This window comes from uncultured Winogradskyella sp. (genome assembly GCF_947498005.1).
Lineage (GTDB): Bacteria > Bacteroidota > Bacteroidia > Flavobacteriales > Flavobacteriaceae > Winogradskyella.
On sequence record NZ_CANMIW010000003.1, the window covers coordinates 57,672 to 173,014 of the forward strand.

90 protein-coding genes (2 of these 90 cut by a window edge) are annotated in these 115,343 nt (G+C 31.7%); 50 read left to right on the forward strand and 40 right to left on the reverse strand.

From position 1 onward, the window contains the following. From Q0891_RS06145 to Q0891_RS06155, 3 genes are all read right to left on the reverse strand, one after another. On the reverse strand, positions 1-164 hold the 5' end (the start) of the coding sequence (locus tag Q0891_RS06145) for a sugar nucleotide-binding protein (protein WP_299099804.1). The gene continues 670 nt to the left of window position 1, outside the view; only the first 164 of its 834 coding nucleotides appear in the window; it begins with the start codon at positions 162-164; its stop codon lies off the left edge, out of view. A 22-nt stretch (positions 165-186) separates the two neighbouring features. Beyond that, positions 187-1,269 carry a glycine cleavage system aminomethyltransferase GcvT gene (gcvT, locus tag Q0891_RS06150; RefSeq protein WP_299099805.1) on the reverse strand — a complete coding sequence of 361 codons (1,083 nt, stop codon included), beginning with the start codon at positions 1,267-1,269 and terminating at the stop codon, positions 187-189. Between the two features lie 67 nt (positions 1,270-1,336). Continuing rightward, the gene (locus Q0891_RS06155) at positions 1,337-1,846 is read right to left on the reverse strand and encodes a DUF421 domain-containing protein (RefSeq protein WP_299099807.1); all 510 of its coding nucleotides are present in this window, start codon (positions 1,844-1,846) and stop codon (positions 1,337-1,339) included. 206 nt (positions 1,847-2,052) lie between these two features. Here Q0891_RS06155 and Q0891_RS06160 point away from each other — a divergent pair, with 206 nt between their 5' ends. Together Q0891_RS06160 and Q0891_RS06165 are read left to right on the forward strand one after the other, a co-directional pair. Beyond that, the gene (locus Q0891_RS06160) at positions 2,053-2,370 is read left to right on the forward strand and encodes a four-helix bundle copper-binding protein (protein ID WP_299099809.1); all 318 of its coding nucleotides are present in this window, start codon (positions 2,053-2,055) and stop codon (positions 2,368-2,370) included. 22 nt (positions 2,371-2,392) lie between these two features. Beyond that, positions 2,393-3,919: a GH3 auxin-responsive promoter family protein gene (locus Q0891_RS06165; protein ID WP_299099811.1), complete on the forward strand. Its 1,527-nt coding sequence runs from the start codon at positions 2,393-2,395 to the stop codon at positions 3,917-3,919. An 84-nt stretch (positions 3,920-4,003) separates the two neighbouring features. On the opposite strand, the gene Q0891_RS06170 is transcribed toward Q0891_RS06165, so the two are convergent. After that, positions 4,004-4,618 carry a hypothetical protein gene (locus tag Q0891_RS06170; RefSeq protein WP_299099813.1) on the reverse strand — a complete coding sequence of 205 codons (615 nt, stop codon included), beginning with the start codon at positions 4,616-4,618 and terminating at the stop codon, positions 4,004-4,006. Between the two features lie 188 nt (positions 4,619-4,806). Here Q0891_RS06170 and Q0891_RS06175 point away from each other — a divergent pair, with 188 nt between their 5' ends. Beyond that, entirely contained in the window at positions 4,807-6,069 is a 1,263-nt protein-coding gene (locus tag Q0891_RS06175) for a putative DNA modification/repair radical SAM protein (protein WP_299100584.1), read from the forward strand. Next, entirely contained in the window at positions 6,070-6,843 is a 774-nt protein-coding gene (locus tag Q0891_RS06180; protein WP_299099815.1) for a TIGR03915 family putative DNA repair protein, read from the forward strand. A gap of 1 nt (position 6,844) precedes the next feature. On the opposite strand, the gene Q0891_RS06185 is transcribed toward Q0891_RS06180, so the two are convergent. Both Q0891_RS06185 and Q0891_RS06190 read right to left on the reverse strand, forming a co-directional pair. Further along, positions 6,845-8,557, reverse strand: coding sequence for an FAD/NAD(P)-binding protein (locus tag Q0891_RS06185; protein ID WP_299099817.1), 1,713 nt, complete (start codon positions 8,555-8,557; stop codon positions 6,845-6,847). A 65-nt stretch (positions 8,558-8,622) separates the two neighbouring features. Next, positions 8,623-9,078 (reverse strand): hypothetical protein, encoded by a 456-nt coding sequence (locus Q0891_RS06190; RefSeq protein ID WP_299099819.1) that lies wholly within the window; start codon positions 9,076-9,078, stop codon positions 8,623-8,625. 140 nt (positions 9,079-9,218) lie between these two features. Between Q0891_RS06190 and Q0891_RS06195 the strand changes: the two genes are divergently transcribed. Continuing rightward, the gene (locus tag Q0891_RS06195) at positions 9,219-12,146 is read left to right on the forward strand and encodes an FAD-binding and (Fe-S)-binding domain-containing protein (RefSeq protein WP_299099821.1); all 2,928 of its coding nucleotides are present in this window, start codon (positions 9,219-9,221) and stop codon (positions 12,144-12,146) included. Here the strand turns inward: Q0891_RS06195 and Q0891_RS06200 are convergent. Beyond that, positions 12,138-13,019, reverse strand: coding sequence for a UDP-2,3-diacylglucosamine diphosphatase (locus Q0891_RS06200; RefSeq protein ID WP_299099823.1), 882 nt, complete (start codon positions 13,017-13,019; stop codon positions 12,138-12,140). The two genes, Q0891_RS06195 and Q0891_RS06200, sit on opposite strands and share 9 nt — an antisense overlap. Positions 13,020-13,227: 208 nt before the next feature. Here Q0891_RS06200 and aroC point away from each other — a divergent pair, with 208 nt between their 5' ends. The 5 genes from aroC (at position 13,228) to Q0891_RS06225 (ending at position 17,199) form a co-directional block, all read left to right on the forward strand. Then, a complete protein-coding gene (aroC, locus tag Q0891_RS06205) occupies positions 13,228-14,292 on the forward strand; it encodes a chorismate synthase (protein ID WP_299099825.1) in 1,065 nt (354 codons plus the stop codon). Positions 14,293-14,303: 11 nt separating this feature from the next. After that, the gene (locus Q0891_RS06210) at positions 14,304-14,561 is read left to right on the forward strand and encodes a hypothetical protein (RefSeq protein ID WP_299099827.1); all 258 of its coding nucleotides are present in this window, start codon (positions 14,304-14,306) and stop codon (positions 14,559-14,561) included. 63 nt (positions 14,562-14,624) lie between these two features. Then, positions 14,625-15,950, forward strand: a complete 1,326-nt coding sequence (locus Q0891_RS06215) for a dicarboxylate/amino acid:cation symporter (protein WP_299099829.1) — start codon at positions 14,625-14,627, stop codon at positions 15,948-15,950. Between the two features lie 87 nt (positions 15,951-16,037). Further along, positions 16,038-16,844 carry a sulfurtransferase gene (locus Q0891_RS06220; protein WP_299099831.1) on the forward strand — a complete coding sequence of 269 codons (807 nt, stop codon included), beginning with the start codon at positions 16,038-16,040 and terminating at the stop codon, positions 16,842-16,844. Positions 16,845-16,863: 19 nt separating this feature from the next. Next, complete coding sequence (locus Q0891_RS06225) at positions 16,864-17,199, forward strand: hypothetical protein (RefSeq protein WP_299099834.1); 336 nt, start codon at positions 16,864-16,866, stop codon at positions 17,197-17,199. A 153-nt stretch (positions 17,200-17,352) separates the two neighbouring features. On the opposite strand, the gene Q0891_RS06230 is transcribed toward Q0891_RS06225, so the two are convergent. The 3 genes from Q0891_RS06230 to Q0891_RS06240 all read right to left on the reverse strand — a co-directional run bounded on the left by Q0891_RS06230 (position 17,353) and on the right by Q0891_RS06240 (position 22,037). Continuing rightward, complete coding sequence (locus Q0891_RS06230) at positions 17,353-19,434, reverse strand: mucoidy inhibitor MuiA family protein (protein WP_299099836.1); 2,082 nt, start codon at positions 19,432-19,434, stop codon at positions 17,353-17,355. Between the two features lie 388 nt (positions 19,435-19,822). Further along, a complete protein-coding gene (locus Q0891_RS06235; RefSeq protein ID WP_299099838.1) occupies positions 19,823-20,245 on the reverse strand; it encodes a thiol-disulfide oxidoreductase DCC family protein in 423 nt (140 codons plus the stop codon). 22 nt (positions 20,246-20,267) lie between these two features. Next, positions 20,268-22,037, reverse strand: coding sequence for a hypothetical protein (locus Q0891_RS06240; protein ID WP_299099840.1), 1,770 nt, complete (start codon positions 22,035-22,037; stop codon positions 20,268-20,270). A 413-nt stretch (positions 22,038-22,450) separates the two neighbouring features. Between Q0891_RS06240 and Q0891_RS06245 the strand changes: the two genes are divergently transcribed. After that, the gene (locus Q0891_RS06245; protein WP_299099842.1) at positions 22,451-24,073 is read left to right on the forward strand and encodes a hypothetical protein; all 1,623 of its coding nucleotides are present in this window, start codon (positions 22,451-22,453) and stop codon (positions 24,071-24,073) included. Positions 24,074-24,122: 49 nt separating this feature from the next. On the opposite strand, the gene Q0891_RS06250 is transcribed toward Q0891_RS06245, so the two are convergent. Beyond that, positions 24,123-26,288 carry a DNA mismatch repair protein MutS gene (locus tag Q0891_RS06250; protein WP_299099844.1) on the reverse strand — a complete coding sequence of 722 codons (2,166 nt, stop codon included), beginning with the start codon at positions 26,286-26,288 and terminating at the stop codon, positions 24,123-24,125. Between the two features lie 136 nt (positions 26,289-26,424). On the opposite strand from Q0891_RS06250, the gene Q0891_RS06255 reads away from it, so the two are divergent. Then, positions 26,425-27,099 carry a uracil-DNA glycosylase gene (locus tag Q0891_RS06255; protein ID WP_299099845.1) on the forward strand — a complete coding sequence of 225 codons (675 nt, stop codon included), beginning with the start codon at positions 26,425-26,427 and terminating at the stop codon, positions 27,097-27,099. Positions 27,100-27,416: 317 nt separating this feature from the next. Here the strand turns inward: Q0891_RS06255 and Q0891_RS06260 are convergent, their stop codons facing one another. The 5 genes from Q0891_RS06260 to Q0891_RS06280 all read right to left on the reverse strand — a co-directional run bounded on the left by Q0891_RS06260 (position 27,417) and on the right by Q0891_RS06280 (position 31,483). After that, complete coding sequence (locus tag Q0891_RS06260; RefSeq protein ID WP_299099847.1) at positions 27,417-28,271, reverse strand: substrate-binding domain-containing protein; 855 nt, start codon at positions 28,269-28,271, stop codon at positions 27,417-27,419. A gap of 47 nt (positions 28,272-28,318) precedes the next feature. Continuing rightward, entirely contained in the window at positions 28,319-29,191 is an 873-nt protein-coding gene (locus Q0891_RS06265) for a nucleoside phosphorylase (protein ID WP_299099849.1), read from the reverse strand. Continuing rightward, positions 29,181-30,122, reverse strand: a complete 942-nt coding sequence (locus Q0891_RS06270) for a DUF1835 domain-containing protein (RefSeq protein WP_299099851.1) — start codon at positions 30,120-30,122, stop codon at positions 29,181-29,183. Before Q0891_RS06270 ends, Q0891_RS06265 begins: the two co-directional genes overlap by 11 nt. 5 nt (positions 30,123-30,127) lie before the next feature. Next, the gene (locus Q0891_RS06275) at positions 30,128-30,457 is read right to left on the reverse strand and encodes a translation initiation factor (RefSeq protein ID WP_299099853.1); all 330 of its coding nucleotides are present in this window, start codon (positions 30,455-30,457) and stop codon (positions 30,128-30,130) included. 75 nt (positions 30,458-30,532) lie between these two features. Then, entirely contained in the window at positions 30,533-31,483 is a 951-nt protein-coding gene (locus tag Q0891_RS06280; RefSeq protein WP_299099855.1) for a 2-oxoglutarate and iron-dependent oxygenase domain-containing protein, read from the reverse strand. A 147-nt stretch (positions 31,484-31,630) separates the two neighbouring features. Here Q0891_RS06280 and Q0891_RS06285 point away from each other — a divergent pair, with 147 nt between their 5' ends. The 3 genes from Q0891_RS06285 (at position 31,631) to Q0891_RS06295 (ending at position 37,024) form a co-directional block, all read left to right on the forward strand. Further along, positions 31,631-33,631 (forward strand): dehydrogenase E1 component subunit alpha/beta, encoded by a 2,001-nt coding sequence (locus Q0891_RS06285; RefSeq protein ID WP_299099857.1) that lies wholly within the window; start codon positions 31,631-31,633, stop codon positions 33,629-33,631. A gap of 241 nt (positions 33,632-33,872) precedes the next feature. Continuing rightward, positions 33,873-36,191 (forward strand): T9SS type A sorting domain-containing protein, encoded by a 2,319-nt coding sequence (locus Q0891_RS06290; protein ID WP_299099859.1) that lies wholly within the window; start codon positions 33,873-33,875, stop codon positions 36,189-36,191. 416 nt (positions 36,192-36,607) lie between these two features. Beyond that, positions 36,608-37,024: a hypothetical protein gene (locus Q0891_RS06295; protein ID WP_299099861.1), complete on the forward strand. Its 417-nt coding sequence runs from the start codon at positions 36,608-36,610 to the stop codon at positions 37,022-37,024. Between the two features lies 1 nt (position 37,025). Here Q0891_RS06295 and Q0891_RS06300 read toward each other — a convergent pair whose 3' ends face one another. Beyond that, entirely contained in the window at positions 37,026-37,583 is a 558-nt protein-coding gene (locus tag Q0891_RS06300) for a biopolymer transporter ExbD (protein WP_299099864.1), read from the reverse strand. Positions 37,584-37,720: 137 nt separating this feature from the next. Between Q0891_RS06300 and Q0891_RS06305 the strand changes: the two genes are divergently transcribed. Both Q0891_RS06305 and Q0891_RS06310 read left to right on the forward strand, forming a co-directional pair. Then, complete coding sequence (locus Q0891_RS06305; RefSeq protein ID WP_299099866.1) at positions 37,721-39,235, forward strand: DEAD/DEAH box helicase; 1,515 nt, start codon at positions 37,721-37,723, stop codon at positions 39,233-39,235. Between the two features lie 109 nt (positions 39,236-39,344). After that, positions 39,345-40,094 (forward strand): hypothetical protein, encoded by a 750-nt coding sequence (locus tag Q0891_RS06310; RefSeq protein WP_299099868.1) that lies wholly within the window; start codon positions 39,345-39,347, stop codon positions 40,092-40,094. On the opposite strand, the gene Q0891_RS06315 is transcribed toward Q0891_RS06310, so the two are convergent. From Q0891_RS06315 to Q0891_RS06330, 4 genes are all read right to left on the reverse strand, one after another. Next, complete coding sequence (locus Q0891_RS06315) at positions 40,084-40,653, reverse strand: pseudouridine synthase (protein WP_299099869.1); 570 nt, start codon at positions 40,651-40,653, stop codon at positions 40,084-40,086. The two genes, Q0891_RS06310 and Q0891_RS06315, sit on opposite strands and share 11 nt — an antisense overlap. 3 nt (positions 40,654-40,656) lie before the next feature. Next, positions 40,657-41,466: a DUF1853 family protein gene (locus Q0891_RS06320; RefSeq protein ID WP_299099870.1), complete on the reverse strand. Its 810-nt coding sequence runs from the start codon at positions 41,464-41,466 to the stop codon at positions 40,657-40,659. Between the two features lie 75 nt (positions 41,467-41,541). Further along, positions 41,542-45,912, reverse strand: a complete 4,371-nt coding sequence (locus Q0891_RS06325) for a fibronectin type III domain-containing protein (protein ID WP_299099872.1) — start codon at positions 45,910-45,912, stop codon at positions 41,542-41,544. Continuing rightward, positions 45,909-46,778, reverse strand: coding sequence for a hypothetical protein (locus Q0891_RS06330; RefSeq protein WP_299099874.1), 870 nt, complete (start codon positions 46,776-46,778; stop codon positions 45,909-45,911). Before Q0891_RS06330 ends, Q0891_RS06325 begins: the two co-directional genes overlap by 4 nt. A gap of 520 nt (positions 46,779-47,298) precedes the next feature. Here Q0891_RS06330 and Q0891_RS06335 point away from each other — a divergent pair. After that, the gene (locus Q0891_RS06335; protein ID WP_299099875.1) at positions 47,299-48,168 is read left to right on the forward strand and encodes a winged helix-turn-helix domain-containing protein; all 870 of its coding nucleotides are present in this window, start codon (positions 47,299-47,301) and stop codon (positions 48,166-48,168) included. A gap of 4 nt (positions 48,169-48,172) precedes the next feature. Here Q0891_RS06335 and Q0891_RS06340 read toward each other — a convergent pair whose 3' ends face one another. From Q0891_RS06340 to Q0891_RS06365, 6 genes are all read right to left on the reverse strand, one after another. Then, the gene (locus tag Q0891_RS06340) at positions 48,173-49,156 is read right to left on the reverse strand and encodes a type IX secretion system membrane protein PorP/SprF (protein ID WP_299099877.1); all 984 of its coding nucleotides are present in this window, start codon (positions 49,154-49,156) and stop codon (positions 48,173-48,175) included. A 27-nt stretch (positions 49,157-49,183) separates the two neighbouring features. Beyond that, entirely contained in the window at positions 49,184-57,397 is an 8,214-nt protein-coding gene (locus Q0891_RS06345) for a T9SS type B sorting domain-containing protein (protein WP_299099879.1), read from the reverse strand. A gap of 69 nt (positions 57,398-57,466) precedes the next feature. Continuing rightward, a complete protein-coding gene (locus Q0891_RS06350; RefSeq protein WP_299099881.1) occupies positions 57,467-59,932 on the reverse strand; it encodes a PorP/SprF family type IX secretion system membrane protein in 2,466 nt (821 codons plus the stop codon). A 3-nt stretch (positions 59,933-59,935) separates the two neighbouring features. Next, on the reverse strand, positions 59,936-61,402 hold the full coding sequence (locus Q0891_RS06355) for a gliding motility-associated C-terminal domain-containing protein (RefSeq protein WP_299099883.1): 1,467 nt from the start codon (positions 61,400-61,402) through the stop codon (positions 59,936-59,938). Positions 61,403-61,460: 58 nt separating this feature from the next. Further along, positions 61,461-62,768, reverse strand: a complete 1,308-nt coding sequence (locus tag Q0891_RS06360; protein WP_299099886.1) for a hypothetical protein — start codon at positions 62,766-62,768, stop codon at positions 61,461-61,463. A gap of 262 nt (positions 62,769-63,030) precedes the next feature. Continuing rightward, entirely contained in the window at positions 63,031-63,483 is a 453-nt protein-coding gene (locus tag Q0891_RS06365; protein WP_299099888.1) for a hypothetical protein, read from the reverse strand. Positions 63,484-64,071: 588 nt separating this feature from the next. Here Q0891_RS06365 and Q0891_RS06370 point away from each other — a divergent pair. After that, on the forward strand, positions 64,072-64,662 hold the full coding sequence (locus Q0891_RS06370; protein ID WP_299099890.1) for a hypothetical protein: 591 nt from the start codon (positions 64,072-64,074) through the stop codon (positions 64,660-64,662). A gap of 162 nt (positions 64,663-64,824) precedes the next feature. Further along, positions 64,825-66,528 carry a patatin-like phospholipase family protein gene (locus Q0891_RS06375; protein ID WP_299099892.1) on the forward strand — a complete coding sequence of 568 codons (1,704 nt, stop codon included), beginning with the start codon at positions 64,825-64,827 and terminating at the stop codon, positions 66,526-66,528. A 226-nt stretch (positions 66,529-66,754) separates the two neighbouring features. Here Q0891_RS06375 and Q0891_RS06380 read toward each other — a convergent pair whose 3' ends face one another. Both Q0891_RS06380 and pta read right to left on the reverse strand, forming a co-directional pair. Beyond that, entirely contained in the window at positions 66,755-67,945 is a 1,191-nt protein-coding gene (locus Q0891_RS06380) for an acetate/propionate family kinase (protein ID WP_299099894.1), read from the reverse strand. A 10-nt stretch (positions 67,946-67,955) separates the two neighbouring features. Further along, complete coding sequence (gene pta, locus Q0891_RS06385) at positions 67,956-70,064, reverse strand: phosphate acetyltransferase (protein ID WP_299099896.1); 2,109 nt, start codon at positions 70,062-70,064, stop codon at positions 67,956-67,958. 204 nt (positions 70,065-70,268) lie between these two features. Here pta and Q0891_RS06390 point away from each other — a divergent pair, with 204 nt between their 5' ends. Beyond that, the gene (locus Q0891_RS06390; RefSeq protein WP_299099899.1) at positions 70,269-70,511 is read left to right on the forward strand and encodes a cold-shock protein; all 243 of its coding nucleotides are present in this window, start codon (positions 70,269-70,271) and stop codon (positions 70,509-70,511) included. 50 nt (positions 70,512-70,561) lie between these two features. Here Q0891_RS06390 and Q0891_RS06395 read toward each other — a convergent pair whose 3' ends face one another. The 4 genes from Q0891_RS06395 to Q0891_RS06410 form a co-directional block, all read right to left on the reverse strand. After that, entirely contained in the window at positions 70,562-71,899 is a 1,338-nt protein-coding gene (locus Q0891_RS06395) for an exonuclease domain-containing protein (protein WP_299099901.1), read from the reverse strand. Positions 71,900-72,077: 178 nt separating this feature from the next. Beyond that, positions 72,078-72,455, reverse strand: a complete 378-nt coding sequence (locus Q0891_RS06400) for a hypothetical protein (RefSeq protein ID WP_299099903.1) — start codon at positions 72,453-72,455, stop codon at positions 72,078-72,080. A 10-nt stretch (positions 72,456-72,465) separates the two neighbouring features. Continuing rightward, positions 72,466-72,777, reverse strand: coding sequence for an HPF/RaiA family ribosome-associated protein (locus tag Q0891_RS06405; RefSeq protein ID WP_299099905.1), 312 nt, complete (start codon positions 72,775-72,777; stop codon positions 72,466-72,468). Positions 72,778-72,968: 191 nt separating this feature from the next. Next, positions 72,969-73,868 (reverse strand): DMT family transporter, encoded by a 900-nt coding sequence (locus tag Q0891_RS06410; RefSeq protein WP_299099907.1) that lies wholly within the window; start codon positions 73,866-73,868, stop codon positions 72,969-72,971. Between the two features lie 277 nt (positions 73,869-74,145). On the opposite strand from Q0891_RS06410, the gene Q0891_RS06415 reads away from it, so the two are divergent. Next, a complete protein-coding gene (locus tag Q0891_RS06415; protein WP_299099909.1) occupies positions 74,146-76,302 on the forward strand; it encodes a T9SS type B sorting domain-containing protein in 2,157 nt (718 codons plus the stop codon). A gap of 20 nt (positions 76,303-76,322) precedes the next feature. Here the strand turns inward: Q0891_RS06415 and Q0891_RS06420 are convergent, their stop codons facing one another. Then, entirely contained in the window at positions 76,323-76,904 is a 582-nt protein-coding gene (locus tag Q0891_RS06420; RefSeq protein ID WP_299099911.1) for a hypothetical protein, read from the reverse strand. 459 nt (positions 76,905-77,363) lie between these two features. Here Q0891_RS06420 and Q0891_RS06425 point away from each other — a divergent pair, with 459 nt between their 5' ends. The 3 genes from Q0891_RS06425 (at position 77,364) to Q0891_RS06435 (ending at position 80,931) form a co-directional block, all read left to right on the forward strand. Further along, positions 77,364-78,800 (forward strand): circularly permuted type 2 ATP-grasp protein, encoded by a 1,437-nt coding sequence (locus Q0891_RS06425; protein ID WP_299099912.1) that lies wholly within the window; start codon positions 77,364-77,366, stop codon positions 78,798-78,800. 10 nt (positions 78,801-78,810) lie between these two features. Further along, the gene (locus Q0891_RS06430) at positions 78,811-79,767 is read left to right on the forward strand and encodes an alpha-E domain-containing protein (RefSeq protein ID WP_299099914.1); all 957 of its coding nucleotides are present in this window, start codon (positions 78,811-78,813) and stop codon (positions 79,765-79,767) included. A 114-nt stretch (positions 79,768-79,881) separates the two neighbouring features. Further along, on the forward strand, positions 79,882-80,931 hold the full coding sequence (locus tag Q0891_RS06435) for a putative zinc-binding metallopeptidase (protein ID WP_299099916.1): 1,050 nt from the start codon (positions 79,882-79,884) through the stop codon (positions 80,929-80,931). 16 nt (positions 80,932-80,947) lie between these two features. Here the strand turns inward: Q0891_RS06435 and Q0891_RS06440 are convergent, their stop codons facing one another. The 4 genes from Q0891_RS06440 to Q0891_RS06455 all read right to left on the reverse strand — a co-directional run bounded on the left by Q0891_RS06440 (position 80,948) and on the right by Q0891_RS06455 (position 88,871). Beyond that, entirely contained in the window at positions 80,948-81,874 is a 927-nt protein-coding gene (locus tag Q0891_RS06440) for a transglutaminase family protein (protein WP_299099919.1), read from the reverse strand. 1 nt (position 81,875) lies between these two features. Then, positions 81,876-84,431 (reverse strand): circularly permuted type 2 ATP-grasp protein, encoded by a 2,556-nt coding sequence (locus Q0891_RS06445; RefSeq protein WP_299099921.1) that lies wholly within the window; start codon positions 84,429-84,431, stop codon positions 81,876-81,878. A 20-nt stretch (positions 84,432-84,451) separates the two neighbouring features. Then, complete coding sequence (locus Q0891_RS06450) at positions 84,452-87,784, reverse strand: DUF2126 domain-containing protein (protein ID WP_299099923.1); 3,333 nt, start codon at positions 87,782-87,784, stop codon at positions 84,452-84,454. 166 nt (positions 87,785-87,950) lie between these two features. Further along, positions 87,951-88,871, reverse strand: a complete 921-nt coding sequence (locus tag Q0891_RS06455) for a glutaminase (RefSeq protein WP_299099925.1) — start codon at positions 88,869-88,871, stop codon at positions 87,951-87,953. A 341-nt stretch (positions 88,872-89,212) separates the two neighbouring features. Here Q0891_RS06455 and Q0891_RS06460 point away from each other — a divergent pair, with 341 nt between their 5' ends. The 4 genes from Q0891_RS06460 to Q0891_RS06475 all read left to right on the forward strand — a co-directional run bounded on the left by Q0891_RS06460 (position 89,213) and on the right by Q0891_RS06475 (position 92,301). Then, positions 89,213-89,716: a two-component regulator propeller domain-containing protein gene (locus Q0891_RS06460; RefSeq protein ID WP_299099927.1), complete on the forward strand. Its 504-nt coding sequence runs from the start codon at positions 89,213-89,215 to the stop codon at positions 89,714-89,716. Further along, positions 89,688-91,337, forward strand: a complete 1,650-nt coding sequence (locus tag Q0891_RS06465; protein ID WP_299099929.1) for a triple tyrosine motif-containing protein — start codon at positions 89,688-89,690, stop codon at positions 91,335-91,337. The genes Q0891_RS06460 and Q0891_RS06465 overlap by 29 nt, the downstream gene beginning before the upstream one ends. 72 nt (positions 91,338-91,409) lie before the next feature. Next, complete coding sequence (locus tag Q0891_RS06470) at positions 91,410-91,685, forward strand: hypothetical protein (RefSeq protein ID WP_299099931.1); 276 nt, start codon at positions 91,410-91,412, stop codon at positions 91,683-91,685. Positions 91,686-91,995: 310 nt separating this feature from the next. Continuing rightward, positions 91,996-92,301, forward strand: coding sequence for a hypothetical protein (locus tag Q0891_RS06475; protein WP_299099933.1), 306 nt, complete (start codon positions 91,996-91,998; stop codon positions 92,299-92,301). Here Q0891_RS06475 and Q0891_RS06480 read toward each other — a convergent pair. Next, a complete protein-coding gene (locus Q0891_RS06480) occupies positions 92,291-93,022 on the reverse strand; it encodes an NUDIX domain-containing protein (RefSeq protein ID WP_299099935.1) in 732 nt (243 codons plus the stop codon). The two genes, Q0891_RS06475 and Q0891_RS06480, sit on opposite strands and share 11 nt — an antisense overlap. A gap of 259 nt (positions 93,023-93,281) precedes the next feature. On the opposite strand from Q0891_RS06480, the gene Q0891_RS06485 reads away from it, so the two are divergent. From Q0891_RS06485 to Q0891_RS06530, 10 genes are all read left to right on the forward strand, one after another. Continuing rightward, positions 93,282-94,187: a hypothetical protein gene (locus Q0891_RS06485; RefSeq protein WP_299099937.1), complete on the forward strand. Its 906-nt coding sequence runs from the start codon at positions 93,282-93,284 to the stop codon at positions 94,185-94,187. Positions 94,188-94,238: 51 nt separating this feature from the next. Further along, on the forward strand, positions 94,239-95,303 hold the full coding sequence (locus tag Q0891_RS06490; protein ID WP_299099939.1) for a substrate-binding domain-containing protein: 1,065 nt from the start codon (positions 94,239-94,241) through the stop codon (positions 95,301-95,303). Between the two features lie 17 nt (positions 95,304-95,320). Next, positions 95,321-96,835 (forward strand): sugar ABC transporter ATP-binding protein, encoded by a 1,515-nt coding sequence (locus Q0891_RS06495; protein WP_299099941.1) that lies wholly within the window; start codon positions 95,321-95,323, stop codon positions 96,833-96,835. Between the two features lie 23 nt (positions 96,836-96,858). Continuing rightward, positions 96,859-97,827, forward strand: coding sequence for an ABC transporter permease (locus Q0891_RS06500; RefSeq protein ID WP_299099943.1), 969 nt, complete (start codon positions 96,859-96,861; stop codon positions 97,825-97,827). 24 nt (positions 97,828-97,851) lie between these two features. Further along, positions 97,852-99,348: a mannitol dehydrogenase family protein gene (locus Q0891_RS06505; RefSeq protein ID WP_299099945.1), complete on the forward strand. Its 1,497-nt coding sequence runs from the start codon at positions 97,852-97,854 to the stop codon at positions 99,346-99,348. Further along, complete coding sequence (locus tag Q0891_RS06510) at positions 99,349-100,233, forward strand: carbohydrate kinase family protein (protein WP_299099947.1); 885 nt, start codon at positions 99,349-99,351, stop codon at positions 100,231-100,233. Positions 100,234-100,490: 257 nt separating this feature from the next. Then, positions 100,491-101,543 carry a serine hydrolase gene (locus Q0891_RS06515; RefSeq protein WP_299099949.1) on the forward strand — a complete coding sequence of 351 codons (1,053 nt, stop codon included), beginning with the start codon at positions 100,491-100,493 and terminating at the stop codon, positions 101,541-101,543. A gap of 70 nt (positions 101,544-101,613) precedes the next feature. Further along, a complete protein-coding gene (locus tag Q0891_RS06520; protein ID WP_299099950.1) occupies positions 101,614-102,468 on the forward strand; it encodes a type II CAAX endopeptidase family protein in 855 nt (284 codons plus the stop codon). A gap of 55 nt (positions 102,469-102,523) precedes the next feature. Beyond that, the gene (locus Q0891_RS06525; protein ID WP_299099952.1) at positions 102,524-103,249 is read left to right on the forward strand and encodes an NAD(P)-dependent oxidoreductase; all 726 of its coding nucleotides are present in this window, start codon (positions 102,524-102,526) and stop codon (positions 103,247-103,249) included. A gap of 51 nt (positions 103,250-103,300) precedes the next feature. Beyond that, positions 103,301-104,194: an alpha/beta fold hydrolase gene (locus Q0891_RS06530; protein ID WP_299099954.1), complete on the forward strand. Its 894-nt coding sequence runs from the start codon at positions 103,301-103,303 to the stop codon at positions 104,192-104,194. A gap of 65 nt (positions 104,195-104,259) precedes the next feature. On the opposite strand, the gene Q0891_RS06535 is transcribed toward Q0891_RS06530, so the two are convergent. Continuing rightward, positions 104,260-104,553 carry a hypothetical protein gene (locus Q0891_RS06535; RefSeq protein ID WP_299099956.1) on the reverse strand — a complete coding sequence of 98 codons (294 nt, stop codon included), beginning with the start codon at positions 104,551-104,553 and terminating at the stop codon, positions 104,260-104,262. 307 nt (positions 104,554-104,860) lie between these two features. Here Q0891_RS06535 and Q0891_RS06540 point away from each other — a divergent pair, with 307 nt between their 5' ends. From Q0891_RS06540 to Q0891_RS06590, 11 genes are all read left to right on the forward strand, one after another. Next, on the forward strand, positions 104,861-105,463 hold the full coding sequence (locus tag Q0891_RS06540) for a hypothetical protein (RefSeq protein ID WP_299099958.1): 603 nt from the start codon (positions 104,861-104,863) through the stop codon (positions 105,461-105,463). Between the two features lie 33 nt (positions 105,464-105,496). Then, complete coding sequence (locus Q0891_RS06545; RefSeq protein ID WP_299099960.1) at positions 105,497-106,066, forward strand: hypothetical protein; 570 nt, start codon at positions 105,497-105,499, stop codon at positions 106,064-106,066. Positions 106,067-106,136: 70 nt separating this feature from the next. Continuing rightward, a complete protein-coding gene (locus Q0891_RS06550) occupies positions 106,137-106,700 on the forward strand; it encodes a hypothetical protein (RefSeq protein ID WP_299099962.1) in 564 nt (187 codons plus the stop codon). 292 nt (positions 106,701-106,992) lie between these two features. Beyond that, the gene (locus Q0891_RS06555) at positions 106,993-108,780 is read left to right on the forward strand and encodes a tetratricopeptide repeat protein (protein ID WP_299099964.1); all 1,788 of its coding nucleotides are present in this window, start codon (positions 106,993-106,995) and stop codon (positions 108,778-108,780) included. A 135-nt stretch (positions 108,781-108,915) separates the two neighbouring features. Then, entirely contained in the window at positions 108,916-109,437 is a 522-nt protein-coding gene (locus Q0891_RS06560) for a sigma-70 family RNA polymerase sigma factor (RefSeq protein ID WP_299099966.1), read from the forward strand. Positions 109,438-109,441: 4 nt separating this feature from the next. After that, positions 109,442-110,110 (forward strand): hypothetical protein, encoded by a 669-nt coding sequence (locus Q0891_RS06565; protein ID WP_299099968.1) that lies wholly within the window; start codon positions 109,442-109,444, stop codon positions 110,108-110,110. A gap of 134 nt (positions 110,111-110,244) precedes the next feature. Next, positions 110,245-111,372, forward strand: coding sequence for a serine hydrolase (locus Q0891_RS06570; RefSeq protein WP_299099970.1), 1,128 nt, complete (start codon positions 110,245-110,247; stop codon positions 111,370-111,372). Between the two features lie 119 nt (positions 111,373-111,491). Beyond that, complete coding sequence (locus Q0891_RS06575) at positions 111,492-112,133, forward strand: hypothetical protein (protein WP_299099972.1); 642 nt, start codon at positions 111,492-111,494, stop codon at positions 112,131-112,133. Between the two features lie 6 nt (positions 112,134-112,139). Next, positions 112,140-113,000 carry an SDR family oxidoreductase gene (locus Q0891_RS06580; RefSeq protein ID WP_299099974.1) on the forward strand — a complete coding sequence of 287 codons (861 nt, stop codon included), beginning with the start codon at positions 112,140-112,142 and terminating at the stop codon, positions 112,998-113,000. Beyond that, complete coding sequence (locus Q0891_RS06585; protein ID WP_299099976.1) at positions 112,936-114,159, forward strand: serine hydrolase; 1,224 nt, start codon at positions 112,936-112,938, stop codon at positions 114,157-114,159. The genes Q0891_RS06580 and Q0891_RS06585 overlap by 65 nt, the downstream gene beginning before the upstream one ends. Before the next feature lie 195 nt (positions 114,160-114,354). After that, positions 114,355-115,343, forward strand: the 5' portion of a protein-coding gene (locus tag Q0891_RS06590; protein ID WP_299099978.1) for a hypothetical protein. The gene runs 124 nt beyond the window's last position; only the first 989 of its 1,113 coding nucleotides appear in the window; it begins with the start codon at positions 114,355-114,357; its stop codon lies off the right edge, out of view.

A 115,343-nucleotide genomic window follows, 5' to 3' on the forward strand; every position in this document is an offset into this window, starting at 1 on the left:
TTGTAGTGAAAGAATTGTTTGTTCTTTTCAAATTCCTTTTTCGGAATTCTGTAAGTGCCAAAGGTTCTAAAATAAGGACCCAGTTCTTTGTAAACGGCATTACCAATATAGCCACTTGCACCTAATATGAGAATACGATGTTTTTGCGCTGTTTCCTTCTTCATTAATCAATCGACATTCTATCTATTAACCTTTAAAAAACGGTAATTTAACAACCGTTGCAGGAATAGCTTTTTTACGGACTTGGATATGTATTTTGCTATCTACTTTAGAAAAGACTTTAGGCACATAACCCAAACCAATACCAATGCCTAAACTAGGACTCATGGTGCCAGAAGTTACAGTACCAATAGTTTTTCCACTACCATCTACAATATCGTAACCATGGCGAGGAATACCGCGTTCGTCTAATTTAAAAGCGACCAATTTACGTTCTGGTGTATGCTCTTTTTCAGCTTTTAAAGCCTCGCTATTTGTAAAGTCTTTATTAAATTTACAAACCCAACCTAAACCGGCTTCAATTGGCGACGTGGTGTCATCTATATCATTACCATACAAACAATAACCCATTTCTAAACGCAAGGTATCTCTTGCAGCTAAACCAATAGGTTTAATTCCGAAATCTGCACCAGCTTCTAATACTTTATCCCAAATTTGTTTTACTTCAGAATTTTTGCAATAAATTTCAAATCCACCACTTCCTGTGTAACCCGTTGCCGAAATAATAACATGCTCAATGCCTGCAAAATCGCCAACTATAAAGTTGTAGAATTTTATATCTGCTAAATCGTGGCTAGATAAAGACTGCATCGCTTCAATGGCTTTTGGTCCTTGAATGGCAAGTAAAGAATAGTCTTCGCTTAAATCTTTCATGTCAGCACCAACATCGTTTTTAGACGAAATCCAGTTCCAGTCTTTTTCAATATTGCTCGCGTTAACTACTAATAAATAGGTATCATCTTTAATCTTGTAAATTATTAAATCATCCACAATGCCACCATCATCATTTGGTAAACAACTGTATTGTGCTTTTCCAACTTCTAATTTAGATGCGTCGTTACTCGATACTTTTTGTATTAAAGCTAAAGCATTTGGACCTTCAATTAAAAATTCGCCCATATGAGAGACATCAAAAACACCAACGGCTTTTCTAACCGTTTCATGTTCAGCGTTTACACCTTCATATTGAACTGGCATATTATAACCAGCAAAAGGAACCATTTTTGCACCAAGTGCTTGGTGTGTAGAAGATAATGCAGTGTCTTTCATAATAAATACAGATTTCTTAATTTTTCATTATTTGAAAGCAAAATTAAACAAATTTTTAAGCTTTAGTCTAAAAATCCATAATCCATTCGTCAATAGATTTATCGCTTGTGCCATGTAAAACGGAAATGTCGCCTGTAGACTCAAAAACGACAGCCTTAACCTCAGATAATTGTATCACATTGGCTTCTCTTAGCTTGGCTTTTATGTCAGATTCTGTCACTTTACATTTCTTTAAATTAGTTTCTAATAATTTACCATCCTTCATTAATAATGTTGGTTGGTTATCTACTATGTCTTGCACAAATTTTGTTCTTCTGGCTGCAGCCACTAACATCTGTATAACATATATAATCGCCAACGCGCTAATGCCATATTGCAAGGACACTGATTTAGAAATTATAACGGTTGCCATTACGGAACCAATGGCTACTGTCATGGCAAAATCGAAACTCGACATTTTAGAAAAACTTCGTTTACCGCTAATTCGTGTTAAAATGACTAATGCCACATAAATACCAATCGTCGTTAATATAATGGCAAGAAAACCATCTGTTGAAAATTTAAACCACTCTTTCATAATTCTTTCGTTTTTAAGTTCGGAATAAATATGCTTTAAAATGGAATTACCGTTTAACTCAAATGCAATTAAGTTTACTCTAAATAATGCTTTTATGGCTTTTAAATTCTATTTTTTGATATGCGTTAAACCTTTTAGCAATTGCAATACAACCTTCTTTAAATATTGAAGACCTTAGTGGAAATTAATAATTAAAATCATTTATTATGAAGACTGTATATAAAGACGTTATTGAAGCTAATTTAGAATGTATTATAGATTGTAGAATCTGTTTTTCTGAAATGGCAGGCAAAGAAAGTTTTAACGATTGCCCTAAATGTTGTATTCAATGTGCAGATGCTTGCGGTATGCTCATAAAGGTAATGACTTCAGATAGCGTATTTGTTAAACAGTACGCATTATTGTGTGCCGAAATTTGCGAGTATTGTGCAGACCATTGTGGCGAGCACGAGCATGTACATTGCAAGACATGTGTTGAAACCTGCAGAAAATGTGCAGAAGCATGTAGAAAAATCGCAGCGTAATTAAAAACTTTAAAAACACATTATGGCTATATTAGGAAATATTATAAAAGGTGTCATTGAGCTGAAAGACACGTTTACTTCTGAAATTATTCACGAAGAAGCACAAGAAAACGTACTTAAGGAATTGCTTGAAAGGGCAAAACACACCCAATTTGGTGCTCATTTTAATTTTGAAGCTATTCTCGAAAGTGAAAACCCTCAAAAATCATTTGCAGCGCAAGTACCTTATTACGATTACAATAAGATAAATGACGAATGGTGGCACAAACTTCACAATGGCGAAACTGATGTCACTTGGCCAGGAAATCCATCGTATTTTGCATTGAGTTCTGGTACAACTGGAAAAACTAGTAAACGAATACCTGTTACCGATGATATGATTGAAGCGATTAGAGGTGCAGGAATTAAACAGGTGTTTGCACTCAATAATTTTGACTTACCTGCAGATTTCTTTGAAAAGGAAATTATGATGCTTGGCAGTTCTACAGATTTAATTGTAAAAGACAATCATAAAGAAGGCGAAATTAGCGGTATTAGCGCAAGTAATATTCCGTCCTGGTTTAGAGGATATTATAAACCTGGCGAAGAAATTTCGCAGATTGATGATTGGGACGACCGTGTGCAACGTATTGCAGAACGCGCAAAAGATTGGGATATTGGTGCATTAAGTGGCATTCCTTCTTGGATAGAATTGATGCTTCAAAAAGTAATTGAATATCATAATTTAAACCATATTCACGAGATTTGGCCAAACCTGCAAGTCTATACATCTGGAGGTGTCGCTTTTGCACCCTATGAGAAAAGTTTTAAAGCGTTATTAGGCAAACCAGTAACCGTTATTGATACCTATTTAGCTTCGGAAGGCTATATTGCCACGCAAGTGCGACCAGAAACAGATGCCATGCAACTGAATACAGATAATGGCATCTATTTTGAATTTGTGCCTTTTAAACCCGAATACATTAACCAAGATGGTTCACTTACTGATGAAGCACCTGCTTTAACTTTGAGAGAGGTTGAAACTGACCAAGATTATGTGCTCATCATCAGTACAGTAAGTGGTGCTTGGCGTTATTTAATTGGAGATACTATAGAATTTACAGATGTTAAACGTGCCGAAATTAAGATTACAGGTCGGACAAAATTCTTTCTAAACACTGTTGGTTCCCAATTATCAGTGAATAAGATGGATGCAGCGATGCGCGAATTGGAAGAAAAATTTGATACCACCATTTCAGAATACACCATTTGTGCGAAACGAGGCGATGATGATGAGTTTTATCATTATTGGTATTTAGGTTCGGATGTAGAAGGTGTTGATAATTCTGAAATTGCCAAGGCTTTAGATGAAAGTTTAAAAAACGCAAACAAAAATTATAAGGTAGCACGAAGTAAAGCCTTACATGGCGTCAAAGTGAAAGTCATTTCGCCAGAACGATTCTATGATTGGAATGAAAGAAACAAGAAAAAAGGTGGACAAGTAAAAATGGAACGCGTTATGGGCGAAGAGAAGTTTGCAGATTGGGAAGCGTTTATTAAAGAATCTTAGTAGATTCCTTCTCAATAAGACATTAAAAAAGCTATTATGAAAGTAATAGCTTTTTGTTTTTAAATTTTAAATGGTTGTGATTTATCAATCTTTAATTAATGTTTGTTCTGCATCTCTATGTGCTACTAATTCCATAATTTCTTCAGGCGATAGGTAATATTTTATAATTCTATCTTTATACGATTGCGTAATGTCAGCGTGGTTTAAAATGAAGTCTTTCGTTTTTAAAATATAGTCTTCCATACCTTGTGCAACGGCAAAACTATCAGCACAACGTTCGGCTTCAATAATAGAATTCTCAGAAAACAAATACTTAATTCCAAACCAAATAAGATTTCCTTTAGTTCTATCTTGGTAGTCCATAATATGACCCAATTCGTGTCCAATCCAACCAATAAAAATATCGTCTGGTATGTGACGGGTTAAAAATTCTTTATCTGCAATTTTAAATTTCTCACTGATAAGAATAACGTAGTTTCTGTTCTTTTTAGATTTAAAAAAGCTGCCAAATGTTGGTCGTGCTTGCATTGTCGATTTTTTAATATTCTTTTTAAATCTAAATTCTATATTAATATTGTCTAATTGCGGATAATAGGCTAGAGCCGTTTCTACGTTCGTTCTAATGTCTTCAGGTATTTTGTGCTGTGCACTCATATATTGTTTACTTAGTATTACTATTATAATCATGAATGTTTTCATAATACTTCAATGTAAGGATTGCTGTTTTTTCTGATTAAAGGTTATCGTAGAAATCTTAACGCATTTCATAGGATTAAGACACAATCACAGTTAATTTTATTTTACTACAAATTGTAGTAGTTTGTAGCTTTTATATGTAGTATTTTTTTGTGATTCAAAAAATTTTAAAGAAAAAGGAGGAAAAAGAATTGTCTTTTCAACGTACCCAAGAAAAATTAAAAATACTCGCAGATGCCGCAAAATATGATGTATCGTGCTCATCTAGTGGAAGTAAACGCGCCAATACTAACAAAGGTTTAGGCGATGCCACAGGCATGGGCATTTGCCATTCGTATACCGAAGATGGTCGTTGTGTGTCGTTACTCAAAATATTATTAACCAATTATTGCATTTTCGATTGTGCATATTGCGTCACTCGAAAAAGTAATGATATTAAACGTGCTGCTTTCAAAGTGCAAGAAGTGGTGGATTTAACTATTAATTTCTATCGTAGAAATTATATCGAAGGCTTATTTCTCAGTTCTGGCATTTTTAAAAGTGCAGATTATACCATGGAACGCTTAGTTGCTGTGGCAAAGAAACTGCGTTTGGAAGAAAACTTCAACGGATACATTCATTTAAAATCCATTCCTGGTGCTTCAGATGAATTAATGCGCGAAGCAGGATTATACGCAGACCGATTGAGTGTGAATATTGAAATCCCTACCGAAGCTGGACTCAAAAAATTAGCACCAGATAAAAATCGTGAAGATTTTATAAAGCCGATGGTTAAGGTTAAAAATGAAATTATTCAGTATAAAGCCGAAAAGAAGATTATTAAAACCACACCAAAATTTGCACCAGCAGGTCAAAGCACGCAAATGATAATTGGTGCTAGTGGCGAAAATGATTTTCAGATTATGCAGACCTCAAATCATTTTTATAAAAATTATAATTTAAAACGTGTTTACTATTCGGGTTACGTGCCCATAAGTTATGATAATCGTTTGCCACAAATAGGAAGTGCTGTGCCAATGCTTCGCGAAAATAGATTGTATCAAACCGATTGGCTCATGCGATTTTATGGTTTTGATGTCAGTGAAATTTTAAATCAACAACATCAAAATTTAGATTTAGATGTAGACCCAAAACTGAGTTGGGCACTACGAAATTTACATGAATTTCCTGTGGATGTGAATACTGCAGATAAGCGTATGCTCGCCAGAATTCCTGGTTTAGGGATGAAATCTGTATACAAAATTTTAAATGCCAGACGATTTAGACGTTTAAATTGGGAACACCTGAAAAAGATAGGTGTTGCTTTAAATAGAGCCCAATATTTTATGGTGTGTGATAGCAATCAGTTTGAAAAACGCGATTTAACACCCGAAAAAATAAAGGGCTTAATTCTTCAGAATTCAAATAGCAAGTATCAAAAAACATTAAGTAATCAATTAAGTTTATTCAGTTAGATGATAGCGAAGAATTTAATTTACGATGGCACGTTTGATGGTTTTCTGTCTGCCGTTTTCTATGTTTTTGAGCATAAATTGAAACAGGTTCGTATTCAAAATGAATTTACCATGCAGCAAGGGTTGTTCTCAGATAATGAAACTATTGTTACGGAAGAAGTAAAGGCCAATCGGGTCTGGAAAGGCGTAAAATCTAAATTATCTTCTAAAGGCAGTTATCAATTGTACTATGCATTTTTAAGTGAGCAAATAGGAGTAGAGGATTTTCTACTAGATTATATGCGGTATGCTTTTGAGAAAAAATCGAATGCTGATAAAGATTACTCGCATCCATCCGTTTTAAAAATTGCACAACTCGCTAAATCCGTTGGGCGTGAAAAGCATAGAATGGAAGCCTTTGTGCGCTTCAGGTTAACTAAAGACGACATTTACTTTGCGAGTATTGAACCCGACTTTAATGTGCTACCACTGATTGAAAAACATTTTAAAAGACGTTATGCGGACCAAAAATGGGTAATTTATGATATAAAACGTGGTTACGGTTTGTTCTATGATTTAGACCATGTAGAAATTATTAACATGGATTTTCCAGCTGGATTTGATTTTACAAAAACAGAATCCGAATTTTTTGCCACGCAAGAATTTGAATTTCAGAAATTATGGCAAGACTACTTTAAAGCTACGAATATTGAATCGCGTAAAAACATGAAACTTCATATTAGGCACGTCCCAAAACGTTATTGGAAATATTTAAGCGAGAAACAACCCAATTAAACTATAATTTGTTGACGTAAGCTGATGCCCAATTTTCAATGCGTGGACCAAAACACTCTAAAATAGCATCAACACCAATAACACTGCCTTTGGCTAAGCGACCTAAAACCGCAATAGGAATATCACGTTTACCGTCTGCTGTAATAACGTAAGCATCATCAGAGGTTTCAATACCTAATTTTGAATGCATAGGTTGAATTAAATCATCTTTCAGTAGGTTTTTTACTAAAGGCGAAGTAATGTCTAATAATTTTGGTGCATCCAAAACACTGTTAATCATTGTAGAACATGTAACGGTTTTGTTGTCTTCATTTTCTAATTGCCAACCATCATTAATCATATTAATAGTTGGGTCTTTTAAAAACTCTAAACTTAAAACTTCAGCATCAACTAAGGCTAACATTTGCTGCATACTTTCAATTGGTGGACCATAGGAATACCGTTTACTACGTTCATCTAATGCGATAAGATCTTCAATAATTTCGTTATCTAATTGTGCATAAGAAAAGGCTTTGTACAAGGTAGGTTGGCAATGGCGCCAAACTTGACCGACGCAAAAATCGAGTGAAATAGTAGCAGTGCCTAATGCCATATTCACATAAGCTTCTATTAAATTATATGCCGAAATGGTTTCATCTTGAAGCAATTCATGTTTATAATCGGCATCTTTTAACCAATTAGAAATGATGTTTTCTAATTCTTCATTACTGAAACTGTGATTGAATGCGTTTTGATTTAAATCGTTATAAATTCGTGATGCAATCTTAGCAATAGGTTTTATAATAAAACTAATATGAGTTGCTGTTGCGTCAGTTTGTGTAATCGCTTCTATTTCCGATTTAAAAAACTCTAATTCACTTTTGGTTGGCTTGTACCAATTATCAATATTTTCATTTAACGGTTTTGGCGCTAATGGCAAACCATCTAAAGAAAACGGAATAAGTTTTAGGTGCTGTGTTTTTGTTTTATAATACACCGTTTTAAAGGTTGAATTATCAACCACTTTAAAATTTCCGTAGTTGTTAATAACGAGATAACGCATTATATCTACCATGGCTAACCCAAAACCTCTAATACCAATAGTAATGTTTTCGGTATTTCTAGTGCTTTCTAACTGATTAACAGGGTAGGCATCTGCAAACACCAGCAAATTAGAATTATTTTCAGTATGCTGTTGCCAAGCTTTTATTTGGTCTGATGTTTTTGTGGTTTGATGACCAATAGTCAAAAGCACATCATCACATTGCCAAGATTCTGTTTTAGATTTCAGAATTAATTTATCATTTCTATGAATTATGGATTGAATTTCAGCAGAAATATATTTTATAAGGTCTAAATTTTCGGTTTCGGATTTAATAGAATTAAAACGTTCGTTAAGGTATTTGCCTAATTTTTTTCTAGGTGGAAATGTATCGTTTTCATGAGGTTCTAAAGCAAAATTACACCAATTATGATAGGATGGAAATGCTTCAATAGTTACATTTTTAAAATGTTGTTTTGGTCTACACCTTAGGCCAGTAAGCGCGCGCTCTGTTATATTAATCCAGTTAGAATTAGGTTGTCCTTCATACCAAACATGGCCAGCACCTGGTTCTTTTGAATTTTCAAAAATTAGTATTTCAACTTCTTTATCTTGTTGAGATAATTCAGTAATAACATTTTCTAAAGCATAAAAACCTCTTGGGCCAAGACCAATGATTGCGAGTTGTTTCATGAGGGAAAAGTTAATAAAAAAACCACCTAAAAAAGGTGGTTTCATTATTATTTATTCTTTTGGCCCTAAAACTGATATCTTAGACTTAAAGCAATATCAAATCCTAAGTCGTCTTTAAGTACATCTCCAAAACTAATTTCTGGTCTAAAGTCTAAAGATATTAATAATGGAACATCAAAATTATATTCAATACCTACGTCTCCTGCAGCAAAAAGAAATGCGTCTCCTGCAGAACCTAAACCTCCACCAGCACCTGCGTACCAATTGATTCTATCTTCTATAGGCCAAACCCACTGGTATATACCTGCTAATTTAAATCCATCTTCATTGTAATAATCTCTCCAGCCTAAATCAACTTCTAATCTATTATTGTCTCCTAAAGCACGTTGGTATGTAATTTCTGTTCCAAAACCATTGCTATCTCCAATTCTTAGCCCTATGGCATTGTCTGCAATCTCTTGAGCTGATGCTATTGTGGTAAACCCTATAAAAATGGTACTTAATAAAAATAATTTCTTCATAATAATTCTACTTTTTAATTCTTAGTTTTAACAATTGTAAAATTGCTTTTCTTCATAACGCCAAAATTATGTGAAAATTGAAGGACGAGCTTTGATTTTATGACAATTTTATAACTTGAATCCGTCAATTATTAACGTATATGCTAAATGTAAACCTTGGGAAGCTTAAAAAGCTAAATTCTGATTTGGAAGGCGAATTACATTTTGATGATTTAATGCGAAAATTATACGCAACAGATGCCTCAGTTTATAGAAAATTGCCTTTGGCAGTTGCTTTGCCAAAGCATAAAAAGGATTTAAAATCTTTAATAAATTTTGCCAAGAATAATAACACGTCATTAATACCAAGAACAGCAGGAACTTCATTAGCAGGACAATGTGTAGGCGAAGGTATTGTGGTTGATGTTTCTAAATATTTTACGCGAATTTTAGATATTAATGAGTCTGAAAAAACAGTAACAGTTCAACCAGGTGTGGTAAGAGATGAGTTGAATAATTACCTCAAACCTTTTGGCTTATTTTTTGGACCGAATACATCAACCTCTAATCGTTGTATGATTGGTGGCATGGTTGGGAATAATTCGTCTGGAACCACATCCATTCAATATGGTGTAACTAGAGATAAAGTGATTAGTCTTAAAACCATTTTGAGTGATGGGAATGACGTTGAATTTTCGGAATTAACTTCTGAAGAATTTCATAATAAAACCAAATTAAATTCGCTTGAAGGCCATATTTATAAAACCATATATAACACTTTAGAACCTGAAGCTATTCAAAATCAGATAAAGGATAATTTCCCTAAACCCACGATTCACAGAAGAAATACAGGTTATGCCATTGATGAGTTAATTAAGTCTGATGTGTTTTCAACTTCAAGTTTAGGTTTTAACATGTGTAATTTGTTAGCAGGAAGTGAAGGTACACTTGCCTTTACAACCGAAATTACGTTGCAGTTAAATGATTTGCCACCTACTGAAAACGCTATGGTAGCATTACATTTTAATAGTATTGAACATTGTATGAAGTCCGTTGCTCATGTGATGAAACACAATTTACATGCGTGTGAGATGATGGATGATTCTATTTTAAATCTTACAAAGCATAATAAAACGCAACAACAAAATAGAACGTTTATAGAAGGAAATCCGGTTGCTATTTTAATGTGTGAGTTGAGTGCTCATACATCTGAATTACTTCAGCTTGAAATAGATGCATTCTTGCAAACGGTATCGCAATTAAATTTAAGTTACGCACAACCTGTTTTAAAAGGTGCAGATATCAATAAGGCTTTTGAATTACGAAAAGCAGGTTTAGGTTTACTAGGTAATATTATTGGCGATAAAAAGGCTGTGGCATGTATTGAAGATACAGCTGTAGCACTTGAAGATTTAGAAGATTATATTTCAGAATTTACAGCGCTAATGACCACTTTTAACCAAAACGCTGTTTATTATGCACATGCAGGCGCAGGAGAGTTGCATTTAAGACCCATTTTAGACTTAAAACAAAAGGAAGATGTTCAGCTTTTTAGAGAAATTACAACTGCTGTAGCTCAACTTGTAAAGAAATACAAAGGTTCTATGTCTGGCGAACATGGTGATGGTATTGTGAGAGCAGAATTTATTCCGTTGATGATTGGTGCTGCGAATTATGAAATTTTAAAACAAATTAAATCTGCATTCGACCCTGAGAACATCTTTAATCCTCATAAGATTGTAGATGCCTATGCAATGGATGAGAATTTACGTTATGAAATCAATAGAGAAGAACCTCAAATTGAAACGCTGTTAGATTTCTCAAGTTCTGAAGGTATTTTGCGAGAAGCAGAAAAATGTAATGGTTCTGGTGATTGTAGAAAATTACCCGAATTTGGTGGTACGATGTGTCCGAGTTACAGAGCTACAAAAAATGAAAAAGATACCACTAGAGCAAGAGCAAATGCGTTACGAGAATTTTTAACGAATTCAGAGAAAGCGAATAAGTTTAATCATGAAGAATTAAAGGATGTTTTCGATTTATGTTTAAGTTGTAAAGCATGCTCAACCGAGTGTCCAAGTAGTGTAAATGTGGCGGCTTTAAAAGCGGAGTTTCAATACCAATATCAGCAAGCAAATGGTGTGCCTTTTAGAACAAAATTGTTTGCTTATAATAACAAAATTAATGGGTATGCGAGTAGAGTTCCTAAGCTAACAAATTTTATGTTTTCTAACGGATTTACAAGTTCGATTATAAAATCTGTTGGCGGAATTGCGAAAGAACGCAGTTTGCCTTTGATTTCTAATAAAAGTTTAGGTAAAGAGTTTCAATTAGTTAAAAATAAAATAGTTAAAGAAAATTATGTTAAAGAGGTGTTTCTTTTTAATGATGAATTTACGAATCATTTAGATACAGAAATTGGTGTAGATACTATTGCGCTTTTAAATCATTTAAATTACAAGGTTTCTATGATTTCTCATGCTGAATCTGGTAGAGCAATGCTCTCAAAAGGTTTGGTTGCTGAAGCTAAAAAAATGGCGAATGAAAACATCTCAAAATTCAAAGATTTAATAACGGAAAACACACCTTTAGTTGGTATTGAGCCTTCAGCGATTTTATCATTTAAAGATGAATATTTAAAGCTAGCAGATGATAAGGATTCGGCACAATCTATTGCAAAAAACACGTTTTTGATTGAAGAATTTATTCAACAAGAAACTGAATTAGGAAATATAAAACCTGAGCATTTTACTAAAGAATCAAAAACTATTAAATTTCATGGTCATTGTCATCAAAAGGCATTAGCGAATCAAAAATCGAGCTTTGATGTCTTGAATTTACCAGAAAACTATAACGTTACTATTATACCGAGTGGTTGTTGTGGAATGGCAGGAAGTTTTGGTTATGAAAAAGAACATTATGAAGTAAGTATGCAAATTGGAGAACAAACCTTGTTTCCTGCTGTGCGTAAAGCTTCAAAAAACACGTGTATTTCGGCAAACGGAACCAGTTGTAGACATCAAATTAAGGATGGAACAGGTCGCGTTGCAAAACATCCAATTTCAATATTAAAAGACGCTTTACTTTAGTTTGTCTTTGTCCTTATTTTTATCTTTGTTTTTTTTAGATTTTGGCTGTTCAACGATAGTGATTGCAGCAATTAGCTCTTTAAAATCCATGTCCTTTAGATCTTCATCTGTGTAGAAGGCAGACAATTTATCTTGATTGTAGTTATATACCTTCCAACGTTTAAACTGATATTCTAAGGCGGTAAAATTTTCTACCCAATCTCCAGAATTTAAATAAGTGGTTTTACCATGTTTGTTTCCAACCGAAAGCATTTTCGGTTGATGAATATGACCACAAATTACATAATCATAGCCGTTTTCAATTGCTAAATCTGTAGCGACTTTTTCAAAATCGTTAATATACTTCACAGCGCCTTTAACGCTATTCTTAATTTTCTTAGATAGGGAATACCGTTCTTTTCCTATTTTATCTAACCACCAATTTACAAATCTGTTTATTAGTATCAATAAATCATAACCATAGCCACCTAATTTAGCAAGCCATTTGGCATTCTGAATTGAAATGTCAAAGACATCACCATGAAAAAACCATGCTCTCTTGTCGTCTAGTTCTAAAACCAATTTGTTTACAATTGAAATATTGCCAATTTCGGTATCTGTAAACTTTCTCAGCATTTCATCATGATTACCAGTTATGTAAATAACTTCGGTTCCGTTTGCAGCGAAATCCATTATTTTTTTGATTACCGATAAATGCGATTTTGGGAAATAACGTTTCTTAAATTGCCAAATATCAACGATATCGCCATTAAGAATCAATTTTTTAGGATCAATACTGTTTAAGTAAGTTAATAACTGTTTAGCATGACAACCGTATGTGCCAAGGTGTACGTCAGATATAACAGCAATTTCTACTTTTCTTTTAATTTTCACATTATTGAATCTTAGTATGGCAAAGAACTTCAATATTTATAATTTTCGTGTTAACTCATAATTATTTAATTATGAGTTAATTGTTATTAAAAAATGAACTAAATGTTAAGTGAATTGAATCTAGTTTTTTAATCATTATTACAGGAAAATTAGAAAGCTATTTTCGTTTTAATAATATAACAATTACATTAGCGTAAAATAAGTTGCAATGGCAGGAAATACGATCGGAAAATTATTTAAACTTACAACATTTGGTGAGTCTCATGGAAAGGCAATTGGAGGCATTATTGATGGCTGTCCTGCAGGAATAGAACTCGATTTTGAAGCTATTCAGAATGAATTAAATCGAAGAAAACCAGGACAATCTAAAATTGTTACGCAGCGAAAAGAACCAGATACAGTAGAGTATTATTCTGGTGTTTTTGAAGGTGTCACTACAGGAACGCCAATTGGTTTCGTAATTCATAATACCAACCAAAAATCTAAGGATTACGGTCATATAAAAGATGTTTATCGTCCTAGCCACGCAGATTATACGTATGATAAAAAATATGGTGTACGCGATTATAGAGGAGGAGGCCGTAGTTCTGCACGCGAAACAGCCTCTAGAGTTGTAGCAGGTGCTATTGCAAAACAATTTTTACCAAAAATTGAAATTAACGCTTTTACGTCTTCAGTAGGCGATATTTTTATAGATAAACCTTATCAAGATTTAGATTTTAGTAAAATAGAATCTAATATTATTCGCTGTCCTGATGAAGCTACTGCAGAAAAAATGATTTCTAAAGTAGAACAAATTAAAAAGCAAGGCGATACTATTGGTGGTACAATAACTTGTGTTATTAAAAATGTACCTGTTGGTTTAGGAGAACCTGTTTTTGATAAACTACATGCCGAGTTAGGAAAAGCTATGTTATCTATAAATGCTGTGAAAGGCTTTGAATATGGAAGTGGTTTTTGTGGTGCTAAAATGAAGGGAAGCGAGCATAATGATTTGTTTAACGAAGATGGATCTACAAAAACTAATTTGTCTGGAGGAGTTCAAGGAGGAATTTCTAACGGAATGGATATCTATTTTAGGGTTGCCTTTAAACCTGTTGCAACGGTTATACAAAAACAAGATGCCTTAAATAGTGCAGGTGAAATTGTAGAAATGCAAGGTAAAGGCAGACACGATCCTTGTGTTGTGCCGAGAGCAGTTCCTATTGTAGAAGCCATGGCTGCTTTAGTTTTAGCAGATTATTTATTGCTAGATAGAGTAACACGTCTGTAATTTCTAATTATTTGAGTTTAGAAGAGGAAAATAAAAAGAAGCGTAAAGAAATTCCATTAACCACGGAAGAATGGCTAACTTTTTTCTTTTTTCCATTTCAAAGTAAGGGTGGTTTTATGAATACCCATGATTTAAATAAAATGGAAAATGAAAGGTTTGAAAAGTATGGTTTTGAAAAAAAAATTGAACAAGCTTCTCAGGTAAGAATATTGGGTATATTTTTCTATGTTGTAACTATGTTATTCATTATATCTATTATAAATGGATAAAGATCGTTTAGTACGGAATCAAACAATATCACACCAATTTTGAATAAGAATTAAATTAAAAGCATGAAAAAACTAGCATTACACTGGAAGATAATTATTGGAATGGTTCTTGGAATCATCTTTGGATTTGTTATGAATTCAATGAGTGGTCAACAATTTGTAACAGATTGGATTGCACCTTTTGGTAAGATATTTATCAATCTTCTAAAGTTAATTGCTGTTCCATTAATTCTAGCTTCATTAATAAAAGGGATTTCAGACTTAAAAGATATTTCTAAAATAAAAAGCATGGGATTGCGTACCATAGCGATTTATATAGGTACCACATTGGTGGCTATTGTTATTGGTTTAACCATTGTAAATGTGGTAAAACCAGGAGCAGGAATGCCAGAAGCAACCATAGAAAAGATTAAGCTTAAATACGAAAATGATGCAGGTGTAACTGATAAATTAGCCAAAGCGAGTGCGCAGCAAGATGCAGGACCTCTTCAAGCTTTAGTAGATATTTTTCCAAGTAATATTTTTCAAGCTATGGGAGAAGCTAAAATGCTTCAAGTGATATGTTTTGCTTTATTAGTTGGAATCTCTTTATTATTAATAGGAGAGAAGAAAGCCAAGCCATTAATTGATTTCTTTGACTCTCTCAATGAAGTCATTATGAAAATGGTAGATTTAATAATGCTCTTTGCTCCTTATGCCGTTTTTGCTCTAATGGCGAATGTTATTATAGCTTTTGATGATACCGAAATACTCCTTAAACTAGTACAATATGCGCTTTGCGTTGTCTTTGGTTTGGTATTAATGATTGGTTTCTATTTAATTTTAATAAAAACGATTACTAAAAAATCGCCAATGTGGTTCTTAAAGAATATGAGTCCTGCGCAATTATTAGCATTTTCAACAAGTTCTAGTGCTGCAACGTTGCCAGTAACTATGGAAAGAGTTGAAGAGCATCTTGGTGTAGATAAAGAAGTTTCTGGTTTTGTTTTGCCTGTTGGTGCAACCGTTAATATGGATGGTACAAGTTTATACCAAGGTATTGCTGCTGTATTTATTATGCAAGTGATTTGGCCAGAAGGGCTAACGTTTACTAACCAAATTGTAATTATTTTAACAGCTTTACTTGCCTCTATAGGTAGTGCAGCTGTGCCAAGTGCAGGAATGGTAATGTTGGTTATTGTATTAGAATCTATTGGATTTCCGGCGGAATTATTACCTATAGGATTAGCGCTGATATTTGCTGTAGATAGACCTTTAGACATGTGCAGAACTGTTGTGAATGTTACTGGTGATGCAACTGTATCAATGATAGTAGCAAAATCTCAAGGTAAGCTGCATGATAATCCTAAACCAAAGGAATGGGATGATAATTACGATGCTGTAAAGTAGGTAGCGAATTATTTGTAAGAATAATAGTAAATCGTTTGCTGAGCGAAGTTATAGGATCTAAATAAAATTTTAAAGTTGATTAAGTTTATGACCTTAAATACACCATTAATATCAGTTAATTGGCTGATTGAGAATAAAAAGGCTTCAAATTTAATTGTTTTAGATGCAACGATTAATAAAGTCATAGATTCCGATTCTAAACGAATTTTAAAAGCACGTTTTTTCGATATTAAAAAGAAATTCAGTGATGTTTCTGCACCTTTTCCTAGTACGTTACCTTCGAAAGAACAATTTGAACTAGAAGCTAGAAATCTAGGTATAAATAATGATTCTTGTATTGTGGTTTACGATGATAAAGGCATTTACTCTAGTGCTAGAGTTTGGTGGTTATTTAAAGTTTTTGGGTTTAATAATGTTGCTGTTTTAGATGGCGGATTACCAGAATGGACCTTAAAAGGTTTATCTATTAATGCTTATGTTGAAGAAACTTATCAAATAGGTAACATTAATGTTGACTTTAATCCAGAATTAATGACCAATTTTGATGGACTAAATCATTTTATTAAAGATCCAAATGTTTTAATTGTGGATGCAAGGTCAGAAGCGCGTTTTAAATGTTTAGTAGATGAACCTAGAGAAGGCTTAAGACGTGGCACAATTCCTAATTCTAAGAATTTACCATTCACAGATTTGATAAATGGTAATACTTTGAAGCCAATTAAGGAATTATCAGAAATCTTTAGTAAATTAGAGATAGAAAACAGAACAATGTTATTTAGTTGTGGTTCTGGTATTACAGCTTGTGTTGTTGCTTTGGCTGCCACACTTTGTAATTATAATAACTTAATAGTCTATGATGGATCGTGGACAGAATATGGAAGCTTAACCGAATAAAAATAATATAACCCTTAATATGAAAACCATAGATTGGACTAAAGATGAACTTGTAGCCTACGTTTTATTATTTGCTGCAAATGCTGATTTTAAAGAATCTGAAAAAGAACGTGAATTTATTATCTCTAAAGTAGATAAAGAGACCTTCAAAGAAATTCACGAAGAGTTTGATAGAGATAACGACTATCAAGGTCTTAAAAAAATTACCACAAGCTTAGAGCAACATCTTTACGATAAAGACGATGTAGATTTATTGCTAGAAGATATTAAAGTGTTGTTTTTTGCAGACGACGATTTTGACGTTACAGAGCAAAATATGCTAAAGGCATTAACGAGATTGTTTAAGTCAGTTTAAAAAAGAAAGCCTCAAAACCAAAAACAGTTGCTCTATCGTTTAACGACACTTATAAGAAGTTAGACTATTTTTTCTTATAAGAATTAGATTCGTTCCTAACTAACGGAAGCTAGGCTCTAATTGAAACTATTTTGTTTTGAGACTTTATTTTATTTATAAATTAATGCGTTTTCCTTTCGGAAATTTAATAGAATAGGCGTGTTTTAGTTTTTCCGTTTCACTTGCTTTTAGATTTAATCTCCATTTTAAAATTCCTTTGTCTTCATTATAATTAGAAGTACCTGTATCTATATCATCAATCTTAATAGATTTGTTCTGACTTTTTGGTATTCTATCTAAAAGAGTTAACAGTACGTTAGATGTTTTATTGTTTTTAATTTCAATTTCATAAGCTTTTTGAACCACCTTATTATTACCAATAAAAGTACTCTTTTTGTAATCGTTTAGTTGTGTGCGTTTTACTACAATATTTGGATCAACGCCAAGTGAAACTGTTAAACTGTCTGTAGTTGCTGCAGGATTAATATTTGTTTTTCCAGAATAACTTCCTTCAAAATAAACATTAGCTTCTGCTGGTAACAAATTGTATTGTTCCCAATTACCAATCTTTGCGGTTAAAAACACATTTTCATTTAGAACTGGTGCGGCAAAATAAGTATAGTTGGCAGGCACACTAAATTTATCTATTTCAATGACAACAACATCGCCATCTGATGGTATACTGTGCTTTTTGTCAATTTTAAAGTTGGTGTTCGTTATGCCTTCTTCTGTAATTACGCCAAATTCGTTTTTATTAGTTTTTGTAGAAATTAATATCACACCATTAGCGCCTCGACTTCCGTAAATAGCTGTTGAAGCAGCATCTTTTAAAATGTCCATTGAAGCTATGTTATCAGGATTTAAACGGCTCACATCGTTAGCACTAACCGGAACACCATCAACAACGTAAAAGGCCTTTTTGTTTGTTATCATCGAAGAATTTCCTCTAATTTTAACACCAGCTACAGCACCTGATAAAGCTTCATTCGTTGTCGTGCCATAACCAATTACTACAACTTCATCTAAAGAATTTCTGTTTTCAGTTAAAGTGACATTCATAATACTAGAATGAATTGGTAACTCTTCAGAACTCATGCCGACATAGGAATACACAATTGTATTTCCGCTAGTAGTATTTAGAGTGTATTTACCGTCAAAATCGGTTTGTACACCATTAGATGTGCCTTTTTCAATTACTGATACGCCTGGCACAGGTAATCCATCTGAAGCTAAGGTGACAACACCAGAAACGGTTTTTACTAACGGATTGTATTTATAATTGTAACTTTTAGTCGCACGACTTGTGTTATATTGACTGTAAGGACTAATGAAATTTAAATATTTAGGATTAACCATTGGTTTTTCATTATTTGTATTTGGATCGCTTGTGGAGAGTACTAGATTAACGTCTGTCCAATCACAACCAGAGTTTTGAAACACATGTGCTTTATATTCTAGATTAATAGGACTATAGATTTTTTCCGCTTTGAGATCATAAATAGGAAACCAACCAGCATTCTTAATATTATACTTTATTTTTAAATTTAAAGTGCTGGCAATTTCGCTGTTTAGTTTTAATTTAATCTCGCCAGTCTGCGTTTTGTCTTCAACATTAAATTCGGCTAATTGCTGTTGTATTTTTACTTCGGTTTGCTGAATATCTTTAATTTTAGAACGCGACGTATTAATGTCTGTTTTTAATTCCGTAATACGCGTTCTGTAGTAAGTTGCAAAGGACTTTAGCTTTTCTAAACTTACGACCTCATTAGCATTACCAAGTTTTTTGTTATTCTGAATTAAACTCAATTCTTCGTTATAACCAGAAATGAGATTGTTTTGATATTGAATTTTTTCTTCAATTTTTTTAAGTTCATTCTGCAATGAAACAATAGAATCGCTTGGTTTTTTCTTCGTTAAATAATTAATTCCATAATTAATGGATAGAATAGTAGCCGTATCTAGCCCTGAAATCTGAATACTATTTTCTTCTATATAAGGTGATAGATTATTTAAAGTAATTATGGATTTACCTGAATTAAGTTTTACTGAGGCTTCACGATTTATTTCTGCACCATCTAAATAAACGGTTACATTTTTAATTTTTGAATTTTGCTGTTGCGAATAGCCAAATTGATTAACTATTAGAATAAAAACTAATAGACATAGAAAATTAATTGGTTTTAAGCTGTAAATCATAATCTTGAATTTTTAGTTAAAATCAAAATTAAAGAACATGACATGTTGAGTAAATTAGAAATGAGTAAGTTGCAACTTTAGTGAAGTGAAACGGCTATTTCAGTTAGTAAGGCAATTACTACTTAGAGGTTATTGGCAGATATAATTGACACGTTTTAATAATTAATCATATTTAAGAGGGCTTACAACGATTTTATTGCGGCAATTCTTAAGACAGATTTATCTTTACTACATCAAAATTTGTGCTATGATACAATTCCATATTTTCCCTCATAATATTTAGAATTGAGCTTACATTTTTTGTAAAATTAATTTAGTTTTAAGTAAGTTGTTAATTTAAATTAAGCCCTTCATTTGGTTGTGAGAGGGCTTTTTTTTTGAACTATCATTAATCTATGAATTTTGATTTCAACTCTGGAGTAGGAATCATACAAGATTCTTTTTTACCATACCATTTATAACGATTTTTAGCAATATAATTATAAACCCAATTTCTAATAAAAGCAGGTACAATTAAGAAAATTGATATTAGGTTGGTAGGTAAACCTAAACGACTTGCAATTAGTAGTGCAGCTGTGGATTTATAGGTTAACTTATCCTTTACAGGATTATAAAGTAGTATTGAATCTGTTTTCTCCGTATCAATATTAAACTTCTTAATAATCTCAGTTCCAATTTTACTCTCTAAAGGCGCAAATAAAAAATTGTTTTTAGAATCTCGCTTAATAACATACAAAACGCTACTGTTGCAAAGGTTGCAAACACCATCAAATAGTATGAGTTGTTTGTTATTTGTAATCTGAGTTATCACAGTGCAAAGATAAAGCTAATACCTATAATGTATTTAAAAATTCAGTTAAATCCACGTCTTTATTTAAGGCTAACTTCTTCTTTAATCGGTATTTTGATTTTAGCACACTATCTGGTAAAACATTGAGCATTGAAGCAATTTCTTTGGTTGTTAAATTCATACGTAGAAAAGATGCTAAACGAATCTCTTTTTCAGAGATGTCCTCTGCAATTGTTTTTATTTTATTGTCGAAGTCATTATGTACTTCAGAAAAATAGCTTTTAAATACTTCCCAATCTTTATCTTCAGCACTTTCTTTTTTGAGAAGCATTACAAGTCTCCGGAATTCCACTTTAAACAATTCTGGGGATTTTTTTATTTTTTCTAAATTCTCTTTTAGCTCTTGAATGAATGCACTTTTTTGAACTAGGTGAAGAGTTTGTGACGCTAATTCTTTCTTTTTAAAGGCGATTTCTTGTTTGTATATTTCTTCTTGTTTTTCGCGTTCTATTCTATTTTTCTTCATACGTTGCTTAAAACCGAAGTAGAGTAGGCCTGCAATAGCAAGTAATGAGAACATGCCAATTCCATATAATGTTTTAATTAATTTGTCATTTTCAGCTTTTATAGTTAAGTTTTTTATTTCTTCTTGTTGTAAGGCTATTTCTGCTTCCTTTTTTTCGGTTTCGTGTATGGTTTGCAATTCAGAAAAACGATTATTTATTTCAGTATTGGAAATGTTATCTTCCAAATTTTTATAAATTTTGTAATATTTTAAACTACTTTCAAATTCTTCAGTTGCTTGATACGCTTGTGATAATAGTTTGTGAATTTTTGGTTTAAGTGCGTCAAGGTTATTTTTATCTGCTTCTGTTTTAGATTTATTTAGATACTTTATGGCATTACTATGCTCGTTAAGCAATATTAGACATTTACCTAGATCCATGTTTAAATGCGCTAGAGCGTAACTATTATTTAAAATAGATTGGTTACTAAGCATAGATTGGTATATTGTTTTGGCTTCATCAATTTTACCGCTCGCTATTAGAAATTGTGCTTTTCTTTCTATAGCATCATCAATAAGGCTTTGGTCTTTAAGAGAATTACTAATCTCTGATAATTCATTTATATACCTGTTGTTTTCTTCATTTTTTTCTTTGTTAGGTATTTGTAGACTAAGAATTAAATTTAGTGTACTAGCGTATTGTCTTTTTTGGTTCTCTTTTTTAAAGTATTTCAATATTTTTTTATGATAGTCAATTGCATTTATTGTATCCTTCATTTCGCCATATACACTCGCAATAACCAATCGATTTTGGTTTAAGTCCATAGACAATTTTTTAGTGGTGTATATACTTTCAGCCTTTAATGCTTTTTCTAATGCCAAATTGTAGTAGCCTTTCATTAAGAATACAATAGACTTTGAATTGTATATATCTGCAATGCCAACCATGTTATTAGCTTTAGAGTAATTTTTTTCTGCTTTATCATAATAATGGTATGCGCTATCTAATTTTCCAATCATGTTATAATCCTGTCCAATATTGCGTTCAATTCCTGCTATTTTGTTGTAGTCATTAAGTCGTGTATAAATCTTCAATGCTTTGTTGAAGTATACTTTAGAGCTGTCAAACTTATTCATATAAGAATAGGTTACAGCTTTTCGTTCAATACCAAATCCAATAATAGTATCAATTTTAAGTGCTTTACCTAGGCTTATCATATCCTTAGAGAATATTAAGGATTTCTCAATATTGTTATTAATATTTTCACTCCATAGATGATTAAGGATGTGAAACCTATCTATATCCATTTTTGATTCTGACAACGCTTTCTCTAAGCTGTCAATTTTTGTTTGCCGTTGAGCAAATATTGATGAAGAAAAACAAACTAATAAAAGAATAATAATCCGAAAAAACATATCACAAATATTTAATGATTAGCTGTAACGAAGTTAGTTAAAATTAAAGTGGCTTGGACAGCCTTAATATCTACACAATGATTTTAATTAATACCTTGTCTATGTATTGTCTATATGAATAGATATTAATTTTCTTGTTAAGGTATTTAAAATCAATTATTTGCAGTTAGTTAGATTTTTTGGGCTACATGGTAGATATATAAAATTTCGATTCCGCTGTCCATACTTTGTCCATGCCAAAAATTAGATTTTAGTGGATTTGACTTCTAGTTTTGACTCAGAAACAATTCGCAAAATTATGTATTATGAAAACAGCTATTAAAAATTTAAAATGTATTATGATGTGTACTTTACTACTCTTTGTATTTGGGTGTAGTAAAGAGGATGATGGATCTGGTGATAGTGTGATTGAAGAGGTTAACGGTATTGGTGCAGACGATTTAGAAAATTATGGAGGAGACTTAGGTTTATTAATAAACACAAGAGACTTGGTTAAAAAAGGTTATAATCCTGTAAAAGTTAATATCACAACTACAGCAATACAAGGTAATTATGACCAAGAGCTGGTTGTTGACCCATTTACAAACATAGCACAGCTAAAACTCTCAATTGATGATTTAACAGAAATTGCAGTTGATGAACTGAGAGATGGTGTTGGTCTTGAGGTTGAAGTTTTAAACCCATCAGATAACGTTATTTTATCTGAAACTTATAGTGTAGTTTCATTTGAAGAAAATGGAAACCAATTTGATATTGATGCTTCTAACTTAGAAGCAGTTTCTAACAACTTACATTTTAATGGTGATATGCGCTATTACTTACAGTTAGTTGATGCTGGTGGTAACTTTGAAAATACTATTGTATGGAAACCTGGAAGTGGTGATGATGGCAGTCTTAGGCTTGAAGAACGAACATCTTCTTTTAATCGAGGTATAACAAGTGAGCAATTTTATATATATCAATATCAAAACGAGGATAATACAGTTGCTGTTTATTCTGCTATAACCAATCGTTATTTAAGGATTGGGGAATCAACAAGAACATTTAGACAATCTGGTGCTTATTCCTTTCCATCTACGAATCCTAATTCTTTAGGCGCGGATTTAAAATTTATAGTTAAGAAAGAATCTAATGGTTTATATACTATCAGAGGTGCTTCTGATAATAAACCATTGAGAAGGATCGCAAATGGTTCTGATATGAATTGGCACACTAACGATAATGGTACCATTCAGTATTTTAGAATAATTAGTTTAGATATTGAATGGCAAGTCACTCAATTAGATACCGAATATTTACAACCAATTATGCCTGCGGTTGTAACCTCTTTTGGTTTTAACAGTACCTTAAAAAATTGCGGATCAGGAAACCTAGAGCAACAAGTAGGAATTGAAAAAGACGTTACGACTACATACACAAATGCATTTTCTGAAACTATTGGTTTAAGTTCTAGAGTTACTACAAATGTTGATGTTACTGTAAGTGCAACTGCAGGAGCCAGTTTTTTTGGTAATGGAGGTTCTGTAACCGCTGAAGCATCGGCAGGATTGGAAGTTTCAACAGAAGCCAGTACATCATCTACAGTCTCAGCTGAAGAATCGGTTTCAGATACAAACACCTTCTTTTCAAATAGAATTGTGACAGTACCAGCAGGTAGCGCTTCATTGGTTTATGATGCTTACCAAACATATTCTAACGTTAAAGTGCCTTATGTAAAACGCTTAAGATTAACAGGTAATCATACCCAAGGCCCAGAGTCTATGTCTGGATTTGAAATTGCCACACAGCTCGAAATTTCAAATTTTTTAGGTGTAATTACTAATATAGGTTCAGATTTTGTAGAGGTTACCATAAAAGGTAACATGTATTTAAATAATATTGTTGATTCAGTAACCGAGGTAAGAGATGTTGCAGCGAATTGTAACTAATATTGCTAGCAATTCTTGAAAAACGATGGCGTTATTGCCATCGTTTTTTTTATTTTTTAGCCTCAACCAATTCTAATTGGTCTAAGCTAACGTTAGTGGTAAACATGCCATAATTAACATTGGCTTTGCCTTTTTCTATAGAATCTATGCTACCAATGGCTCTTCCATCTTGCATACGTACACGATCCCCAATTTTTAAAATTGGTTTTGGTTTTTCTACTTTTACGTCTTTCTTTTTAGTCGCTTTTTTCTTTTTTCGTATAACTTCAACTTTCTTTTCTGCTTCAGCTTTTACTTGACGTTCTTTATGTTTCTCAGCACGTTTTTGTTTTGCTGAAAGCTTTTTTCGTTTTGAATTTTCTATTTGTACCAAACGGAATAATTCCGCCATTAATTCGCGCTTCTTTTTGTCTTCAAAATACTTTTCAGAGATGTCGTTGACTTTCTGACCTAAGTAAATTAAGCGTTGGTTAGAATCGTATAACTCTTGAAAGTTCTCTAATTTCTTTTGCACCTTAGCATTAATTTCTTCTAATTTATCTGCTTCTGAAATTTTCTTTTTTTCGTTTTCTTTAAGTGAACGTTCTGTACGTTCTAATTTGCTGCGTTCTTTCTGTAGCTTTGCTATAGTGGCATCAAACCTAACTTTGCCACGTTCTATCTTCTTTTTAGATTTATTGATTAGGCTATACGGAATGCCATTCTTTTGTGCGACTTCAAAAGTGAATGAACTTCCGGCTTGCCCAACGGCCAATTTGTACATTGGCTCTAGAGTACGCTCATTAAAAAGCATGTTGGCATTTTCAATATGAGGTAACTCATTAGCGAGCAACTTTAGGTTTGAATAATGCGTAGTTATAATTCCAAAAGCCTCACGCTCGTAAAAGACTTCCAAAAACGTTTCAGCTAAAGCACCTCCTAATTCGGGATCACTTCCAGTTCCAAACTCATCTATTAAAAACAAGGTTTTATTATTACACTTTTTCAGGAAATAATTCATTTGTTTTAAGCGATAGCTGTAGGTACTTAAATGATTTTCTATGGACTGGTTATCGCCTATATCACTTAAAATTCTATCAAATAAACATACGTAGCTTCGCTCATGGACAGGAATTAACATACCACTTTGTAGCATGGTTTGTAATAAGCCAACAGTTTTAAGTGTAATACTTTTTCCACCAGCATTTGGGCCAGAGATAACAATAATTCTGCTATCTTTTTTTAGGCCAATAGTTTGCGGAAATGTTGTTTCACCTTTTTCTTTATTGTTTAAATAGAGTAGAGGATGATAAGCATCGCGCAAATGCATACTGCGTTCCTTTGAGAATTCTGGTAAAATAGCATCCATGCTTTGTGCATATTTTGCTTTGGCAGAAATGAGATCTATTTGTGTTAAAAAGGACTGATAATCTTTAAGAAGTGGCAAAAACATACGAATGTAACCGGTTAGTTCTTTTAAGATTTTTATGACCTCTTCTTTTTCCTCATATTCTAAATTGTTGAGTTCTCTGGTATGTTGTAACGTAGTTTCTGGCTCAATGTAAACAATGCTTCCGGTTTTGCTTCCACCCATTATGGCACCACGTACTTTTCTGCGATACATTGCTTTTACAGCTAGTACACGTTTGTTTTCTACCACAGATTCTCTAATGTCGTCTAAATAATCTAAGTTGTGATAGGTGTTTAAAGCCGAAGAAAAACTACTATTTATTTTGCCTTTGAGTTGATTTATAGATTTACGTAATTTGGATAAAAGGGGAGAAGCGTTGTCTTTTATATCTCCAAAACGGTCCACAACAGCATCAATTTGTTCTATTATAGTCGTATTGATTTCTATAGGCTGGCTGTAAGTGTATAATTTAGGATAATACTCTTCAAACTTCTTTAAAAACTTTAAAATAGTATTTACAGTTAGTGACATGCTTACTATTTTCTGTAAGCTAGAAACCTCGAGATAAGTATTCTCTATTTTAAGTAATTTTAATTCTTTGGCAATAGTTTCAAATCCATGATTAGGAATTCTATTTTCATTTTCAAAAGATGATAGGTATTCATTAACATACGCCAGTTCTAACTTTAAATGTTCTTCTTCCTTAAATGGAAGAATAGCAAGCACAGCTTCTTTTCCTAGAGCTGTTAATGTATGTCTGCTAATTTGATCTAAAACTGTAAAAAACTCAAGGTCTTTTAGTGTTTTTTCATGAATATTTATCATGTAATTATCTTTCTTTTTTAAAGCCTTACAAATTTAGGGTAAAAGAGGCTATATGCCTAATACTGCAAAGTGCTTTTGTTCTATCTATAATTATTATAGATGTTTCTTTATTTTTGAATTTTAATTAGAACCTTTTATGAACTTAAAAATTGATAATAGCTGGAAAAAACATCTTCAACCAGAATTTGATAAACCTTATTTTAAAGATTTAATGGATTTTGTTGCGCATGAATATCAAAATTATGAGTGTTTTCCGCCAGAACCTGAAATCTTTAATGCCTTTAATCAATTTGATTTTAATGACCTAAAGGTGGTTATTATTGGTCAAGACCCTTATCACGATGTTGGTCAAGCTAATGGATTATGCTTTTCTGTAAATGATGGTATAAAGCATCCACCTTCATTGGTCAATATATTTAAAGAACTTGAAACCGATTTAAAAATTCCCTACCCTAAAAGAGGTAACTTAATGCCTTGGACTAAACAAGGTATTCTATTATTAAATGCTACACTAACAGTTAGAGCTCATAAAGCTGGTAGTCATCAAAAACAAGGATGGGAAACTTTTACAGATGCTGTAATTAAAACAATCAATGATGAAAAAAGCAATGTGGTTTTTTTACTTTGGGGCGGATTTGCTAAGAAAAAAATAAAACTAATAGACACTACAAAACATATAGTTTTACAAAGCGGTCATCCTTCACCTTTAAGTGCGAATAGAGGGTATTGGTTTGGTAATAAATGTTTTAGTGAAACTAACTCCCAGTTGCTGCAAGTTGGCCAGCATCCAATTGTTTGGTCTTTAGCTTAGCATGTTTAGTTTGAAGCGTAACATTTTTCTTTACCTTTAAATACGGAGGAATTCTATTATCTGCTTTTTTAGGTGTTTTGTTACAGCTAAATACCAATAACAAAAAATTCAATGCGACTAGAGAAGCTAGAATAATTGCTATGGTTAATATCATATTAGGTTAATTACTTGATTGGTTGTAAGCATGTGCTTACTTCAAATATAAATAAATTTTTGAAATATTAAAACATATAGCTAGAAACAGTTTTAATTTAGTTGATTTATTCTCAGAAATCAAGCGGTATGAAAAGAAAAAAATGAATAATCAATACATTATTTTAAATTTTATGTATTAAATCTAGATAGTCTACTTTTTTAGGAATAATGTTTAAATCGAATAATTGGTTCTGAACATTATTTATAGTGTCTTCAGTCATTACGGTTTGCGACCACTCAGTTAAAGACAACCACTCTTGCACATCTTCTAATTCTTGTTCGTATCTATTGGCTATAGTTTTATCTATACTAGGAATTGATTTAAACTCAGAAGTTGTTTGATTAATGATGTCTAATATAGTTTTTAAAGTATCTCCATCGTTTTCAATAAAGTCTTCACGTACAGCAATAACAAAACAAGGCCAAGGTGTTGGGAAATTTGCAATACGTCTAAATATGCCATCGTCTACAATAGGCTTTGTGGTAAATTTTTCCCACATAAAATAATCTGCTTTACCTTCTGTAAGACCTCTCACAGCGCCATCTAAGTTTTTTATAACTTCAAAATTGAGATCTTTTTCTAAATCCCAATTATTATTTTTGGCATTGATGTAAGCCATAAGATGAGAGCCAGATCCATATCTACTAATAGCCGCTCTTTTACCTTTAATATCTTCTACGGTTTTAAAGCTTGAATCTGCAGCCACATGAATTCCCCAATTTAATGGCGACTCTACAAATGTTTGAACAATTTTTGAAGGATTTCCATCAATAATATCCTTTATAACACCTTCTGTTAAGATCACTGCCATATCAATTTCTCCAGACCTAAGTGCTTTGCACATTGCACCTGTTCCTCCATGATAATCGTGCCATCTTAAATTGATGTCTTGATCTTTGTATTCCCCATTTTTCAATGTTAAGTACCAGGCTAAATTAAAATGTTCTGGTACGCCTCCAATATTTACTTTTTTCATCTTATGCTGAACTAGCTTCTGTGTTTTATCTACTAAGAAGAAGTTTTTTATATATTAACAATACGCTCTAAAGCATATTTTATCAGTTTTTCTACTGTTTTTTTAGGGTCTTTACTAAAATCACCATTTGCTCTATTTGCTATTATCGCATTTAAAGACAATGCCTCATGACCTAACAATTTTGAAAGTCCATAAATCACAGAAGTCTCCATTTCAAAATTTGTAATTCTGAAATCTTTATAACTAAAGTTATCTAATTTTGAATTAAGACTAGCATCTTGAAGAGGTAAACGTAAAACTCTGCCTTGAGGACCGTAGAAACCACCAGCTGTTCCGGTCATTCCTTTAAAGATTTTATCGCCCTCAAAATATTTTTCTAAATATTTACTATTATTTATAATAATTGGTCTGGCTTTATTCTTATCCCAATTAGTATGTTTTATAAATTCATCTTCAATCTCAGGATTACTAATACCTTCAATTTGATAAAAGTGTAACATACCATTGATATCTAATGCATGTGTGCTAATTAAAAAAGAGTCTACAGGAATATCATTTTGTAAAGATCCTGATGTACCAATTCTTATTATATTAAGACTTGATAATTCAGTTTTAGGTTTCCTAGTTTTAAGGTCTATATTAACTAAAGCGTCTAATTCATTTAAAACAATATCAATATTATCTGGACCAATACCTGTAGAAATAACAGTAATACGTTTGTCTTGATAATAACCTGTTTGTGTTTTAAATTCGCGCTTTTGTGTACTAAATTCTATGCTATCAAAATGTTTTGTGATTTTCTCAACTCTATCTTGATCACCGACAAAGATTATAGTATCTGAAATATCTTCAGGTTTCAGGTTTAAATGATAAACACTACCATCAGGATTTAATATTAATTCTGAATCTTTAATCGACATTTTTAATTGTTTTAATTAATTTATTTTCTTCAACATTAAACTGATATGCCAATCGATTTACACCACCATAGTCCATGTCATTATTTATTTCTGATGCAAAATTATGTTGTTTTAGTAGAGCTTCATGACCTTTTCTAGTCAATTTAACGCCATCGTCTTCCACTGAATAGAATAGTGCAAGTTTCTCAATTTTCCGTTCTAATTGAAGGTCTCCATATCCATAATAACCTTGATAATTGAGACAATACAAAAGTAGGTGATTTAAAGATTTAATATCATTCTCGTTTATAATCTTTAAAATATTTCCTTCTATTGTGCCTAAGCCACTTTTTTGGTCTGGAAAACGTTTTAAATGCGCTTTTAGACAATTGCTCATATATTTAAAGCTAGACTTTGTAACTATGTATGGTTTTAAAATGTTATGGTCTTTACCGCAATATGTTCGCCATAAGGCAATTGCTAAATCTATATCTTCTTGAGTAAGTAAAACCTTATTAGCGTAGTGCGCTTTTAATTGGCCAGAGCTTAATTCAGCTAACCCTTTTAAACTGTTTTCTCCTTTAATTCTTCCGCTACAAATAAGGTATAACGGTTTTTTAATTTCTTTTTGATGCAATAAATTAATAACACCAAGTAAATTTATATGGCAAAATAAATCGTACTCGAACCAAAGATTAATTTCATCATATTGTTCAATATGATCTAACTTTACTAGCTCTTTTTGAAGTTCTTTTTCGTTAACTTCAATATTATAATAAGTTTTTAAAAATTCTCGCCTAAGGTCAAAAAACTCTTTAGAATCTATTTTTGGTATGGTTGGTCCTTCACATAGTATTTCTTGCCATGTGAGTATTTCTTCAGTAAAATCGAGTTCTCTCAAGTAGTCTGTAAGTGCGTTACCGTTTGTGATATGCAATGCATTTTTTGTCATATAGATTAGCCTCCAACTCGTTTTACATTAAATCCTTTTTCTTCTAGCATTGCCATAATTTTATCTCTGTAATCACCTTGAATTATGATTTTATCATCTTTAAAACTTCCACCCACACTGAGTTTAGTTTTTAATTCTTTGGCTAATTTTTTAAAATCTTCTGTAGCTCCTGTATAACCTTCTAATATGGTAATAGGTTTGCCTTTTCGTTTTTCGTATTTACAGATTATAGGATCATCTTGTAACCAAAGGTTATCTTTAGAATCTTTAGATTGGTCTGAAGGTTCTGGTGTATGATCTGGAAACAGATTTTTTAATTGGTCTTGTAAATCCATTTTTTAAGTCTTCTGTTGTTAGTCTCAGTCTTCAGTCTCAGTTAATATTATTTGACTACAAACTGAGACTGAATACTACTTCTTTATAAGTCCTAATTCAATTAAACGTTCATTTAAGAATTCACCAGCCGTAATATCTTCAAATTGTTTTGGATTCTCTTCATCAATACAACTTTCTAAAACATCTAATTTCATCTCACTAATTGGATGCATAAAAAATGGCATAGAATATCGAGATGTTCCCCAAAGCTCTCTTGGTGGATTTATGACACGATGTATTGTTGATTTTAATTTATTGTTAGAATGCCTAGATAACATATCACCAACATTTATCATTAATTCATCTGGCTCAGCAATAGCATCAATCCATTCACCATCATGACGTTGCACCTGTAATCCACGTCCTTGAGCTCCCATTAATAAAGTAATTAAATTAATATCACCATGTGCTGCTGCTCTAACAGCATTTTTAGGCTCTTTGGTAATTGGAGGATAGTGTATTGGTCTTAAAATTGAATTACCATTATGAATATAATTATCGAAATAAGTTTCTTCTAAATTCAAATATAAAGCAAGTGCTCTTAATACGTATTTTGCTGTTTTTTCTAGCATTTGGTAAGTTTGTTTACCTACCGTATTAAACTCTGCTAGTTCATTTACTGTAACATTTTCAGGATATTCTTTACGTCGTTCCTCATCATCTTCAACATATTGACCAAAATGCCAAAACTCCTTTAGATCACCTTCTTTTTTACCTTTAGCACTTTCTTTACCAAAAGATACGTAACCACGTTGACCACCAATACCAGGAATTTCATAACTTTCTTTAACCTCAATTGGTAGATTAAAAAAGTTCTTTACTTCGTCATATAAATTATCAACTAAGGTGTCATCTAAAAAATGGCCTTTTAAGGCAACGAAACCTATATCTTCATATGCTTTTCCTATTTCATCTATAAACTTTTGCTTACGTTTTGGATCTTCAGAAATGAAATCCTTTAAATCTACGCTAGGTATTCTATCCATTGGATTAATATTTAAATTTTTGTCAATATACAAAGTTAACAATAATAGTGTAAAATTTTAGGTCGATTTTATTGACAATTTAAAGCCTATTGTGGTTTATTGAATCTATTTTAATTACATTTGATTCATTACTATCAATTACGATTTATGCCAACAATCACTAAAAGTATCATCACCTACGACAAGAGAAATCTCAATACTGAAGCCTTATTAGAACTTTATTATAATATGCTTAAACCGCGTTTAATAGAGGAGAAAATGCTCATTCTATTACGACAAGGAAAAGTGTCTAAATGGTTCTCTGGTATAGGACAAGAAGCAATTTCTGTTGGTGTAACTATGGCTCTAGAACAAGATGAATATATTCTGCCAATGCATAGAAATCTAGGTGTTTTTACAACTAGAAAAATTCCTTTACATCGTTTATTTTGTCAATGGCAAGGTAAAGCTAGTGGTTTTACAAAAGGTAGAGATCGCTCCTTTCATTTTGGAACACAAGACTATAACATTGTTGGAATGATATCGCATTTGGGACCTCAAATGGGAGTAGCAGATGGCATAGCCTTGGCTAATTTGTTGAAGAATAATGGTAAGATTACAGCTGTTTTTACTGGAGAAGGTGGGACGAGTGAAGGCGATTTTCATGAAGCTTTAAATGTAGCGTCTGTTTGGCAATTACCTGTTATATTTTGTATTGAGAATAATGGTTATGGATTGTCTACGCCAACCAACGAGCAATACCATTGCAGAAACTTAGCGGATAGAGGAAAAGGATACGGTATTGAATCGTTTATTTTGGATGGTAATAATGTAATAGAAACATATACTAAAGTTCAAAAATTAGCAGAAAGTATAAGAAAAAGACCAAGGCCAATTTTAATAGAATTTAAAACGTTTAGGAGAAGAGGACATGAAGAGGCTAGTGGTACCAAATATGTTCCTAAGGAGTTAATGGATGCTTGGGAAGCAAAAGATCCTATTGAGAATTTTAGAAGTTTTTTATACAGTAAAAAGATTTTAACACCGTCAATTGATGATGCTTACGTTGCTGAAATTAAAGCAGAAATTGATAGTGCTTTAGAATCTGCAAATGCGGAACCAGCTATTATACCTAATGAAAATACTGAGTTAAATGATGTTTTTAAACATTATGATTATGAAAATTTTAAGCCGAATGATTCTGTCGAAGATTTAAGGTTTATCGATGCTATTTCGCAAGGGTTAAAGCAATCTATGGAGAGACATAATGATCTGGTAATTATGGGTCAGGATATTGCGGAATATGGAGGTGTTTTTAAAATCACAGAAGGCTTTGTTGAAGCTTTTGGAAAAGACCGTGTTAGAAACACACCAATTTGCGAATCTGCAATTGTAGAAACTGCTATGGGTTTATCTATATCAGGTATTAAATCTGTTGTTGAAATGCAATTTGCAGATTTTGTAACTTCTGGTTTTAATCCGGTTGTTAACTATCTAGCAAAATCTTATTATAGATGGCAACAAGAAGCGAACATTGTGCTTAGAATGCCATGTGGTGGAGGTGTTGCGGCAGGTCCTTTTCATTCTCAAACTAATGAAGCTTGGTTTACAAAAACACCTGGATTAAAAGTTGTGTATCCAGCTTTTCCGTATGATGCAAAAGGTTTGTTGGCTACAGCCATTAATGATCCTAATCCTGTATTGTTTTTTGAGCATAAAGCGTTGTACAGAAGTATAAGACAAAATGTGCCAACCGATTATTATACCATTGAATTTGGAAAAGCAGCTATGCTATCATTAGGTAATGCTGTAACCATTATTACTTATGGTGCTGCTGCACATTGGGCGCTAGAAACTTTAGAAAATAATCCAAACATTTCTGCAGATTTAATTGATCTAAGAACTCTACAACCCTTAGATAAGGAAACCATTTTAAACTCAGTAAAAAAGACAGGACGAGCAATTATATTGCAAGAAGATTCTTTGTTTGGCAGTATATCTAGTGATATATCTGCGCTGTTAATGGAAGAATGTTTTCAATATTTAGATGCTCCAGTAAAACGTGTAGCTAGTATGGAAACACCCATACCGTTTATTGGTCAATTAGAAGATCAATATATGGCTAAAGGAAAATTTGAAACGGCTTTATTAGAATTACTAGACTACTAAGCGCACATTAGTATTAGTAGATAAAAAACCAATTTTGGTAGATAAATATTTTAGTTAGGTATAATATATTCTCGATAGACTCCCATGATTCATTATTTTTAGGCCCATATAAAAATATGCTCTTGTATATCATTTTATTCTATTAGATCAAAAAAATAAAATTCTTAAATCCGATTATTGTTAAATTTTAGAATAAAGTTTATAAAATGGTTAAATTTAGCATTTACAAAACACAACCCTTATGAAAATAAAATTACTGTTACCCTTATTATTTGTTTCTATACTAGCTTTTGCTCAGCAAATACCAGATGATATCAAGCCACCAAGTTGGAAACTTAAAAATTTAAGTAGTTTAGAACCTTATAAACTACAATCTTTTGATCTTAAAAAACTTCAGAAAGAAGATAAAATAAACGATGAAAACAAATCAATTCCATGGCGTTTTGGACATCAATTGTATGTTGGTCATAATTTTAATAGTGTTGGTCAATGGACAACATTAGAGAATGGAGATAGAATTTGGAGAATGTCTTATACCTCTGAAAATGCACATTCATTAAACTTTATGTTTGATGTGTTTAACGTCCCAGAAGGAGCAAAGCTTTATGTTTACAATAGCGAGAAAACAGATTTATTAAGACCTTTCTCCCATTATAATAATAACGAAGAAAATGTTCTAGGTACTTGGTTAGTGGAAGGAGACCATGCTGTAATTGAATATTATCAGCCAGCAAATGTTTCAGGTAATGCCTCTATTGTTGTAGGTTCAGTTGTCCATGGTTATAGAACTGCGGAATCATACCAAAAATCATTAGGTGATTCAGGTAATTGTAATCAAGATGTTGATTGTGATATTTCACCAGCATCTGATCCATATCAATTAGATACGAGGAAAGAAGAAGTTAAAAAAGCAGCTGGAATGCTGGTTACAGGTGGATCTGGTTTTTGTTCAGGTACGCTAGTAAATAACACCAATAATGACGGAACACCTTATTTTATGACAGCTAACCACTGTAGTGGTGGAGAAGGTAGTTGGGCATTTAGGTTTAATTGGAGAAGTCCAAATCCGTCTTGTAGTACAACAGCAAGTAGCCCTAATGGAACTTTTGACCAAACGGTTAGTGGTTCTGTTTTAAGAGCAAATAGTTCGCAATCAGATATGGAGTTAGTTGAAATTACAGATACAAGTTTTTTTAATAATAACCCAGATGTTGTTTGGGCAGGTTGGAATAACTCAACATCTGTAACACCTAATGTAAATTTTGGTGTTCATCATCCTAGTGGAGATATTCAAAAAACTTGTAGAGATGATGATGGTGCTACTAGAAATACAATTAGTTTTAATGGTAATGCAAACACTCAAATGTGGTATATCACAGAGTGGGAATTAGGAGTTACTGAGCAGGGTTCTTCGGGATCTGGTTTATTTAATGAAAACGGAGAATTAATTGGTATGCTTTCTGGTGGTGCTGCTGCATGTAATGGCACATCTAACAACGGTCAGTATGATTTTTATGGAAGATTTGGTGTTGCTTGGGATTATGGAACAACCTCTGCTACAAGGTTAAAAGATTGGTTAGATCCATCAAACTCAGGTGTGACATCTATTGGTCAATATCCTGCTTTACAAACCTATGATAACGATGCTACTGTAAGTGCAGGTTCTAATAACAGTGCAGAAATCTGTGGAGAAGACTTTTCACCTGAAATTACATTGACTAATCATGGAAATTTAAATTTAACGTCTGCTACTGTAGTGTATAACTTAGATTCAGAAACCAGTACGACAATAAATTGGACAGGGAATTTAGCGAGTGGAGCTAGCGTAATTATAGCGACTCCTACATATTCAGATTTAGCTTCTGGTAGTCATTCATTTTCATTAAATGTTTCTAATCCTAATGCAACATCAGATGAAAACACATCTAATGATGCTTCAACTTTTAATTTTGATATTTCACCTTCTTACACGACCTCTACAGTAACGTTTAATATATTAACTGATAATTATGGTTACGAAACTACATGGAGTTTAGAAGATAGCTCTGGTTCAATAGTGAGTAGTGGGCCAACTTTTAGTTATGCAAATAATTCAACAAATCAAGAAGTAATTACTTTACCAACACTCAATGCATGTTACACCTTCACTATTTTTGATTCTTATGGTGACGGTATATGCTGTAGTAACTTTACTGGAAATGGCTCTTATTCCTTAGAAGATGAAAATTCAGCGGTAATTCTTTCAGGTGGAGATTTTGCTTCTTCAGAGTCTGTGACCTTTAACGCTAAAGAATTGTTAAGTATTAATGACTTTGATTTAAGTAATGCAATAAAAGTATATCCAAATCCTATTAATAATTTGATAAATATTGAGTTAACTAACTTAAATTCAGAAGTTAAATATTCAATTTTTAATACCTTAGGACAAGAAATAATAAATGGTAACTTAGAATCTAATGTTGTAAATCAAGTTAATGTTTCAGCTTATCAAAGTGGTGTATATTTTGTGAAGTTAACTTCAGGAACGAATACATTAACTAAAAAGTTAATTAAGAACTAAAGCTTAGTTCATTAAAATTGAAAAGTCAGTTTCTTTAATTAGAAACTGACTTTTTTTTGGTTTAATGTTTTATAATGATGTCTTTAGATTAGACTTTTTTGGTTTTCAAGTCATCATCTAAACTATTAGATGTATTGACAATTTTTGATAATGCTTTCATAATTTTGATTGATTGATTGATTGATTGATTGATTGATTGATGACTAATAATTATCTGTAACGTCTTTTGCTGTTCCAAGAATAACTTTTTGATTCTGTTGATGTACTAGATAATTGGTTGCTGTTTAAAGTTCTCATAATATTTTGATTTTAATTGGTTATACTAGATAGACGACGGATTTGATAAAATGTTACAGTACTATGCAATACAATGTAGTATTTTAACAAATTTTAACAATTTTAAGTATCTTTATAATATGAAACGCTATTCTATAATTACCTTTTTTTCATTTGTGTTGTGCTATGCATGCTTGGGAAGAGAGGAGGATCAATGTGAGACAAAGAATATTGAAGTTATAGCAACTGCATATAATTCGTTGGCTTATCAAACGAGTTCTAATCCTTCAATTACTGCTTTTGGAGATAGTTTAAAACCTGGTTTAAGATATATTGCTGTTTCAAGAGATTTATTAGATTCTGGCTTAGTGCATAATACAAGGGTAAAGATTCAGGGTTTTGATAGTTTATATACTGTTAAAGATAAAATGAATAGGCGTTGGAGAAAACGAATAGACATTTATATGGGAAATGATGTTGGTAAAGCAAAAAAATGGGGCAAGAAAAAAGTAAGAATCCAATACTGTTTGACAGTAAAGGATTCAATTACTAATTAGATTATTTTACCATAACCTCAGAAACAATAAATGGATACGCCTCTTGTACTAACTTTAATTCAGACTTTGTTAAATCTTCCGGTAATTTATTAAACGTTTGTTGAGCGTAGCGCGCCCTCAATTTATAATAGGCTTTTGTAATTTCATCTTGTACTGCTAAAAAATTATCATATTTAGTTAATGACGCATGGCTCAATGAGATTACTGCTTTTTTAGGATGATCAGAAGATTCCGCATCTTTAGAACCTACACAATAATCACATGTACTTAAACCATTATTATCTAAAAAGGCTTCAACTTTTGGTTTAATTTCATGGAGTGTCACGATAGTGCCATCAATCATTATTTCTTGATTGTCATTTACACCTATGCGCAAAAGGTTTCGTTCTGCAATATCGGCAACACAGTTACCAGTTTCGCAAATTTTAGGTAATTGCCGTAATATTCCCTTGTCGGCAGAAATTGTGGTAGTCACTAAAAAGAAAATTAATAGTAAAAAGGCAATGTCTGCCATAGATCCTGCATTGACCGTTGCAGAATGTCTTCTAAATGATTTCATAATATAAAGATTTAAATGTTAATTCTTTAACATTCACAACAACAGTACCAATCTTGTTAAATCTTGTTAACAATTCACAATAAAAACCCTTACAATGTGCTATTTTTGCGAAATTAAACATTTGCTAAATATAATTTATGTCGTCAGAAATTGAAATAATAAAAAAAAATGCAACTGAGAAAAGTCTTTATGATTACCAGATAAAAGACCTTAATCGCATTTTTGATGTTATGCAAAATGAGTCTACAGATTTTAATCTGCTTTATCAGTTACCAACTGGTGGAGGAAAGACTGTTATTTTTTCTGAAATAGTTAGACGATACGTAGAGCAGCATAAAAAAAAGGTCGTAATCCTAACCCATAGAATTGAGTTGTGCAAGCAAACATCTAATGTATTATCTGGTTTTAATGTAGATAACAAAGTTATTAATAGTAAAGTTAAAACACTACCAGATCAGGACGAGTATCAGTGTTTTGTTGCCATGGTTGAAACCTTAAATAACCGATTGTCTGAAAATGATTTTGAATTAAAAAATATAGGTTTAGTAATTATTGATGAAGCCCACTATAATTCATTTAGAAAACTATTTAAATTCTTTGAAAATTGCTTTATTCTTGGTGTTACGGCTACGCCTTTAAGTAGTAATATAAAACTACCGATGAAGGATAATTATCAAAAGCTAATTGTTGGTGATGATATCTCTACATTGATTAAAAACGGATTTTTGGCCAATGCTGAAGTTTATAGTTATGATGTTGGACTTACGACGTTAAAAATTGGTATAAATGGTGATTATACTGTAAAATCTTCGGAAGCGCTTTACACCAATAGTTTAATGCAAACCAAACTGTTATCTGCTTATGAGGAAATGGCAAAGGGTAAAAAAACTTTAATATTTAATAACGGAATTTATACCTCTAAAGAAGTTTATTACACATTTAAAAAGGCTGGTTACAACGTACAACACCTAGATAATACAGCAAGTAAGCAAGAACGAAAAGAAATTTTAAAATGGTTTAAGCATACACCTGATGCTGTTTTATCTTCGGTAAGTATATTAACGACAGGGTTTGATGAACCATCAGTGGAATCAATAATTCTAAATAGAGCTACGAGATCATTAACCTTGTATTTTCAAATGATAGGAAGAGGAAGTAGAATTTATAAAGACCGAAAGACGTTTCAAGTTATCGACTTAGGAAATAATGAAGCACGTTTTGGCCCTTGGAACCAACCAGTTGATTGGCAACATATTTTTAAATTTCCCGATCTTTATCTTGAAAATATTGTTGATGATGAATTATTAGAGCGCGATTTTGTATATACCATGCCAGACGTGTTAAAAGTTAAGTTCAAGAAATCATTTACATTAAATTTTGATGTAAAAGCAGAATATAAAGATGTCGTAAATTCAGGCAAAAAATCATTTACAGTTATAGAGCGTTCTATTGCTCAACATTCTCAGATTTGTATAGATAACAGTGAAGATGTTTATGATGCTAGAGAGTTAATAAAAGATCTTCAAGATGAAATCGCATTTAGGGTAAAACAATATTGTTATTGTATTATGAATAGTACTCAAAATTATAAAGATTGGCTTTTTGAAGAATATAATAGGCGTCTCAGAATTAGTTTTAATGGGAAGTTTTAACTTTTTTTTGTTATTATTTCTATTATTATATACTTAATTTGAATATATTGTTAGTCAGGTATGGTTTTTGATTAATATCAAACAGTAAATAAAAATCAATTTTTTCATTGTGAAAATCTTTAAAGTCTTATTCGTTTTATGCAGTTTACTTTTCAGTACTGTGGTTTTTGGTCAGATAAAAGACAAAAAAAATAAAACGATTCATATACCAGCAGTAGAATCTAAAAAAGATAAGGATTCAACATTGATTAAAGTTAACGTAGCTCCGAAACTTAAGAAGGAAGAGGAGGAAAAAAAGAACGACGGGAAAACAAAAGACGAGCAGGAAAAATTTGTTATAAGAGAGTCTGAAAAACCTTTTTCAATGATTGAAAATGATGGGTTAAAAAGTCCAAGTGAGATTTATGAAAAACGTTGGAACAAGGAAGCTGTAAAAGGCGGTATCATAAGAGAAATGTCAGATCAGTTTTTAGGAGAACACAATGTTGATACTAAATTTGTAAATATTGTTTGTAGAGATCACCAATATCCAGATGGAGATCGGGTTCAGATTTTAATTAATGGTGCAGTTATTAAGAACAATTTACTATTAACAAGCAGTTATAGACGGGTTGAAGTAGATTTATTAGATGGTAAAAACACAGTGGATATTGTCGCTTTAAATCAAGGTGATTCTGGTCCTAACACTGCAGAATTTGTGGTATATGATGATAAGGGTAATGTAATTTCTTCAAAAGAATGGAACCTCTTAACTGGCGTAAAAGCGACAATCATTTTTAATAATGAAAAAATGATTATTACCAATAAACAAGCAGAAGAAAAAGAGGAAGAGGAGAAGGACACAGCTTCTAATAATTAGCCTTTATTTCTAAAATTTCTGAAGGTTGCATTTTTCCTAATTTGTACTTACCAATCTTGACTCTTACTAATCTTAATGTCGGTAAACCTACTTTAGCTGTCATTTTGCGTACTTGTCTAAATTTTCCTTCGATAAGCGTAATAGATAACCATGTTGTAATTCCATGCCGCTCGTCTCTTACAAAGCGATCAAAAATATGAGAAGCGTCATTTAAAATATGGGCTTTACAAGGTTTTGTTTTATAAGGTTTTCCATCTACTGAAATTTCAATACCATTTTTAAGTTCTTCAATAATATCTGCAGTAATAATGCCATCTACCATAACATGATACTCCTTTTCAATATTAGTGCTAGTAATGTAATTGCTAAATTTTCCATCGGTAGTTAAAAGCAATAAACCTTCAGATTTTTCGTCTAAACGACCTACAGCCATAAGGTTCTCAGGTAAGTTAAATATATCACTGAGCAGTTTTTTCGATTTTCGTTTGTTTTGATGATTAACGAACTGGCTGAGATAACCGTATGGTTTATAAATTTTATAATGGACTTCTTTATTCATTGTTTACCAAAACGTTATAAAGCATTTTTCAATTGTTGATTCATTATGTTTAAGCCAAATCATTGGTGATTTATTTATCTCAATAAACTTTTTTATGTCTGCAACAGCTTCAACATAAGTTATCCATTCAACCTCATTATGAGGAATAATAAGCCAATCTAACTTACTTGGAATATAAAATTCAAATTCATTAAAAGTAGATATGTCTTTAAATGAGCAATAAAAGCCCATAATACAATCTTTATTTAATAACTCTAAATTTAACTCTCGATTATTAAACGGTAAAAATAACTGCGCTTTAAAGCATAACTGCTGTTCAAATTCTTCAATTTCTATATTAATCTTTTTTAGCTGAAATTTGGTTTCATTTTTATAAAGTAAAGGAAACTGCTTTGATTTTAATTTTTCTAATTTGTATACTAATGAATCATTTCTATTCGGGCCAATCCAGTAGGAGAGAGGATTATTATATGTTTTTGAATGATCGTATAAATAGAATTTATAGACAATCTCTAGATGAATTGATTTATTTTCTCTAATAAATAAAGCGTCAATTTCTCCAATAGTTTGTTTTCCTTTTTGAATTTGAAGGTTTTCTGCAAGCCAGTTAACATTGGGTAATTGCTTCAATTGATAAAACACAAATTCTTCAACCAGTTTACCTAAACGTTGATTTGTAAAATTGATATTTTTAGCAAGATTATCTTCAACAGTATTTAATTCTATAGATTTAAATAACTCAAAACCGTTATCGAAAAAGAGTGAAGGTGTGCGATTATAACCTTTATATTGAAGAAAAGTTTTTTTACCCATTGAGCAATAAAAGTAGGAATTAATATTAAAACAAAAACGCAAAATCATTAATTGATTATGCGTTTTTCTAATTCCTTATCTTATTACTAATTTTTGTATTCGTTTTGAACCAGAATCTGAATTTAACTCTAAAATGTAAATACCTGTAGTTAAATTATTAACACCAATACTCTGTTCAGATGATCTTGAATTTAAATTACCATTTAAAATTAACCTTCCATGTAAGTCATATAGATTATAACTAGTATCGGAATCTAATTGCCCTAAAATATCAATTGTATTGTTAGATGTATTAGTTATTATTTTTAATTCATTTATTAAAGATTGATTAATGCCAAGTGCCTGTGATTCAGTTCTTAAATAAAAACGTCCTGGTCCCGAAATATCAGTTTCCGCAATGAAGACATAATCACTAGTATTTAATAACGTAAATGTATTATTAGCTGTGTCTTCTAAATAAATATCAATACTATCTGGTAAATCAGTTTGTAGAATACTAATTGTAACCTCTTGTCCTTGAGAAGCACTTACACCTAAAGAAATAGAAATATCATTCATTGCTGTTTCACTTAGTGCTTGAATACCAAATGGTATTCCAGAATTATTTTCAACTAAATAAGAATAGATAGAAAAGTTTGGAGGTGTACTGCTGTATAAAGCAGCATCATAACCTGGATCTAAACTAGACGTAGCATTACTATTAAAGTAAAAATCTGTACTATAGCTTAAATCAGCTGCACTAGAGTTAAGTCTAATATATCCATAATGAGCATTTGTTCCTCTACCTGCAATAAAATCATCAGTTGAACCACTTGTACGCATTTCAGGAGTAAATGAAATGGTTCCTCCTCCTGATTTACTTTTCACAAAAAAGGCTTGTCCTGGCGCAATTAATTGACCAGTAGTTAAATTATTTAAAACTGTCCATCCGTTATGCGCGCTACCGTCATAACCATATATAGCTTGGTAAGAACCAACATCTAATTGAGTTTTATTTAGATTGAAAAATGTATCAAAATCTATATATGAAGGATAAGGGTTTCCAATTAAATTCCAATCGCTAGCACCACCAGAATTAATAATAACATCGACGTTTCCTGTTTGTACAATACCTTCAAATGTATACGTATCTCCATTAGTTGACCCTGTTCTGTAGCCAATTGCTGGATCTAAAGTGCTACTATCATCAGATGGTGAATAATTAATATAAGCATCTGTAGTTGTACTAAAAGGACCAAATAAAAAGGCTAAATTACCTCCTATATTTCCTGATAGAATATTTGAATTAGCAGCTCTAAAATCTCCAAAAGATTGGCCTGTTACAGGTGCGCTTATAAGATCATTGGCATTAGTACTAGTACCTGTTCCGGCCGCATTATTCACATGACGCTTATATTGAACATTACCAGTAGAAGTACCTTCAACAATTAAATTTGAATACTTTGTTGAAATAGATTCTAAGATTAAATCTCCATTGTTTATTAAGTCTCCTTTAACCGTTAAACTAGCACCTTCTTCTATAATAATACTTGCACCACTTAAAATTTCTAAGTCGTTAATTACAACATTTTCATCTACCGAAATAGTATACGTACCATCCGCTATAATTGTGTTTGTTGTTTCTGAATTAGAATCTGGTCCATCTGTATTAATCCATGACCCATTACAGTATAAGATTGAATTAGCAGGAAGACTTACACCGCAACTGTTACCAGGTGATAAATATTGAATTAGTGTTGCCTTTGGTGTTGTAGCACTATCATTGTTATTATTTGCAACACCACCTCTAGCTCTTAAATGTATGCTTACTAAGCTATTGGAGCCATCACTATAGACTTGAACACGTAACGCATCTGCTTCAATTGGATCAAAATTTGGTCCTCCCCATTCATAAATACCATCATCAATCCAACCACCTTGACCTTGATCTAGAATGGTCCATACTCCATCTTTTCTGTGACTAATTATCCACATAGAATCTGATTGATCTTGATTAGCATAAGAGCCTCCAAATGTAATATAATTCATATATTTTACATTAGGCCAGTTAACTTGCCATTTAAAACCATCATCAACTCCGGGAAGTCCAAGGTTTTCATTATAATTAACACCATATTCGTTATATGCTGTTACAGTTCTATAATCATCAATTACAGGATCGTATAGTATATCAGTTGGTACTCCACGTCCATTACTTATTGATCCATATACCGTAGCTTCTGATAGTAAGGCTAGGTTAGAATTATCATCGGGTACATTGTCAGGTATGCCATTTAAACTGCACTTGCTTGGAGCTTCAAAACCTCTTTCTTTATTGTAAGTACAAGCTTCATCTGTAAAATAGGCATTTATATCTACATCAATTCCATCCGCTGTTAATCCTATAAGCGTTACCGTCTGAGGACTTGAACCTATAGCAAATGTTTGACCATTTACTACCAAAGAGCCAGTACTTGGAGCAACATTATAATTAACTATTAAATCTTGAGAATATGTATCATTATTACTATCACATGTTGGCATTCCGCTAGGTGAAACGTCAAGAATAGGGCAGTTAGAATTATAATATACTATTAATTTTGGATGATCATTTACTGATCCATTTCTTGATTCAGCTACACGTTTTCCTGACCCGGAAATAACAAATGTTACCGAATTTCCCATTTGCCAGCCTGGTTGAGTTATGATCTCAGTTATAATGGATTGTAAATATGGAGAACGCTGTTTATAACTTTTTTCACTAATATTATCCCAAGTCTCTACATTATTCCAAGTCTCAGAATTGCTAGTTAGTGATCTTGAAGAAATATTATTTGTGGCTGTAGTAAAGCCGCTACTATCATCGGTTAATTCTCCATGAAATGTTAAATTGGTAACGTCAGTGCTAATCTCATCAGTTTGAAATTGAATATAAGCACGATGAATTGTTGCACCTTTAGGCACATTAAAATCTTTATATCGCAATCCTATAATTTGATCTGAACCACCGTCACTTACCAATTCTAAATCTGTACTAATAATATCTACAGCTCCTGTAGAAATAAATTCTTCTGCATCATCAGCTTTATTTACAATACTGTAAGTTTCATTAGTTGTAGTTGCCTGATCCACTCCAATACAGTTACAGTTACCATCTTCTTCATCATAAATAGTGGTAGGATCATTATCATCACAAACAACACCTCGAGGCGGACAACTAATATCTGGAGAATTAGATATGGTTACTACATCTCCTGTTGGAGGGTTAAAAACATTTAAATTTGCCGGTAATGTAAATGGATCCGTATTAGACACTGAGCCGACTGTACTTGGATTATCAACTTCAATCGTTCTTAATTCAATTTTAAATTCGTCAACGAATATGAGTTTAAATTGATTGAAACTACCAGAATTTCTAGTCCATGTTTTATCATCATCATTATCACGTATCGGTGCTCCCCAACATCCTTCTCCAGTATAAACGGTACCGTTTACTTGTTCCACTACAAAACCTTCATCATTGCCAGAATCTGCAGACGGAACTACTGGCCATGTGGTCTTTGCCATATGAGAATCACAATCTACTACTAAACGTACACCTTCATCATAAAATAATTGTGCCCAAGCATCGTATAAATAATTGTTTTCTGCCTTATTATCGGTATGAGGTCGCATCGGTTTATGATATTGCGCCATTTTCCATTTTAAACTAGTAGAGGCTGTACTTAAGTCATTCTCTAGCCAAGTTTTTTGATTTCCTAAAACAGAAATTTCTGAATTAAGTGTATACGCTTTAATAAGATCGTTACCAAAAGTTACTGAATAATAAGAATCTGCATTTGGTGTATCAAATAATTTATAAATTGTTTCAGAATCAGATTCGTGATTTCCTCTAGCTGGTACAATCGGAAACATACGTCCATCACTTGCAATAGTTAATTGCCAATCATCAAACCAGTTTTGCCATTGACCAGAACTGTTAGAGTCTGTCATATCACCACCAAAGAATACAGCATGAGGCTTTAATTTACTAACAAGTGTATTGGCATCTTGTCTTGGTGTTCTATTGTTTCTTGAATCACCACCCGCAATAAATGACAATCGACTTAAATCATTTGGAGCTGTTCTAAACCAAAAGCGTTGACTTGTACCGTCACTATCATTAATAACAAAATAATAATTAGTGTTTGCAGTTAAACCGGTTAAACGTACAAAACGATTATCCATACCTTTAAAAGATACAGTTCTATCTACAGCTTTAGAATTTGCATACAGTAAATGGTTTGTTCCATGATCTACTGTATCATAGTGTACTATCGGTGAAGTACCTGAAATTTGATTCCACCCAATAGTAATAGTCGTAGAAGGATCATCCATAATCATTATACGATATTTATCATTGTTTGCAAAACCTAAGGAAATACTCAGCAAGAGTATTAAGCAAGTTAAAAGTAAATTATTTTTCATGCTATGCGAATTTTAGGGGTTGTGATAGTCCTTTTATTTTCTAACAAAAGAACTATTAAGGGAAGTATTCCATGTGCCAATCTATATATTGTTAAATAGCTTGAACCATGTAATGTTTGTGAAACAAAATTTATATTAAAACCAGAAGCTAATCTGGCGAATGCTGTAGCAAAACCCCAAATAATCATATACCAAAGTGCATACTTTGATACTTTTGGAACAAATGCTAACACTGCACATAAAACGTCTAAAAACCCTACTACAAATAAAAATTGTGAGGCTTGTGTTTCATTAGTGCCAAGAATCATAATAGTCATATCAATGAAATGGCCAGGACGATAAGGAAAGCCCATTGCTAGCATGCCATGAGGAATGAATGTTAGCGCTATCGCTATTTTTAGACCTCGAATTAAGTTTTTATTATTAGGATTCACGTTAATGTTTTTCCATAATAAAAATGGAGCTGTTAATTGAATACTCATTTCAAACAGTTGAAGAATATCATAATTTTTATCCTTAACCATGCAAATACCCAGAATAAATAATAATATTAATCCCAAGCCCATTACAAAAAGCTTTATTTTAATCCATTTTATTTGATTCCAAAACAAACTGAATATAGCTGCGAGAAAGAAAACAATACTGTTGAATCTTGTAAACCCGTCAATCCAACTGTTTACTATTGAACTCGTCGCATAATCAAACCACTTGTAATTAAAAACACCTTCTACAATAGGCGTTAGTAAACTTTCATCCCATAAAAATGCGCGATAAGGACCACCAAAAAAATACAATTGATATGCTCTACCTAAAAAAACGGTAAATGCACAAATCTTTATAAGCGATATTAATTTTATCTTATTCATTTAGAGCGCTTAAAATTAACTATTCTGATAGTAATAGAATTTAATAATCGATTAATAGACTAAATATCCTTTAAACTGAATAGGTATACGACTTTAAGCATTATTTTTAGGTGTAATTTTAGGGTAATATTGTAATTTTCGTACAATATATTTGAGACACAAAAAATTACTAAGTCACATTTAGATATACGAATTTTAATAATATTTGTTGAAATGCTTATATATACGATAAAAGTGATACTGTGGTTTTGTAGTGTTTACACAAATGAGGTCTTGGAATTAATGTAAATTCTCATTAATGAGAATAAATCAGTTAGGAGAACTATAGTTTTAAAAAAAAAATGACACACAATTTAAAATGCTTCATTATAGGTAGATATGAAATATTAATTAATGTAATTATTTCAATATATTTTTTAACGTTCATTAAATATTAGTAACTCTAAAAATGTAAAAAAACTGTGAAATAAATGTCAAACTAGTTTATTTCTCGAAGAATTATTGGTTCTTTACTGTAATTATGAAATTAATAAAACGTTTTTTCTTTTATAAAATAATCGTAGTAATAGGAATCTTAAGTCTTATATGTTGCTCATCGGATCAAAACACAGAATTAAATGAAATTACCAAAATTGCCATTCGAGATATTGGTAACAAAGTTTTATTAGAAAACAAAGATTCTACATCCTTAGTTTTACCTGTAATTCCCTTAAATTCTCATAAATATCAGTTATCGTTTAATGATCCATTGTCTATTGAACCAAGCACCTTAACCAAAATTATTGAAGAAAGTTTACAAAAAGCAGATTTATCAAATCAATATAGAGTAGAGGTAAAAGACTGCAAAACTGAAATAGTATCATATAGTTTTCAAGTTAATGATGAAAAGGAAAGGACAATTATTCCTTGTTTAGGTCGCAATTTACCTAAAGCTTGTTATATTATTCAACTCCAATTTATCGATGTTGAAAACACTACTAAATTCAGTTATAGTAATAGTGGAATAATTTTGATATTAGGCTTAGTCCTTGTTTGTATTCTGTATTTTGGTGTTAAAAAATATATTAGTAATGACAAGCATAATAATGAGACAAGTGAAAAATTAGGAATTTTCTACTTTTATCCTGAACAAAATAAATTAGTTAAAGAGCGCGAGGAAATAGCATTATCTAAAAAAGAATGCGAATTACTTGCACTATTAGTGGCCAACCCGAATCAAATCATTAAAAGAGATGAGCTTACTAAGCGTGTTTGGGAGGATAACGGTGTATTTGTTGGCAGAAGCCTTGATACATACATCTCCAAACTACGAAAAAAATTAAAAGCGGATAGCACTATAAGGATAACTAATATCCATGGTGTAGGTTATAAATTAGAAACAGATATATAATACACTATCTATAATAACTCTTACTCGTTCCTTTTGTACATGCACAATTACTAGCACCTTGAAATAAATCTAGTCCAATAGTGATCATATGTGTACCAGTATTGTAACCAGATAAATCATTAAATGTGAATTGATATGCATAACCAAAATAGAATTTGTTAAATGTTATTCCTGCCATAGGTCCTAAATTGAGCGGTTGAAAAAACTGATCATTTAGAAAGCGATATGACGCACCTAACCAATAGTAATCGCCTTTTCTGTTAAATTTTCGGTATTTAAAATTGAGATCTGTACTAGATCTTTTATCGCTATCAAAGAATTGAAAAAATACAGAAGGTTCATACTCCACATCTTTGTTGTTTTTTGTCTTTAAAACTAAACCAGAATATAACTGATAATTTAATAATCGACTAGGTTCTAAACCAACATAAGGATCAGTATCTTTCTTCATGAAATTGTTGGCATTAAAACTTAAATAAAATGCTTTCCAACGGTAAAGAAAACCTGCATCAAAGTTATTATTAGAGACTGATCTATCATCTGTAATACTAGGATCTAATATTGGAATATCATAAGTTGTATTAAAATTTTCAATATCAATTCTAAAGCTATTGATGTTATACGATAACCCAAAGGATAAATATTGTTTTGACTTATAATCTAAAATTAAATGATGGGCGAAAGAGAATTTAACACCTTTTTGCCTAGTGTTTCCATTTTTATCAGTGTATGCAGAGATACCTATACCTGTAGTATTTGCAATTCTAAAATCTGCATAAATTGATTGGTTATCTGGTGCGTTTTTAATTCCAACCCATTGTGTTAGTCCATTTGCTCTAATTTTTAAATTATCGCCTATACCTGCATAGGTGGGTGAAATAACAAAATTGTTTTCAGATAAATACTGTGTAAATACAGGTAAATTTAATTCTTGACCATAGCCTTGAGCAAAGATCAAAAAGAGAAAATATAGTGTGATTTTTTTCATAATGCTTTCTTTTAATGTTCTTTACTATTATCTATATAAGGTAAAATGTCCTACAAATTCTTTATCATGAGATGAGTCGTTTGTTTTAACTACAAACCAGTAATCACCTGTTGGTAATTCTCTACCATTATAACGTCCATCCCACACTTCTCCGACATGATATTCAGCTATTTTACGACCGTAGCGATCAAAAATATCAAAGGTTAGATTTGGATAATTTTCTGTACAACCAGGAGCCCAAGTGTCAAATTCACCATCACCATCTGGAGTAAACCAATTTGGAATACAGATATCTTCAAATTCTAATACAATTTGTGCTTTGGCAAAACAACCTGTGCTGTCCGTTACAGTAACTTCATAAATTCCAGATTCCGTGATAATGAATGAATTTTCAGTTCCATAATCTTCGCCATTCATAGTAAATTCATATCCACCTTCACCACCAGATGCATTAGCAATGAACTGATTTAACTCACCTTCAACTAAGGTTAAAGTAATAGGAGTAGTAGCTTCAATATCAAAGAATTCCGTAGTTTGTATACAACCGTTAGAATGTCTAACATCTATATAATGATCTGTTCCTACAGGTACATTAGTAAACTTTTCACTTTGTTGGTATGGTCCACCATTTAAAGAATAATCTAATTGTGTCAGATCAACAATTGAGTCATCTACTGTTACGGTAACAATATTACCTTGCGTATTATCTTCACATATATTTTCAATAATTACCTCTGGTAGAATACTTACAGAAGGAGGGAACGTAATATTCCACTCAGATTCACAACCTTCAGCATCTCTTACATAGACAATGTGATCACCACCTTCAAGATCTGTAAAATCGAATTCATTCTGTGAAATACTTCCTAATGTATAAGGTCCGTCATAGTTATCGAGACTTACGCTGTAAGGTAATGTTCCGCCAGAAATTGAAATACTGAACTCGCCATCTTCGTCTCCAGAACATACTTCTGGAAAAAATGAATCCGCTACGATATTTAAAATAACAGGATTTGGTTCTGAGATTGAAAAACTAAAGTTTATATAACAACCTAATTCATCTTGAACAATTAATTCATAATCACCTGGAGATAGATTGTCAATAGAAGTCGTCTCAAAAAACTGATTTAATTGAGGCGATATAGCAAATTTAACAACACCAGTGCCACCAGTTGCTGTAATTTCAACTGATCCATTGTTATTTCCTGCACACGAAACATTGTTAACATCAATAGTCGCATCTAATGGTGCATCTGGTTCAGTAATAGATATTGGTGCTGAAGTAGCTACACAATCACCACTTTCAACAAATACAATATAATTCCCTGCATAAAGCTCAGTAAAATAACCAGGACTATTTTGAGTTGCTGTTAATGGGTTACCTGACGAATCTTGTAATGTGTATGTGTAATTTCCTAGTCCTCCTAAAGCTGTTGCCGAAATAGTTCCATTATTATCACCAGCACAATTAATAGTTGGGTTTGTAGATTCTAAAGTAACCGTAAGAGTAGGTAATGGGTCTACTGTAATTTCATTTGAAACATTTGTAACACAACCATTCGCATCTTGCACATAATATGAATAAGTACCATCTGGAACAGAGAATGTTGTCGACGAAGCGAAAGTTCCTAGAATTGGACTAAAAGAAGGGTTTGCACTATATGAATATATACCTGTTCCGCCTGTTGCACTTAATGTTAAAGTCGATTCTGTTAAACATGATTGAGTAGTAGTTCTTACTAAACTTGCTTCAACAGGAGTCGGTTCATTGATAACAATATCAATGGAAGTTAATTCACAATCATATCCATCTGTAATTCTTACAAAATAGGTACCTGGACCTAAGTTTTCAAACACATTAGATGTTTGTGGGCCAGATGTACTTGCTGTTGGTAATACTGTATTAAGCGTATAAGAATAGTTAGATCCTTGTCCTCCTGATACATTAGTAATACTAATGCTCGCATCTTGATCTCCAAAACAAGACAATATTGCTGTACTTGGTGTAAACGTTGCAGTAATTGGCGTTGGTGTTTCTAAAGTAATAGATTCAGATACAATACAACCTCCAGAATCTCTTACATTAACAATATAAGAACCAGCCGAAAGATCTGTAAATGAATTATTTGAAGAATAGGCAATAGTAGCATCTCCTGTTAATTCATATTCTAAATCTCCCCAACCACCTGTTGCAGTAGCCGTTATAGTACCTTCGTTATTGTTACACGTAACATCTGATGTTTCAGAAACACCTAAAGTTAAAGGTGCTGTTGGTGATGTTATTATTACATCATTTTCTGCAGAACAGAATGGAAATTCTGTTTCAGTAATTATCACTGTAAAGATTCCTGCTTCCATACCAGAAACAGTTTCTGGATTAACTGAAGTATTAGCGTTTACAACACCTGTTACCGATGTGTTTGAATCATCAAGTACTTCATACGTATAAGAACCTGTATAGTTTTCTATGTTTATTTCAAATGATCCAGCATTGTCGCCAAAACAAACAACAGATGTTGGTTCTAAAGTAAAAACAGGAAGAATGGCTTCTGCTAATGTAACAGAAACTTCTTCTGTACAAGAGGTAACCGTATCAGTTATTGTTATAGTATATGTGCCAGATGGTACACCAGAAAATATGTTTCCTGTTAAAGCAATAGAAGCTGTATTTGGTGCTATACTATAAGCATAAGAACCTGAACCTCCATTACCAGTAATAGTGATTTCTCCATCATCATTAGCACAAGTGGGTAATGCTGTTACTTCTGGAGTTAATGTAATTGGAGAAACAATATTTAAATTCACAGTATTACCACAACCGTTGACATCTTTTATTGAAATAGAGTGAGCACCAGAATATAGGTTGGTAAGTGTGAATGGGAATGTTTGAGTTTGAAATGCACCTCCATTAATACTTACAGTGTAAGGTGGCATACCAACAGTATCTAAAGTAACTTCTATTTCATATTCACCTTCGGCTACTGTACATTGATTTGTATTTACTGCAGAAATAACAGGAGTAGGATCTATATTCAATATTTGAACTGGGCTCGTCACAATACAGTTATTAGCATCGATAGTATGTACGTAATAACTACCAGCATCTTGGTTAAAAGTACTAGTAGAATTCCAACCAGAATCTGAAGCTAAAGGTGCTGAAGCAGATGTTGTAATCTGGTATTTATATGGCGATGTTCCGTTTGATGCAATTGCGCTTATTATACCAGAGTTAGCGTTACAATTTGCATTGTTGTCTATAGAAACAGCTAATTCTAATGCAAAAGCAGATTCAGTAATATTAAAAGGAGCAGTTACTATTCCACAACCTGAATTTGGACCAGAAGTTTCACTTATCGAAACAAAATAATTACCAAAAGGTAATGGTCCAAGATTCGTAACATCAAGCGATCCATTTGCAGGAATAGTTCCTGTGCCAGTAATTCCAGTAGAATTCAATGACATTGAATCAAATATTTCATAATTAACATTTACGGCAGATCCATAAACACTGTTTACTGTGAAAGCAGCGTTACCATCTGCATTTCCAGTACACGTAATGTTATTAGAGCTAAAAGCAGACGTAGTTAAAGTAGAACTCGTAGGTATGGCAACTGTAGATGGCTCGTAATAGCTACAATTAGTCGATTGATCGAATACAATAAACGTATAAAGTACACCAGGCATTAAACCCGTAAACGTTGCCGATTGACTGCCAGGAGTATCCTCTGCTAACCATGTTCCTGTTGGATAAACAGTAGTAGGACCTTCATAAATACTAAAGAAAAAAGGACCAGAACTACTTAAAGAAGAACCAACGCTTACCTCAGCTTCGCCACCCGTTAAACAATCTACTGTAGATACAATGTTAATATCTAAATCTGTTGGAGGAGAGGCTACAAGTACATCTTGTACTAAGATAGAACATCCATTTGCATCGACTACATTAATTTGATATAAACCGAAATCTACAACATCAAAATTAACTGATGTAGAACCCGTATTATTTAATTCAGAATTAGAATAACCGTTTGTTCCTGTTACAAAATAATTATAAGGAGATGTTCCTCCAGAAACAGAATTTATTATCACAGATCCTTGAGATACACCACCAGTAGTACACGTAATATCGATGGCGTCATAATCTAAAACTATAGCATCTGGTTGATCTATTGTTATTGTTTCAGTAGCTGTACAAGATTTTGAATCCGTTACAGTTACTGTATATGTTCCTGCTGGTAAACTCGACGTTTGGGTACCGAAATCAGTTCCCGTTGTATCATTATTAACATTTACAGTGAAAGGCGCTGTTCCTACAGAAGTATCTATGGTAACTTCAATAGCACCATTAGTATCTCCATTACATAAAATAGGTTGTGTCTGAGCGACTAAGCTTAGTGCAGGCGTTGAAATAGGATCTACAGTTATTTCTGAAGATTCTGCAATACAACCATTAGCATCAGTAATTTGAAACTGGTAAGTCCCATTGTTAGCAGTAGCATAGGTAAAAGGTGTACCAGTTGATCCTAATGAAGAATATGCATCACCATTAAAAGAGACTGCATAAGTATAAGGCGCAGGACCAGTAATTGAACCTGTAATAACAGCATCACTAGATGTTGTACAATCTAAATCTTTGGTAAGAACGATATCTAGAGTTGGTACTGGTATTGGATCAATAGTATAAGTTTCTGAGTATACACAATCATTTTCATCTTTTACTTGAAATGTATAAGTTCCTGGTTCAAGATCAGAGAAACTAGTTGAAGTTTGATATGATGTTGCATTCGCAGATGGTGCTGTAATTTGATATTCTAGCGTTCCAATTCCTCCTGTAGAACCTGTAATTGAAACAGTAGATGTATTTGTAGGACATGTTACTGCTGAATTATCAAAAGTTAGATCTGTTGGAGGACTTAATTGATCAATTTCTATTTCGTTTGATGCAACTGAACAGCCACTATTATCTTTTATTATAACTGTATAAGTACCTTGAGATAAATCATCAAAAACATTATTTGTTTGAAAGTTAACACCATCTAAACTATACGTATATGGTGCATCACCTCCTGAAACATTAGATACTGTTATTGTTCCATTATCTAAACACGTTAAAGGAGTTGTAAGTTCTGCTGTTCCTGTAATTAAAGCTCCAGAATTAATATTAACGGTCTGTGGATCAGTAGTACAATCAGCAGTGCCAGTTGTATATTGTAAGATCACACTATAACTACCAGCTGTTAAACCAGTAAATGTATTAGAGTTTTGATAAGTAATACCACCATCAATACTATACAAAATACTATTTCCATTTGCGTTAGTAACGTTTACAGTAATAGCTCCAGAATTAGCTTCATCTGCACAAGTAATATCTGTTTTTGTAACATTAAATTCTGGTTCAGCAATAGCTTCTACATCAATAGTGACGTTAGTGCTACAATTGTTTGCATCAATAACTTCAACAGTATAAGTTCCTGCTGTTGATACAGTGATTTCTGGAGTCGACTGAAAATCTGTACTACCATTTACAAAATAGTAATATGGCGATGTTCCGCCAACAGGATAAACTGTAATAACACCATCTTCACAAGATAGAGGCGTAGTTAAAGCTACAGTAGCTGTTAATAGATCTGGTTCTGTTATAGTTATTTCTTCAGAAACAGTACAACCATTTTCAGATTCAATAGTTGCTGTATAAGTTCCTGTATTTAAATTTTGAAATGTATAGTTATTATCTACTATTGGTCCTACAGTATTTACTAAAGTAGCACCTTGATGTAGTGTAAATGTGTATTGTGGATCTACATCATTTGCCGCTAATTGAATACTTCCTTTGTCGCCATGACATAAAGGTTGTGTTACAGTTGTAGAAGCTGTGAATTCACGATCTCTTATGAGAACATCCGGAACTTCAAATACACAAGGGTTAGTTGTAGCTCCAATTTGTCTAATATAAACTGTATATATTCCAGCTGTATTAATTGGAAATACATTATTAGTTTGAAATGTTATACCATCTAAACTATACTCATATCCAGAAGGCACATTGTTTACTGTAATACTACCATCTGTAGTACAAATAATATCAGAGGCATCTACAGTTGGATTTAATAAGTTTTCATAGACGTTAAAATAAAATTGTACAAAACAACCACCTGGATAATTTATTGTTATTCTATATTGACCTGATGTGTCTGCAACAAAATCAGAACCATTGCCAACACTGTTCCAAGTACAAGCTGTATCTTCATTGGCGCAATCATTATTTGTAACTGCCGAACAACTTGTTTCATCTAACTTTTCCCAAATAATAGAAGTAGAGCTTGATATATTAGTTTGTATATGTCTTGAATCATTAGCACCACATAAAAATATGTTTGGTAGTTCTTTTCCATTATTAGGACAGGTTACAACTTCATCAGCGTATGGAATGACAGGGTTAGTCGTATTACTTCCAAATAATTCAACATTAAAACGTTGAATAATTGATTGACAAGGCGCAACTGCTGTATTATATGAATAATATGAACCTGATTCTGTAACCGTAATAGATTGTGATGTATCGATAACAGGTGTACCAGTAGGACTTGTAGACCACGCATATGAATCATATCCATTAGCCGCAGTTAATTCTACACTGTCTCCACATAATATCACACTTTCTTGAAAACCACAGTCTAAATCTGCCAAAAAGTTTGTGGCTTGTGGTGTAATTAAACAACCTGTATTAGAACTTAAACTAGGATCATCAGTTATAGTAAAATCTGGATTTATGGTTCCTTGATAAGAACAGAAAGCCTGATTTTGTATAATATTAGAACATGCTTCCAGTAATTCTGAACAAGAATCTACGACTTGCGCTTCAATTCTTATTTCTAATACTGGATCATTTTCTTCAACTATAGAATTATCTATATCAAATATTAATTCTCTTGTAACTGGGTTATAACTTGAAACAGTTACTCCAGCAGGTAATACTAAATCAGTAGGATGATTATAGACAATATTTACGGGTAAAATATCTCTAATTTGCATGTTAGTGGCATCATCATTTCCTGTATTTTGAAAACCAATTACATAGTTCACAGGAGACCCTAAACCTACAAGTTCGTCACCAATATTATTTCCTAAGTCATCTTCTACGATCTTTGTAAGTACAATGTTTGGTGCAATGATTTCGATTGCAAAGGCACTGAAGTAGTAATAGTATATATCTAAATTACTACCGAGAGTAATATTTGCTGAGGTAGCATTATTGGGTATTAATGTATTCCCTGGGTTCGGTATATTTACAATACCAGCATCAAACCCTAAGGTGTTTGAGCTATTCGGAATTCGATTAGTAAATAACTCAGAGGTATTTGTGATAGGATTAATATCTGAAACTGAACTATTAAAGAAATTATCTGCAGGTCTAATTACATCACCTGCGTTATTGGTAACACTAATTGTACTTCCATTTAATTGTAAGTAATCTCCAGTCCATTTTTTATCACCTTCAATTGTTGCGAATGCAAATTTTGCTCTTACTGGTCCTGTTGGAATGGTATTAAAACCACTTACCGGAAAAGTTTCGTTTATAACACTCGTAATTTTGGTAAAACCATCGAATGATGTAATATATTTACTTGGTAATAATGGATCTTCATATATAACGAATAAAGACCATCCTGCAGATAGTCCTTCACTATTGGGTTTAGACCCAACTCTTGTTGATATGTTTGCTACGCCATATGTTCCTTCTGGGTTTGGTAATGCTGTGAGCATTGAAGTTACATCATGGTAGTATGCGTAAGTGTTTGATTGATTGTCGTTTGGAGCGTTTTGATAGTATATTTCCGTCCCTGTAATGTCTACATAATCTCCCCCTGGAACTTTAAATTTTACATCAGAAATTGGTTCGTCGCCATCAACTACTGCACTCCAATATAAGCCTGCATACACGATTTGATAACAACTGTCATCACTAGGCACATCTAAATCTGCACTACTAGAGTTAAATGTTGTTGGATCACCATCTATATCTACATAGACTGCAGCATTTAAGGAATCGTTACTATTATCTCCGTTATATGGATTGGACACATGTAATCCCACATTACTGTTTCCAATTAATAACATATCTCCTTTTATTGCTTCATCGTACCTAGGAGAGAAGGGTACTAAGTTTTGAGAATATAATTGCTCTCCCAAAATTAACAATAGAGCAATTAGGACAATTCTAGAAAAAGTAGGTTTTTTCATGGTATTTTATTTTTAGTTTTCATCTTTTTCCTCAGGGCAGAGATAAAGATGAAAACAGCTTAACACTTATTAATTTTCAATTTTTACTATTGACATTTTTCCATTGTACGGTCTGTTTCCTTTAGTTTTTAATGCGTTATTCGCGTCTTTAATATTATCAAATTTCTCGTAGAAGATGTAGTATTTACTTGTACTTACGTCGTGGAAGAAATCAATATCAGTTCTACCTGCAGATACAACTTTAGTCACAAAATCATTTCTTCGTTTTATATCATTATGTACAGCGATAATTAGGTAGTAACCACTTTCTACATTTTCAATATTTTTTAGAATTATGATACTACTTCCTAAATCTTCGCCATAATCAAAATCTTCAGACGTGTAAGCCGTCTCATTTAATACTGTCGTCTTTTTAATGTTTTGAAGTAAAGATCTATCTTGGTTATATCTGTCTTCTTCATTAGTGTAGGCAGCGCGCTTAATACGTCTTCTTTTTTCTACCTCTGTAGCTATATTAATAGTCTCAAGTCTAGAATCTAATGCTATTTTAACTTCAGTTGCTTTTTCTTGCTCTAACTTTAACTTATCTATTTCCCCTTTATAAAATAAGTTAACTTCATCCATTGCAAATTCATCAATTTCTGCACGTTCATTGTATAGTTCTGTTAATTCTTCAATTTTATCATTTCTATTTAATATTACTTTTTCTAAGTCTGTTTTAATTGCATTTAGCTTATTGTTTTCTGCAGTAACACTTTTAAAAGGTTTAGGCGCTACAGTAATTCCCTGATCTCCTAAATCATTTTCTTCTTTAAGGTCTTTTAGGTCATTATTTTTAATTGTAACAATCTCATCAAACTTCTTCAATAAGTCATTTTGAGTTTCTTTTGAATCTTCAGTTGATTGTGATAACTCCTTCATCGATTTAGCAAGCTCATCTTTTGGATTCTCAATTAAATCTTCTTCTGAGGACAGCAATTCAGCTTCTTGTTCTGCAATTTGTTTCGCTTTAGCATCTGCTTCCTCTTTTACTTTAGCAGCAGCTTCTTCTTGCGCTTTTTGCTCAGATATTAGTTTCGCTTTGGCATCAGCTTCTTCTTGTGCTTTTTGCTCAGCTATTAGTTTCGCTTTAGCAGCAGCTTCTTCTTGTGCTTTTTGCTCAGCAATTAGTTTAGCTTTTGCATTAGCTTCTTCTTGTGCTTTTTGCTCAGCTATTAGTTTCGCTTTAGCATCAGCTTCTTCTTGTGCTTTTTGCTCAGCTATTTGTTTTGCTTTGGCATCAGCTTCTTCTTGTGCTTTTTGCTCAGCTATTTGTTTCGCTTTGGCAGCAGCTTCTTCTTTCGCTTTTTGCTCAGCTATAAGTTTAGCTTTGGCATCAGCTTCTTCTTGCGCTTTTTGTTCAGCTATTTGTTTAGCTTTAGCATCAGCTTCTTCTTGCGCTTTTTGTTCAGCTATTTGTTTTGCTTTGGCATCAGCTTCCGCTTCTTTCTTAGCTTTTTGTTCTGCTTTTTCGGCCTCTTTTTTAGATTTTTCCTCTTTTGCTTTTGATTTAGCAATGACACGTCTTCTATTATCTTTAGCTAAAATACTTGTTAATTCATCTTGAGGACTATAATCGTAGTAGTCTTGCTTTTCAAATCTATATGCAATAGTAAAATCGTGAGAATTACCAAAATTGCTTAGTTTTCCTATAGCATTTTCATAATTGTATTCTAATGCAATATTTTTTGTAATATTTAAACCAGCACCAACTGTGGCACCATATACAGAATTGTAACCACCTTGAAACCAGAATCCTTTAGGCACTGTTATCATTGCTAAAGCTGATATAATAGTTTTATTTTCATAAATATCAGATTTTAATAAACCCGTAAATTTACTTTCATCAAAAAATCCCTTACTATCCATGTAGCCTGTGTACATAATATGAGCTTCAATACTTTGCTCAGGATTAACATCTACAAGAGACGATGTACTAAAATTATATAATGCTAAATTGTTAATAGATAATCCAAAATCTAAATACTCAGTACCAAGATTAATACCTGGATTAATAGTTAATAACGTATTCTCTGGGACGTTTTGTAACGAAGGATCATCAAAATTAGAGACTATACGTCCTGTATTAATGCCACTTTTATATGCGCCAACATTTAAACCAAATGTAAGGTTGTTAACACTACCAATTCTGGCATTGTAGGCAAAGTTAAGTATACCACCAAAGGTTGTTAATACACCATAATTTTGTTGGAAAACACCAATTCCTGCTCCAATATTTTCACTAATTCTACCAGAATAACTGCCAAAATAGGTTGTAGGTGCATCATCGAATTGTACCCATTCTCTTTTGTTATTGAAACTGATAGTTGTTGTTTGTTCTCTTACAAAACTAAAAGTTGGGTTGATATTAAATCTATTAAAGGTTAATGAATTTCTCGCAGGTAAATCAAGTGAAACCACACCGTCATCATCTTCTTGCGAATAAAACGTCTGCGCTGAGCAGATACATAATATTAAAAGTAGAAGTTTTTTCATGATTTATTTAACTACGGTTATTGATCCTTTTTTTGTTTTATTGTCTTCTGTTGTAATAACGTAATAATACACCTGATTTACACTAGATAGGTTTAGGTCGTATTCAGGCCAATTATTTTGATAAGAGACCGTCTTTAATATTACTTTACCACGATTATCCATTATGATAACTTCAGTATTTGTATTGTCTGTATGATAGATTTGTGGAATAATCCATGTATCATTTATACCATCTCCATTAGGACTTATTACGTTAGGTATTTCTTCTACATCTGGGAAAAAATCTACAGCTTCTTGAACTGTAAATACATATTCTACTGAGGCTTCACAACCTGTAGTTGAGGTAATTACAGCTGTATATTCACCAAATTCAGTCGCTTCAAAATACGATTCAGTTTCTCCCTCAATTAAAATACCGTCTAAATACCATGAAAATTCAGGATTACTAGCATTAGTTGTAAGGTTCACTTCAATAGGATAGCCTTCTAAAGTTTCATTAAATTCAGGAACATCAATACTGCTTTCAAATAATTCGCTAACTAAGTCTATTGAACCAGAAGCTGAACAATCTCCTAAATCTACTTGAACTGAAAATGTTCCAGAATCATTAGTTTCATACATTTGAGATGTTGCGTCTGTGATTAACTCTCCATCTTTAAACCATTGGTAAGATATACCGTTAAATGTACTTAATGTCGTTGTGCCTTCACCTGGACAATATGGATTTCCTAAACTAGAAACGATTGTAGCATTTGCTTGACCGGAAACAACTTCGGTAATTGTAACACGATTAGAGAATGAATCTGATGTGCAGCTTCCATAGTCTGTTCTAGCAAAGTATGTACCGTTTGATGTAACCTCTAATGTTTCTCCTTCTGCTACAAACTCAAAAGTAGTAGGACTTGTTTCTCTATACCATTTATATGACAGACTTGGATATTGTAAAGGTGAATCGTTATTACTTGTGCCAGGATTATCTATGCTCAATATATAACTTCCACCAGCACAAAATGCACCAGTTGAAACTAAATTATTAATACTAAATGGTGAATCTTGCGGCTTAAAATAGGCAGCAAATGAAACGGAATTAGAACTTGTTGCTATAGGAGCACTGCTCGTTATTCTAATTCTATAATTTTCTCCAGAAGCTGTTTCTGGAATTGAAAAATCTAATGTTGCAGGAGACGTCGTCACTGAACCTGGTATTGATGAATATATAACTTCAGGATTTGTAAAATCGCCCTCAGAATCTGATAATTCTACTGAAAATTGGTTTGTAGGATATAAACCAGTCTCTGGTGAAAATATAAATGTTGTACTAAACGAATTAAAATCGTCATTTGCACATGCTTGTGTAAAACCAAGACTCGGTGTACCTATAACTATTTGCGCGTATAATCCTTCTTGCGTAAATAATGCAAAAAAGCAGAGTCCATAAATAAGACTTTTGAGGTAAGTAGGTTTAAGCATTGGGTTAAGGGGATTTTTTAATAAGGTTTAAAATGTATTAATTCTTATTAGATATGTTTTAATCTTGTTCTGTATCGTTAGAAGCTATAATTTTATTAATTCTTAATCTAAAATCAGGATATTTACTATGATTAGAGTTTATAAAAGTTTCAGAGTCTGGACCTTTAGAATAAACATTATCAAATGCTCTACTACCATACCAACTTTCTAAGTCATCATTATTGATATAATCTTTTCTAAAAATGTTTCCATTACAATTATTAAAATAAGATCTAGTAAATTTTATTTTATCTAAATTTTCACTGTTAATTGCCATATTAGTATCTAAGTAAACAGCCGGACTAAAACCAGAAATAACACTTTTGTTAATTTGAAATGATACGTCAGTACCTAAATAAATAGCTTCTTGTACTAGACCAACTTGAATATCTGATTCCAAATCGTTACTTACATTAAGCAACGTTAAGTTTTCTGCGATTACGTTTGTCTCTTTTTTACTTGTATCTGCATTTTCTTTTAGATCGTATGAATTAATATTTAAACATCTAGATCCATCTGCACTTGAGATATAAGGAGATCTTACTGCCAGAGAATTACGAAGACTGCATTGAGTTCCATAATTAAAGTTGAAATCATTTTTACTAGATCTGTAAGAAACAGATTGAGATATTGTAACATTTCCTCCTAATACATTATAAGAGTTCCCATCACTATAACTTACCATAACATTGTTTATCGTTGTTTTTAAACCAACTCCTGCCAAAGTAATAGCGCTATAATTTCCAAATTCTTTAGTTTTTTTACCTGCATATTCAACTCTCACATATTTTAGAATACCAGAGTCACTATTTTCATCATCTCCACCGTAACTAATACTTTCAGTAGAAGAAGGGTTTAATCCATAATTTAGTGACATTACTTTACCAAAAGTATTTATTGGCGCATTACCTAAAATAAAAATTCCGCCCCAATCACCAGCTTTCTTATCCATTTTGTTTGATGTAAAAATAATTGGGTCTGTAGCAGTACCTACAGCCTGAATTTTTGAACCTTTACTAATAGTAAGCGATCCGTTAGTAGAATAGTCACCTAGTATTACAGTTCCTGGTTCAATAGTTAAGGTAGCACAGTTTGTAACAAACACTTCACCCAATAGTAAATATGTGTTCCTTTTGGTTAAGGTTGTATTTTCAAATATGTCACCAGAAAGTATTTGGTTAGGTTCATCATAATTAGCTTTATTGGGTTTAAAATCTGTCCAAGTATCTAGCCAATTATTGTATCCTGTAATTCCTTTTTCTTGTTGTGCATTTAGTCCGCAATACAAAAAAATTAGTATAACTGTAGTAAGCGTAATTTTTTTCATAGTAGGTTAATATTTTAAATAGATTAATTGGGATTTCACTATTAGGTCCAAACATAAGATTTTATTCTATGAAACACAAATAATATCGACGAAATGCATAATTTAATTATGTTTTAGTATAATTTCTTACAAATAATAGGTGGATAACTGAATTTTTACATGTTTTATGGAAAGTTTGTAAAATCAATCATCCAGTCAGAATTAAAAAAAAACCTTGACTCAATGAAGTCAAGGCTTTAAACACTATAATAAATAAAACTAACTAATCTTTTTTGAAATCCTCATACGTATGTAATGCCTTTAAAGTTGATTCGTAAAACAAAATTGCGGCAATTAGATCTGACGTATCAGAATAGGGTAATATTGATTTTTGAAATTCGATGGTGCTTTCAAAATAATTATCTGAGGCCTCAATGTTTTCTTCTAAAGCCTTTTTATTATCTTTTGTTTCTGGAATTCCTAAAGATTCCATTGTAACTCCTGGTTTTGTTGCAAAAGCAATATTTGGTAGAATATTAACGATAACCTCTATACGCTCTATGTATAGAACTAATAGTTCGCCTTTATCCATATTTTTTAAGTCTTCACGACTATGATATTTTGAAATATTTACTTTGCCGCTAATGATGCTTTGAGACTCTTTATCTTTTTGTGCAAAACCCATCGTTATCATCAGTAAAAAAAGGGCACTAAATAAAGTAAATTTTAGTTTCATAATTATGCTTTTATGTTATTCTTAGTTGAGCAAATCTATACAATTATTTAAAGAAACCAACTATTTTTTAGATTTTTTTTGATTTATTTTACCGATTAAATACATTAAATACTAGTTGAACTGCGTATTTACTTGGTAAAATGCAGTTTTTATCGATGAAATACTTTTTCGCAAAAAATGCTGTGAATCGAAAATAAATCATAATTTTTTCTAAATCAGAACCTAAAATTGAACATTTTAAATGGTAAAAATTCATCTAAAATTTAATTGAAATTGATGGTAGTTGTACTTTCAAATATATATGTTAATATCAAGCTGTGTTAATCTTTTATTTTCGATAAAAATAATAGCTTATATACTTATAACGTTTTAAGAAAATGAAGGGTATCATATATAGTTAAGTGAATGTTATTTTTAAACAATAAGACTAACTCTCTCATTTTTAATTGATAATTAAAGAAAACCTGTACTTTGTCGGAGTTTTAAGTTTTCAATTTCTCTTTATCGTATAAATATTACATTGGTAAGATTTATATTGTTTTACTGAGAAAAAGCATGAATTTTGATTCAATCTTTAATGCTTAACCTATGAAAACTCGTATTTATTTAATTTTCTTTATTAGCTTTTTAGGAGCAACTACTTTAATTTCTGCTCAAGACTCTAAAAAGTTACCTATTTACAATCAAACAACTGCTAATTTAACTAATGTTGATACAATTCCAGATTATGCATCTAAAGTGAATAAGCTTAAAGTTTCTGGAATAATTTATAAAAGTGATGGCATAACACCAGCTAAGGATGTTATTCTATATATAGAACAACCAAATGAAAATGGCGATTTTGAGTTACTCGGCGAAAAAGATGCTCGTTATGTAAATCACAGAGGTTGGGTAAAAACTGATGCAGATGGCCACTATACGTTTTATACATTTGTACCAGGTGGTGATAGAAGATATAATCAAATGCAACAATTATATCCTATTGTAAAAGAACCTTCAAAAGATGCATACGAAGTAGAAACATTTCTTTTTGATGAAGATCCTTTATTAACAAAGACTTGTAGAAAAAGAATGGAGAAAAAAGGTGATGTAACAAGAATCTTAAAATTAAGTACTGAAGGCGATATTTTAGTTGCACAACGTAATATTGTTTTAAAAGAAAATACAACGTCTATTTAATAGACAATCATTAAATAGTAGAAAGTCCTGAATAAATTATTCAGGACTTTTTTTTATGCCAATATTTTAAGAACAATTCCCTCATTTTAGAAATTAAGAGATCTTACTTTAGTAAAAATCTAATTATTGCCTAACTTTAAAAAAGATTTAAATGACTAGTAAATGGGAAATGATAAAGTAAAAGAAATACAGTTTGAACCATTCAATAAAATTGGATTGTGTTTTAGTGGAGGAGGTTATCGTGCTACTTTTTTTACATTGGGCATTCTATCTTATCTGGATGCTATTTCCTATAAAAACAAATCGCTTTTAAAATCCGTAAAAGCATTGAGTACAGTGAGTGGAGGAACACTTACAGGAGTTGCCTTCGCCAAGGCTTTGCAGGAAAAAGATTTCGATTTTAAAACATTTTTTAAAACGTTTTATAACACTTTTACACCAACAAATGATGTGTTATTAAAGTCTGCAGTACGTAAGTTGAGTGACGACAATATTTGGAAAACTAACTCCCATAAAAATAGATCATTAATAAATGCTTTTGCATTAACGTATTCAGAAATGCCTTTGTTTAAAGGGGCGTTTGATAGTTTTAGAGAAGAATCAATACATCAGTTAGAAAATGTATGCTTTAATGCTACAGATTTCTCCTTTGGCTTAACATACCGATTTCAAAACAAAGGTTATTTTGGCAACAATCCTCTATTCAAATACAACCAGAGTGCAATAAACGCTTTAAAGAACCAAATTCAATTAGGTGATGTCATTGCATCGTCATCTTGTTTTCCTGTCGGATTTGAACCGATGGTTTTCCCTGATGATTATATAAAAATTAGAGATGATAAAGCTTATAAGGAATTAAAAAAATCAGACCTTTTTAAAAACGGTGTTGGTATCATGGATGGTGGTATAACAGATAACCAAGGTATAGGGAGTATGGTTTTGATTAATAATAGAATGAAAAATACTGACAATGGTGCTTTAGACCTCATTATTGTGAATGATGTTGGTAGTTATAAAATGAATCCTTGGGAACCAGATACCAGAAAAATTGAATCAAATAGTACTTTGCAGCAAGCCATTGACAAAATATTAAAATATTTCAGTTTTAAATTAATCTATGTACTTATACTATTCACAGGTATACTGATTATAACATTAAATTTCTTGAACGTTTTTGGAGAAAAAGCTTCTAGTAATATAAGCGTAATAGGTGGCTTTATTACAGGTTTTGGCGTCCTTGTAACGGTCTTAGGTTATATAGTTTCAAAAATAAAAGCTTTGCAGTTATCTAAACTCAATACTCTTTTTAACAAAAACGTACCAGAACCAATTGTAGACGATGTTATGTCCTTTAAAAACTTAGATATTAGCTTGATAAAAGTTATGATTTCTAATAGAATTTCGTCTTCAATGACCATGATAAATGACGTTTTTCTGAAACAAATTAGACGAATTAATTATGATTATTTCTATTCTAAATCTGAATATAAAAACAAACGTATCACGGCAACAATATATAAATTGAATGGTGTTGAAACACCATACAATAAAAATACTGACTATAATCAAGACATTAAACCATTTCCAAGTGATGAGTTAAAGAATATAAGCTTAATAGCATCTAAAACACCAACAACATTATGGTGGGATCAAAATGATATTGACAATAACAGAATGGAATCCTTAATTGCCTGCGGACAATTTACTATTTGTTATGAGCTACTAGAGTACATTTTAGAGCTGAAAGCAGATAAGGAAAGTGGTATTTCTGATTTTAAGGAAATTAATAAGCTAGAGTCTGTTTTAAAAACACAATGGCAAGCATTTAATAAAAATCCATTATGGTTGGTTAATGATTTAAAATAACAAACAGAAGGTTAAAAAAGTATAAATTTCAGTTAATATTGATGTTTTAAAATTGCTCAACGCTTTCTACCTTATGGTGCACCATTAAATGAAACATAAAGTAATTGATTTTGCGAAATCGCTAAAAAGAAACATTTAATTATCTGCCAATAATTATAAAAGCTCCAGAGATATTCTGGAGCTTTTATGGGTTTTAAGCCGTAGCATTTATCTTAAAATAAATGAACTATAAACTATTAACAAGGTTATACGCTTGTTTAGCAATTTCTAATTCTTCATTAGTTGGAATTACTAACACTTTAGTTTTAGCAGAGGAAGTATTAATTTCTCTTATTTCGGAAGATCTTAATTCATTAATTGATTTATCTATTTCAATTCCAAAATAGTCCATGTTTTCACAAACCATTGCTCTAATTACACTAGAATTTTCTCCAATGCCTGCTGTAAAAACAATAGCATCTAATCCATTCATAGCTGCTACATAAGCGCCAATATATTTTTTAATTCTGTAGGCATTCATAGCTAAAGCTAACTGGCAATCTTCATTTCCTTTCTCGGCTTGGGCTTGGATATCTCTAAGATCACTATAACCAGTTAATCCATACATACCACTTTCTTTATTCAACAAAGTATTCACTTTTTCTAAGCTGTAGCCTAAACTGTTTACTAAATAAAATACAATTGCGTGATCTATATCGCCACTTCTGGTACCCATAATTAAACCATTTGAAGGTGTAAAGCCTAAATTGTGATCTACACTTTTCCCATCAACAACAGCAGTCATACTGCAACCGTTGCCTAAATGGATGGTAATAATTTTTGAAGTTTTTAATTTTAAATATTGAATCGCTTTTTCACTAACGAACTTATGACTAGTTCCATGAAATCCATATACTTGAATCTTATGTTTTTTATACAATTCATTAGGAATCGCATATTTTTTTGCTTTTTCTGGTAAAGTTTGAAAAAATGCAGTATCAAAAATAGCAGCTTGCTTAGCATTAGGAAAAAGTGCTTCTGCTACTTCAATACCAATCAGATTATTAGGATTGTGAAGAGGAGCAAGTGCAGCAAATTCCCCAATTTGCCCTTTAACGTCTTCTGTAATTAAAGTGGTGTTAGAAAATGAATTTCCGCCATGAACAACACGATGGCCTACAATTGCAATTTCATCTGTGTTTTTTATAACACCTTTATCTACATCTAATAATAAATTTACGACACGTGTTAAACCGTCATTATGGTTTTTTATAGGATGTGTTTTCTTTAAATTTACAATATCTGTTTTATAATTGAGTATAGCATCCTTTTCGCCAATGCGTTCTACCAAACCACTACAAATTAGGGTTTTGGAAGGCATTTGTATTAATTGAAATTTAATGGATGAGCTTCCAGAATTAATAACTAGTATATTCATATATTTTATTTTAAAAATCTTGAGCTTGAATTACAGTAACTATCACAGTATTAAAAATATCATCTGTAGTACAGCCTCTACTTAAATCATTTACAGGTTTGTTTAAACCTTGAATAATTGGACCAATAGCTAATGCTTTAGTTTCACGTTGAACTGCTTTATACGTATTATTTCCAGTATTTAAATCTGGAAAAATAAACACATTTGCTTGGCCAGCAACTTCAGAGTTTGGTAGTTTAGTTTTACCCACTCGCATATCTACAGCGGCATCATATTGTATTGGGCCTTCAACTTTTAATTCTGGGCTTTTTACTTTTATTAATTCAGTTGCTGCTCTAACTTTTTCAACATCCTCGCCAACTCCAGAAGTACCAGAAGAGTAAGAGAGCATTGCTATTTTTGGATCTATACCAAAAGCAATACTCGTTTTAGCTGAAGAAATTGCAATTTCAGAAAGTTGTTCTGCAGTTGGGTTTGGATTAATAGCACAATCACCATATACTGAAACTCTATCCTCTAAGCACATAAAAAATACCGACGACACAATTGAAGTTTCAGGTTTTGTTTTAATAAACTGTAAAGCTGGTCTTATTGTATGTTGTGTTGTATGCACTGCGCCAGATACCATGCCATCTGCGTCGCCTTTATGTACCATCATCGTTCCATAATAAGACACGTCTTCCATTAAATCTTGTGCCATTGCTAGATTAACGTTTTTGTGTTTACGTAACTCATACAAGGTTTCAGAATATTCTTTAAACTTAGCAGAATCAATTGGGTTGATTATGGTAACCGAACTTAAATCTAAGTTTAAGTCTAAATTAAGTAATTTTTCTTCAATTAATTTTTTATCACCTAATAATGTTATTTCTACAGCATCTAGATCAATAAGTTGTTTTGTAGCTCTTAACACACGCTCGTCTAATCCTTCTGGCAAAACAATATGCTTTTTATTAGATTTCGCCTCTTTCAATAAATTATACTGAAACATTCTTGGTGTTACACCTTTGGTTTCAAACGTGATTAATCGTTCAACCAACTCTTCACTTTTTACGTGCTTTTCAAACTCTTTTATAGAGGTAATAATCTTTTCTGTATTCTCAGCGTAAATCTGAGATTTAATTTCCCCAATTTGGTTGGTTACATTATAAGTACCACGAGGCGCAGAAATAATAGGGACAATATCAGAGAGTCCTTCAATTAGTTTAATAATTGATTCCTCTGGCGTTAATCCACCAGTTAATACAATACCAGATAGTGAAGGATAATTATCCGATAGATTAGCTTGCAAAGCTCCTAATATAATATCTGCTCTGTCGCCAGGTGTGATTACTAAAGCATTCTCTTTTAAATGGGTCAAATAATTACGAAGCTGCATAGCACCAACACTGAAATTTCCGGCTTGATTGTTAATATAAGCTTCACCAAAAAGAACTTTAGCATCTAAGGCATCTACAATTTCCTTAATAGAAGGATTAGATAATTTTGGATTCAACGGAATGGCATTAGCAATGATTGAAGATGGTAAATCCTTTTCTAAATTGTCAACGATTAATTTTAAATTTTTAGGATTTACCTTGTTCGCAATTACAGATAAAACTTCTACACCTTTGTCTTTAAAGGAATCATATGCCATGTGCAAATTACCTACGAGCTCGTCTAAGGTTTTGCCAATTCCGCTTGCTAAAATAATTGCCGGAACGCCTAAGTTTTTAGCGATTAGTACATTGATATCAAACTCAATGATAGCACCTTCACCTATAAAACTACTGCCTTCTACCAAAACAAAGTCAAAACGATCTTCTACCGCTTTAAATTTGTCAATTATAGTACCAATTATCTCATCATCTTTATTTTCGTTTTTCTTTTTAATAACTTCACTTCGTTTAAAAGCGTAAGCATCCTCAAACTTTAAATCGAGATTAAAATAAGATATTACAGTATTTATATGGTTGTCTATTTCGCCAGGCTCTATATCGTCTATTATAGGTCTGAAATAGCCTACTTTGGCAGCCTTACCCAACAATAATTGCATTAAACCTAATGAAATTATTGATTTACCACTATTGGGTTCTGTTGTAGAAATGTAAACGGCTTTATTCGTTAATTTTTTGTTCATATGTTAAGATAAAACTATAGTTTCAGTAAAATCACTAATATTAGTTTACAAAATTAACGATTAAACGCCTTTATTTTGTGACATTTATCATGTTATTGAAAAAAACGTAACAGAATGGTGATACTTAGTTGATACCTTTGGTAGGATAAAAACAAAATGTAAATTTGTAGTACCAAATGAATTACAAATTAATGGCAGTTTAAAATGATATTACAATTTTTTAAAAACTTATTTAAAGGCAAAACATCGAGCGAAGTAAAACACGGTACAGTGAAATTTTTCAACTATACAAAAGGTTTTGGCTTTATAAGTATTACTGACTCTGATGATGAAATATTTGTTCACACTACAAATTGTGTAGATAAAATAAAACAGAATAATAAAGTGACATTTCAGGTAGAGCAAGGAAAAAAAGGACCAACTGCTGTTAATGTTAAATTAGCTTAGTCTATTTTCCTATTTTATATTGTATGTTTTATTGGCGAAGCTTGTTATGGCTAACAGCCCAACATTAGTGGTCGTAAAATTTTCTGAATATCTACGCTGTTTTTTTGTGGAATTAAAAAGGTATTTAAATCATCTATGTGATTTATCTGCTCGTCTTTATCTATAAATCCGTAGCCTAAGTATTGGCCTTCTTTAATCATTACAAAGGCTTCTTCATTACCGTGTCTACCTTTCTCTTTAAAAATAAGATCATTTTTTTGATGAGACATATCGTGGATGGCTTCTAGGACTCTATTATTATAGTCTTCAACAGATTCTTCATTTTTACATATGCCGTTACAGTTTTTAATGCTGTAGTGTGAACATTCTGAAACGGATTCTTGTAAATGACAATATTTTGGGCACAAGTTAAATTTAGCACATATCTTTTCCATATAAGAGCGAAGATCTCTAATATTAAAAAACGTAAGTATAGGATTAGGAACTAAACGTCCTTTATTACTCGCTAAATGTAGAACACCTTTTCGGTCTTCGTAAGAGAATATGGCGAAGGTTTGTATAGTACGTTTTGCCACTTTATTATAAATAGGAAAATGATGCTTTATCGCTGCATCTTCCATAAGTAGGGCAATTAACTCGCTACCAGAAATTTCAAAATCAAGATCTCTGGTTTCCCTAACCATTTCTAATGATTTTTTTGTTTTACTATAGAAATGACTTAAAACACGTTTTTTTATGTTTTTAGCTTTTCCGACATAAATAACAGTTCCTTTTTTATCCTTAAAGTAATAAATACCTGGTGTACTTGGTAAGGCCTCAAACTTTTCTTTAGGAAGGTTAGGAGGTAAGGTCGCTTCTCTAGAATTCTTATTTAGAAATTCTTTAAAGACTTCAGCGGCATTGGGTTGTTGTAATAATAATTCAAACAGAATAACCGTAGCTTCTGCATCGCCTCTCGCTCTGTGTCTGTCTACCAAATTAATGTCTAAAGCTTTACATATCTTTCCTAGACTATACGAGCGATGACCAGGAATTAAACGACGCGATAAGCGTACTGTGCATAGTTTTTTTCTAGTAAATTCTCTGCCAATACGTTTAAACTCTCCTTGAATAACGTTGTAATCAAAGTTTACGTTATGGGCGACAAAAATGGCACCTTCCGTAATATCTAGTATATTTTGTGCAACATCTTCAAACGATGGTGAATCTGCCACCATTGCATTATCAATACCAGTAAGTGCAGTAATGTGCTGAGGAATAAAACTATTTGGATTTACTAATGATGTGAACTCATCTACTACGGTTTCTCCATTATATCTAAAAACCGAGATTTCGGTCATACGATTGGTTTTTCCTGTGGTTTCAACATCAATGATGGTGTAAATCATGTATAGAATCTGAGATTTAGATTGAGAATTATTTTAAAAGAATAAAGATAATCAGTTTTAGTTAGTTTTTGAAATTTTACTATTTATTAGATTTCGATTCTACGTCCATTTAGATATTCATAAAAAAAAGCAACGTGCTAAACGTTGCCATTAATTCTAGTGACTTAAAAGAGAGTCATTATGTTTTTTGAATACCTTCACTATCACTATCTATAAATGTTAATACTTTAGAAGGATTTTTAATCTGCTTCGCTTTCCCCTTTGTAAAAACAATGGCACCATTTAAAGCATCTGGATTTTCCCTTAGAATCTTAGTACAATCATGGTTACTGAAACTGTCAATATTACCTTCAATTTTTTTAGGGTCAATTAATTGATTCAAATTTAGGTTAAGTCGTTTGCCTAAATCTATCCACTGCGTACCTGTTAATTTTTGTTTAGAAATATCAATACTCAAAACCTTTTTATCAGTAGCACTCAAGTATCCTAAGGTTTGCTTATCTTCATTGTCATTACCATTGTATATGCAGGTAATTTCTCTTTCATTCTCGCTCATAATTCCCATTTTAATATGTTTTCATTTGTTCTTTTCGTTTCTTCAGTTGCCTTTTAAGTTCGTTTACGGTCTCTTGAACGGCATCTTGAAATGTATTGTGTGATGATTCCGAAAATAGACGAGGACCAGGAGCACTTAGTCTAATACCACACATTTTACCTGTTTCGTCTGACGATGTGTTTTCGGTCTTAAAAAAAACATCGGCACGATGCACAAAATCATAATAAGTAAAAATGGTATCCAACTTTTCGTTTGTGAAACTCTCTAATGTATCACTTGCGTTGACATCGTGATATTCGTAAATTATTTTATCATTATTCATAGTGTTATATTTTAAGTTATACTCAAAACTAAGACTATACTTATGAATACCTTAACTGATTTACTAGAAATGTTCGCTTATATAATGAAGACTTGATTTAAATTGCCGGGATAAAAATGCACTAATTGGAGTGTTTTTAGAAGGCTAAATAAACTAAAAGTGAATAAAATTAAAGAGCAAATTTGAAATCTTTACGAATACAAGATAAGCCCAACACCAATCATTATGCCAACTAAAGGCACTAATTTCTTACGTTTGTTTTGTTCTTTAAAGATTAGACCACCAACAACAACAGAAATTATAATTTGGCTACGTTTTATGGCTGATAATAGCATGATAAGCGCATCAGGATCTTGTAAAGCTTTAAAATAGAAATAATCTGCTGCGACCAATAAAACACCTACGGCAACTATGGTCCAACGAAACTTGAAAGCTTTTCGTTTTTCCTTAAACGGAAACCAAGTGATAGACAATATTATTAGTAGGATTAACACAGTATAGAAACAAAACCAAAATTGCAATGTTTGTGGGTTTAGCTCTAAATTCTGAATTAAAAACTTATCATATAATCCACTAGAAGCACCTAAAAATGTGGCAGCAATAATGGCAAAAATCCATTTGTTACGCTTAAAATTAATACCTTCTTTTTTACCAATTCTAGAATATAATATCACAGAAAAGATAATTAGAAAGAAGCCAATCCATTGTAAAAAATTTGGTTGTTCTTGGTAGATTAAAATGGCGCCAATAAAAGTAAAAAATGGTCCAGCAGAACGAATAGGTGTTACAATAGTTATGGGTAAATGTTTTAAAGCTTGATAAGCTAAAACCCACGAACTAGCCATAATCGCAGATTTGATAGCGATAAAACCGTGAGTTTCCCAATCTATTTTAGAAATATAAAGACCCATTTCTATAAGTGATTCCTCATAGAATACTGAACCAAAATAAAGTGGTAATAAGAAGAGAAAACCAGAAGAAATAGTACCAAATAGTACAGGGAACACTTCGTTGCCTTGTACTGCATGTTTTTTGCATAAGTTGTGTAAACCTAAAAATAAAGCCGCTAAAAGTCCGAGATACATCCACATAATGCGCGCGAAGATATTGGTTTATTTGATAAAAATTCATTCCTGATTTTGTAAATTTCATGAATTGATTTAATCATATCTATACCAGGTTTATAATATCGATTTTAAAAGAGTTTTTACAGCGAGATTTGAGTGTTAGGATTACGCTTTGTAAATCATAAATTAACTAGGAAATCAGCCTAAATCAATGAGATCATCAGACTTTTCTGTTTAAAATGCATATCTTTAGTAATTAATATCTCTTATTTAGTTGAAATCGATACTGCTAATATGTTTTTTGTTTTTAGGAACGTTTGCTTACGGTCAATGTCCTTCGAGCGATGTTACATTAAATTCTCAAGCCGCTGTAACTGATTTTATTACTAATTATCCAAATTGTGACACCATATCTGGAGACTTAATAATTACTGGTAACGTTACTGATATAAGTGGTTTAGATAATATTACAAGTATTGATGGAAAACTTGTAATTAATAATACACAACTCACTTCAGTTGAAGATTTTAACAATTTGGCATATGTTTTATATAGTATAGAAATCACTAATAATGATTTCATTACTGAAATTGATGGATTTAATGGGCTAATAGATTTAGGCGCTTTATTTATAGTTGAAAACAATGCGAGTCTAGAAGCATTAACAGGTTTTAACGAAGCAACGGCCGTATTTGGCGATTTTTGGATTAATTATAATCCATTATTAGAGACAATTTCAGGGTTTGATATCCTTACAACAGCCTATGGTTTTTTTGGAATAACTAATTGTCCAATTTTAAGTAGTATTCCTAGTTTTAATAATTTAAATTATGTGAGTTGGGGAATACAGTTTAACAATGTAGGCTTAACCGATATTGCAGATTTTGATAACTTAACAGCAATTGGTGGAGTAGATGCTGCTTCAGGATTTATAGTCTCTAATAATCAGAATTTAATATCTGTATCAGGTTTTAATTGTTTAGATACCATTACTTTCGATTTTTTAATACAAGATAATCCTGTTCTTGAAAACATTTATGGTTTATCGAGTTTATCGAGTGTAGGTCAGTTTTTCACTATTAGAAATAATGCGTCATTGGCTTCATTAAACGGATTACAAAATTTATCTACAGTGTCTTCAACAGGCTACGAGAACACTGTGGTATTTCAAATCTTTAATAATTCACAATTATCTGATTGTGATTCCTTATGTAATATTTTATCTTCAGACGGTATAATTGGTCTTACCAATATAAGTGCTAATGCCACAGGATGTGATTCAGAGTCAGTAATTAATACAACAGATTGTGAAGCATTTCAAGGTTTAAGTTGTACTATGTTAAGTATGCCGTTGTTTGAGCAAGTAAATGTGGCGATTGACACCGATATTTCTTGGAATGCTATTGATAACGCTACAAGTTATCTCGTTACAATTGGTACATCATCGCAAGGCACTCAAATTATTGATAATTTGAATGTTGGTAATATTACAACTTACGACCTTCCTAATGATTTACCTGAAAACACAGAGATTTTTGTAAAAATTAAAGCATTTAATGGCATTATAGAATCTAAATGTTGTGCTGAGGAAAGCTTCACTACAGAAATTGTTATTCCGGAATGTACAACCTTATCAAGTCCAATAAACGGAGAGGAAAATGTGTCAGTTACTGCAGATATAAGCTGGAATTCAGTAGAATATGCAACAGGTTATTTAGTTTCTGTTGGTACTTCATCTGGTGGTACAGATCTAATCAATAATTATAATGTAGGCAATACCACAACTTATAGCTCTGATGTAGATTTCCCAATTAACGCAGTACTTTATGTAACAATTACACCATACAGTTCAGGTGGAAATAGTACCAATTGTATTGAAGAAAGTTTTACAACCCAAATGGCACGCATAGACTGCTCAAATTTATTGAATCCTGTTGATGGAGCAGACAATGTTGAAGTAACAACAGATATTTCGTGGAGTACATCTAACTCAGCAACTGGTTATATATTAAATATTGGTATAACAGAAGAAGGAACAGAGATCATTAATAACTTAGATGTAGGTAATGTAACAAGTTATAACTTTTTAGAAACATTACCATCTGACACAGAAATATTTGTAACTATAATTCCATATAATAGTTATGGTCAAAGCATGGATTGCGAAACTGAAAGTTTTAAAACAGAGTTAGTATCGCTAGTTATTCCTAAGTTTTTTACACCAAATGATGATCAACATAATAATTTTTGGATTGTTGAAGATCCGTTCAATGAAATTGAAAGAGTTACTATTTTTAACCGTTACGGAAAATTAATTAAAACATTATATGCTCAAAGTTTACCATTGGGCTGGAATGGGAATTTTAAAAATAATTTAATGCCTACAAATGATTATTGGTATAAAATTGAATTAAAGAATGGTAAAGAATTAAATGGTCATTTTACTTTAAAGCGGTAAGTATTAAAATGCATTACTTTTTAATCTATTATAATTGAATTCAATTCATCCCAAATAGGCTCATCAAACTCTTTTGGTGACAGTTTAAACAAAATAGCAGACGTGTTTGTCTCTTCAGAAAACACTTGGTTTCCTAGAATATTTACGGTTATTATTTTTCCTGTATGAAAACCATCAAAGAAAGTCATTTGTCCTTTAAACTGATGTCCACTTTTAGAAATATCTAAATCGTTTAGAACAAGTTTCGGATCAGGAAATTCTTGAGCCCAATGATTAGGATGCATCAGTTCTGTAAAATAGTGATTGAAGTTAAAGGTAATAGTTTCTAATGAAATTACAGATGTTGCTTCTACTTGCCAAGCCATAGCTAGCGTCCAAAATTCTTGATGTTCTAGTTTATTCCAATTAGGGGCAAAGCGTAATTCTTCAAATCCTATAAACGTTAGTTCTGGTAACCATTCTATTGGAAATGGAATAATTTCGGCACTCCATGTACTATCAGCTTTTACAATAGATTTTTGTATGCTGTCTTGAGAATGTGCTACAAATGATAGACTTAATAATAGAATTACAATTACAGATTTTGATAATAGTTTTAACATTGGTTTTGATTTGTTTTATGTAAAACTACGGTAGAGGATAGCAAATTGTGTCAAAAAAGTGTAAAATGAGTGTAAAATTTAGAATATTAAGCAGCATTTCTTGTTATTGATACTTATTACATTAAACGTTTGCTTATTATTAAGACATTAACATCATTGTTAGAAAAATTTCAATTGAAATGTTATTCGTTCACAAATATTCTGAATTAGAATATAGATTTCGTAATAAAGGGATTACAAAATTTTTAAATGGTAAATTAATAAACTCTTTAATTATTAGAATCGTAAACTCTACAGAGGCATTAGTATATGCCTTTATTTTTTTGTACTTTGTTAGAATACAACAGCTATTAATCGATTATCATTTTTTTATTTCGAATCCATATTAATTTGAAAATTAATAATTTAAAAAAAATGAGAAAGTATCGCTCTTTAAACCAACACTGACTTTATACGCTTATGCCAAAACTCAATTTATCCGCTTACGACACTAAAGGTTTTTACGACGAAATGTTTGATGAAAATAATAATGTAAGACCTAATTACAAATTGTTTTTAGATCGTTTACAAAAAATGAGTGTTAAGAAGCTAAACGCACTTCAACATTCTACAGATCGTGCACAGCTTTCTTTAGGGATGACTTTTAATGTTTATAATGATAATCAAGGTGTAGAAAGAATTCTACATTTAGATATCATTCCAAGGATAATTAAAAATAAAGAATGGCAAAATTTAGAAAAAGGATTACAGCAACGCATTAAGGCATTAAACTTATTTATTCAAGACATTTATAACGATCAAAAGGTGTTGAAGGATAAAATTATTCCGAAAGAAATGATTTTTTCTAGTGTATCATACCTTAAGGAATTGGAAGGCTTTAAACCGCCAAAGGATGTATGGTGTCATATTACGGGATCAGATTTAATACGAGGAGGCGATGGTCAATATTACGTTTTAGAAGATAATTTAAGATGTCCTTCTGGTGTTTCATATATGTTAGAAAACAGAGAGATTTTAAAGCGAACGTTTCCTGAGCTATTTGAAAAACTCGATGTAAAACCCGTTTATAATTATACGCACATTTTGAGAGATACTTTAGAATCCTTAACGGATAAAGATCAACCAACCGTTGTTGTGTTAACGCCTGGCACATATAATTCGGCTTATTTTGAGCATTCGTATTTGGCACAACAAATGGGAGCAGAGTTGGTAGAGGGTCGTGATCTTATTGTAAAGGATGATATCGTTTATATGATAACTACCAATGGTTTACATCGTGTAGATGTTATTTATAGACGTGTAGATGATGATTTTATCGATCCAGAAGTATTTAATAAAAATTCACTTTTAGGAACTCCTGGTTTATTTAGAGCTTATTTAAAAGGAAATGTTGTGTTAGTTAATGCACCGGGAACAGGAGTGGTAGATGATAAGGCGGTTTATGCTTATATACCTAGAATTATAAAGTATTATTTAGGTGAAGATATGATTTTGCCTAATGTAAAAACTTACATCTGTGATGAAGAGCCAGATTGTAAATATGTGATTGAAAACATCCATAATTTAGTGGTTAAACAAACAGATGCTTCTGGAGGATATGGTATGTTAATTGGTCCTAAATCAACTAAAAAGGAACAAGAAGAATTTATAGCTAAGATTAAGGCTAATCCAAGAAATTATATTGCACAACCTATGATAAATTTATCAAGAGTACCAACCTTAACGGATGATACTATTGAAGGTCGTCATGTAGATCTACGACCATATGCTTTATTTGGTGATGACATAAAAATTATTCCAGGCGCATTAACGCGTGTTGCATTAGAGAAAGGATCTATAGTTGTAAACTCGTCACAAGGCGGAGGAAGTAAAGATACTTGGGTATTAAACAGTTAAAATTAAATGTATGTTAGGTAGAGTTGCAAACACCATTTATTGGATGAATAGATATTTAGAACGTGCTGAAAATTATGCACGTTTTATGGATGTAAATTTTAATTTATTTTTAGAATTACCTACAAATAAAGCACAACAATGGAAACCACTTGTTGCAATAACAGGTGATTGGCCATTATATGAAGAGCTGCATGAAGACGTAGAGAAAGATGAAGTGATTTATTTTATGGCTTTTGAAGCGCAAAATCCAAATTCTATATATAATTGCATTGTTAATGCTAGAGAAAATGCACGTGCTATTAGACCAGATATCACAAAAGAAGTTTGGGAACAAATTAACTCACTTTATTATTTAGTTAAAGCGGATTGCGCCAAGAAACGACACGATGATAAAGATTTGAGACAGTTTTTTAATAATATTAAAAACGGTTGTCAGTTATTGTACGGTATGTACGACGCTACTATTTCTAGAAATGACGGTTGGAATTTTGGAAAACTAGGGCAACTTGTAGAGCGAGCAGATAAAACATCTAGAGTTTTAGATGTAAAATATCATCTACTCTTAGGTTCTGTAAAACAAGTAGGTTCTTCCTTAGATTTAATTCAATGGGCAGCACTTTTAAAATCTGTTAGTGCTTACGATATGTATAGAAAAAAATATGGCAAATTAAAATCGGCGAATATTGCAGAGTTCTTAATTTTAGATACTGAATTTCCTAGATCTATTCTTAATTGTTTATTACGTGCAGAACAATGTATTATAAGGTTATCAGGTAGCTCATTTGGTTATAGTAATTCAGCACAGAAAAAATTAGGAGCATTAAAATCGCAATTAGAGTATACGGACATTAATGATATTATTGAGAAAGGGTTACATGAGTATTTAGATAATATTCAACTTAAACTAAATGATATTTCTACAGCTATTTATGATTCATTTTTCTCTGTAGAGCAACATATTAACTAGTTTCAGTCAGATTATTACTAGCATTTAATAGTTCGTTTTATTTCTTGAAATTTCATTGGATGAAATATCAGTAATTAGAGTACATTTGCCGCGTTTTATTTTACCCTTTTATATATGAAAATATTTCAATGTGGAAATTGTAATTATTCTGTGTATTTTGAAAATTACACATGTGATAACTGCGGACATTTAACTGGTTACAGAGCAGAAGATCGTATGATGCTTTCTTTTGATCCTAACGTTGATGCCCTTATTTCAGATAGAGAACATCTTGAGTATAAATACTGTAAAAATAAAGCGTACCATGCTTGTAATTGGATTATTGAAAAAGATAATCCTGAAGATTATTGCAGCGCATGTCAATTAAATAGAACCATCCCAAACCTTTCTAATCCTGCATCAGATAATCTCGATAACTGGAAAAATGTTGAAGTTGCTAAGCATCGTTTAATCTATCAACTCCAAAAGTTTAATTTATCCTTGCCTAGCAAATTAAAACAAGAAGATGGTTTATGTTTTGATTTTGTTGAAAGACGTGATAATAAAAAATTGATGACAGGTCATGCTAATGGTGTGGTTACCATATTAATTAAGGAAGGAAATTCTGTATTACGAGAACAAGCAAGGAAAGATCTACGAGAACCATACAGAACTTTAGTAGGGCATTTAAGACATGAAGTTGGTCATTATTTCTGGATTAAATTGGTAAGTGAGCATCCAAAAATACTAGCAGAATTCAGAACTCTTTTTGGCAACGAAACACTAGATTACTCTGAAGCTTTAGATATTTACTATAAAAATGGAGCTCCGAAAGATTGGCAAAATTCATTCATTAGCAAATATGCCACCTCACATCCATGGGAAGATTGGGCAGAAACGTGGGCGCATTATTTGCATATTATGGATATGGTAGAAACAGCCTTTTTTTTTAGAGTAAACGTGAAACCAAACTTTAAAACAAAAGCTTTAAAAACTAAAGTATCATTTGATCCTTACACCAAAACAGATTTTGATGTCATTGTTAGAAAATGTGTACCGTTATCACTAGCTGTAAATAGTATAAATAGAGCCATGGGAATACCAGACGTTTATCCTTTTGTTATTTCACCTAACATCATAGAGAAACTAAAATTTGTTCATCGTCTTTTATTGCCGAAACGCTAGTGATATGATTTGTTTTCTACTGCTGAGATTGACTTTGCATTTGTGTTAAATAGTCTTTTGAAGGTCTTAAGTCTACTGATACTTCCATAGAATTATTTCCCATGCTATATATAACACCTTTTAGAGGAGGTACATCATAGTAATCTCTACCATGTGCAACAACAATATGTTGGTTTTTTGGAATTTGATTATTTGTAGGGTCAAAATCTACCCAACCATAGGTTGGCAAATAAACAGAGAACCAAGCATGTGAAGCATCAGTACCAATTAATTTTTCTTTACCAGCTGGTGGAATCGTTTCAATATAACCACTAACATATTTAGCAGGTAAACCCATAGAACGAATACAGGCAATTGCAATCTGAGCAAAATCTTGACAAACGCCTTTTTTGGCTAACATGACATCCTTTAATGGTGTCGCAATATTTGTAAAACCAGGTACAAAATCAAAATCCGTATATATACGCTGCATTAATTCAAATGTAGCATCAAAAAAAGAGCGTTCTGGTTTAAATGAAAGTGCTGCATAAGCCGCTATTTCTCCACTGTTATTAGAAATTAAAGGCGATGGCATTACAAATTGCCTTACATCTATAATTTCTGAATCTGTACCTTTTAAGTATGCTTTAGTCTCTTCAATAGTTACATCCTTTGCTTTTGAAAGTTCAGTTTCATTAACTTGTTTGGTATAATCTCTTTCTACTTTGCTTCTAGCAATTACCACCAAATCTTTGTGATGCTGCTGTATTGAAAATCGCGTAACAGAATTTCCAAAAAAATCTAGACGTTGCGAAATATCAGTTGGAGTAGGTGTAATTTCTAAGGAATAATCTATTAAGGTTTGCCCAGGAAAACTTTTAGGTTTTATGGTTGTCATATTATGACAGAACGAAGCACCATGCTCGTATTTATATTTTGTTTTATGCCAAAGATCAAAAATCATACTAACTAGTGATGGTTCTATTAACCAATTGTTTTTGAGGTTGAGAATGATTAAAATAGGTGTCAGAGATTGATAACGATGTAATATGTAATAAATCGCTTAATTCTGATAATATATTATCGAGATTTTCGCGCATATTAGATTCTGAGTTTACAACCAACATGTCCTTTAGGTTTAAACTTTCCATTTTAGAAATAACAAGATTCATGTTTTCTTGGCAGATGGTCAAATTTTTTCGCTCATTTGTCGATGGCAGTTTGTCAATATCTTTTTTTAATCTATGCATTTGGTAAGTTAAAGATCTGGAATATTCTTTATCTAAAATGATTAAGTTAAGTACATTTTCTAGACTTAGATAGGAATTGTAACTATATCTGTAAATATTTAAACTTTCGTGACTATTGAGTAAGGATTCTAATATTTCATATTCAAGTTCTTCATCATAATTTACAATTAATAAAGCTCTAAATTTTTCAATGTTCATTGCACTAATTTCTAATTGTAAACCAATAAAGTAGAGTAGAAGCCCTTGCCTTACTAATATACTCTCTTCAGTTAATGCCATAAATGCAATCAGTCTAGTGATTATTTTATCGAAGAAATTAGTAAGCTTAAAAACGGAATAATCATCATCAGCTTTTAAGTTTTTTACATGTTTTTGAATGCCGTCAAAAACGCGCCACATATCTCTAGACCACAGATTTCTTAGGGCGTAATAAGAATTACTAAAACTTTGCATAGATTGAGCAAAGCTTCCAATTTTATGTTCGTCTACAATAATATCACTGATTTCTTTTAGTGGATTTTGTAAAGCGTCATCTTCATTTTCTCCAATAAATCCAGGGAAAGTAGACGTAATTTTTGTGATAGATTGAAACAGTGTTTTAAGACTTTCAGATTCCGATTTACGATCGTTATACTGTGCATGTGTCATTTGGTTTAACACCATTCTTAAATATCTCGCTGTAACTAAAGCTCTTCCAATATATCGACCAGACCAAAATAGGTTTTCTGCGGTATGACTTGGTACATCATTAATTGCTGTTGATGGACTAGAGTTTGTTTTATTCCATGAATAATTTTGAAGATTGGGCTGTGGTGTATCTGTCACAATCCAAAAATCCTTACTCGTTCCACCGCGTTGATTAGAAACAAATAATTCTTCGCGTTCAGGAGCAACTCGTACTAAACCGCCAGGCATTACACTATAACTATTTTCCTTAGCTATGGCGAACGTTCTACATAATATTTTACGAGGTTCTAATTGGTTTTCTATAAAATTAGGAGCCGTTGAGAACGCAATTTTTTCTTGTGCTATAAAATTAAAAGGGAATTCTAAAATTTCTTTTTTTAAAGCGTCAAGAGCAGCTTTATCTAAAAATTCACAAAAATAAATATGCTCTCTGTTAGATCTATCAATTCTTTTTAAAACAAAAGAAGGTAGATCTGCCAATACGTGTTTTCGTTCCTTTTCTTGTCCACACCACCAAGATGCTATTTGTGGCAATATTAAATCTTCATTTAAAAAATACTTGCATATATTTTTCATGAAAGGATTCAAAGCCGGATTTTCTAAAACTCCACTTCCTATAGGATTAATAATAGCAACGTTTTGCAATCGTACAGCTTCTAGTAAACCCGCAACACCTAAATAAGAATCTTCTCGTAATTCTAAAGGATCCATGAAGGTATCATCAATGCGTCTTAAAATAACATCTACTTGCTTAAGACCTTTTAAAGATTTTAGCCAAACTTTACCATGTCTTACCACTAAGTCGTTTCCTTTTACCAAAGGATATCCTAAAAATGAGGATAGATAAGAATGTTCAAAATAGGTTTCATTATGTGGTCCTGGTGTTAAAATAACAACCATAGGGCTTTCTACATTTGTTGTTGCAGAATTCACTAATAACTGATTAAAGTCGTTAAAGAAATTAGAAGGTTGAGTTACATTGATATTTGTAAATAACTCTGGAATGATTTTACTTGTGGAAAACCTATTTTCTAAAGCATAACCCATTCCCGATGGTGCCTGAGTTCTATCATTTACAACCCACATTCTACCATCTGGACCTCTTGCTAAATCCGCCGCGTAAATAGAGAGTTGTTTTGAATTTTTATATTGAATTTGATCACATGCACGCAAAAATCCACTATGTGCATAGATAGCTTCTGCCGGAATTATACCGTTCTTTAGTAGGTCACGTTTACCATATAAATCTTTTAGAATTAGATTTAATAATTCTGCTCGTTGTTGAATCCCTTTTTCTACACCTTTCCATTCATTTTGATGAATTAAGTACGGCACAACATTTAATTCCCATGGACGGTTAAGACCTTTGGGATCATTATAAACATTGTAGGTAACACCATTTTCTGCTAAAAGCCAATTAAGTTCAGTTTGTTTTGAAGACAGGTTTTCTGTACCTATTTTTAGCAAATTTTGAGACAATATTTTCCAGTTGTCTTTAATACCCATTTTAGCCGTGAGTAATTCATCATACTTAGATGATGCCGAAAAATAATTCTTAAATATGGTCTTTGTTAGTGTCTTCATTTTGTAAACAGGAACATGTTTTATTTCTTACGTAAATCTAAGGTGTAAGGAAATTCAAAATTAACTGGTAATTCTTTATATGAAAAACGTTTAGAGCTATTTTTCTTAGCGACGTTTCTGCTAATAGGTTCTGTGTCTAAATTAATGTTTTCCACTGGATTAATCTCGCCTTGGGTATGTCCAAACTCCCAAAAGCGATTAATTCTTCTAGATTCTGCTTCAAAACTATTCACAGGATGCACATCATAAGAGCGTCCACCAGGATGTGCGACATAATATGTACAGCCACCAATAGAACGCTTATTCCAAGTATCTACTATATCAAACACTAGTGGAGTATCTGCAGGAATTGTAGGGTGTAATGCTGAGTAAGGATTCCAAGCTTTATATCTTACACCAGCAACATATTCGCCTTTTACACCTGTACTTTTTAGTTGAACTTTAACACCATTACAGGTCAGTACATAACGTTCATCAATGAAATTATTAACTTTCACTTGTAGTCTTTCTAATGAAGAATCTACGTAACGAGCCGTTCCACCACCTGTCATTTCTTCGCCTAATACATTCCAAGGTTCAATACCAGCACGTAATTCTAAATGAATATTATTAATCTCTAGCATACCATGTAATGGAAATCTAAACTCGAAGAATGGATTAAACCAATCCTCTTCAAACTGATAACCAGCTTTATTTAATTGTGCAACAATATCTTTAATATCTTCTCTTACATAGTGTTCTATTAAAAACTTATCGTGCAATTCAGTTCCCCAACGTACTAAGTTATATTCGTAAGGTTTCTTCCAAAACCAAGCGACTAATGTTCTTACTAACAACATTTGCACTAAACTCATTTTTGGATGAGGCGGCATATCAAAACCTCTTAATTCTAAAATCCCTAAACGTCCTGTTGATGAATCTGGCGAATATAGTTTATCGATACAAAATTCTGCTCTATGCGTATTTCCTGTTAAATCAGTTAATAAATGCCTGAATAAGCGATCGGTTAACCAAAACGGAACTTCGCCATCTTTAGGAATTTGACTAAAAGCAATTTCTAATTCATATAAACTATCTGTGCGTGCCTCGTCTATTCTTGGCGCTTGACTTGTAGGTCCAACAAAAGAACCCGAAAATAGATAACTTAAACCAGGATGATGTTGCCAAAACGTAAGTAAACTTCTTAATAGACTTGGTTTTCTTAATAATGGACTATCAGCAGGACTTGTGCCTCCTAAGGTCACATGATTTCCACCACCAGTTCCGGTATGTTTACCATCTAACATAAACTTTTCGGTACTTAATCTCGATAATTTTGCTTGTTCATAGAACGTCATAGTGTTGTGCACTAAGTCTTTCCAGTTGGTTACCGGATGAACATTAACTTCTATAACACCTGGATCTGGTGTTATTTTAAGAGAATCTAGTCTGTTATCTTTTGGAGGATCATAACCTTCCATTATAACAGGTACTTTTAGTTCTTTGGCAGTAAACTCAATAGCCGCAATTAAATCTAAAAAGCTTTCGGCCGAATCTAAAGGTGGTAAAAACAGGTACAATTTCCCATCTCTTATTTCTGAACAAATAGCGGTTCTAACAAAATAATTTGGTGTATTTGTATCCACTCCATTTTCTAAAAATGCTTTGTGTCGTTTTTTTACAATATCTCTATAACTTGGTAATCGCTTCTTTTTGGAAAATAAATCGGGTTCATAGGAAGGAAATACTTCATGACCAGGTTTTTCCATCAATGAATTTAAAGGCAGTCTTAATCCCATAGGAGAGTTTCCTGGAGTTAAGAAAAGATGTTGTCTTCTAAAAGCCCATTCGCTTGTAAACCATTTCCCTCGTGTAGTATTTAAAGGTAATAAATAGCCAACAGGAGTAGATGTCCCATTTTCTAGAATATCTTTTAGCTTGTTCTTTACTAATGCATTATCTCTATCCTTTGTTGGATCAACATCAATTGGTAAATTGCCATGTTCCCATAAAAAATAGAAAGCATCCTCAAAACCAGGAATAATATGATTTGTTGATACGGCTAGATACCTTGTTAACGTTTCTAGAAACAATTTATCTGTATTTGGTGGTACTGTAAAATTATCTGAGTACGTGGCTAAGAATTTTTTATTGTACCAAATTGGTCTTCCATCTTTACGCCAACAAATTTCAATTTGCCATCTTGGTAAAGGTTCGCCAGGATACCATTTACCCTGTGCATGATGCAGTACACCACCTTTTCCAAATTCTTTATGTAAGCGCTTAGATAAGTCTTTAGCTAATTCACGTTTGTGTGGTCCATCAGCAGCCGTATTCCATTCAGGAGATTCTAAATCGTCAATAGAAATAAACGTTGGTTCGCCTCCCATTGTTAATCGAACATCGTTTTTTTGGAGCTGTTTTTCAACTTTATTACCGAGTTTATCAATGGCTTTCCATTGGTCTTCTGTGTAGGGTTTTGTAACTCGTGGAGATTCAAAAATGCGTGTTACTGAGTTTTCAAAAAAGAATTCTGTTTCACATTTATCGGTCATACCAGAAACTGGAGCGGCACTTTCAAAAGAAGGCGTACAAGCTAAAGGAATATGACCTTCGCCAGCAAGTAAACCAGATGTTGCATCAAAACCAATCCAACCAGCACCTGGTAAGTATACTTCTGCCCAAGCATGTAAATCCGTAAAATCCTCTTCAGGACCAGAAGGACCATCTAACGATTTTTCATCTGATTTTAATTGAACGATATAGCCAGACACAAAACGTGTTCCAAAACCTAAATGACGTAAGGTTTGCACAAATAACCATGCATAATCTCTACAAGACCCTTTTTTAAGGCTCAGTGTTTCTTCACAAGATTGCACACCAGGATTCATTCTGATATTGTAATTGAGGAATTCATAAATTTTTTGATTGACATGAATCAGAAAATAAATGGTTTTTCTAGGTGAATAATCTAAAGTTTCTAAAAACTCCATTAATAATGGACCTTTATCTGTAATTTCTAGATAAGGCTGTAATTCTTTTTTTACCGTTTCAGTGTATTCAAACGGAAATTCTTCGGCATATTCTTCAATAAAAAAATCGAAAGGATTTATGGTTTTTAAATCTGCAATTATTTCTACATCGATAGAAAGCTCATCAGTTTTGTCTGGAAAAACTAATCGTGCGACATAATTACCAAATGGATCTTGTTGCCAATTAAAAAATTGATTCTCTGGAGTGATCTTAATGGAATAAGACTCAATAGGTGTTCTAGAATGTGGCGCAGGTCTTAATCTAAAAACATGAGGCGACAATGAAACTTTTCGATCGTATTTATAAGTAGTCTTGTGAGAAATTACAATTTTTAATGCCATAAATTTAGATTAGGATTATAGTTAAGTGCTAGAATAAAGAAACACCTGCTTCCTATGCAAAATAAGCTATTTAACCTAAAAAATGAATTGATGACCAGACTTTGTTTTGTTTTTTAGGTTTATCTCAAAAAAAACAAAAAAGGTTTTTAGAATCGTAAAATAATGGTTAGAAAATACTCATTTCAGAATGTGTAGTAACCGTTTCCAAAAGTTTCATGCCTTTATAAGAATTTCCGTTAGCATTTAATTTAGGACTCCAAACGGCAATTGTAAAGTTATTTGGATATAAAGCAACGATACCACCACCAACACCACTTTTTCCTGGTAAGCCTACTTTAAAGGCAAACTCTCCAGATTCATCATAAAATCCACAAGTAAGCATTAATGCATTTATTCGTTTTGCTTGACTACTGGTAATAATTTCTTTACCATCTTTTAATTTACAACCACCATTGGCTAAAAATGAAAAGGTATGTGATAATTGTTGACAGTTCATTTCTAAAGAACACATATCAAAATAAAAATCTAAAACAACGGCAGGATCGTTTTTTATGTTACCCAAGGATTTAATAAAATTGCATAGTGCAACATTTCTAAATCCAGTTGCCTTTTCAGAATCGGCTATTTTATCTGAGTAGTTTAGGTCTGGAATACCACTCAAGTCTCTAACAAACTCTAGGAACTCTTGGCGAGCATTTTCTAAATGAGAAATTAGAATATCACAAATAACAATGGCACCAGAATTAACAAAAGGATTTCGTGGAATCCCGTTATAGGTTTCTAATAAAAGTAAGGAGTCGAATTTAGTGCCAGATGGCTCTACATCGATACGTGTCCAAATATCTTCGCCTAAAAACTTAACAGCCAATGCAAGGGAAAGCACTTTAGAAATACTTTGAATTGAAAACTTTTCTAAGTGATCTCCAATACCAAAACTAGTACCATCAACTTTAGTCATATGAACTCCAAAATTTGAAGGATTTACATTTGCTAATTCTGGAATATAGGTGGCTAATTTACCTTTATCCTTAATTGGTTTAGTAAAGTTATAAGCGTTTTCTATGATTTCATTGTAATTGGAATCCATTACTTTTTTGTTTTAAAAAATTATTAAATGTAGTATCAAAAATACTTGTTTTAATTGCAAGTTATAATTAAATCATATTGAAAAACGCAATTTTTTAATTTTACTATTATCCACATAATTTAGTGTTTGTAATCAGCCAAAAATAATCCAATTTTAACAATTGAAAAACACTAATACTATTTTATAATTTAGATCTCAATTGAATTTGGATTTTCACTTTAATAATTGAATTCATTGAGTTTGTGACGAACACATCAATAATAGTGATGAATATTTTAAACGTTTTTGTTGTAGATATTTGTATGCTATTAAAAATAGTATTTTTGTAAAAACCTTATGTGTTGATTAACTATAAACATTCATTTTTAGTTGTTTTATTACTAACTATATTTTTCTTTAGTAATGCGCAGGAATCCATTTATAAACACTATGGCGTTGATGAAGGTTTGCCAAGTTCTGAAATTTATGATGTCTATCAAGGTAAGGATGGAAATATTTGGTTTGCTACAGATAAAGGATTGTCTCTTTATAATGGTTATGAATTTAAAAACTTTGACATTAACGATGGACTACCAGGCAATGTAGTACTTCGTTTTTACCCACAAACAAATGGTCAAATTTGGTGCTATACCTATCATAATCAAGCGTTGTTTTATTTTAACGAAACTTTTGATGGATTTACTGCATATAAGTACAATAACAGGTTACAAAAGGAATTTAGTCCTTCGAGTATTATAAAAAGTTGTTTTATTGATGAAACTAATACAATACATATTGGTGGTACAAATATAAATGGCGAGTTACTGATTAGCAAAGATGGAGAAGTTACCAAAAAAACATACTAGTGATGCTTATTTTCGTTTTGATTTTTTTCCAGAGCGCTACGTTGTTCTAAATAAATACTCTGAAGAATCTATATCTTATTTTACGTCTTCAGATAAGGACGTCTTATCTAATCGGTTTTACAAAAGAAGAGGTATTGGAACACACTTATATGCTTCTTGGTTCATACCTAATAAAAAAGCCATTTTTATGGATGGAGATTCCATTGAAATTATTAGTGATAAAAAACACATTAAATTAAGGAACTCTAATAGCAAAGCACTTGGCATAAAAGTAATAGATAGTACACAGTTTTTTATTGGCTATTTATTTGGTGGTAGTAAAATATTAAATGACAAAGGTGAGGTTGTCAAAGCATTTTTAAAAGGTAAATCGGTTACTAATTTCTTAATTGATCACGAAGGTGGTTATTGGTTTACAACCTCAAATTCAGGTGTTTACTATATTAAGAATCCATTAGTTTCTATTAATTTATTTCCTAATGGTAACACTTCGTCTCATATAAATTCTTTAATAAGAAAAAATAAAGATCTCATCGTTGGTTTTAGAAATGGAACGGTAGCCACAATTACTTCTGATAAAACGATAACCTATACAAAATCGAATACATCTAATGCACCTTCAGCTGCTTATGTAGAATATGATTCCATTCTTAATACAATATATACAGCCAGAAATAATTTATTTGAGTTTAACCATGAAACACAGCATGATTTCTATTTAACCAAATTATCAGAACCCGTAATTAACCAAACTATATATGCGAGTAACCCAAATGGTTTATTAGATTTAAGAAAAAATGAACTTATAAAACTTCCCAAACGTGTACAAGATGTCTGTATTTATAAAAAAGATACTTTAATAGGAACACCTTTTGGATTGTTTAAGAAGCATAAAGACAGTTTAGTGACTTTATCTCATCAATCCGAATTATTAAACTATAGAGTAGAAGACATTGATTTGAGTAAAAACGGAGAATTGGTATATATCGCTACGCAAGGAAAAGGTATTGTAGTTTATGGAAAGGACGTATATAACATCTCAACAAAAGAAGGTCTTACAAGTGATGTAATTAAAGAAATTTTTGTAGACAATGATTCCACTATTTGGGCATGTACAAATAAAGGTTTAAACCGAGTAGCGTTTAATGAGTATGGTTTTAATATTACAAGTATTGATAAAAATGCTGGTTTATTAAGTAAGGAAGTAGAAGATGTTGAAATTATAAACGACACCTTATGGGTTGGTACAAAGGATGGATTATGTTATTTTCCAAAACGCGCTTTGGACTATAAAGAAATTAATTCTAGTTATTTAAAATTAGAAAAAGTTACTGTTAATGATAAAGATTATCTTAATGAGGATACACCTAAATTATCTTATAAAGAAAACAAAATTACGCTTTTAGTTCAAGGTATTTCTTTCGCCAATAATAGTAATATAGAATATCAATATAGATTAAAAGAAGTTGACCAATCTTGGAACACTTCTAAAAGCCGAATTATAAGTTTTCTTAACCTAAGTCATGGCACATACACATTTCAGGTTAAAGCTTGTATTGGAAATACTTGCTTTACAGAAGAACAAATAGAATATAAATTTATTATAAAACCACCATTTTGAAAATCTGCATGGTTTTATAGTTTTTGTTTTATTGCCTTTGTTGGTTTAGTCTATCTTTTCTTTAAAATAAGAGTGCTGTCTTATAATAAAGATATTACAAGAGAATTTATTCGTTTACTTGTAAAGAGGTTAAAAGGCGATGATAAATTTTTAGAAATAAGAATGAATGGCGAGGATATTAAAATACCAACTAACGCAATATTATACATTAAATCTTCAGGTAATTATTTAGACATTTTTACAGTTTCTAAAACCTACACCATACGTTGTAAAATTGGAAACTTTATAGCTACAACACCATACGCATTAGAATATTTGCGTATCCACAGTCTTATATTATTAGAATAGATAAAGTTACTGGCAAATCTAAAAATTCAGTAACCATAAAGGAGCAAACTATTCCGGTTGGAGAAACTTTTTTAGATCAATTAGATAAAATACACTTCTAAGTCAATTTTTTTTCTAAAGACATACTTTCTTCTAGCGCTCAGGCTAAACGGTCATGTTTTTCCGTTGTAAAACACATTCTTTTAATCAATTAAAATAAAAGTTTCATCACTAATTTATAGGGTATCCGTCACAAACACAATGTTTATAGCGGTTTTGGTGTTAACAATTAAATAAGTTTGATCCATATAATTAAAACCTACAATATTTTATGCAATCAATTAAACCCAATTTAAAACGAAATCAATTGAAAAAAGTAACCTACAAAATGGTGCTTGTAATAGGCTTCTCTTCTCTAATTGCATGTGGAGGAGGCTCAGAAAAACAACCAGCAATTGCAGACGGTTTTTCGGATATAGAAAATGATATAAAAAATGAATTTGGGAGCGATGCTTATTACACGGATTTAACTATAACCTATAAAAAATCTATTGGCAATATTATTGGTGTTACAGTAACTGAAGATCTAAGCACTTTAAAAATAATTTTAGCCATAAACACTTTAATTACATACTAATTAAATAATTTTTCTGAAACATTTTATCATAAATATCTACACTAAACATATATAGTTGTGAAGGTTTTTTAGATATACCAACTTGTTTCTCATCTAAAGCAATTATGTATTTTTTATTAATTAGTTTTCTTCTAAAGTTTCTGTTATCAATATCTATACCAAGAATAGATTGATATAAATCCTGAACCTCATTGATAGTAAATTTATCTGGAAGTAATTTAAAAATAATTGGCTCAGACAAACATTTTACCTTTAAATCTTCATACGCTTCTAAAATAATATTTTTATGATCGAAACCAAGTTCTGGTAAATCATTAATAGGAAACCACTTTGCTCTATACTTGTTTTTGTTTAAATCTACATCTTCTGTTTTTAATAAAAAGTAATAGGCTATTGTAATTGTTCTCAGATTAAATTCTTCATTTTTAATCCAAACGAGATCTTTGTCACCCATTAATCGATCTGGACTTCCAAATGCTTTAAACTGTTTTTTATATTGATTAGTTAAACCTGTTAATTCTTTTAGAACTCTAGTTGCCGTCTCATCTAAAGTTTCATGTTGATAAACATGATATCCAGTTAACACATAATCATCTACCAAGATTTCGTTTTTAGATTCTAGATAACGTTTTATTAATAAAACATTTAAAGACTTAGTTTTTAGATCATATCCAAAAACAACACAATCCACAGATATATTCAATATTTTTTCGAATTCCATAAACTAATTTAAATACAAAAATAACTAAATGTTTTGTTTACTTCAAAAAAAACAATAATTAATAAACGTCAAAAATACATTAAATGTATATTACACCAAATACAATAAAAACTTAACATATTAATTATTTAACAACAATATATTATCATAAACACAAAAAAATTACAAATAATTTGGTAATTACTATTTTTTTACAGTACATTTGAAAAATAAGCGTACTTATGACGTTTATAAAAACTAACTAATAAACTAATATAATATGGAAACAAATTTTAAAAGGCGTAGTGATGATCTATCATTAATTAATGTAAATTTTCAACTTAAATCTAAATCCCCAACTAAATCGATTTTATTTTGTTTAATAATGCTCCTATGCATAACATTTGCTGATGCTCAAGATGAAAAAATCGAACAATTTGAAAACGACAAATCTGATTCTACAATGATGGAAAATTATAAGCCATTTAAGTTTGGAGCTCATTTAAAAAACATGCATACCTGGCATGGATTCGTTGTGCAATCGGGTCCAATATTTGCAACTAATTTAGAATATAATACTAGAAATAAGAAGTTTACTTTTGGTTTTTGGGGAGGAAGTAGTTTTGGTACTTCTGGCAATTCTTATAAGGAATTTTCAATTTATGCGGTGTATAGATTTACGGATAAGTTTTTTACAGAGATAGTAACACATAATAATTATACAGGAGTTGAAGAGCGAGGAGAAAAACTTCATTATTGGGCATACGACAAGACAACTAGCTATAATTTTGTTGATGTAAATTTTGGCTATAATTTTAATAAATTCTCAGTATATTATGGTATCATACTTTTTGGTCAATCTCAAGATGTTGCCAAAGATTCAAGTGGAGCCTTATTATACGATGCAAATGGTAATTTAGAAGATAGTTGGACTAACTACGCTGAAGTAAAAGCTACTCTTTATGAAAAAGAAGGCTATAAATTGAGTGGTTTTGTAGGTGGAGCTTGGTCTTTTCATACAGATAATACGTTTTACACGCAACATAAAGGGAATATTATTAATGTAGGTCTCGCTTTAGCTAAAGACGTAGATGTTATTGGTTATAAGCTACCAGTGGAAGTTACTGCTATGTGGAATCCAGAAAAGCAAAAAACAGTACTACAATTAGATATTACTTTATTTTAAAAAACAATAAACAAACAACAATAAACAAACAATAATATAAAGACAACAATTATGAAAACACTAAATTTTAAATCCGCTTTAAAAAGTATGTTATTACCAATAATGGTATTAGCATTGATGGTAAACTTAACTGGTTGTGTAGAACAAACAGCTACAACCGACGAAAATGTAAATAGTGCTGAAGACACAAGTGAAGTTGTAAAAAGTACTATAGACTTAAAAGGAAAGAAAATAGGATATGCAACACCTTCATTAAATGCACCTTATTACCAAGCTTTATTACAGAGTATAAAAGCTAGTACAGAAAAAAATGGAATGACATTTTTGTCAGCTGATGGCCAAAATGATATAAACAAACAAATTGCTGCAGTAGAGGATTTAATAACCAAAGGCGTAGATGCTTTATTATTAAATCCTAAAGATCCAGATGCATTAGTAGGTGTAACTAAAATAGCTAAAGCAGCTGGGATTCCTGTATTTATTATCGATAGTTCTATTGATCCATCTGCGGATTTTGTAACCACTATTCAGTCAAATAATCACGCAAATGGAGCTTTAGCAGGAGAATGGGCTGCTAAAAAGTTTGGAAATAAAAAAATGAATATAGCTTTATTAAGTGGTAATGCTGGTAATCCTGTAGGAAGAACACGTAAGCAAGGTTTATTAGAAGGTATTACAGAAGAACAACTAAGAACACAAGGAAAAATTAATTTAGATGTAAGAACGCAGATGTATACCGAGTGGTCGTATGCTGGTGGTTTAAAAGCAATGGAAGATGTTTTAGTTGCCCATCCTGATATTAATGTAGTTATTACAGAGTCTGATGTTTGTGTATTAGGTGCTATTAAAGCAATTAAGCAAGCCGGAAAAACTGATGATATTTTAATTGTAGCAGGAGCTGATGGACAAAAAGAAGCTATAAAATATATAATGGATACAGATTTTTACGGTTGCACAGCAATGAATAGTCCAGTTCAAATTGGCAAAAATGCTGTTGAATACGCTATTCAATATATGAATGGAAAAAGAGATTTTCCTAAAACCTCATTTACACCACCATTATTAATCACTAAAGAAAACGCAGCAAAGTATTACAACCCAAAAGCATTATTTTAATATAAAACTTATTTGATATGAATAATTCAGAAAGTGAATACCGAGTTGAAATGACCGGAATATCAAAGAGTTTTGGTGTTGTTTCAGTACTCGAAAATGTAAATTTAAAAGTAGAGCACGGAGAAATCCATGCTTTACTTGGCGAAAATGGAGCTGGCAAATCAACATTGGTAAAAATATTAAGTGGTGTCCATCAAAAAGACGGTGGCAAAGTATTGCTTAATGGAAAAGAAATTAATCCTAAAAACACCCACGACGGGCAGGTTTTAGGTATTAGCGTAGTATATCAAGAGCTATCTTTAGTAAATGATTTATCAGTTGCAGAAAATATTTATTTACACAAATTAGGTGCAAGTAAATTTTGGATGAACTGGAAACAACTCATTAAAGATGCACAAGAACTAATCGACTCTTTAGGTTTTGAAATTGATGCTTCCGCAAAAGTGCGAGAATTAAGTATTGTTCAAAAACAAGTCGTAGAAATTGCAAAAGCATTATCAGAAGACACTAAAGTTCTCATTTTAGATGAACCAACTACTGTTTTTGACCCTACTGACACTCAAAAATTATTCGACAACCTATTCAGACTAAAAGAAAAAGGAATCTCAATTATTTACATTTCTCATCATTTAGAAGAAATATTTAAAATTGCAGACTCTGTTACCGTTCTAAGAGATGGACTTGATACAGGAAGTATGTCAACAGCAGAAACAAACACTGATGGCGTAATTAGATTAATGATTGGTAGAGAGCTTACTGACTTATATCCTAAACGTGATGCGAAAATCGGTAATAATCCTATTTTCGAAGTTAAAAATTTAACAGCAAGAGATAACCTAGTTCATAATGTTTCTTTTAATGTTAAACCAGGGGAAGTACTTGGAATTGCTGGTTTAGGGGGAAGTGGGAGAACAGAAACAGCAAAACTTATTTTTGGAGCAGACAAGAAAAAGTCTGGAATTTTAATGTTAGATGGTAAAGAAATAAAAACTAAATCACCTGTAGATGCGGTTGCTCAAGAGATTGGTTTTGTTTCAGAAGACCGAAAAGAAGAAGGAGTCTTTTTACCGTTATCTATAAGAAGAAATATAAGTGTTACTAGCTTTAGATCTATTTCCGGTAAACTAGGCTTTATTAATACAGATAAAGAGTATAAAAAAGTTTTAGGTCTAATAGATAAGTTAAACATTAAGGCTCCAAACTCCGAGGTTGATGTTAAAAATCTATCTGGTGGAAATCAGCAAAAAGTAGCCTTAGCAAAATGGTTAAGTATTGATAGTAAGATAATTCTTATTGATGAACCAACTCGTGGTGTAGATGTTGGTGCAAAAGTAGAAATTTACAACCTAATTAACGAAGTCGCTAAGAAAGGGGTTGGCGTAATAGTTATTTCTTCAGATATGCCAGAAATAATGGGGATTTCAGACAGGATACTTGTAATGCATAAAGGTACTATTTATGGAGAATTAGCAAAAGAGAAATTCTCTGAAGAAAATATTTTGCGCTATTCTATTGGAGAACCAATTAAATAATAATTCATTAAATAAACGAAATTATGGCTTTAACTATAAAAGAACAATTTAGTAGTCCTGGTGGCATACTAAAGTTTTTAATAAAATATAATACAATATTTATTTTCATATTACTGGTTGTTTTTTCAGCAGTAATATCAGATGTGTTTTTTACATCAGTAAATTTATCTAACTTATTAAAACAAGTTTCAGGTATTGGAATAATTAGTATAGGTATGCTAATTGTTATTTTAACTGGTGGTATTGATTTATCCGTAGGATCTATGGTAGCATTGTTAGCTGTTACATTTGCTATATTAGTCAATACAGTTGTCTTACCTATTGCAATTGTACTTACCATTATAATAGGATTTTCATTAGGCAGTGTTGCTGGTTATCTCGTTGCTTTTCAAAAAATGGCACCATTTATAGCCACATTAGCACTTATGACTGTTGCTCGTGGCTTAGGTTTTATTTATTCAAAAGGTTCACCAATTACTTTTAAGACACCTGGAGGAGAATTCATGTCTAATTTTGCAAATAATTCTATTTTAGGTATTCCAAATATTGCTCTTGTATTTTTCATTATCGTAGCTTTTGCCGCTGTGATGTTAAGATTTAATGTCTTCGGACGACTCATTATAGCGATGGGAAGTAACGAAGAAGCTTCACGATTATCTGGTATCAAAGTAAATAAATATAAATTTTTAGTTTATGCTATTTCTGGCTCATTAGCTGCAATTGCAGCAATTATTGTTGCTTCTAGAACAAATTTAGGATCCCCAAATATGGGTATGGCATGGGAATTAGATGCTATAGCTGCTGTTGTTATTGGTGGTGCTAGTCTAAATGGAGGTAAAGGATCTGCTATAAATACTTTAATGGGTGTTTTAATTTTAGGTCTCATAGGAAATATACTTAATTTATTAAATGTACCATCTTATCCGCAACAAGTTGTAAAAGGGGCAATTATAATTTTTGCAGTGTTATTGCAACGTTTTGACAATAAATAACTTTTAATTATTCAAGAATTCTCAATGAAAAATTTTAAATTAAACAATCAAAATATATCTCAATTTAGCGAGATCGTTTCTATCCCTAAGTATGATAGATCTAAAGTAAAAACAGGGATAGTTCATGTTGGTGTTGGTGGCTTTCATAGAGCACATCAGGCACTTTACACAGATCAATTATTACACGATAATTCTGTTACTGATTGGGGAATTTGCGGTGTAGCTTTATTAGACTTTGATCAAAAAATATATAATACGCTTAAAGACCAAGATGGATTATATACTTTAATACTAAAAGAACTAGACGGTTCATTAACTAGACGTGTAATAGGTTCTATCGTAGAGTATTTATATGCTCCAGAAAACCCAATGGTTGTTATTGAAAAAATGGCGCATCCAGATGTAAAAATAATTTCTCTAACTATTACAGAAGGCGGTTATAATTATAATGAATCGACAGGAGAATTTGAGTTTAAAAACCCAAATATTATACACGATCTTGATAATCCAAAAGCTCCAAAAACAATTTTTGGATTTTTAACTCAAGCCTTAAAATTAAGGAAAGAAACAGATAGAAGTGGTGTAACTATTCAATCTTGTGATAATATTCAAGGAAATGGTCACATTACTAAAAAAATGGTTTTAAGTTATATTGAGGTTGCTGCCCCAGAAATTCTGACTTGGGTTAAAAACAATGTCTCTTTTCCAAACAGTATGGTAGACAGGATAACACCTGTAACTTCGCCATTAGATATATCCAAACTAAAAGAAGATACTGGTATTGAAGATGAATGGCCAGTTGTTTGCGAACCATTTAAGCAATGGGTTATCGAAGATAATTTTATTGCTGGTAGACCACAATGGGAAAATGTAGAAGCGCAATTTGTTAAAAATGTAGAGCCTTATGAAAAAATGAAGTTAAGTTTACTTAATGCTGGTCATTCAATTTTAGGGATTTTGGGAGCTTTAATGGGGTATACTACTATTGATGAGTCCGTTAGTAATGCATCAATTAGTAATTTTCTAAGAATTTATATGGGTAACGAAGTGACTCCCACCTTAGACAATTTAAATGGTATTAATCTTAAAAACTACAAACATTCATTAGTGCAGCGTTTTGGAAATGAATACATAAAAGATCAGATTGATAGAATTTGTTCCCAAAGTTCTGCTAAAATCCCAATATTTATTATACCAACTATAAAATCCCAATTAAAATATAAAGGAAGTATTAAGCATGCAGCTTTTTTGATTGCTGCATGGGCAAAATATAGTTTAGGTAAAAATCAATATGGAAAAGAATTGAACATTATTGATGTTATGAAAGAGTCATTAAATGAAAAAGCAATATTAGCAAAAGAAAAACCTGAAGAGTTTTTAGAATTAGAAACCATTTTTTCAAATCTAAAAAACGATCCGATTTTTGTCAGCACATATACAAATGCTTACAAAAATATTTCAGCGTATGGCATACAAAAAAGTATAATAGATATTAACAGTACTATATTAAACGAAATATAAATGAAAGACTTGGTTTGTTATGGAGAAGTGCTCTGGGATGTATTTCCAAAGCATAAAAAAATTGGAGGAGCTCCATTAAATGTTGCCATACGGTTACAATCACTAGGTAACAATGTTGAAATAATTAGTTGTATTGGTAAAGATAAAAGAGGGGATAAAATAAATACGTTTTTATTAGATCAAGGTATAAATACCGATAATTTACAGGTTAATGAGAAGTTAAAAACAGGAAATGTAAAAGTTATACTGAACCAAAAAGGTTCGGCTTCTTACGACATAAAATTTCCGAGAGCGTGGGATAATATTCAATTAACAGAAAGTGCAAAACATAGCGTAAAAAATGCAGATGCCTTTATTTATGGTAGTTTGGTTGCAAGAGATGATACATCTAGAAACACATTATATCAGTTATTAAAAATAGCTAAATATAAAATATTCGATATAAATTTAAGAGAACCTTATTACACTATTGATTTATTAAAATATTTAATGAATGAAGCAGATTTTATTAAATTTAATGATGACGAAATTTTTGAAATTGGCAAAGCTTTAAATTCAAAAACGCATTCTTTAGAACAAAATATAAAATACATAGCCTCGATTACAAATACACAATCTATTTGTGTTACCAAAGGTAAACATGGGGCTATTCTTTATTATAACGAAAAATTTTACTATAACAGTGGTTACCAAATTGAAGTTATAGATACAGTAGGTGCGGGAGACTCTTTCTTAGCAACTTTAGTTGATTATTTAATAAACAGTAAGAATCCTCAAGAAGCGATTAACATTGCTTGCGCTGTTGGTGCATTAGTAGCAGGAAGTGAAGGGGCTAACCCCAAATTAAATTTAGAAATTATCAATAAATTTGTTAATCAAAACTGAATTTTTAATAATTAACTATCTTCTATTTATTATACAAATTAGCTATTTCTTAATTAAAATATAAAGGAAGTAAAATAGAATGATGATAAAAACTATATTATAAAATTAATAATTTTTTACTTTAAAATTAATCCAACGTAAATAATAATAATAATAACAATTCATCATACTTATCGTACAGTTCAGAATTATATAATACACTTTCATTTACAGTTAACATATTTTTGACTAATATTAATATTTTTTTAGTTAGAATTATGGAAAATATAAAAAGGAAAACTAGCAAAGGCAAGCAAGTATTTAGAGTATTGTTACTTCTTAGTACCTTTATTTCCTTATGGTTTGTCCCTTGGATATTATTAAAAGCATGGATTCTACCTTTACCAGAGACAGTTCAAGCGCAAGTAGAGCAATCATTGAGTTATGGGTTCGATGGTGTTATTGTATATGTAGATGAAGCCGGAAAACCACCAGCATTTTATACCGCAGGATATCATAATACAAAAGAGAAAATACCTGCCAGACCTGATGCCTTATTCAAAATTGCGAGTATTAGTAAGTTGTACGTTGCTGTGTCCATTAGTCAATTAGTTAACGAGGACCAAATTTCTTTGGATGAAACTGTAGCATATTATTTTCCTGAGCTTAAAGATAGAATAGAGAATTCAGATAAAATTACAGTGAGGATGATGGTTCAGCACCGAAGCGGCATTCCTAATTTTACTGATAATCCAGAGTATTGGGAAAACCAACCTAACACCAATATAGACGTGCTTAAATATGCGCTAGATCTACCAGAAAACTTTGAACCAGACCAAGAATACGGCTATTCTAATACCAATTATTTATTGCTTTCTAGAATAATTGAAAATGTAACAGGTCTTAACCGACAAGACTATTTTAAAAAGAGAATTTTTACACCTCTTGGTCTCAATAATACGTTTGGTTCAATTAGTGAAGTGAAAAATTTGGATAACGTGATGAGTGGGTATTATGTTGGTTTAGATGACGATTTTAAAACAGAAGACCAAGGTATGATAGCCACAGCAGAAGATGTTGGGATATTCTTAAGAGCTTTAAATGATGGTAGCTTACTTAATGAGGAAGAAGTGAAAATTTACGCATCACTTTATGAATTTAATCATGGTGGATTGGCAGCTGGTTATCAATGTATGGCAGAATACCATAAAGATATTGATGCTGTAGTTATTCAATTTATGAATACAACGGATTTTGAAGGTTACCAATGGAATTTATTAGAAATAACACATAGTCGTGTTGTGAAAATTTTACGGAAGGCAAAGGAGTAAAAGCACTATTTGTGCAACGCTGTAACAAATTTAGAAGTATCTCGTCGATTTATAAATAAATCAATCAATCATGACAGAATCAATCGAAAGTAAATATAAAACCTGGAAAACAATTTTTATATTTCTCGGGCTTGTAATTGCATTAACTTCACCTTTTCATTATGCCATAGTCAATTTATATCCATCAAGAATCTATGTTGGAGCAATTATGTGGTGTCCTGCAATAGCTGCAATTATTACTTTAAAAATTAAAGGACGTAAAATTTCATCTTTAAACTGGAATTGGGGAGATTGGAAATATATACGATGGTCCTATTTTGTGCCTGCCGTATATGGCGTAATCACATATTTATTAATCTGGATTTTTGGATTCGGAAGCTTAGCTAATGAAGACGTAATTACAGAATGGGGAAAAGAGCTTGGTTTGTTTGGCATAGGAACTTTAAGCCCAACAGCAATAACAATCATCGCTATTATTTTATTAGGCACTGTTGAAGTGATAAGAGCTTCGGCAACAACTTTAGGAGAAGAAATAGGATGGAGAGGATTTTTTATATATGAATTAAGAAAAGTACTGTCCTTTACTGGTGTTTCTATTTTTAGTGGAATTATATGGGCTGCGTGGCATTGGCCACTGTTGGTTTACTATAGTAGTAATGTGTTATTAGAATTCATAACATTCTTTATTGTAATCATTTCTATGTCATTTGTTATGACTTACTACACTTTTAAATCTAAAAGCCTGTGGCCTGCCGTAATTTTTCACGCCGTAAGTAATGTCTATATCCAAAAAATAATGCCTTCGCTAACCATAAAAGTAGAAGGAACTGAACATTGGCTTGGCGAAAACGGAATTATGTTCGCCATAGTAACCTTTGTTTTTGGGTTATACTTTTGGAGAAAGGCAGTAAAAGAGAATTTATAGAAATAAAAATAGATCATCAATCAATCAATCAATCAATGAATCAATCAAAATCAGTATGACAGTTTTAGTAGTAGGCGCAAGTGGTGCCACAGGACAAAAATTAGTAGAACAATTACGTCTTCAAAAACATAAAGTTAAAGTCATCGTTAGGTCACCAGAAAAATTACCAAAATCATGGCAAAACGATGCTCATATTCAAATAATTTCTGCAAGTGTTTTAGATTTAAGTGATAGCGAAATGTGCAATATTGTAAGGGGTTGTAATGCAGTGGCATCTTGCCTTGGACATAATCTAACGTGGAAAGGAATTTACGGACAACCAAGAAAATTGGTTACAGATGCTACAAAACGGTTATGCAACGCCATAAAAGCAAACAATCCACAAACGCCAATAAAGTTTGTTCTAATGAACACTACGGGAAATAGAAATAGAGATCTCAATGAACCTATTTCATTTGCACAAAAATGTGTCATTGGGTTGCTTCGTATATTATTACCACCTCATGTAGATAATGAAGCAGCAGCAGATTATTTAAGAACTGAAATTGGGCAAAATAATACTGCAATAGAGTGGACAGCAGTGCGGCCAGACGGATTAATTAACGAAGACGAAGTCTCTGAATATGAGGTTTACAAGTCGCCAACACGAAGTGCCATTTTTAATGCCGGAAAAGTAAGTCGAATTAATGTAGGTCATTTTATGGCTAGTTTAATTACAGATGATAGCTTATGGGCAAAATGGAAAGGTCAGATACCTGTCATTTATAGTGCATCACATTAGGTATTATATATCAATCAATAAGAATTTATCAATCAACAAATTAAATCAATCATGTTTTTTAAATCAGAAGAAGGAAAAACAGAGATCCTCGAACTTTATAATCAAAAATTACAAGAACTCAACATTATTTATACGGAAGAATGTATAGATACACAATTTGGAAAAACTAATGTTATCATAACTGGGAATGCTCAGTTGCCACCATTAGTACTTATTCATGGTACAGGTGGTTGTGCTCCATTAATTTTAGAATCCTTTTCGGATCTTTCTAAACATTATCGTGTATTTGCTGTAGATGTTTTGGCTCAACCAAATAAAAGTGATGAGCATCGCTTAGACATAAAATCCTTAGACTATGGTCATTGGCTATTAGAAGTAATTATTAAATTAGGTCTTAAAAATGTTACTTTAGTTGGGTTTTCATTTGGTGGACTCATAAGCTTAAAAGCCCTTGAGTTTAGTCAAATTCCTATAAAGGAAGTTTTTCTTATTGCTCCTGTTTATATTGTAAATGGAAACCCATTTGTAAACCTATGGAAACTATTTATTCCATTAAAGAAGTTCATTAAATCAAATGATAAAAAGCAGATCACTAAAGTGATGAATGTGCTTTTTTCAGAATATGATGTTTTTGCTTTTAACTTTTTATCGCGATCGTTTCAAAATTGCAATATGGATTTCTCGCCTTTACCTATAATAACTAAAAAGAGCGCAAGAGATATTGAGACACCAATTACAATTTTTGCTACTGAAAATGATATTATGTTTCCAGGTAAAAAAATGATAAAAAGAGCTAAACGCATATTTCCATCATTAGAAGAAGTTATTTTATTAAAAGCGTCTAAGCATGTGCCAAATACAACGGATTTTAAAACCATAGAAAATACTATTATTAACGCTACGGAAATATCTAAAAATAATGAGTTTAAAAGCTTCACGATATAGTGTCAGCTTTTAAACAAATTAGTTAAAATCAGGTACTAGTTAATGTTGATGAAGTTGATTGTAGATTACGAATCTTTAGAATTATCAATATCTAACTCTAAGTTTTCATTATGATCACTACCTAAACTGTGATGACGGTTTTCTTCATCAGAAAGCTTAACATTTCTTAACGGTCTCGATGCTCTATCACCAGGTATATCTAAATCTTTAGCAGCAAAATCTGGTTCAATTTCTCGTTTTTTAAGAATTTCATCGTCGCCATTATCTTGTCTTAAATTCCCAGTCTTATCGCCGAGTATGTTTTCGTCTTCTTTAGTAATTTCAGAATTATACAATTCTTTATTTTTTTCATTTTTCATGATATTTTGTTTTTAGATGAATTCAAAATTAGAATTTAAATACGGCGTTCATTGACCTTAAACCTTAAAATATTGATGCTTTTGATAAATGCGACATGCGTTTAACAACCTCTTTTTTTATAATGAAAGTTTGGTTAATGTCATCCTTTTTACAATAAAAATAGAGTGGTTATACATCGTTAACAATTCATCATTTCAAATCAACAGTTCAGACATAAAACTTCAAAATCATTAATTTTTCTTGGGAAATTTGAAAAATCATTAATCAATAAATCATTAATCAAAATCAATTTAAAAACGAACAATTATGAAAACAATTAAAAAACAAATTATGTTAAGAATGGCTTGTGTAGCCTTTGCATTACTATCTAGTATAACATATGCACAAAACACAAATGAAGAAACAACAACAATAAGGGATGGCTTCATCTTTGAGTTTAGTTTAGGTGCTGGCCTTATAAGTATAGAAGATAGTGAAGGTATTCAAACCTTTGATAAATCTCAAGGAACGTTTACTTTTCCAGATTTAAAGTTTGGCTATATGTTAAATGACAAACTAGCTATTACTGCTGTTATGCCAGGAGCTATTTACGAATTTCAGGATAACGACAGACACTTTGGTAGTTTTATACCTTCTGTACAATATTGGGTAAAAGACCGTTGGTGGATTCATGGTGGAATTGGCCTAGCTATTGATGCACCAGCATTGTACGATATTAAAGACGATGTAAATGACGATTGGAATTTTGGCTGCGCAGTAATGGCAAGTACAGGTTATGAAATTTACAAAAAGAAAAATTTTGCACTTAACTTACAGTCTAATTTAGTAATTGGTAGTGCTTATTTAGATGAAGATGCGCATAGAGATGTAATTACGTTTAATGTAGGATTAGGGTTTAGCTGGCTCTAGGTTAGAATTAACAAATTCACTTAAATTTTTATTATGAAAAAAACAATATTTACTTTGATTTTGTGCGGACTAACTTTTATCGCGAAATCACAAAACACAAGTGTAGAAAAATCAATATTTGGATTACAAACTGGAGTTTTAGGAATCTGGGCATATAATGAAGCAAAACTTTCAAATACCATAGCATTAAGAACAGAACTTGGTCTTGATTTTGGTATTTGGGAAACTACTTTTTACGATGATTATGATGCTCCATTTCTATTAACACCTGTTATAGTTGTGGAACCAAGGTTCTATTACAACCTCAAAAAACGATCAGAAAAATCAAAAAGAATTGATGGTAATAGTGGCAATTTTATTGCTTTAAAAATGGGCTACCATCCAGATTGGTTTGTCTTATTCAATAAAGACAATGCTCCTGTTGTGAGTGATTTTTCCATTATACCAACTTGGGGAATTAGACGGAATTTAGGCAAACATTTTAATTATGAAGCAGGTCTTGGAGCAGGATTTAGTCACACATTTGCTAAACGAGCTGGTTATTCAAAGGACAAGAGTGAGATGGAATTAAATATGCACTTACGTATAGGGTATAGATTTTAACTTAAAAAAAGAAAATACTAAACATTAATCTATTACCGTGTATTCTATTGCTAGCACTTATTTGAAAAAAATGAAACGATTAACCAATTTTATTGAAAAGAATAGTTCAGGAAAAAAAGTTTTAGGACTTTTTATCTTGACAAATGTTGTTTACATCTTTATGCTCACTGTTACAATTCCTAAAACAATGGAATTCTCTAACGGAATGAAATTACTGGATATGATGCCTATAGGTTATGATTTAAATTATGTAAGTGAATTATTCAGTTTGCTTGGAGAAAATGGACGTTTGACTTATCTAACTAACCAAATACCTGTGGATATGATTTATCCTCTACTATTCGGACTCTCTTACTGTTTGCTTTTGGGATATTTCTTAAAAAAACTGAACAAATTCAATTCCCCTTATAGCTTTCTCTGTCTATTACCCATAATTGCCGGGATTGCAGACTATTTGGAGAATTTCGGAATTATTACAATGCTTAAAAATTATCCTGAATTGAAAGAGGCTACAGTTTATGCAACCAATATATTTTCGGTTATAAAAAGCATTTCAACAAGTATATTTTTTATAGCATTGATAGTAATATTAATAGCACTTGGAATTAAAGTATTAAACAAAAAAATTAAATGAAAAAAGCGTCATGGATGACTATATAGGCTTTATTTTCGGGGTTTCTATTTTATAATATTGAGTTCATGAATCTCGCATACTCGATTTGGGTTAAAAGCGCATATTAGTAATCTTATTCTATAAAAATTTAATCTATAAGCTTCTTCTCTCAGTTATTGGAACACTCTTTTAAGGATGGGTAATGGAATGGAAGAAAATATGTGGAATAGTTTGCAATATAATGACTTAATAGGATTTTTTTTTGATTCTATTATGTTTTCATACTTTTACATTGCTTTAAGTAAACAATACGTTGATTAACCAAAAATCTATAGCTGTATTACCTTTTGTCAATATGAGTAATGATATTGATAACGATTATTTTTGTGATGGAATTACAGAAGAAATAATTAATGCACTTACCAAGGTAAAGGGTTTAAAAGTTATAGCAAGAACCTCTTCTTTTGTATTTAAGAACAATAATTTAGATGTTAGACACATTGGCAACAAATTAGGTGTAGCGACAGTTCTAGAAGGAAGTATAAGGATTTTCAATAAAAGAATACGTATCAATATTCAATTGATACGCACAAATGATGGTTTTCAGGTTTGGTCTCAAAATTTTGATAGAAAATTAGATGATATATTTGAACTTCAAGATGAAATCAGTTTAATCATTGCAGATCAAATAAGAGAAAATTTTGGTCATCTCGATATTTCAAAACGAATCTCTGTTGTTGGCACTAAAAATATTGATGCTTATAAGCTGTATTTAAAGGGAAGGGCCTATCAATTAAATTGGATTTTAGAAGACTATATTGAAGCCATTAAATACTACAAAAAAAGTATAGAAATAGATCATAATTTCTATGATGCCTACTTTGCACTAAGTAGATCTTATGGTATTTTATCAAGTTGGGGATGTATTGATAAAAAGATAGGAGAGGATAGTGCTAACCACTATCTAAATCAAGGTTTAAAGATTAATTCTAAATCGTATTTAGGTTATTTTTCTGAATCTTCTTTAAATTTCTGGAACGAGTGGAATTATACCAAAGGCATAAAACTTTTAAAAACCACCTTAGTTAAAAATCCGAGTTATGCTATAGCTTACGAAGGTATTGCTGAAATTTACATGGCCACCAATCAATTAGATGAGGCCTTGTCAAATATTAATAAGGCCATAGAAATTAGTCCATTATCTCCTAATCATCATTTTACAAAAGGGAATATCTATTTTCTAAATCGAGATTATATTGAGGCCATCAATCACTTAGAAGAATGCTTAAGAATTGATCCTAATTTTACTTTAGCAATTGAAACAAAATTGGCGTGTTTCATGTTTTTAAATGATACTTCTAAGTTCAAAGATTATATCGCTACGATGCCACAACTTATAAGCCCTAAAGTTTGTGAAATTCTATTTAATCTTATTAATAATGAAGCCTCTAATAATGTGATAAATGAGGATCTTATAGACATTGAAACGAGTTTTAAAAGCATTTACCCATGGCATTTTTATTACCTCATACATGCTGGTAATATTGAAAAAGCATTTCAAATATTTGAAGATAAAATGAAATTGAAAATTGGGCAACTTGTCAATTTTCAATTAGATCCATTTTTAGATCCTTTGAGAAAGCATAAACGATTCCAGTTTATAGAAAAACAAATTATGTCTTCAGGATTCTCTAATTTAAATAATATAGCTTCAAACAAAGTAGAAAAGGAAACTCCAAAACCTCTTACGCAATCTGAAATTGAGAATTACAAGGTCGTTTTAGCAAACTATATAAAGGATAGTGAACCTTATTTAAATTCTAATCTTTCATTAAAAGCGCTTGCCAACAGTATCAATTTGCATCCAAATAAATTGTCTTGGTTGCTTAATGCTGAATATAATAAGAACTTCAACGATTATATAAATCAATTCAGATTAAAACATTTTAAAACCATTGCTTTAAACCCAAAATTCAATCACATCACAATTTTAGGATTGGCTTATGATAGTGGGTTTAATTCTAAAAGTGTATTTAATACTTACTTCAAAAGAACAGAAGGCATTACGCCAAGTCAATGGGTGAAATCCAATAAAAAATAACTGTTCAATACCAATTTATTTTCTGCCGTATTTAGGTTCTGAATTATATATCAGAACGATTGATGCTGTCTTAACTTCTAAGTTTGAAAAAGTTTTTTCGTGAAATGTGTGATTTTATTCAGCATGTAACGATTAATGGATAAAGAAGCTAAAATAGCAATGAAAGGCTCATCGACAGAGATTGACATATCAGATATTATAGAACAAAACAAAAACCTTATTTACAAGGTTGTGAATAGCTATTGCTCAGATATCAATGAGCAGGAAGATTTAATTCAAGATATTATTTTTCAGGTAATAAAGAGTTATAAAACATTTGATCATAATGTGAAAGTTACAACATGGTTGTATAGAGTGGCATTTAATGTATCAATTTCATATTACCGAAAACTAAAAACTAGACAGAAACATGTAGTTGCTATGCCTTCAAAAATGGTGTCAATCCAAGAGGAGCAAACGAATAATACAGATGAAAAAATCAAACAATTAAGACAGTTTATACAAGAGTTTGACCTATTAAACAAAGCCATTGTAATAATGTATTTAGATGGTAATAGTCATAAAGAAATTTCTGAAACCTTAGGGATTTCAATTAGTAACGTTGGCACCAAAATTAGTAGGATTAAAAACCAATTAAAGAAAAAATTTAAACAATAAAATCATGGAACACATCGAAATCATAAACCTTTGGAAAAAAAGTGAATCTCTATTACAAGAGAACAGAATTTTAAACTTAAAACTTTTAAAAGAAATAAAACTAGAAAAAGCAAAAACGTCCATAAAAAGCTTACTGTTTTTGCCAATTAGCTCATTAGTGTTTTATACCATACTGGGATTCTATGCTATGTATTTTGCGATTTCATACGCTCAACATTGGTATTTTACATTCTCTGGAGTTGTAGTTGCATTTTTCTCATTCTGGTTAGTTTGGTCTTCTATAAAACAGCTCAAACTCATTTTTTCTATTGACTATTCTAAAGCAGTAGTCAATATTCAAAAAAAGTTAGTAAAACTTAAAATATCAGTAGTTCAAAATTTCAGAATTGTGGCTTGGTTATTACCATTTGGTCCGTTTGTTGGTATTTTCTTTTTCAAAGTATTATTTAACCTGGACGTTATGACTTTACTCAACTTTAATATGATTATTTCATTTGGTATAACCACAGTTTTACTTGAAGTAGTTTCATTAATGCTATTAAAGGCATTACATCCAAAAAATATCAATTCAAAATGGTTGAATTGGTTACTAAAAGGTAGCGGAAGTCAAGTTAATGATGCCTTGCAATACCTTAATGCTATTGAGGAATTTCAAACTGAACCATCGCACTAAACACACATCATATTCAAAATAATTAAAAGAAATAATTCCGAACGTTTGAAATTATAATCTAGAACGATTGGAGCCCTCTTTAATTTCAAATTTGCATCATCAAATAATTATCAATCAAATAAAAACGAACACAAATGAATTTATCAAATCAATTAGTCTCAAACCTTACTAAAAATAGTATGTGTAAAACATTAAACCAATTAAAGATCGTTGTATTACTATCTGTACTAACCTTAGTAACATCTTGCTCAACAGATGATGACAACAACGCGCAAAACAATAGTTACACAAGCGCAGAAAATGTATTAACGGATATTGGTTTTCAAGGGTATGCTATTATCACTAAAAACGGAAATGATTTAGTGCGTCAAGGTTTTGGATTAGCAAACCAAAGCAGTGCAAAACCTCAAGATTATAATCTTGCTTACCGCATTGGTTCTGTTACAAAAACATTAACTGCAGCAGCTATTGTGCAACTTAAAAGAGATGGACTAATTAATAGTTTTAATCAAACATTAGATGAATTTGATCCAGAGTTTCCAAACGGCAATCAAATTACAATTGCACAATTATTATCACATCAGTCTGGTATTCCAGATTATCAATTTGTAGTTGAAGATGCCTATGAGCAAGGTGCAACTTTAGATGAAGACGATATATATGAAGTTATAACCACAATGATTTTAGAAGATGGTCTCAATTTCACACCAGGTTCTGGTAAACAGTATAGCAATTCAAACTTTCTTATTGCAGCTTTGCTAGTACAAGAATTATCTCAAATGTCTTACCACGATTACATTCAGCAAAATATTTTTACACCTTTAGGAATGACAAATACTTACAAGGGTAACAATAGTATTAATACAAATAACCATGCAGAAGGTTATAAAAATGGTAATGTGAATAGTACATATCCTATGACTATTGCATTTGGTGTAGGCGACTTTAGTAGCACACCAAATAATATGGAAATTTGGACAGATGCCGTAAAAAATGATTGGTTTACGGCTTCTGAAAAAGCAGAAATATTTGCTCAAAATGTGCCTAGCGGATTTGTTGATTTTGGTTTAGGTTGGTTTACAACACAAGAAGGTGATACAACGATGTATTGGCATGGAGGCGATATAAATGGGTATTGGAGCATGATAGGTTTTGTGCCTGAATATAACGCAACCATTGTGCTATTAAGTAATAACCAAGATGATTCTGGTTCACAACGTAGTACCATTATAGAACAACTATTAACAAACGAGTTTAATTAAACACATGTAAAGCTCAATTAAAGGCTGTGCTCTTAAAGCTAGAGTATTAATCATTCGCTATATCAGTTCAGCCTTAAACAAAAACGTAGTTAAAACAATCAATCAAATCAACACTAAAAATGAAAAAACTTTTAATCATAAGTTTTATGCTGTGTGCCTTTAATGGATATTCGCAGAACGAAAATAACTTCAATAGCAATAACACAGTTTATAAATACAGAGTGAGTTTTCCGGCAATAATACTAGGAAACATTGGCAAAGGAGGTGAAAGAACCAATACAGAACACATTGAACTTCATTTTAAACGTGAATTAGATGCCAAGAATATAATAGGTTTAAAATTTGCAACTTGGAGATTATTCCAACCAATGGGAATACAATGGTGGGACGGTCTTTTAGATAAAATAGATTCTAAAACTGAGTTTTATCCTGGTCATCTTAGAGAAACAGGTGTAGGATTTACGTATCAACGTATGCTTTGGAAAGGCTTATTTGCTTCGGTTGAAGTGTTACCACAACTCAAAACTTATTTAGATGAAAAAGACAAAAAGATAGCAAACGGTTTCAAACTCTACACGTCTTACCATGTTGGGTATCATTTTTCATTTGGCAAAAAGAAACGATTCTTTATAGAGCCTCAAATTCATTGTCAAAACTGGATTTTCGATACCAATACACCAGCAGAATTTAAAGCGATAGATAATCAATGGAAATCTTACTTTCTGTTTGAACCGAATTTGTATATAGGATTCAAATTTTAATGTAAAATGAAAAAATACAATTCACAAACCGTATTATTGGCAGGTGCAACAGGTTACTTAGGCGGCTACATTGCTAAGGCATTAGTAGAAAGCAACTTTAACGCTAAACTTATTACAAGGTCATCTAAAAAATTGCAACAATTTAATAGCAACGCCGTAAAAATAATAGAAGCAGAAGTCACTAAAACAGAATCTATAAAAGGTATTTGTGAAGGTGTAACTACAGTTATTTCTACCGTTGGTATTACAAGACAAAAAGAAGGATTAACGTATATGGATGTAGATTACCAAGCTAATGTTAATTTACTAAACGAAGCCAAAAGGGCAGGCGTAAAGAAATTTATTTATGTATCTGCTATAAACGGTAATAAGTACAGACATCTCAAAATATTTGAAGCCAAAGAAAAATTTGTAGATGTTTTAAAAAATTCTGGTTTAGAATTTACAGTAATTCGTCCTAATGGATTCTTCTCAGATATGAAAGATTTTTTGGATATGGCCAAACGCGGAAAAATATATCTATTTGGAAATGGCGAGCAAAAATTTAATCCCATTCATGGTGAGGATTTGGCAATTGTGTGTTTACAAGCTATTAACACAGCAAATAATGAAATTGTTGTTGGTGGTCCAGATATTTTAACCTTAAATGAAATAGGTGAGATGGCCTTAGATGCGCTTGAGAAACCAATAAAAATCATTCATCTACCAGATGGGTTGAGAACATTTGCAATTTGGAGTTTGCGTACATTTACATCATCTAAAACTTATGGACCAATTGAGTTCTTTTTAACGCTTATGGCTGATGATAATATTGCACCAAGATTTGGGACTAAACGGTTGTATCATTTTTTTAGGGAAAACAAATAATTATAATGAGGTTATGTTAGAAAATAATAAGATTCTAAAAGTGAAAATACGAGTTATCTGTCTATTATTTTTTTCTAATTTGGTCATAGGTCAAACCGATTCTATTAGTCAAAGAATTGTTAGTAAAATTAATCCGCACTCAGAAGCTCCTGTTCATAGTATTTTACTTTATTTGAAAAATGAGAATAATGGCGCCATTTATAATGAAGGTTTTGGTACAGCCTCTAAATTAAGCGATGCGGTTACAAAACAGAGCGCTTTTAAAATTGCGAGTAGCACCAAACTTTTTGTGGCTACTATTATTCTTCAGCTTGAAGAAGAAGGTAAATTGAGTTTAAATGACACCATTAGCAATTACTTAAATGCTATTGATTATCTCGATTTTAATAATCTGCATATAAAAGATGGTATTAAATATTCACAAGAGATTACCATAGAGCAACTATTAGCACATCGTTCTGGTTTAGCAGATATTTTTACGGATCGTGAAGATGAATTTTTTGAACTGCTCTCTCAAAATCCAGATAAAGATTATACGCCAGAATCTATAATGGAATTGTACTATCAATTCAATTTAAATAAAGAACCAAAGTTTAAACCTGGTCAAGGTTGGCATTATTCTGATATTAATTATCTCTTATTAGGTTTAATTATAGAGCAATTAGATACTAGTAAACTAGCGCAATCTATACGAAATAGAATATTGCAACCCTTAGAAATGAAACATACGTTTTTTGAGTATTATGAAAATCCAATAGCCGAAATTAATATGATCCATCAATATGTTGGTGCGATTAATTTTTCTAAACTCAATACCTCATTCGATTGGGCAGGAGGAGGGCTTGTATCTACAAATTCTGATTTGGCGCTATTTATAAAAGCACTATTTAATTATAAGCTTATCAATAAAGAATCTTTAGCCAAAATGACTGCTGTAAAAAACACAAAGGACAACGAAAGCCGTTATGGACTTGGTGTTTATGAGTTTAATATAAACGGAAACATTTACTATGGCCATTTTGGATTTTATAACACCTTTATTGGTTATTGTCCTGCATCAAAATTAGTGCTTTCTTATAGTATAAGTCAGACGAATCCAGATTTTAATACTTATGGGTTTGTAAGTGAATTGAGCATTCTTTTTGCCAATAAACAATAAAAGCTTCGTAGAAAGTATAGGAAATGGTTTATTTAAAATAATTTTTATATATTTACGTAATCACTTGATAATAAGTGGTTAATCCTCCTTGAAAATTACCGATAATTGCAGGTTATTCCCTTTTTAATAGATTTTATTCTATCTATTACTATTAGCTATTAATTTTATTTAACCGTTAACCAAAAAGCAATTATTATGAGATTATTTTACTTCTTTATTCTAATCCCAATGGGATTATTAGGACAAGATTTGCAGAAATCTAATTCTACAATCGACTATTTAAAAGATTTTAGTTTATCGCAATCTGACTATTTAAAAAAACTAACGTTTAATCCAGCCATTGATTCTAAAAACAATTTATATGAGCAATATGAATTGGCAAAAATGGCACCACCAACTAATGGACCAAATCAATTCCATATTGATTTTGTAGGTACAGCAAATTTGCAACAAAACATTAACGAAGCTAATGAAGATGTGCAGGGTTCTGCAGGATTAGGAGTTATTTTTGAACGTTACTTTCTAAAAAAAGGCAATGATGGAAAGCCAGATAGTGACTCTAAAAAAAAGCTCGTAGAAAGTTTAGATATGGAAGCTTATATAAATGTTGCGTCGAGTATTGATTCATTAAGAGCCAAAGTAGTTAATAATGAAGTAACAAATCAAAGGTTATTTGGACATTACATTCTTAATCCTGTAAGCCCAAAACAATCTATTTTTATTAATACAAATATCTATTTTAACCCAGAGCTCGACTGGGAAAAAGGGAGTTGGATTTCAAAAGTTATAAGCGGCATGAATATGAGAGTTAACGCCTCTAACGTACTATGGAACTACAATAACGGAACAGATAACATTAGCCAATATGCTGGTTCAATTAGTTTTAGGTATGGTTTTTTTCATGAGTTCTTACCCAATGATAGAATAAGAGACGACGAAAACAAGAGACGATATAGTGTGCGTTTTGGATTATACTATGGATCTAGACATGTCACAGGAGACATATCATCTGAAGCAAATAACGATTTAAGAAATCAATTTTTAGGAACTGTAGATAAAAATTATAGTGGACTAGAACCCGCTTTTAGTTTTAGATTAAATAACATAATAGCAGAATTTACAGCTCCAATGATGCGTGGTTCATCAGAAAGTGCTATTGAAGGATTAACAGATATCCAATTTCA

Excerpts from the sequence above, each read along its gene's own strand:
- gcvT (WP_299099805.1), bottom strand. The coding sequence starts at position 1,269 with ATGAAAGACACTGCATTATCTTCTACACACCAAGCACTTGGTGCAAAA.
- Q0891_RS06155 (WP_299099807.1), bottom strand. The coding sequence starts at position 1,846 with ATGAAAGAGTGGTTTAAATTTTCAACAGATGGTTTTCTTGCCATTATA.
- Q0891_RS06160 (WP_299099809.1), top strand. The coding sequence starts at position 2,053 with ATGAAGACTGTATATAAAGACGTTATTGAAGCTAATTTAGAATGTATT.
- Q0891_RS06165 (WP_299099811.1), top strand. The coding sequence starts at position 2,393 with ATGGCTATATTAGGAAATATTATAAAAGGTGTCATTGAGCTGAAAGAC.
- Q0891_RS06170 (WP_299099813.1), bottom strand. The coding sequence starts at position 4,618 with ATGAAAACATTCATGATTATAATAGTAATACTAAGTAAACAATATATG.
- Q0891_RS06180 (WP_299099815.1), top strand. The coding sequence starts at position 6,070 with ATGATAGCGAAGAATTTAATTTACGATGGCACGTTTGATGGTTTTCTG.
- Q0891_RS06185 (WP_299099817.1), bottom strand. The coding sequence starts at position 8,557 with ATGAAACAACTCGCAATCATTGGTCTTGGCCCAAGAGGTTTTTATGCT.
- Q0891_RS06190 (WP_299099819.1), bottom strand. The coding sequence starts at position 9,078 with ATGAAGAAATTATTTTTATTAAGTACCATTTTTATAGGGTTTACCACA.
- Q0891_RS06195 (WP_299099821.1), top strand. The coding sequence starts at position 9,219 with ATGCTAAATGTAAACCTTGGGAAGCTTAAAAAGCTAAATTCTGATTTG.
- aroC (WP_299099825.1), top strand. The coding sequence starts at position 13,228 with ATGGCAGGAAATACGATCGGAAAATTATTTAAACTTACAACATTTGGT.
- Q0891_RS06215 (WP_299099829.1), top strand. The coding sequence starts at position 14,625 with ATGAAAAAACTAGCATTACACTGGAAGATAATTATTGGAATGGTTCTT.
- Q0891_RS06220 (WP_299099831.1), top strand. The coding sequence starts at position 16,038 with ATGACCTTAAATACACCATTAATATCAGTTAATTGGCTGATTGAGAAT.
- Q0891_RS06225 (WP_299099834.1), top strand. The coding sequence starts at position 16,864 with ATGAAAACCATAGATTGGACTAAAGATGAACTTGTAGCCTACGTTTTA.
- Q0891_RS06230 (WP_299099836.1), bottom strand. The coding sequence starts at position 19,434 with ATGATTTACAGCTTAAAACCAATTAATTTTCTATGTCTATTAGTTTTT.
- Q0891_RS06240 (WP_299099840.1), bottom strand. The coding sequence starts at position 22,037 with ATGGATATAGATAGGTTTCACATCCTTAATCATCTATGGAGTGAAAAT.
- Q0891_RS06245 (WP_299099842.1), top strand. The coding sequence starts at position 22,451 with ATGAAAACAGCTATTAAAAATTTAAAATGTATTATGATGTGTACTTTA.
- Q0891_RS06250 (WP_299099844.1), bottom strand. The coding sequence starts at position 26,288 with ATGATAAATATTCATGAAAAAACACTAAAAGACCTTGAGTTTTTTACA.
- Q0891_RS06255 (WP_299099845.1), top strand. The coding sequence starts at position 26,425 with ATGAACTTAAAAATTGATAATAGCTGGAAAAAACATCTTCAACCAGAA.
- Q0891_RS06260 (WP_299099847.1), bottom strand. The coding sequence starts at position 28,271 with ATGAAAAAAGTAAATATTGGAGGCGTACCAGAACATTTTAATTTAGCC.
- Q0891_RS06265 (WP_299099849.1), bottom strand. The coding sequence starts at position 29,191 with ATGTCGATTAAAGATTCAGAATTAATATTAAATCCTGATGGTAGTGTT.
- Q0891_RS06270 (WP_299099851.1), bottom strand. The coding sequence starts at position 30,122 with ATGACAAAAAATGCATTGCATATCACAAACGGTAACGCACTTACAGAC.
- Q0891_RS06275 (WP_299099853.1), bottom strand. The coding sequence starts at position 30,457 with ATGGATTTACAAGACCAATTAAAAAATCTGTTTCCAGATCATACACCA.
- Q0891_RS06280 (WP_299099855.1), bottom strand. The coding sequence starts at position 31,483 with ATGGATAGAATACCTAGCGTAGATTTAAAGGATTTCATTTCTGAAGAT.
- Q0891_RS06285 (WP_299099857.1), top strand. The coding sequence starts at position 31,631 with ATGCCAACAATCACTAAAAGTATCATCACCTACGACAAGAGAAATCTC.
- Q0891_RS06290 (WP_299099859.1), top strand. The coding sequence starts at position 33,873 with ATGAAAATAAAATTACTGTTACCCTTATTATTTGTTTCTATACTAGCT.
- Q0891_RS06295 (WP_299099861.1), top strand. The coding sequence starts at position 36,608 with ATGAAACGCTATTCTATAATTACCTTTTTTTCATTTGTGTTGTGCTAT.
- Q0891_RS06300 (WP_299099864.1), bottom strand. The coding sequence starts at position 37,583 with ATGAAATCATTTAGAAGACATTCTGCAACGGTCAATGCAGGATCTATG.
- Q0891_RS06305 (WP_299099866.1), top strand. The coding sequence starts at position 37,721 with ATGTCGTCAGAAATTGAAATAATAAAAAAAAATGCAACTGAGAAAAGT.
- Q0891_RS06315 (WP_299099869.1), bottom strand. The coding sequence starts at position 40,653 with ATGAATAAAGAAGTCCATTATAAAATTTATAAACCATACGGTTATCTC.
- Q0891_RS06320 (WP_299099870.1), bottom strand. The coding sequence starts at position 41,466 with ATGGGTAAAAAAACTTTTCTTCAATATAAAGGTTATAATCGCACACCT.
- Q0891_RS06325 (WP_299099872.1), bottom strand. The coding sequence starts at position 45,912 with ATGAAAAATAATTTACTTTTAACTTGCTTAATACTCTTGCTGAGTATT.
- Q0891_RS06330 (WP_299099874.1), bottom strand. The coding sequence starts at position 46,778 with ATGAATAAGATAAAATTAATATCGCTTATAAAGATTTGTGCATTTACC.
- Q0891_RS06335 (WP_299099875.1), top strand. The coding sequence starts at position 47,299 with ATGAAATTAATAAAACGTTTTTTCTTTTATAAAATAATCGTAGTAATA.
- Q0891_RS06340 (WP_299099877.1), bottom strand. The coding sequence starts at position 49,156 with ATGAAAAAAATCACACTATATTTTCTCTTTTTGATCTTTGCTCAAGGC.
- Q0891_RS06345 (WP_299099879.1), bottom strand. The coding sequence starts at position 57,397 with ATGAAAAAACCTACTTTTTCTAGAATTGTCCTAATTGCTCTATTGTTA.
- Q0891_RS06350 (WP_299099881.1), bottom strand. The coding sequence starts at position 59,932 with ATGAAAAAACTTCTACTTTTAATATTATGTATCTGCTCAGCGCAGACG.
- Q0891_RS06355 (WP_299099883.1), bottom strand. The coding sequence starts at position 61,402 with ATGCTTAAACCTACTTACCTCAAAAGTCTTATTTATGGACTCTGCTTT.
- Q0891_RS06360 (WP_299099886.1), bottom strand. The coding sequence starts at position 62,768 with ATGAAAAAAATTACGCTTACTACAGTTATACTAATTTTTTTGTATTGC.
- Q0891_RS06365 (WP_299099888.1), bottom strand. The coding sequence starts at position 63,483 with ATGAAACTAAAATTTACTTTATTTAGTGCCCTTTTTTTACTGATGATA.
- Q0891_RS06370 (WP_299099890.1), top strand. The coding sequence starts at position 64,072 with ATGAAAACTCGTATTTATTTAATTTTCTTTATTAGCTTTTTAGGAGCA.
- Q0891_RS06375 (WP_299099892.1), top strand. The coding sequence starts at position 64,825 with ATGGGAAATGATAAAGTAAAAGAAATACAGTTTGAACCATTCAATAAA.
- Q0891_RS06380 (WP_299099894.1), bottom strand. The coding sequence starts at position 67,945 with ATGAATATACTAGTTATTAATTCTGGAAGCTCATCCATTAAATTTCAA.
- pta (WP_299099896.1), bottom strand. The coding sequence starts at position 70,064 with ATGAACAAAAAATTAACGAATAAAGCCGTTTACATTTCTACAACAGAA.
- Q0891_RS06390 (WP_299099899.1), top strand. The coding sequence starts at position 70,269 with ATGATATTACAATTTTTTAAAAACTTATTTAAAGGCAAAACATCGAGC.
- Q0891_RS06395 (WP_299099901.1), bottom strand. The coding sequence starts at position 71,899 with ATGATTTACACCATCATTGATGTTGAAACCACAGGAAAAACCAATCGT.
- Q0891_RS06400 (WP_299099903.1), bottom strand. The coding sequence starts at position 72,455 with ATGAGCGAGAATGAAAGAGAAATTACCTGCATATACAATGGTAATGAC.
- Q0891_RS06405 (WP_299099905.1), bottom strand. The coding sequence starts at position 72,777 with ATGAATAATGATAAAATAATTTACGAATATCACGATGTCAACGCAAGT.
- Q0891_RS06410 (WP_299099907.1), bottom strand. The coding sequence starts at position 73,868 with ATGTGGATGTATCTCGGACTTTTAGCGGCTTTATTTTTAGGTTTACAC.
- Q0891_RS06420 (WP_299099911.1), bottom strand. The coding sequence starts at position 76,904 with ATGTTAAAACTATTATCAAAATCTGTAATTGTAATTCTATTATTAAGT.
- Q0891_RS06425 (WP_299099912.1), top strand. The coding sequence starts at position 77,364 with ATGCCAAAACTCAATTTATCCGCTTACGACACTAAAGGTTTTTACGAC.
- Q0891_RS06430 (WP_299099914.1), top strand. The coding sequence starts at position 78,811 with ATGTTAGGTAGAGTTGCAAACACCATTTATTGGATGAATAGATATTTA.
- Q0891_RS06435 (WP_299099916.1), top strand. The coding sequence starts at position 79,882 with ATGAAAATATTTCAATGTGGAAATTGTAATTATTCTGTGTATTTTGAA.
- Q0891_RS06440 (WP_299099919.1), bottom strand. The coding sequence starts at position 81,874 with ATGATTTTTGATCTTTGGCATAAAACAAAATATAAATACGAGCATGGT.
- Q0891_RS06445 (WP_299099921.1), bottom strand. The coding sequence starts at position 84,431 with ATGAAGACACTAACAAAGACCATATTTAAGAATTATTTTTCGGCATCA.
- Q0891_RS06450 (WP_299099923.1), bottom strand. The coding sequence starts at position 87,784 with ATGGCATTAAAAATTGTAATTTCTCACAAGACTACTTATAAATACGAT.
- Q0891_RS06455 (WP_299099925.1), bottom strand. The coding sequence starts at position 88,871 with ATGGATTCCAATTACAATGAAATCATAGAAAACGCTTATAACTTTACT.
- Q0891_RS06465 (WP_299099929.1), top strand. The coding sequence starts at position 89,688 with ATGGAGAAGTTACCAAAAAAACATACTAGTGATGCTTATTTTCGTTTT.
- Q0891_RS06475 (WP_299099933.1), top strand. The coding sequence starts at position 91,996 with ATGCAATCAATTAAACCCAATTTAAAACGAAATCAATTGAAAAAAGTA.
- Q0891_RS06480 (WP_299099935.1), bottom strand. The coding sequence starts at position 93,022 with ATGGAATTCGAAAAAATATTGAATATATCTGTGGATTGTGTTGTTTTT.
- Q0891_RS06485 (WP_299099937.1), top strand. The coding sequence starts at position 93,282 with ATGGAAACAAATTTTAAAAGGCGTAGTGATGATCTATCATTAATTAAT.
- Q0891_RS06490 (WP_299099939.1), top strand. The coding sequence starts at position 94,239 with ATGAAAACACTAAATTTTAAATCCGCTTTAAAAAGTATGTTATTACCA.
- Q0891_RS06495 (WP_299099941.1), top strand. The coding sequence starts at position 95,321 with ATGAATAATTCAGAAAGTGAATACCGAGTTGAAATGACCGGAATATCA.
- Q0891_RS06500 (WP_299099943.1), top strand. The coding sequence starts at position 96,859 with ATGGCTTTAACTATAAAAGAACAATTTAGTAGTCCTGGTGGCATACTA.
- Q0891_RS06505 (WP_299099945.1), top strand. The coding sequence starts at position 97,852 with ATGAAAAATTTTAAATTAAACAATCAAAATATATCTCAATTTAGCGAG.
- Q0891_RS06510 (WP_299099947.1), top strand. The coding sequence starts at position 99,349 with ATGAAAGACTTGGTTTGTTATGGAGAAGTGCTCTGGGATGTATTTCCA.
- Q0891_RS06515 (WP_299099949.1), top strand. The coding sequence starts at position 100,491 with ATGGAAAATATAAAAAGGAAAACTAGCAAAGGCAAGCAAGTATTTAGA.
- Q0891_RS06520 (WP_299099950.1), top strand. The coding sequence starts at position 101,614 with ATGACAGAATCAATCGAAAGTAAATATAAAACCTGGAAAACAATTTTT.
- Q0891_RS06525 (WP_299099952.1), top strand. The coding sequence starts at position 102,524 with ATGACAGTTTTAGTAGTAGGCGCAAGTGGTGCCACAGGACAAAAATTA.
- Q0891_RS06530 (WP_299099954.1), top strand. The coding sequence starts at position 103,301 with ATGTTTTTTAAATCAGAAGAAGGAAAAACAGAGATCCTCGAACTTTAT.
- Q0891_RS06535 (WP_299099956.1), bottom strand. The coding sequence starts at position 104,553 with ATGAAAAATGAAAAAAATAAAGAATTGTATAATTCTGAAATTACTAAA.
- Q0891_RS06540 (WP_299099958.1), top strand. The coding sequence starts at position 104,861 with ATGAAAACAATTAAAAAACAAATTATGTTAAGAATGGCTTGTGTAGCC.
- Q0891_RS06545 (WP_299099960.1), top strand. The coding sequence starts at position 105,497 with ATGAAAAAAACAATATTTACTTTGATTTTGTGCGGACTAACTTTTATC.
- Q0891_RS06550 (WP_299099962.1), top strand. The coding sequence starts at position 106,137 with ATGAAACGATTAACCAATTTTATTGAAAAGAATAGTTCAGGAAAAAAA.
- Q0891_RS06560 (WP_299099966.1), top strand. The coding sequence starts at position 108,916 with ATGGATAAAGAAGCTAAAATAGCAATGAAAGGCTCATCGACAGAGATT.
- Q0891_RS06565 (WP_299099968.1), top strand. The coding sequence starts at position 109,442 with ATGGAACACATCGAAATCATAAACCTTTGGAAAAAAAGTGAATCTCTA.
- Q0891_RS06570 (WP_299099970.1), top strand. The coding sequence starts at position 110,245 with ATGAATTTATCAAATCAATTAGTCTCAAACCTTACTAAAAATAGTATG.
- Q0891_RS06575 (WP_299099972.1), top strand. The coding sequence starts at position 111,492 with ATGAAAAAACTTTTAATCATAAGTTTTATGCTGTGTGCCTTTAATGGA.
- Q0891_RS06580 (WP_299099974.1), top strand. The coding sequence starts at position 112,140 with ATGAAAAAATACAATTCACAAACCGTATTATTGGCAGGTGCAACAGGT.
- Q0891_RS06585 (WP_299099976.1), top strand. The coding sequence starts at position 112,936 with ATGATAATATTGCACCAAGATTTGGGACTAAACGGTTGTATCATTTTT.